This is a genomic window from Delftia sp. WSY_12 (genome assembly GCF_043104645.1).
Lineage (GTDB): Bacteria > Pseudomonadota > Gammaproteobacteria > Burkholderiales > Burkholderiaceae_C > Comamonas > Comamonas tsuruhatensis.
The window spans coordinates 165813-281155 of sequence record NZ_JBICKW010000054.1; the positions used below are offsets into that span (position 1 = coordinate 165813).

Sequence of the window (115343 nt, forward strand, 5' to 3'; positions counted from 1 at the left end):
AGGAGCTACCAGATCCAGCCGGGTCCGCTGGGCCCGGCGCTGATGGCCTTTGCCGCGCAGGCAGGCGTGAACCTGGGCATGGACCTGCAGCAGCTCGTCGGCATGGAGACACGCGGCCTGTCTGGCACGTTCTCCGTGGAAGACGGCTTTGCGCAGCTGCTGAACACTTCAGGCTGGACAGCGCGCCGCGTGGGTGCGGGCAACTACGCGCTGGAGAAGCTGCCTGCGGCGGCCCGCCAGGCGCCGTCCGCTGCAGCGGCCGTGCCCGCAGCGCCGGCCGCAGCCCTGGTCGCAGCACAGGCCACGGAGCTTGCCGCCATCACGGTGACCGCACGCACGCAGAACAACCTGGTCGCACCCTCGCGGCAGGTGACGATCCTGGAAGGCCAGGAGGTGGAACAGCTGCGCCAGGGCTCGGACAGCCTGGCCACCATGCTCAGCAAGGTGGTCCCCGGCATGGCGGACTCCAGCCACACCATCACCGACTACGGCCAGACGCTGCGCGGCCGCAACATGCTGGTGCTGGTGGACGGCGTTCCGCTGAACACCAACCGCGACTCGTCCAGGAACCTGGCCAACATCAACCCGGCCGACATCGAGCAGATCGAGGTGCTGCGCGGCAGCAGCGCCATCTACGGCAGCGGTGCGGCGGGCGGCATTGTCTCCATCCGCACCAAGCGGCCCTCGGGCGAGACGCGGGCCGAGACCATCGTCACCGGCTCGGCCCCGCTGTCCCGCCTGCGCGGCGCAGGACTGGGCGGCGAGGTGCAGCACTACCTGTCCGGCGGTGGCGAGGTGGTCGACTATTCGGTGAGCCTGGGCGCCAGGCACATGGGCGGCGCCTTCGACGCCAAGGGCAACCGCATTGCGCCCGAGCCCAGCCAGGGCGACCTGTTCGACTCCAACATCTACAACGCCTCGGCCAAGATCGGCTTCAAGCTCGATGCCGACCAGCGCCTGCAATTGACCGCCAGCCACTACAACGCGGCCCAGGACACGGACTACGCCTCCGACCCGTCGGTGGCGCGGCTGTCGGCAGGAACGGCGGCGGCCCGCCCCATCAAGGGCCTGGTGCTGGCCGACCAGAACCAGATCAAGAACACCATGCTGGGCCTGGACTACGAGAACCGGGACATCGCAGGCAGCACGCTGGCCGCCCAGCTCTACTACCGGGACTTCTTCACGCGGTTTGCGCCCTTCGACGCACGCGCGGTGCCGGTGCGGGGCGCCAATGTCGACCAGTCCATGCAGAACTCCGAGGTCTTTGGCGGGCGCCTGACCCTGAAGACGCCGCTGGGCGCCGGCAAGAAGAGCCTGCTGATCTGGGGTGCGGACTTCAACCAGGAGCGCACCGACATGCCCATCGACATCTTCGATCCACGGGCCTATGACGCCAGCGGCGGCCTGGTCTTCCACAAGACGGGCCAGCTGATCTACATGCCGCCCGTCACCACGCGCAGCATCGGCGCCTTCGCCCAGCTGCAGCACCGGTTCAATTCGCAATGGTCGGCGGAAGGCGGCCTGCGCTACGACCGCGCCCAGGCCAGCTTCAATGACTTCACGCCGCTGTCGCAGTCACGCGCCCCCAGCCCCCAGTCCGTGAACGGCGGCACCGTCAGGTACAACGCCTGGACCTACAACCTGGGCACGGTCTTCACGCCGGTCCCCGGCCAGGAGCTCTATGCCTCGTACAGCCAGGGCTTCGAGCTGCCGGACATCGGCGTGGTGGTGCGCAATGCCACGCCGGCCTTCAACCTGGGCAACTCCAACCTGCAGGCGGTCAAGACCAACACCTATGAAATGGGCTGGCGCGGCAAGTTCTCCAACGTGATGGCCAACCTCAGCGTCTTCCAGTCGCGCTCCAACCTGGGCGCCGTGCAGAGCTTCAATAATGGCCTGACCCTGCTGCGCACCCGCGAGAAGATCCATGGCATCGAAGGCGGCCTGGACTACTTCAGCGACGACGACCACTGGAGCGTGGGCGGCAGCTTCACCTGGATGAAGGGCCGCGAGCTGCCCCAGGCCGCCAGCGGCTACCAGGACATGACGGGCTTTCGCATCCCTCCGCTCAAGCTCACGGCCTATGTGGAGTACCGGCCCGACACGCGCTGGAGCCACCGCCTCCAGGCCACCGCCTATGCCTCCAAGGACTACCGCCTGGACGGCAAGACCGGCTTCGGCCGCTATGACACACGGGGCTACACCACGGTGGACCTGATCAGCCAGTGGAAGATCGACCCCAAGAACCGTGTGTCCCTGGGCGTGGAAAACCTGTTCAACCGCCATTACTTCCCGCTCTACAGCCAGCTGCTGCGCAGCAACAACAACACCAGCCGCCTGCCAGCGGCCGGCACGGTGCTGAAGATCAGCTACGCGCACACCTGGTGACCCCATAGGCAGGCACCGGTCGCCGCAGCCCGCCAACAACCGGCCGGGCACGGAAAGGGCCTCCACCCGACGCAGCCGATCAACGACCATCGACCATCGGCCATCGGCTGCGCCCGGACCTCAAGGCCCCTTGCGCAGCGAGATCGGCGTGCCCCAGATCGGATCGGCGGCGCCCTGGCGGCCCAGCGTGGTGACCTGCATGGGCGCCAGCCGCGCCATGAGTTTTTCCTGGTCAGGGGTCAGGTTGGCGCGGGAGGCCAGATAGGTGCGCGTGAATTCCATGGGCACCGGCAGCGTGTGGACGGTGAAGTCCTCCAGCGGGCATTCGACCTTCTCGGCCGCCACCTTGCGGCAGCCCGCCTGGCGGAACTGGTAGCTGGGCGTCTTCAGATACGAGCGCTGGCTCAGCACCAGCTGCCCGCCTTCCAGCGTGAAACTGGCCAGGGCCTGCCGGGGCGGCACGCGCACCTGGACCTTGAGCGCAGGGATGTCGCGCGAGTCCGTGTCCTGGTAGTAGCCCGCACCCATGCCCGGCGTACTGTCCGTGACCTGCCGCTCGCCCCAGGCCACGCAATGGCCCGAGGCACGGTGCACCGTGGTGCAGTACTTCTCGGTGCGGGTCTGCGTGTGCGTGGTGGCCTCCTTCCAGTTCATCTCGGTATAGAACTCGCGATAGGTCTCGGGCGCCAGGGACACCGTGCCGCTGGCGCCGCGGCCTGCGCCCGCAGTGCCCGCCTTGGCCCCCAGCTGGTCGAGCCGGGCATTGAGCCAGTAGTCATCGCCGCCCGTCAGCAGGTACTTGCCGGGGGGCAGGACATGGACCTCGAAGGCCTTGAAGAGGTAGGTGGTCTTGGGATCGCGCTGCAGCGCGTTGTTCTGGAACTTGCGGCCGAACACGATCTCCGGCCTGTCCTGGTGGGTCCACAGCACGTTCGAGGTCCATTTGGACATGCCGTCGGCGTCGGCCAGCGACTTGTGCGGCGTCAGGTCAGCCACCAGCACCACGGCCATGTTGGCCTTCAAGGCCTCGCTGATCACCCACAGCGTCTTCGCCTGCTCCGCCTCCTCCTTCTCGAGCTGCCCACTGGAAGGCGGCGCGGCACACCCCGACAATCCCAGGGCGAGCACCAGGGTCGGCAAAACGAAGCAGGGGCGCTGCAGTGTCATCGTTGAAATCCTTGGAGGTTGATGCTGGAAAGGCGTCATTGTGCGGGGAGATCTCCGGCGGCCCCGGCCAGGGCAGGCCCTCGACACGGAAAAGCCGCCCGAAGGCGGCCGGTTCCAGGGAGCGCTGCACCAGCGCTGGCTGCGATCAATCAGCGTTGCTGTGGCTGGCGCAAAGGCTGCCCTTGTTGGCGGACGTTCGCCTTGCACTGCATCTGGCTGTAGTTCCTGTCCGTGATGGGTTGCCCCATCTGCATGGGAACATAGGCCGGATGCTGCGGGCCTCTCGTGGGAAGAAGCTGTTTCATGGTTCCATCCTCACGTCAAACGGAACGCCGCCCAGCCTGTCAGCGGGGCTGATTGGGCTGCTGCTGGCCTGGCTGGTTCTGGCCAGGCTGCTTGTGCTGGGGGTTGTCCTGCTGCTGCTGTCCCGGGTTTTGCTGGTTCGGGTTCTGCTGCTGCGGGTTGTTTTGCTGCTGTTGCTGGTCGTTTTGCTGAGCCATGGGTATCTCCTTCACATGGTGGTCAAAGAGGCGCGTCAAACGAAGCGCCCGACTGCAGCGCAGATATGCACTGCGCTGGTAACCAGTGTGGGCCCGGACATGCGGCTCAGCCGTAGGACCGGCCAGAGCGTGCGCAGCCCCATGTTGCGACACCGCAGGTAGGCCAGCCGCCGGGTGTCCGACGGACATTTCGCACAGGGGGCAACGAAGGACCAGGGCAGGCCACGGCCTGCGCCCTACCCCGGCCCCCGCCTCACTCCACCGTCACGCTCTTGGCCAGGTTGCGCGGCTTGTCCACATCGGTGCCGCGTGCGCAGGCCGTGTGGTAGGCCAGCAGCTGCAGCGGGACCACGTGCAGGATGGGGCTGAGCGCGCCGTAGTTCTCGGGCATGCGGATGACATGCATGCCTTCGCTGCTTTCGATGTTGGTCTTGGCATCGGCCAGCACATAGAGCACGCCGCCACGCGCACGCACTTCCTGCATGTTGCTCTTGAGCTTTTCCAGCAGCTCGTCGTTGGGCGCCACCGTTACCACGGGCATGGCGCTGTCCACCAGGGCCAGCGGGCCGTGCTTGAGCTCGCCGGCCGGATAGGCCTCGGCGTGGATGTAGCTGATTTCCTTGAGCTTGAGCGCGCCTTCCAGCGCAATCGGGTAGTGGATGCCACGGCCCAGGAAGAGCGCGTTCTCGCGCTTGGCGAAGTCCTCGGACCAGCTGATGACCTGGGGCTCCAGCGCCAGCACGGATTGCAGGGCCACGGGCAGGTGGCGCATGGCGGCCAGGTATTGCTGCTCCTTTTCCTCGCTCAGCCGCCCTTGCGACTGGGCCAGGGCCAGGGTCAGCAGGAACAGGCCTGCCAGCTGGGTGGTGAAGGCCTTGGTGGAGGCCACGCCGATCTCCACGCCGGCGCGCGTGATGTAGGCCAGCTCGCATTCGCGCACCATGGCGCTGGTGGCCACGTTGCAGACGGTCAGCGTGTGCTTCATGCCCAGGTTCTGGGCATGGCGCAGCGCGGCCAGGGTGTCGGCGGTCTCGCCCGACTGGCTGATGGTGACGACCAGGGTCTTGGGATGGGGAACGCTGGTGCGGTAGCGGTATTCGCTGGCCACTTCCACGCTGCAGGGCAGGCCGGCCAGCGACTCGATCCAGTACTTGGCCGTGCAGCCGCTGTAGTAGCTGGTGCCGCAGGCCAGGATGAGCACGCGGTCGATCTCCTTGAACACGCGCCAGGCCGAAGTGCCGGCCTTGCCGTCCGAGGCCACGCCGTCGAACAGCTCGGGCACGATGGCCTGCACGCCTTCCAGCGTGTCGGCAATGGCGCGCGGCTGCTCGAAGATTTCCTTTTGCATGTAGTGGCGGTAGGGACCCAGCTCGGCCGCGCCGCTGTGGGCGTGCACGGTGCGCACGGGGCGCTGCTCGGGCGCCAGCCGCTCGCCGCCCTTGCCCACCAGCCAGTAGCGGCCGGGCTGCAGGTCCACGATGTCGCCCTCTTCCAGGTAGACGATCTGGTCGGTCACGCCGGCCAGGGCCATGGCGTCGCTGGCCAGGAAGTGTTCGGCACCGTCCTGGCCCACGCCCAGGATCAGCGGCGAGCCGGCGCGCGAGCCCACCACGCGCTGCGGTTCGTCCTTGTGCATGACGGCGATGGCAAAGGCGCCATGCAGGCGCTGCGTGGCGGCCTGCACGGCCTCGAACAGGTCGCCGCCGTAGAGGCTGTCCACCAGGTGGGCGATGACCTCGGTGTCCGTCTGGCTGGCGAAGACATAGCCCTTGGACTGCAGCTCGGCGCGCAGGGCTTCGTAGTTTTCGATGATGCCGTTGTGCACCAGGGCCACGCGGGCCGGCTGGTCGGTGTCGGCCACGGGCGAGACGCCAGGGCCGTGGCTGAAATGCGGATGGGCGTTGCGCACCGCCGGCTCGCCATGCGTGGCCCAGCGCGTGTGGGCAATGCCGGTGTGGCCGATGACCTTGTCCTGTTGCACCTGGTCCATGAGTTCGGCCACGCGCGCCGTGGAGCGGGCGCGCCGCAGGCCCAGGCTGTGCACGCCCTGTGCGTCCAGCGCCTGCACGGCCACGCCGCAGGAGTCATAGCCGCGATATTCCAGGCGCTGCAGGCCCTGGACGAGAACGGGGACGATATCGCGGAAGGAAACCGCTGCGACGATGCCACACATGGACAAGCTCCTTGTTTCGAGATGACGACGGATGCTACGCAGGTTGAAAAGAAATTTCTCTCCAGATTTCCTTATCTATTGAACTAATATTTCACCATCAGGCATTCAAGAAATATTATTTCAATATAAATAATAAAATGAACCAAAATTCCATTCAACTGGACGCTACCGACCTGCAGCTGCTGCAGCTGCTGCAAGAAGACTGCAGCCGCAGCAACCAGGCACTGGCCGCGCTGCTGCAGCTGTCGCCGCCCACCTGCCTGCGCCGCGTGCGGCGGCTGCAGGAGTCCGGGCTGATCGAGCGGCAGGTGGCCATCCTGCAGCCCGAACGCCTGGCCGCCGCCCTGGGCCATGGGCTGCAGGCCATTGTGGAGGTCTCGCTGGACCGCCAGGACAGTGACGCGCTGGACGGATTCGAGCGCCGCGCCGTGGCGCTGGACGCCGTGCAGCAGTGCTGGCGCGTATCGGCGGGGCCTGATTTCATCCTCGTGGTGGCCGCGCCCGACATGCCGGCCTACCTGGAGTTGAGCCGGGCGCTATTCACGGGCGACGCCAACGTGCGCAATGTCAAGAGTTTTTTCAGCGTCAGGCGCGCCAAGTTCTCCACCGCCATGCCGCTGCCGTCGGCAAATCCCGGAACAGGCGCCCAATGAGGCCAGGACGCTTGATTTTGCGAGTAATTGTGCGCATCAGGAAACTGCGCGGCGGCGGGACTGCGTAGGACAGCAAGCCTGCAATGTGTCCCGAACGCCAACTTTGGGCAACGTTGGACTTTAAGGCGTTGCGCACGCACGGGGACAATGATACAAATTGATGCAACAACACTTTCTGACGCGCTAGGCAATCGGCGCGCACTCGGCTCGCACCGCCATGTCCTTGCGCCAGCGCATCCATCGCCGCACCTATCCCTTGCGCGTCTCCAGCATGGCATTGGGTGGCCTCGTCGTGGGCACGACCATGACCGAGCTGGGCGCCAGCACGGCTGTCTGGGGCTTTGTGCTGGTGAGCGCCCTGGTCTGGCCGCACATCGCCTTTCTCCACGCCCGCCACAGCCGTGACAGCCACCGCGCCGAACACGCCAATCTGAAGATAGATGCGCTGATCATCGGCAGCTGGATTCCCGTCATGCATTTCTGTGCATTGCCCAGCATTGCGCTGCTGGCCATCAGCATTGCAGACCGCAACCACACGGCCACGCGCGACGGCTGGCTGCAATCGCTGTTCGCCACCTTCCTGGCCGCCGCCGCGGGGGCCCTGCTGCTGCGGCCCGCGCCCGAGTGGGAGGCCAGCCTGGCAGTGCAGCTGAGCATGCTGCCCCTGCTCCTGCTGCACAGCGTGTTCTCCAGCTGGTCCACGCGCCAGCTGGTGCGCAAGCTGGCACGACAGAACGTGAAGCTGCAGGTGCTCAGCCGCATCGACCCCCTGACCACGCTGTACAGCCGCGACTACTGGTGGCAGAAGGCGCGCGCCGCGCTGCGCGACTACCGGCAGACGCAGACCTCGGCCTGCCTGCTGATCGTGGACATAGACCACTTCAAGCGCATCAACGACAGCTTTGGGCACACCGTGGGTGACGAGGTGCTGCAGGCCATCGGCCTGACCATCCGGCACTGCCTGCGATCGCATGACGCGGCCGGCCGCTACGGAGGCGATGAATTCGCCGTGCTGTGCATGCACACCCATCTGGACGATGCCTATGCGGTGGCCCTGCGCATACGCAACCAGCTGAGCCAGCTGCGCGTGCGCGAGCACCCGCATCTGCGCGTCAGCGCCAGCATTGGCGTGGCGGCGGCGGACCCCAGCTTTCTGTCGGTCAAGGACTGGATCAATGCGGCCGACAGCGCGCTCTACAGCGCCAAGGACGCCGGGCGCGACCAGGTGATACCTGCTGCGCCGCTGATGGCCGGCAGCGCGCCCACCAGATCGGGCACGGACGCGGGCAGCGAGGCCTCGCGCCAGGCACACCAGCCCGAGCCGGACGACACGCTGATCTGAGGGCTGGCGCCAGCGGCAGGCAGACTCAGAGCCCGCGATCCGTGCGCCGCACTTCGCCGCCGGGCCAGTTCAGGCATACGCTGCAGCCGCCCGCGGGCGTGGCGCGGATGGTGGCCTCGCCGCCGTGGCGGCGCATGACGCCGCGCACCAGGGCCAGGCCCGTGCCCAGGCCCGGAAACTCCGACTCACGGTGCATGCGCTGGAAGATGCCGAACAGCGCGCCCGCACGCGAGGGGTCGAACCCCACGCCGTTGTCCGTCACGCTGAGCGTGATGCCGCCGTCGGCATGGCGCTCCACATCGATGGCAATGCGCGGCTGGGCCACGGGCTGGGTGAACTTGACGGCGTTGTCCAGCAGCGCCTCCAGCACCTGGCGCAGCAGGGCCGCGTCGGCACGCACGGCGGGACTTTGCTGCGGAAGGCTCCATTGCAGCCGCGCCGCCGCGCCGCAGGCCGCCCAGCGCGGCTGCGCCAGCACCGCCGTGCGCGCCTGCTCCAGCAGTTCCTGCAAGGCAATGGGCTGCCACTGCATGGGCGTGCGGGCGGCGCGCGCCAGGGCCAGCAGGCCGTCGAGCATGCCGCCCATGCGTCGGGCGGACTGGTCCATGGTCTGCAGGAAGCCGCGTGCCTCCTGCAGTTCCTGCGGCGAAGGCGCGGCCTGCGACAGCAGCTCGTCCACCAGGGGGCCGAAGGACAGCACATGGCGCAGCGGCGCGCGCAGGTCGTGCGACACCGCGTGCAGCCATTCCTGCTGCGCGGCGCGCAGGGCCTGCAGCTCCTGCTCGCGCTGGGCCAGGCGCTCCAGCGCGTCCTGCAGCGTACGGGGCGGGCCTTGCAGGTCGGCAGCAGGGTCGGGCGGAGGGTGGGCGAAAGGTTCCGTCATGGCATGGACAGGGTCAGGAGATTCGGAAAATCGGCTTGCCCCGTACGGGACCCGCCGGCGATGCGGGCCCTCGAGCCCACGTGTCTCGGAAGTCTCAGGACTTGGGCAGTTTGACCGGGCGCTTCCAGCTGGTGATGCTCACCTGCCTGCCCCGCGATACCGTGAGCACGCCAGGCTCGGTGTTCTTGGTGACCGTGGAGCCGCCGCCCACCGTGCCGCCCGCGCCAATGGTCACGGGCGCCACCAGCACGCAGTTGCTGCCGATGTGCACGTCGGCCTCGATCACCGTGCGGTGCTTGTTCACGCCGTCGTAGTTGGCCGTGATGGAGCCGGCGCCGTAGTTGACGCGCTCGCCCACCGTGGCATCGCCCAGGTAGGCCAGGTGGTTGGCCTTGGCGCCATCGGCCAGCACGGAGTTCTTGACCTCGACGAAGTTGCCGATGTGCACTTCGCGGCCCAGCTGCGCCCCGGGGCGCAGGCGCGCAAACGGGCCCACCAGGGCGCCCTCGCCCACGCTGACGCCGGCCTTCTCGCCATCGACATGCGTGTACGGATGGATGACGGCGCCCGCCGCAATCGTGGCGTTGGCAATGCTGCAATAGGCGCCGATGCGCGCGCCTTCGCCAATCTCCACATGGCCGCTGAAGATGCAGCCCACGTCGATCTCCACATCCTGCCCGCAGACCAGGCGGGCCGCACGGCCGGTGCGCGGGTCGTCGCGCAGGTCAAAGCGCGCGGGGTCGGCCAGGCGCACGCCCTGCTCCATCAGCGTGCGGGCCTGGGCGCCCTGGTGGGCGCGCTCCAGCTCGGCCAGCTGCAGCGGGCTGTTGACGCCGGCCACCTGCACGGGGTCGGCAATGCAGTGCGCGACCACGGGCACGCCGTCGGCCACGGCCATGGCGACCACGTCGGTCAGGTAGTACTCGCCCTGGGCGTTGTCATTGGTCAGGCGGGCCAGCCAGCCGGCCAGGTGGCGGGCCGGCACGGCCATGATGCCGCTGTAGATTTCCTGGATGGCGCGCTGGGCGTCATTGGCATCCTTTTGCTCGACAATGCGCTGCACCGTGCCGTCTTCGCCGCGCACGATGCGGCCATAGCCCGTGGGATTGGGCAGGCGCACGGTCAGCAGCGCCAGCCGCTGGCCATCGGCCGCATCGACCAGGGCGCGCAGCGTGTCGGCCTGCGTCAGCGGCACATCGCCCGAGAGCACGATGACCATGCCGTCGCCCGCCAGCACAGGCACGGCCTGCTGCACCGCATGGCCCGTGCCCAGCTGCGGCTCCTGGCGCACGAACTTCAGCGCCATGGAGCCGCCCTGGCAGGCCGCCGCCATGGCGGGCTCCACCTGGTCCGCGCCGTGGCCCGTGACCACCACGGCCGAACGCGCATCCAGCTGCGCTGCGGTCGCCAGCACATGGCCCAGCAGCGGGCGCCCCGCCAGGCGCTGCAGGACTTTGGGAAGGCGGCTTTTCATGCGCGTGCCCTTGCCCGCGGCCATGATGACGAGATCCAGAGGTGCTGTCATAGGTGATTCATCCAAAACGCCAGAACCTGTGCCGGCAACGCCGCCGATTATCTGCCCGCCAAGGGCTGCGGCCGGTCACACGATTGACGTATGCTGGCGGCGCCATGCCCCATGCCACCACTGCACCCGTTCCCCTGCTGCGCACACGCGCCATCGGAGCCGGCCATCTGCGTGCCTTCCTGGCCGTGGCCCGGCACCTGAATTTCCGCGCGGCCGCCGACGAGCTGTCGCTGACGCAGTCGGCCGTGAGCCGCCAGATCCAGTCGCTGGAGGATGAAGTCGGCGTGCCGCTGTTCCTGCGTCACACGCGCGCCGTGGAACTGACCGGGGCCGGCGCCCAGCTGCTGCGCTCGGTGGCGCCCGCGCTGGAGCAGATCGACGCCTCGGTGCGCCAGATCCGCCAGACCGTGGGCCGCAAGAGCGTGGCCATCACCACCTGGGCCAGCTTTGCCGCCATGTGGCTGATCCCGCGCCTGGAGTCCTTCCAGCGCGCCTGGCCCGATATCGACATCCGCATCGACACCAGCGACACCGTGATGGACCTGGACACCACCGACGTGGACCTGGCCCTGCGCTACGGCCGCGCGGGCGACGGCTGGCCCCAGGCGCAGCGCCTGTTCGGCGAGCAGCTGGCCGTGGTGGCCAGCCCGCGCCTGCTGGCCGGCGGCCCGCCGCTCAGGACGCCGGCCGACGCGGCCCGCTACACGCTGATCGAGACCGGCGACGCCCACCGCATGCCCCAGCTGGAGTGGCTGGGCTGGCAGCGCTGGTTCGGCGTGCAGGGCTGCGACCAGCTGCAGCCGCCGCGCTGGCTGTACTTCAACTACGCCCACCAGATCGTGCAAGCCGCACTGGCCGGACAGGGCCTGGCCATTGCACGGCTGCCGCTGGTGGCCGATGCGCTGGCGGCTGGCGACCTGGTCGAGGTGCTGCCCGCGCACCGGCTGGAATCGCCGCTGGCCTACTGGCTGATCGTGGGCCCGCGCAGCGCCGCGCGTCCCGAGGTGGCCGCCTTCTGCCGGTGGCTGCAGGAGCAGGCCGAGGTCACGCGCGAAACCGTCGAATCGCCCCCGGCTTGAAAAATGCCCCCCACGCTCCCCGAGGGGGCCGTTTTCATCTTGGGGCGGCCCGGCGATGAAAAAAGGACGCGGGCATGCCGGCGTCCTTCATTGCTGTGCAGCCGGGCGCATGGCCCCGCGCGGGCATCAGCCCAGCGTCACGCGCGCAAACTTGCGCTTGCCCACTTGCACCACATAGGTGCCGGCTTCGAGCTTGAGGCCCCGGTCGCTGATGGCCGAGCCATCCACGCGCACGCCGCCGCCGTCGATCAGGCGGTTGGCCTCGCTGGTCGAGGGCGCCAGGTTGGCCTGCTTGAGCAGGGCACCGATGCCCAGCGGCGCGCCCGACAGGCTGACCTCGTCGATCTGGTCGGGAATGCCGCCCTTGCTGCGGTTGTTGAAATCCTGCTCGGCCGCATCGGCCAGCGCCGCGCTGTGAAAGCGCGCCGTGATCTCCTTGGCCAGCAGGACCTTGGCGTCCTTGGGGTTGCGCCCGCCTTCCACCTCGGCCTTGAGCGCGGCGATCTCGGCCAGGCTCTTGAACGACAGCAGGGTGTACCAGTTCCACATCAGCGTGTCCGAGATGCTCAGCACCTTGGCGAACATGGTGTTGGCGTCCTCGGTGATGCCGATGTAGTTGTTCTTGGACTTGGACATCTTGTGCTCGCCGTCCAGGCCCACCAGCAGCGGCATGGTGAGCACGCACTGCGTGTCCTGCCCGTATTCCTGCTGCAGGTGGCGGCCCATGAGCAGGTTGAACTTCTGGTCCGTGCCGCCCATTTCCAGGTCGGCGCGCAGCGCCACCGAGTCATAGCCCTGCAGCAGCGGGTAGAGGAATTCATGCAGGCTGATGGAGCTGCCCTCGGTGAAGCGCTGGTGGAAGTCGTTGCGCTCCATCATGCGGGCCACCGTGTACTTGGCCGACAGCTCGATCATGCCGCGCGCGCCCAGCTTGTCGCACCACTCGCTGTTGTAGCGCACCTCGGTGCGCGCCGGGTCCAGCACCTTGGCGGCCTGGGTGTAGTAGGTCTCGGCGTTGACCTTGATCTGCTCGGCCGTCAGCGGCGGGCGCGTGCTGTTGCGGCCCGAAGGGTCGCCGATCAGGGTGGTGAAATCGCCGATCAGGAAGATCACCTGGTGGCCCAGGTCCTGCAGCTGGCGCATCTTGTTGAGCACCACGGTGTGGCCCAGGTGGATGTCGGGCGCCGTCGGATCCAGGCCCAGCTTGATGCGCAGCGGCACGCCCGTGGCCTCGGAGCGGGCCAGTTTCTGCACCCAGTCGGCCTGGGGCAGCAGTTCATCCACGCCGCGCAGGGTGATTTCAAGCGCTTGGCCTACACCTTCAGTGACTGGGTATGTTGTAACAGCAGATTGATTCATAAGGGTTTTTCGCCAGGCCGCGTAGGACCGCGTCGGTATACTCCGGGGATTTTCCCGCTGCGGCGAATTCTAGACGCCCGCCTTTCCGCACCACAGAGCGCGGACTTGTTGCCCGTCTGGAGAGCGTATCCCGCCGCTGCGATGCTGTCCGGCCCCCAGGCCGGATGCGCGCAACCCAAGGATCTGATGTTGTGAAATATGGCTTGAACCATGCCAGCGGTGCTCTTGTTGCGCGGCTGACCTCCGTGATCCAGCAACACCCCAAGCGTGTCACCGCAGCACTGGCAGCCATCTTGCTCACGGGCGGCGGCGGCGCCTTCGCCGTGGCCAACCTGGGACCCGATCCGGCCGACCTGCCGGTGCGCATGCTCTCCACGCCCGTGGAATCGCTGGCAGAAGGCCAGACCCTGGCCGAGCTGACCGACAGTGTGCAGGGCATGTCCCTGTACCGTTCCGAATACACGCGTGGCAGCGACACGGCCGAAACCCTGCTGCAGCGCCTGGGCGTGGCCGATCCGGCCGCCGCCGCCTTCATGCGCGGCAACGACCAGGTGCGCCAGCATGTGCTGGGCCGCGCCGGCCGCCTGGTGACGGCCGAGACCACGCCCGACCACCAGTTGTCCCTGCTGACCGTGCGCTGGGCACCCGACGAGGACGGCAGCTTCCGCCGCCTCGTGGTCGAGCGCAAGAACAATGAACTGAGCACACGCATCGAGACGGGCAAGCTGACCGCCTCGCCGCGCCTGGCCGGCGGCATCATCCGCAGCTCGCTGTTCGCCGCCACCGATGCGGCCTCCATTCCCGATGCCGTGGCCATGCAGATGGCCGACATCTTCCAGGGCGACGTGGACTTCCGCCGCGGCCTGCGCAAGGGCGACCGCTTCTCGGTGGTCTACGAATCGCTGGAAGCCGATGGCGAGCCGCTGCGCGCGGGCCGCGTGCTCAGCGCCGAGTTCCACAACAACGGCAAGGTCGTGCAGGCCCTGTGGTTCCAGGACGAAGGCAAGGCCAAGGGCGACTACTACACCATGGACGGCAAGAGCCGCCGCCAGGCCTATCTGACCTCGCCCGTGGAGTTCTCGCGCATCAGCAGCGGCTTTGCCATGCGCATGCACCCCATCCACAAGACCTGGCGAGCCCACCTGGGAACGGACTTCGCGGCGCCCACGGGCACCAAGGTACGCACCGTGGGCGACGGCACCGTCTCCTTCGCGGGAGTGCAGAACGGCTACGGCAACGTGATCTTCGTGGACCACGCCAACAACCACACCACGGTCTATGCCCACCTGAGCCACATCGGCGTCACGCGCGGCCAGCGCGTGGAACAGGGCGACATCATCGGCAACGTGGGCTCCACGGGCTGGGCCACGGGCCCGCACCTGCACTTCGAGTTCCGCGTCAATGGCGAGCACCGCGACCCCATGACCATCGTCCAGGCCACCGATGCCGCCCGCCCCGTCTCCAAGGCCGGCCGCGCCGCCTTCGACAAGATGGCCGCGCAGATGCGCATCGAGCTGCAGGCATCGAACGAGGCGCTGGCCTTGGCCACCGAGCGCTGAGCACTGCGCCCCCCTTCAAAGGCTGCCCTGGCAGCCTTTGTTGTTTCAGACGCATCCTTTTGTGATTGCCGGCCCGGGGTCCCGCAGGGCTACCATTGCCGGCATGAACCAGCCAGCCCCCTCCCCCATCGCCCACCGCTACTGCATAGGCCTGATGTCCGGCACCTCGCTCGACGGGGTGGACGGCGTTCTCGTGGACTTTGCCGAAGGCACGCAGGTGCTGTGGCATGCCAGCCGGGGGTTCGACGCCGCGCTGCGCGCCGAGCTGCTGGCCCTGAACACCCCCGAGGGCCGCGACGAGCTGCACCGCGCGGCGCTGGCGGCCAATGCGCTGGCGCGCAGCTATGCCGAGGTGGTGCGGGAGCTGCTGCAGGCCACGGGCCTGGCGCCCGGCCAGATCGCAGCCATCGGCGCCCACGGCCAGACCGTGCGCCACCGGCCGCAGATGTTCGACGGCACGGGCTACACGCTGCAGCTCAACAGCCCGGCCCTGCTGGCCGAGCTCAGCGGCGTTGCCGTGGTGGCCGACCTGCGCAGCCGCGACGTGGCCGCTGGCGGCCAGGGTGCGCCACTGGTGCCCGCCTTCCACCAGGGCGTGTTCGGCCGGCCCGGCGAGACGGTACTGGTGCTCAACATCGGCGGCATTGCCAATCTCAGCGTGCTGGCGGGCGATGGCACGGTGCTGGGCTTCGACTGCGGCCCCGGCAATGCGCTGATGGACGGCTGGTGCCAGACGCACACGGGCCAGCCCTATGACGACGGCGGCCAGTGGGCGGCCACGGGCCAGGTGCTGCCCGCCCTGCTCGACCGCCTGCTGGCCGAGCCTTTCCTGCAGCAGCCGCCACCCAAGAGCACGGGGCGCGACCTGTTCCACGCGGACTGGCTGGCCGGCCATCTGTCCGCCAGTGCAACCAGCGCCGCCGATGCCCGCCCCGCCGACGTGCAGGCCACGCTCACCGAATTCACGGCCCGGGCCTGCGCCAGTGCCGTGCAGCGCTTCGGGCGTGGCGGCGGCGAGCTGCTGGTCTGCGGCGGAGGCGCCTTCAACACGCAGCTGATGCAGCGCATCGCCGCCCTGCTGCCCGGCGTGGCCGTGGACACCACGGCCGCGCGCGGCCTGCCGCCGCAGCAGGTGGAGGCCGCCGCCTTCGCCTGGCTGGCGCGCCAGGCCCTGCTGGGCCTGCCCGGCAACCTGCCGGCCGTCACAGGCGCACGCGGCCCGCGCATCCTGGGCGCCATCCACCCCGCATAAAAAAACCGTGCAAGGCATCCGCCAAGCATGGGCCCACCAAACATCTTGCCTGAGCCCAAAGCCTATGAAACTGGCGCGGCCCAAAAGCAGGGACGCCGAGCAAGAGCCGCCTCGCGGCGAGGGCGTCGTCCCCCTCCCGCGAAGCGAGAGAGGGCGCCGTGCATACGGGGGAAGGCGCGTAAGCGCCTCAGGGGGTGCTATCCGCCTATATAGACGAACTTGAAGAGGAAGACGCCGCCGATCAGCCACACCATCCAGTGCACTTCCTTGGAACGGCCCGTAAACAGCTTGAGCACGGCATAGGTGATGAAACCGAAGGCCAGGCCATTGGCCACCGAGTAGGTGAAGGGCATGAGCAGGGCCGTGACGGCGGCGGGGATGGCCTCGGTGGTCTCGCCCCATTCGATCTCGGTCAGCTCCTTGAGCATCAGGCAGGCCACGAAGAACAGCGCGGGCGCCGTGGCGTAGCCGGGCACCACGCCGGCCAGGGGCGACAGGAACAGGCAGCACAGGAAGAGCGCGGCCACGGTCAGCGCCGTCAGGCCCGTGCGGCCACCCGCTTGCACACCGGCCGCGCTTTCCACGTAGGCCGTGGTGCTGGAGGTGCCCAGCAGCGAGCCCGCGAAGATGGCACCGCTGTCGGCCAGCAGCGAACGGTTGAATCGTCCCATGCGGCTGGGCACCAGCAGGCCCGCGCGCTTGGCCACGCCCATCAGCGTGCCCGTGGCATCGAACAGCTCGACCAGGAAGAACACCAGCACCACGTTGAGGATGCCGCCGGTCAGCGCGGACTTGATGTCCAGCTGCAGGAAGGTGGGCGCGATGGAGGGCGGCGCCGAGAACACGCCGTGGAACTCGTTGCCCGCGAAGAAGAACGAGGCCACGGTGACCACGACGATGCCGATCAGGATGGCGCCCGGCACCTTCAGGCGGTCCAGCACCACGATGATCAGAAAGCCCAGCGAGGCCAGGATGACTTCGGGCTTGTGCAGGTCGCCCAGGGTCACGAAGGTGGCCGGCGATGCCGCGACGATGCCCGCGCTCTTGAGCGCGATCAGCGCCAGGAACAGGCCGATGCCCACGGTGATCGCTATGCGTATGGACTGCGGTATGCCCTTGATGATCAGCTCCCGCAGGCCGAACAGCGTCACCAGCAGGAACAGGCAGCCCGAGACGAAGACCGCGCCCAGCGCGGCCTGCCAGGTGAAGCCCATGTGCAGCACCACCACGTAGGCGAAATAGGCGTTCAGGCCCATGCCCGGCGCCAGCGCGATGGGATAGTTGGCGTACAGCGCCATAATGGTCGTGCCCAGCGCCGCGATCAGGCAGGTGGCCACGAAGACGGCCCCCTTGGGCATCCCCGCATCCCCCAGGATCGAGGGATTGACGAAGATGATGTAGGCCATCGTCAGAAAGGTCGTCAGGCCCGCGACCAGCTCGGTTCTTACATTGGTGCCGTGCTCACTGAGCTTGAACACCCGTTCCATCCAGTTCATCGCATTGTCTCCGTGTTGTTTTCGCATGCGGGGCGCAACGGTTGTGAAAGCGCCCAGGGTTGAGCACCGGCTGTCCAGGCCGGCACAAGGCATGGCACCCTGCCGGGCGGCCATGGACCTGGTTGCGCGCATCGCTGCGCGCCGATTCAAGGAATGAGGGGGCGGCGCCGGTCCGCTCAGCTCCCGGCGGCCTGCACGGCCTCGATGGCGCGCAGGATGGATTCCGGCGTGGCCGGCGATTGCAGCGGCGGGTTGCTGCGGTGCCCGCCCGCGGCCGAGATGGCATCGCGGATGGCGAAGAACACCGAGAACGGCAGCAGCAGCGGCGGCTCGCCCACGGCCTTGCTGCGGTGGATGGAGTCCTCGAAGTTGTCGCCCTCGAACAGCCGCACGTTGAACACGGGCGGGCAGTCGTTGGCCGTCGGGATCTTGTAGGTGCTGGGCGCGTGCGTGGTGAGCTTGCCGCTTTGCGGGTGCCAGACCAGCTCTTCCGTGGTCAGCCAGCCCATGCCCTGGATGAAGGCGCCCTCGACCTGGCCCACGTCCACGGCCGGGTTCAGCGAGCGGCCCACGTCGTGCAGCACGTCGGCGCGCAGCAGCTTGAACTCGCCGGTCAGCGTGTCCACCACCACCTCGCTCACGGCGGCGCCGTAGGCGTAGTAGAAGAAGGGCCGGCCCTGCATGGTGTCCTTGTTCCACGACAGGCCGGGCGTGGCATAGAAGCCGTCGGACCACAGCTGCACGCGCTCGATGTAGGCCTCGCCCACCACGGCCTTGAAGTCCAGCACCTTGCCGTTGACGTGGACCTGGTCGTTGGCGAAGCGCACGTCCTCCGCGCGGCCGCCATGGCGCTCTGCGGCGCAGGCGGCCAGGCGCTCGCGGATCTGGCGCGCCGCGTCCTGCGCGGCCTTGCCGTTGAGGTCGGCCCCCGTCGATGCCGCCGTGGCCGAGGTGTTGGCCACCTTGGTGGTGTCGGTGGCCGTGACGCGCACGCGACCGAAGCCCACGCCCAGCTCATGCGCCACGACCTGGGCCACCTTGGTGTTCAGGCCCTGGCCCATCTCGGTGCCGCCGTGGTTCACGAGGATGGAGCCGTCGTTGTAGACATGGACCAGGGCGCCGGCCTGGTTGAAGTGCTTGACGTTGAAGGAGATGCCGAACTTGAGCGGCGTCAGCGACAGGCCGCGCTTGAGCACGGGGCTGGCCGCGTTGAACTCGGCGATGGCATCGCGGCGCGCGCGGTAGTCGCTGCAGGTCTCCAGCTCGGCCACCAGCTCGTGGATCACGTTGTCGGTCACGACCTGGCTATAGGGCGTGACATTGCGCTCGGTCTTGCCGTAGAAGTTGACGCGGCGCACATCGAGCGCGTCGCGCCCCAGCTCGCGCGCCACCGTCTCCATGATGTTCTCGATGGCGATCGCGCCCTGCGGGCCGCCGAAGCCGCGGAACGCCGTATTGCTCTGCGTATTGGTCTTGCCGGAGTAGCCGTGCATGGACACATCGGGCAGCCAGTACGTGTTGTCGAAGTGGCACAGCGCGCGCGTCATCACGGGGCCGGACAGGTCGGCCGAGTGGCCGGCGCGCGAGACCATGGAGATCTCGGCGCCGAGGATGCGGCCCTCGTCGTCGTAGCCCACCTCGTACTCGTACCAGAAGCAGTGGCGGCGGCCCGTGATCATGAAGTCGTCATCGCGGTCCAGGCGCAGCTTGACGGGGCGGCGCAGCCGCGTCGCGGCCACCGAGGCCACGCAGGCGAACAGGGCAGACTGCGACTCCTTGCCGCCGAAGCCGCCGCCCATGCGGCGGCACTCCACATGCACGGCGTGCGAGGCCACGCCCAGCGCATGCGCCACCAGGTGCTGCATCTCGCTGGGGTGCTGGGTGGAGCAGTACAGGTGGACGGCGCCGTCCTCCTTGGGGATGGCGTAGCTGATCTGGCCTTCCAGGTAGAACTGCTCCTGGCCGCCCACGTAGAACGAGGACTTCAGGCGGTGCGGCGCCTCGTCCATGGCGCGGCGCGCGCCGCCTTCATTCGTGCTGCGCGCCAGGTGCATGGGCGGCAGCACGTACTGGCCCAGCTCATGCGCCTGCTGGGGCGTGAGCACGGGCGGCTCGGCCGTGATGTCGGCCGCCGCCTTGGCCTGGGCCGCAGCCAGGCGCGCCGCCTCGCGGCTTTCGGCGATCACGGCGAACAGCGGCTGGCCCAGGTAGCGGATCTCGCCGCTGCACAGGATGGGGTCGTCGTGGATGATGGAGCCGCAGTCGTTGACGCCGGGAATGTCCTCGCCGGTGAGCACGGCCACCACGCCGGGCATGGCGCGGATGGCGTCGAGCTTGAGCGCATTGAGCCGGCCATTGGCCACGGGCGACAGGCCCAGCGCACAGTGCAGCGTGCCGTCCAGCTCGGGCAGGTCGTCGATGTAGGCGGCCTCGCCGGCTACATGCAGATGGGCCGACTCATGCGGGCGGCTGATGCCCACGCGCTGGCCCTGGGTGTGGGCGCCGGCCTCGGCACGCTCGTCCACGCGGAAGGCGGTGTTCTTCAGGTAATGCGCAAAGGCCTCGGACGAGTGCAGCAGGGAAGGGTCGATGGGGCGGTTCATTTCAGGCTCCTTGGTGCACTGCGTGGGGCATCACGCTCCAGACGCTGGTGGCCTGCAGCGGCAGCGGCTGCTGCGGACGTGTCTCCAGCCACAGGCGCTGCAGCAGGTTCTGCGCCACCTTGAGCCGGTAGTCGGCGCTGGCGCGCATGTCGGACATGGGCTTGAAGTCCTGGGCCAGCGCGGCCTGGGCGGCCTTCACTGCGGCCTGGTCCCAGGGCTGGCCCACGATGGCCGCCTCCGCCAGGGCCGCACGCTTGACCACGGCGGCCATGCCGCCAAAGGCCAGGCGCGCGGACTTCACCACCTCGCCATCGAGCTCGATGGCCAGCCCTGCGCACAGCGCCGAGATGTCGCAGTCAAAGCGCTTGCTGATCTTGTAGGCACGGGTCTGGCGCCGTGCAGCGTCCAGCGGCACGGCCAGTGCCTGCACGAACTCGCCCGGTTCCAGCTGGTTCTTCATGTAGTCCAGATAGAAGTCATGCAGCGGCATGCGGCGCACGCGCGCGCCCTTGCGCAGCTCGATCTGCGCGTCCAGCGCCATCAGCACGGGCGGGGAGTCGCCAATGGGCGAGCCATTGGCCACGTTGCCGCCCATGGTGCCCGCATGGCGGATGGGCACGGAGGCAAAGCGCAGCCACACATCGGTCAGCCCCTCGAAGCGCTGCGACAGCGCCGACCAGGCCGATTCCAGCGAGGCACCGGCGCCGATGTACAGCTCGCCGCCGTCCAGGCTGCCCGCGCCGCGGCGCTCCTCGACGCGCTTCATCTCGGCCACGTCGCCCACATAGACGATGTCGCCCAGGTCGCGGAACTGCTTGGTCACCCACAGCCCCACATCGGTGGAACCTGCCAGCAGGCGCGCGCGGGGCTTGGTCTCGCACACGGCGGCCAGCTCGTCCAGCGTGCGCGGAGCGTGGAAGCTGTCCACACGGCCGCCCTGGGCGGCGTTGGGAGCGGCGTAGTCCAGGCCGGCATCCTGCGCGCGCAGGCCCTGCAGCGCCTGCACCACGGGTTCGGTGGCCATGCGCGTGGCGGGCAGGTCGAACATGCGCTGGCCTGCGTCCAGGATGGGACGGTAGCCCGTGCAGCGGCACAGATTGCCCGACAGCTCGTCGGCCAGCTGCTGGCGCGAGGGACGCGTGCCGGCCTGCTGGTGGTGCTCGTAGGCCGACCACAGCGACATCACGAAGCCCGGCGTGCAAAAGCCGCATTGGGAGCCGTGACAGTCCACCAGCGCCTGCTGCACGGGGTGCAGCTCGGCACCACCTGCGGGCTTGCCCGTGGCACAGCCCTGCTTGCCGGCGCACTGGCCCTTGACGTCCTCCACCGTGAACAGCGCCTTGCCGTGCAGCGTGGGCAGGAACTGGATGCAGGCATTGACCGTCTGCAGCTGCAGGCCGCCCACGGCGTCGGGCGCGCCGTCTTCGGCCAGCTCGGCGATGACCACGGTGCAGGCGCCGCAGTCACCTTCGTTGCAGCCCTCCTTGGTGCCGGTGCAGCGCGCGTCGCCGCGCAGCCAGTCGAGCACCGAGCGCGTGGGATGCGGCCCCTGTACCTCGACGATCTGGCCGCGGTGATAGAAGCGGATGGGTTGGGAACTGGGGCTCTGGCTCATGCTCGTGGGGGCAACTGCTGGTGCGTGGACTGTTCGGATCACGACTTACGCAAATTCCGAGGAAGAAAGCCGCTGGCCCTGTGGCGATGGCGTGTTTGCGTTCTTGCTTGCGTAAGTCCTGCGGATGTACGCGAGATTAAGTCCAGCCCCGCCCAAACGCATAAGACGGCCTCGATATTTCCTATGCGGGCTGCCATATATCCTTGCCAAAAACAAGGGTAAACCCGCAACAAAAGTGTGGATTGCAGCGGTTCAGGGTGCAAAAGGCATGCACAGCCCTCACTCGTGCTCGGCCGGCACCAAAGGCTTGGGCCGCACATCCTCATCGTCGCCCAGCTGCGAGAAGATCATGGTCGAGGCCAGCGTCACCGCGCCCATGCAGACGAAGGTGGCGCGGAAGGCATTGAGGGTGTGCTGCGGCGTATCGCCGCCGAACCATTCGCTGAAACCGGCCAGCACCGCACCTGCGGCGGCCACGCCCATGCCCATGGCCAGCATCTGCACCATGGACAGCAGGCTGTTGCCGCTGCTGGCGTTGCCGGCATCGAGGTCCTTGAGCGTGACGGTGTTCATGGCCGTGAACTGCATGGAGTTGGTGGCGCCGAAGATCAGCAGCTGGACGATGACCACCCACAGCGGCAGCGCCGTGGAGACCGTGCCGAAGCTGGCAATCATCAGCGACAGCACCAGGGTGTTGCCCATGAGCACGCGGCGGTAGCCGATGCGCTGGATCAGCGTGGTGGTCTGGCGCTTCATGGCCATGCTGGCCAGCACCGTGGGCAGCATCATCATGCCGGCCTGCAGCGGCGAAAAGCCCAGGCAGACCTGCAGCACCAGCGGGATCAGGAAGGGCATGCAGGAGCTGCCCAGGCGCGAGAACAGATTGCCCAGCAGGCCCACGCGCAGGCTGCGCACGGCGAACAGCTCGGGGGCGAACAGCGGGTCTGGCCGGCGCAGCGCGTGCAGCCAGTAGGCGGCCAGGCTCGCCAGGCCGAAGATCAGCAGCACGAAGACCATGGCGCCGTGGATGCCCTTGCCCGACATGCTGTCCAGCGCCAGCGACACGGCCACCATGCCGAAGGCCAGCAGCGCATAGCCCACGCCGTCGAAGCGCTTGACGGCGAAGCGGTCGCCCACGGGCATGAAGCGCAGGGTAGCGGCCAGGCCGATCAGGCCCACGGGCACGTTGACCAGGAAGATCCAGTGCCAGCTCACGTACTCCACCATCCAGCCGCCCAGCGTGGGGCCGATCAGCGGCCCGACCAGGCCGGGAATGGCCACGAAGCTCATGGCCTTGAGGAACTGCTCGCGCGGGAAGGCGCGCAGCACGGCCAGCCGGCCCACGGGCATGAGCAGCGCACCGCCCATGCCCTGCAGCACGCGTGCAGCCACCATCAGCTGCAGGTTGGGAGCAATCGCGCACAGCACCGATCCCAGCACGAACAGCGCAATCGCCCACAGGTAGACGCGCCGCGTGCCGAAGCGGTCGGCCATCCAGCCCGATGCCGGGATCAGCATGGCCATGGTCAGCGAATAGGCGACGATGACGGACTGCATGCGCAGCGGGCTCTCGCCCAGGGCCTCGGCCATGGTGGGCAGCGCGGTATTGACGATGGTGCCGTCCAGCGTCTGCATGAAAAAGCCGATGGCCACGAGCCATAGGAGCACCGAACGCGAGGAGGATGTGGTGGAGGCGGAAGCGCTTTTGTCTTCAGGAATCATGGCAAGGCAGGGAGGGCGCAGGCGTTAAAAAACCGCCTGCGCATTGCTGCGCGGCGGTTGGTGGCGTGTTGTGCGGCGGGCTGCTGTGGGCTTCACTGCAGCGCGGCCGACAAGGCTTACACCGAGAAGCTCGATCCGCAGCCGCAGGTGGTGGAGGCGTTGGGGTTCTTGATCACGAACTGCGCGCCCTGCAGGTCTTCCTTGTAGTCGATCTCGGCACCCACCAAGTACTGGTAGCTCATGGCGTCGATCAGCAGCGACACGCCATTCTTGGTCATGGTCGTGTCGTCTTCGTTGGTGATCTCGTCGAAGGTGAAGCCGTACTGGAAGCCCGAGCAGCCGCCACCTTGCACGAACACGCGCAGCTTCAGGTCAGGGTTGCCTTCCTCGGCGATCAGATCGGCCACCTTGGCAGCTGCGCTGTCGGTGAAGACGATCGGGGTGGGCATTTCGGCGGTGGTGGTTTCGGTGATTTCTGCGACGGCGCTCATGGGGATACTCCGAAGTTCTCAATTGGCCCGAATGGTACAGCAAAGGGCTCGGGAATTCCGGGGGCTGCCGGCTTGACGACAGTGCAAGTGGGGGCATTGCCCACTGAATGAGAAAGGTTTGCATCGCCCAGAAAAAAACCGCCGGCAAAGGCGGTTTTTTTCTGGGGAAAGCCCCGGGGGACTTTCCTGCAGTGCCAGCGGATTAACGCTTGGAGAACTGCTTGGCGCGGCGTGCGGAGCGCAGGCCGACCTTCTTACGTTCGACTTCACGAGCGTCACGCGTCACGAAGCCGGCTTGGCTCAGGACGGGCTTGAGCGCTGCGTCATAGTCGATCAGGGCGCGGGTGATGCCGTGGCGGGTAGCGCCGGCCTGGCCGGATTCACCACCACCGTGGACGTTCACTTGAATGTCGAAAGCTTCCAGGTTGCTCGTCAGAGCCAGGGGCTGCTTTGCGATCATGATCGAGGTTTCGCGGCCGAAGTATTCCTGAATGTCCTTGCCATTCACGGTAATCTTGCCGGAGCCCTTCTTCAGGAACACGCGTGCGACGCTGGATTTGCGACGGCCGGTGCCATTGTTCCAATCACCAATCATCTAGGTCTCCTTAGATTTCCAGAGCCTTGGGCTGCTGGGCGGTGTGGGGATGCTCAGCACCGCCGTACACCTTGAGCTTCTTGATCATTGCGTAGCCCAGGGGACCCTTGGGCAGCATGCCCTTGACGGCCTTTTCCAGAGCGCGGCCGGGGAACTTGGCCTGCATGTCGCGGAAGTTGGTGGCAGTGATGCCGCCGGGGAAACCAGAGTGGCGGTAGTACACCTTGTCCAGGTTCTTGGTGCCGGTGACCTTGAGCTTGGAGGCGTTGATGATGACGATGAAGTCGCCGGTGTCAACGTGAGGTGTGTAAATGGCCTTGTGCTTGCCGCGCAGACGGAGTGCCACTTCGCTGGCGACACGTCCGAGCACCTTATCGGTGGCGTCAATCACAAACCACTCGTGTTGCACCTCAGCGGGCTTTGCGCTGAATGTAGACATGAGTTTTCTCTTTCAAGAAAGGTTTGGCGGGCCCTTTTCCGCGGTCGGTGCTTCTTCAAAAAGGAAGCCTCTTAGGCGGGGATGTAAACTTCGCCGCGGGACCCATAAAATCGCTGCGAAGCCCGCCATTATACAAAACTGGCGCAACCGCACCATCCCCCGATCCGCAAGTCCCCGGCAGCCCTCGCCGCGAGGCGCCAGCGCCGGGCAACCTTGCAGCCGCCATGGGTGTCCACCCGCCAGCGCGGCTGGTTACCATCACGCCTATGTTCAGTTACCGCCACGCCTTCCATGCAGGCAACCATGCCGATGTGCTCAAGCACACCGTGCTGATCGCCACCCTGCAATACCTCCTCCAGAAGGAGGCCGCCCTTACGGTGCTGGACACGCACGCCGGCGCCGGCCTGTACCGTCTGGATGGCGACTATGCCAACAAGAGCGGCGAGGCCGCAGACGGCATCCTGCGCCTGGCCCAGGCCAAGGAGTCCGAGCTGGCCCCGGTGCTGCAGGCCTACATCGCATCGGTGCGTTCCTTCAACCAGGGAGCGCAGCTGCGCAACTATCCGGGCTCGCCGTTCATCATCCAGTCCCTGCTGCGCGTGCAGGAGCGCGACAAGCTCAAGGTCTTCGAGCTGCATCCCACCGACATGCGCTCGCTGGCCGGCAACATTGCCCAGCTCGAAGCGGGCCGCCAGGTGGCCGTGCTGCACGAGGACGGCTTCGAGGGCATCAAGAAATTCCTGCCGCCGCCGTCGCGCCGAGCCCTGGTGCTGTGCGACCCCAGCTACGAGCTCAAGAGCGACTACGCCAAGGTGCTGGACATGGCGGCCGACAGCCTCAAGCGCTTTGCCACAGGCACGTATGCGTTCTGGTATCCGATCATCCCGCGCCCCGAGGCGCACGATCTGCCGCGCCGCCTGAAGACCATGACCACCAAGGCCGGCAGGAGTTGGCTGCATGTGGAGCTCACGGTCAAGAGCAACAAGACCTCGGAGCGCGGCGGCCTGCCGGCCAGCGGCATGTTCCTGATCAATCCGCCGTTCAATCTCAAGGAACAGCTCAAGCCGGCCATGCCGCAGCTGGTCAAGCTGCTCGGTCAGGACGAGAACGCGGCCTTCACGCTCGAATCCGGCGGCTGAGCCCGTTCAGCGCGCGTTCGAGGCCGCAGAGGCCACTGCGGTGGACGAGGCAGCGGCGGGCGCCGCAGCCTTCGCCACCGGCTTGGCGGCAGGGACGGCACGGCTGGCCACGGCCGTGCGTGCATTGGGCCTGGGGGCAGGCGCCTTGGCCTGGACACGCGAACGCACTGGCGCCTTGGCCTGAACCCGGGTCCGTGCCTGTGTTGTCTGTGCCTGTGCCTTGGCCTGCTGCGTCTTCTCGATGGACTTGGCCTTCCTGGCCGTGACCAGGGTTTCGGGGCATTCCTGCTCACCATCGTCGAGCTGCCACAGCTCCACGGGCTTGATGCCCAGGCCGACCATGCCCAGCTCCTGGGCTGCGGCCTGGCTCAGATCGATCACGCGGCCAGGCGCAAACGGCCCGCGGTCGTTGATGCGCACCACCACTGTCTTGCCCGTGGCGGCGCTGCGCACGCAGACGCGGCTGCCGAAGGCAAAGCTGCGGTGCGCGGCCGTCAATTCTTCCTTGTCGAAACGCTCGCCGCTGGCGGTCAGCCGGCCATGCAGGCCCGGGCCATACCAGGAGGCCAGGCCTTGCTGGTCGCTGTCGCGCGAGGGCACGAGGGCGAAATCGGGATTGGAGGGAGCCTCGGCACTGTCTTCGGGCGAGGCCGACTCGGAGGGCTTGGCATCCGGGGATTTGCTGGCCGGCTGCGCGGCCCGCGATGTGCGGCCACCGCGCTTGCCGGCCGAGGGCACGGCCGCTGGCGTCTGGCCTTCATCCATTGCCGCCGCACCTGCGGTCAGGGCGCCGGACTCGGCATCGCTTTGTGCCACGGGAGCCGGCGCGCAGCCGGCCAGGGTGGCGGTGATGGCGCACATGGCCAGCCAGCGCCAGTGCAGGCGTCGAAAACCACGATCCATGGGCAAAAACCTCCAGGGAACGCCTGACCGTTCCCAAGTTCTAGAGGGTCGCCCGGGGCCGGCGCAGTGGCTGCGCGCTCAAAGGCCCAATCGATCGCAGATTTCCAGCGTGGCGACGCTCTGGTTCATCGTATAGAAGTGCAGCCCGGGAGCGCCCTGGCTGCGCAACTGCTCGCATAGACGGGACACGACATCGAGGCCGAAGGCGCGAATGGACGCCGTGTCATCTCCGTAAGCCTGCAGACGCAGGCGGATCCAGCGCGGGATCTCGGCGCCGCAGGCGTCCGAGAAGCGCATCAGCTGCGTAGAGCTGGTGATGGGCATGATGCCGGGAACAACCGGTGCATCAAGCCCCATGCCGCGCGCCGCATCAACGAAACGGCAGTAGGCGTCGGCATTGTAGAAATATTGGGTGATCGCGGAATCCGCGCCAGCGCGCACTTTAGCCGCAAACGCATCCAGATCGGACTGTGGGGATTTCGCCTGCGGATGGACCTCCGGGTAGGCCGCCACCTCGATGTGGAACCAGTCGCCGAACTCGCGGCGGATGAATTCCACGAGATCGCTGGCGTACTGGAATTCGCCACCCAGGCCATAGCCGCTGGGCAGGTCGCCGCGCAGCGCGACGATGCGGCGCACGCCCATGGCCTTCAGCTCCTGCAGTTCGGCGCGCACCTTGTCGTGCGTGGCGCCCACGCAGGAGAAATGCGATGCCGCGCTGACGCCTTCGTTCTGGATGTCACGCACCATGGCGAAGGTGCCCGTCTGCGTGGAGCCGCCCGCGCCATAGGTGACGGAGCAGAACTGGGGCTTGCGCGCATAGAGGTTCTTGCGCACCTGCACATGCTTGGTCGCGCCCTCGGGCGTCTTGGTCGGGAAGAACTCGAAGCTGATCGGAAAGCTCATGTAAGACTCGCTGCTCAGTGTTTCATTCGTTGCGTTTGCGCAGCTTGGCGCGGCCCGGACCGGGCACGCCGAACTCGGTACTGGTGTCGATCACACGCTCGTTGCGCTGCTCGCGCAGCACGGTGCGGGACACGCGCTTAGGCGCGGCCGGCTTAGGCGCGGCCGGCTTAGGAGCGGCCTTCACGGCCGAGCGGGGCTCGTCGTCGTCCTGCGTTTCAGGCTGCTCTGGCTCCTTCACCACGGCCGCCTGCTGGGCATGCACGAAGAATTCGCGGTTGCCGTCGCCGCCTTCGATGGCCGACTCCATCCAGCCCTTGACCTCCAGGCCCAGCTCGCCCAGGCAGGTGCGGATGCGCTGCTCCACCTCGGTGAACAGGGCCGCATCGCGCACGATGCCGCCCTTGCCGACCTGGCCCGGCTGCAGCTCGAACTGCGGCTTGACCAGCATCAGCAGCTGGCCATGCGGCTTGAGCAGGCGCGTGACGGCCGGCAGCACCAGGGTCAGAGAGATGAAGGACAGATCGCCCGTGACGAAGTCGAACTGCGGCGTGATGTCCACGTCGGCAAACTCGGCGCGGCGGCGGCGCTGCGTGGCCACCGTGCCCTCATCGCGCGCCTTGCCCTTGGCCGCGCGCTCGGCCTTGAAGGCCTCGATCTCGTTTTCCTTGGCGTCGTCGCTGTCGTCGTAGTCCTCGTCGACCACGCCGCCGTTGCGCATCCAGGCATAGGGCGCCACGGGCTGGGTGTCGTTGTCGTCGGGATCTTCTTCCCAGCGTTCGGACAGCACTTCCTCGCAGGCCTCCTGCAGGCCCTCGGCCGTCACCGCGCGGGCATTGACGCCTTCGACGCAGATCACGCGCGCATCCGAGCGCAGCCGGTCATGCAGCTGGCCATGGCCCACGTCCACGCCGATGACCTGGGCGGCGCCTGCCTGCAGCAGGCAGTCGGTGAAACCGCCCGTGCTCTGGCCCACGTCCAGGCAGCGCAGGCCGTCCACCGACAGCTTGGTGGCCGCCAGCGCGCCTTCCAGCTTCAGCCCGCCGCGCGAGATGAACCGGGCCTCGGCCCCGTCCAGCAACTGCAGCTCGGCACCTGCGGGAATCTCGTCACCGTTCTTGGCGACCTTCTTCCACGGCGTCAACGGCGTCATGCGCCACTGCACGCCACCCGCAATCAGCCGCTGCGCCTGCGAGCGCGTGGCCGCATGGCCGGCTTCCACCAAAAATACATCTGCGCGCATAGCGTCGCTCCAGGAAATCTCAGTTGACTAATGCCCGAAACCGGCGCGACCCAACTCAGGGACGCCAAGCAAGGGCCGCCCCGCAGCGAGGGCGTCGCCCCCCCTCCCCCGCGAAGCGGATAGAGAGGGGGAAGGCGCGTCAGCGCCTCAGGGGGTGCTTAGTAGCGATAAGTTTCGGGCTTGTAGGGACCCTGCTTGCTCACGCCGATATAGGCAGCCTGGCCGTCCGTCAGCTCGGTCAGCATGGCGCCGACCTTCTTCAGGTGCAGGCGAGCAACCTTCTCGTCCAGGATCTTGGGCAGCACGTAGACCTTGCCGACCTCGTAGGCATCGGGCTTGGTGAACAGCTCGATCTGGGCGATGGTCTGGTTGGCGAACGAGGCGCTCATCACGAAGCTGGGGTGGCCGGTGGCACAGCCCAGGTTCACCAGGCGGCCCTTGGCCAGCAGGATGATCTTCTTGCCGTCAGGGAAGGTGATGTGGTCCACCTGGGGCTTGATCTCTTCCCACTGGTACTGCTCGATGGAGGCGACGTCGATCTCGTTGTCGAAGTGGCCGATGTTGCAGACGATGGCTTCGTTCTTCATGGCCACCATGTGCTCGTGGCGGATGATGTCGCGGTTGCCGGTGGTGGTCACGAAGATGTCGGCCTTGTCTGCCGCCCACTCCATGGTCACGACCTTGTAGCCTTCCATGGCGGCCTGCAGGGCGTTGATGGGATCGATCTCGGTGACCCAGACCTGGGCCGACAGCGCGCGCAGCGCCTGGGCGCAGCCCTTGCCCACGTCGCCGTAGCCGGCCACCACGGCGACCTTGCCGGCGATCATCACGTCGGTGGCGCGCTTGATGCCGTCCACCAGCGATTCGCGGCAGCCGTAGAGGTTGTCGAACTTGCTCTTGGTGACGGAGTCGTTGACGTTGATGGCGCGGAACTTCAGCGTGCCCTTGGCCGACATCTCGTTGAGGCGGTGCACGCCGGTGGTGGTCTCTTCGGTCACGCCGATGATGTGGGCGCTCTTGCGCGTGTACCAGGTGGGGTCCTGGGCCAGCTTGGCGCGGATGGCGGCGAAGGCGATCTTCTCTTCCTCGGAGGCGGGGTTGTCCAGCACGGACAGGTCCTTTTCGGCGCGCATGCCCAGGTGCAGCAGCATGGTGGCATCGCCGCCGTCGTCCAGGATCATGTTGGGGCCTTCGCCTTCGGTACCGGCGGCGCCGAATTCAAAGATGCGGTGGGTGTAGTCCCAGTAGTCGGCCAGCGATTCACCCTTGATGGCGAACACGGGCGTGCCCGTGGCGGCGATGGCGGCGGCGGCATGGTCCTGCGTCGAGAAAATGTTGCACGAGGCCCAGCGCACGTCGGCGCCCAGGGCCTTGAGCGTCTCGATCAGCACGGCCGTCTGGATGGTCATGTGCAGCGAGCCGGCGATGCGCGCGCCCTTGAGCGGCTGTGCCGCGGCGAATTCCTCGCGCGTGGCCATCAGGCCGGGCATTTCGGTTTCGGCGATCAGGATTTCCTTGCGGCCCCAGGCGGCGAGGGAAATGTCAGCGATGGCCGTGTCGGCGGAAACGGGACGAACAGCAGCGTTCATGGTTTTCTCCAAAAGATGAATGAAAAACCACGTTCTGCGGGAGACGAAAAAAAGCTCACCGCACAGAAAGCGTGGGCGAGCGTCGTTGCAGGTATGACTCCGAGCCTCGCAGACCGCATCTGGTGAATGGGCCTGCTGCAACGCTCCTCGGAGAGGCGCTGATTATACCGATCCCGGGGATGCCTCACCGCCCAGCCCCACAAGCCGGTAGCCCACCTGCAGCTCGGTCACCAGGTGGCGCGGCTGGGCCGGCTCGTCCTCGATCTTCTGGCGCAGATTGGCCATGTGCACGCGCAGGTAATGGGCACGGCCCAGGTATTCGGGTCCCCAGACCTGCAGCAGCAGCTGGCGGTGGGTCATCACACGGCCCTGGGCGGCGATCAGCGCCGCCAGCAGGCGGAATTCGATGGGCGTGAGGTGCACCGGCTGGCCCGCACGCCGCACCTCGTGCGTGGCCAGGTCCACCTGCACCTGGCCGAAGTGCACCTGGCTGGATGCAACTGCGCCGCCTGCGGCCCCCAGTTGCTGGCGGCGGCGCAGCATCACACGCAGCCGGGCCAGCAGCTCGGGCACACCGAAAGGCTTGACCAGGTAATCGTCTGCGCCGGCGTCCAGGGCGGCCACCTTCTCGTCCTCGCGCTCGCGCGCGGAGAGCACGAGCACGGGAACGGAGGACCATCCGCGCAGCTCGGTGAGAACCTGCTTGCCGTCGGCATCCGGCAGGCCCAGGTCGAGGATGACCAGATCGGGCTGGCGGCTCGCCGCCTCGATCAGGCCCCGGCGCGCGCTGTCGGCCTCGAAGACCTGCCAGCCCTCGTCCTCCAGCACCAGGCGCACGAAGCGGCGGATGCCGGGGTCGTCCTCGATCATCAGGATGCGGTTGGTGGGCGTGCTCATGGCGCAAGACTCTAATCGAGCAATGGCTGCTCCGGCACCGGAAAGCGCAGCGTGAACACGGTGCCGGGGCCTGGGCGCGCGGCAGCGGCCTCGATGCGCCCGCCATGGGCCTCGACAATGCTGCGCACCAGCGCCAGCCCCAGGCCTATGCCCGAGACGGTGGACTCGGCCGTGCCGCGCGTGAAGGGCTCGAACAGCGTCTCCACGGGCAGGTGTGGCGGCAGGCCGGGCCCGCCATCCTGCACGGCCACAAGCACCTCGCCGTCCTGTTCGCGTGCGTGGATGGTCAGCGGCGTGCCGGCCGGCGTGTACTTGGCGGCGTTGTCCAGCAGGTTGACCAGCACGCGCTCCATGAGCACGGGATCGAGCTGCAGCAGCGGCAGGCTGGCGGGCACGTCGGTGCTCACGGGATGCTCGTGCAGGCGCGCGCGCATCTGGCGCAGCGCGCTGCCGACCACTTCATCCAGCGGCAGCCATTCGCGCTGCAGGTGCACGCCGCCTTGCTGCAGGCGCGCCATGTCCAGCAGGTTCTCCACCAGTCGCTGCATGGCCTGGGCCTGGATGCGGACCTGCTCCAGCATGTCGGCTGCGCCGCCCGGCGGCACATGGCGCTGCGCGGCCTCGGCCGCGCCCAGGATGGTGGTCAGCGGCGTGCGCAGGTCGTGCGAGACGGCCGACAGCAAGGTGTTGCGCATGCGCTCGCCCTCCATGGCGATCTGGGTCTGCTGGGCCACGGCCACGAAGTGCTGACGCTCCAGCGCCAGCGCCACCTGGCTGGCACACGCCTCCAGCAGGCGCTGCTCCTCGGGCACCTCCAGGCGCTGGGGCGCACGCAGCTGCAGCACCAGTACGCCCCGCATGCGCACGGGCGCCGCCAGCGGCACGTAGCGGGCCGGCGCGGCCGGCAGCGTGTCCGTGCCCTGGCCGGCCTGCTGACCGTGGTCCATGGCCCAGCGCGCAATGCTGTCGTCCATGGGGCAGGAGCCGCCGCCGGCGGGGCGCAGGCGCTCGTCGGCATCGGGCAACAGCAGCCCGGCCTGGGCGTCGAACACGCCCGAGACCGTGCTCAGCGCAATCTCCACCACCTGCTCCTGCGTGAGCGCGCCCGAAAGGTCGCGCGCCAGCCGCGCCAGGGCGCCCGCGCGCCGCTCGCGCTCGGCCGCCACGCGCGCCTCGTGGCGCAGCCGCGCCATGAGCTGGCCGCAGACCAGGGCCACGCCCAGCATCAGCACGAAGGTGAACAGGTACTGCGTGTCGTTGACATGGAAGGATCCGCGCGGGGGCACAAAGAAAAAGTCGAAGCACAGTACCGACAGCAGCGCCGCCCAGGCGCCCGGGCCACGCCCCCAGCGCAACGAAGACAGCACGACGATGAGCAGGAACAGCATCACCACGTTGGCCGGGTCGAAGATGCGCAGCAGCTGCTCGGCCAGCACCGTGGCGGTCAAGCAGGCCAGGGTCACACCGGCATAGCCCTTCCAGGGCAGCGGCCTGCGCCGCAGCGGTGCGGCAGGCGCGGCCTCGGTCCGGGCCGCGCTGGAGCCCCCGGAGAGCACCAGCACGTCGATGTCGGGATGCAGCTGGACGATGCGGTCGGGCAGGCTGCGGCCCCACCAGCGCCAGGGCGACCATGCCGGGCGCGGCGGCTGGGCCAGCACCAGGCGGCTGGCGTTGCGCTCGCGCGCGAAGGCAACCAGGGCCTCGGCCACATCGGCGCCCGGCAGCGTGGCCGTCTCGGCCCCCAGGCGTGCGGCCAGGGCCAGGGTCTTGAGCACGGCGGCCTGCACGCTGCGTGGGCGGTGCTGGCGCTGGGGCGCGTCCACGTACACCACCATCCAGCCAGCATCCAGCCGGCGTGCCATGCGCGCCACCTGGCGCACCAGGGCGTCGTCGCCCGCATGACCTGCCACGGCCACCAGCAGGCGCTCACGCGCAGGCCAGACCGTGCCTATGGAGCGCTCGCGCCGGTAGTCGCGCATGTCCTCGTCCACGCGGTCGGCCGTGCGGCGCAGTGCCAGCTCGCGCAGCGCCAGCAGGTTGCCGCGCCTGAAGAAGTTGCGCGAGGCCCGCTCGGCCTGCTCCATCATGTAGACCTTGCCGTCCTTCAAGCGGCGCAGCAGCTCGTCGGGCGAGATGTCGACGACGATGACCTCGTCGGCATCGTCGAAGATCTGGTCGGGCACGGTCTCGCGCACCGTGATGCCGACGATGCCGCCCACCACGTCGTTCAGGCTTTCCAGGTGCTGCACGTTGATCGTGGTCCAGACATCGATGCCTGCGTCCAGCAGCTCCTGCACGTCCTGCCAGCGCTTGGGATGGCGTGAGCCTGGCGCATTGCTGTGCGCCAGTTCATCGAGCAGCAGCACGCGCGGACGCCGCGCGAGCGCCGCATCCAGGTCGAACTCGCGCAGCGTCCGTCCCTGGTGCGGCAGCTCGCGCAGCGGCAGTTGCTCCAGGCCATGCAGCTGCTGCGCCGTTTCCTTGCGGCCATGGGTTTCCACGAGTCCCACCAGAACCTCGCGGCCCCCCTGGCGTTCGCGCTGGGCGGCGGCCAGCATGGCGTAGGTCTTGCCCACGCCTGCATTCGATCCGAAGTAGATGCGCAGCTTGCCCCGCCCCTCCTGCGCCCGCTCATGGCGCAGGCGCGCGACCAGGGCGTCGGGATCGGGACGCGGCAGACCGGGCGGCGCCGGCTCGGCAGAGGACGAAATGGGCATGGTTCTCAGCCTAGCACCAGAGCGTGCCCCCACACTAGAACGCCGCCGACAGCGACAGCACCCAGCCGCTGCGGCCCAGGCTTTGCATCTGGCCTGCCGCATTGGCCGCGCGGTAGTAGCGCGTGTCGGCCGAGGTGCCGGCCCAGGCCAGCGTGGCCGTCCATGGCCCCCAGCTGCGGGCCAGCGAGACGCGCCAGTCGGCGTACGACAGTTCGCTGTAGTTGCGCACCTGCGTGTGGCCGGCATGCAGGCCCAGCACCGCCCAGTCACCCAGCGGATGCTGGTAGTTCAGGTCCAGATAGCTGCTGCCGCGTGAGCTGCCGCTGCCGGGAAGAGCCTCGGCAAAGGCCGTGGCCGCCGTGCTGTCGCGCAGGCCGAAGTAAGGCGTCAGCGCCAGCGACCATTTGGCGCTGAAGCCGCCGTGGGTGACGCCCAGATAGGCCTCGGTGGTGTCGTAGCGCACGCCGCCGCTGCCATCCCCGCGGGGCACGCGCGCGCCGGGGTAGTTGTAGTGCAGCAGGCCGATGTCGCCTGTCCAGCCCGGCAGCAGCTCGGTGCGCCAGCCGCCGTACAGGTCAAGCTCCAGCGCGCGGCCGTCCAGATAGCTGTGGCGCGACACGCTGGAGCCGGACACGCCCAGGTAGGCGCCGCGCGGCAGCGACAGCTCCAGCCCGCCCTGCAGCGCCGGCCCCATCCAGCTTTGCGAGATGCCACGGAAACGGTAGTCGCTGAGCAGCGCCACGCTGCCGGTGAGCGCGTAGGCGGGTGCGGGCGATTGCTGGGCATCGGCACTGGCAGCGTTGACGGGAGAGGTCTCGGCATGGGCATGGCAGGACGCAGCCGCCAGCGACAGCAGTGCAGCCAGCGAGGCACGGGTGAAGAAGCGGGGGACGGCACAAGCGGCCGTCATGGAAGAAGCGGATTTCATCTTGGTTTTTGTACAGAGAAAGCAAGGCGGTGCCTGCCCGGGCGGGCAGGCTTGCCGCCAAAGATCAGGCCAGGCCGAAAGCCACCAGCAGCATGTCGATCAGCTTGATGCCGATGAAGGGGACGACCAGGCCCCCCAGTCCGTAGACCAGCAGGTTGCGCCGCAGCAGGGCCGAGGCGCCGATGGCGTGGTAGGGCACGCCACGCAAGGCCAGCGGTATCAGGACGATGATGATCAGCGCGTTGAAGATCACGGCGCTCAGGATGGCCGAGCCCGGGCTGGCCAGTCCCATGACATTGAGCGCCGACAGCTGCGGATACGTGCCCACGAAGGCGGCCGGGATGATGGCGAAGTACTTGGCCACGTCGTTGGCCACGCTGAAGGTGGTCAGCGCGCCGCGCGTCATCAGCATCTGCTTGCCGGTCTCCACGACCTCGATGAGCTTGGTCGGGTTGCTGTCCAGGTCCACCATGTTGCCGGCTTCCTTGGCCGCCTGGGTGCCGCTGTTCATGGCCACGGCCACGTCGGCCTGGGCCAGGGCGGGTGCGTCATTGGTGCCGTCGCCGGTCATGGCCACCAGCCGGCCTGCGGCCTGGTGTTCGCGGATCAGGCGCAGCTTGTCCTCGGGCGTGGCTTCGGCAAGGTAGTCATCCACGCCGGCCTCGGCCGCAATGGCGGCGGCCGTGAGCGGATTGTCGCCCGTGATCATCACGGTCTTGATGCCCATGCGGCGCAGCTCGGCAAAGCGTTCGCGTATGCCGTGCTTGACCACGTCCTTGAGCTCGATCACGCCCAGCACGCGGGCGCCATCGGCCACCACCAGCGGCGTGCTGCCGCGCCGCGACACATCCTCCACCACCTTGAGCATGGCGGGCGGGAACTTGCCGCCCATGGCTTCGACGTGGCGGCGCACGGCGTCGGCCGCGCCCTTGCGCAGGCTGCGCGTGCCGCCGTCGGGCTGCGGCATGTCCACGCCGCTCATGCGCGTCTGGGCCGTGAAGGGCACGAAGACGGCATGCAGGGTTGCCAGGTCACGCTCGCGCAGGCCATGCATTTCCTTGGCCAGCACGACCACGCTGCGGCCCTCGGGTGTCTCGTCGGCCAGTGATGCCAGCTGCGCCGCATCGACCAGCTGCGCGGCCGTCACGCCGGGAGCGGGCAGGAATTCGCTGGCCTGGCGGTTGCCCAGCGTGATGGTGCCGGTCTTGTCCAGCAGCAGCACGTCCACGTCGCCGGCCGCCTCCACGGCGCGGCCCGAAGTGGCGATCACGTTGGCCTGCATCATGCGGCTCATGCCTGCCACGCCAATGGCCGACAGCAGGCCGCCGATGGTGGTCGGGATCAGGCACACCAGCAGGGCGACCAGCACCGTCAGTCCCACGACCTGCCCGCTGCCCGTCAGCTCCACCGCAAAGGCCGAATAGGGCCGCAGCGTGACGATGACCAGCAGGAACAGCAGCGTCAGTCCGACCAGCAAGATGGTCAGCGCCAGTTCGTTGGGCGTCTTGTGGCGGCGGGCCGACTCCACCATGGAGATCATGCGGTCCAGGAAGGACTCGCCGGGGTTCACGGTGATCTGCACCACCAGCCAGTCCGACAGCACGCGCGTGCCGCCGGTGACCGAAGAGAAGTCGCCGCCGGCCTCGCGGATCACGGGGGCCGATTCGCCGGTGATGGCGCTCTCGTCCACCGAGGCCACGCCCTCGATCACCGTGCCGTCCAGCGGTATGGTGTCGCCGGCCTCGACCAGCACCCACATGCCCGAGCGCAGTTCTTCCGCACCCACGGGATGCCAGCGGCTTTGGTAGCTGGCCTGCTCCAGCTTCTTGGCGACCGTGCTGCGCTTCATGCTGCGCAGGCTCGCGGCCTGGGCGCGGCTGCGCCCCTCGGCCAGCGCCTCCGCAAAATTGGCGAACAGCACGGTGAACCACAGCCACAGCGCAATGGCCAGGATGAAGCCCGCAGGCGCCTCGCCCTCGCCCGCCAGGGCCTGGGCCCAGAGCAGGCTGGTGAAGATGGCGCCCAGATAGACCACGAACATCACCGGGTTGCGCCATTGCGCGCTCGGTGCCAGCTTGCGGATGGAGTCACCCAGCGCCTGGCGCACCAGCGAAGGATCGAACAGGGACAAAGCAGTTTTGCGCGACATGGCTTACTCCTTGGCGGCATTGGCTGCCGCAGGCTGCAGCGTCGCGGCCGAGAGATCGTCCAGCGCCAGATTCAACTGCAGCACGTTCACGCGCGGCTCACCCAGCAGGCCCAGAACGCGCGGCTGCATCTGCTGGCGCAGCAGTTCCTGGACCTTGGCCACAGGCAACTGGCGCTCGCGTGCCACGCGCGGCAGCTGCAGCTCGGCATTGGCCACAGAGATGTGCGGATCCAGGCCGGAGGCCGAGGCCGTCACGGCATCCACAGGCACAGCGGCATCTGCCGCCAGACCATTGAGTTCGCGGTAGGCCGCCACGCGCGCCGCCACGGACTCCTTGAGCGCCGCGTGGGTCGACCCCTGGTTGGTGGCAGCCGACAGCGCGGCGTTGTAGGGCGCGGCCACCGTGGCATCGGCCTTGTCGGGATCCGGCGCCGTGGTGGCGCTGGGCCGACCCTGGAAATAACGGGGCGAAGCGAACTCCTGCCCGATCAGGGACGAGCCCACGACCGAGCCCTGGCGCGTGATCAGGCTGCCATTGGCGGCCTTGGGAAACGCGGCCTGGGCCACGAGCGTGGTGACCAGCGGATACGCCAGGCCCGTGACCACGGCGACGAACAGCGCCGACCGCAGGCTGGGGCCGAACAGCGAGCGCAGCCCGCCGGCATCGGTCTGGGATGGAACCTGCGCATCGGTGCGCAGCACCGGCAACGGGCCGGAAGTGTGTGTTTGAACTTGCATTTCGGAAACCTCCGCCGCGCTGCTGTGTCAGGCACAGCAGGCGGCCAGGAAAAAAACGGGCTCAGGGGTGCTCAGGGATAGACCTGTCCTGACAGCATCTGCAGTTGCTCGACCACAGGACCCAGGGCCAGCGAAGGCAGGAAGGTCAGTCCACCGACCACTACCACCACGAAGACCAGCAAGCCCATGAACAGCGGCGTGGCCGTCGGGAAGGTGCCCGGCCCCGCAGGCACGGTGGGGTTGGCCGCCAGGCTGCCGGCCAGGGCCAGCATGGGCAGCAGTGTCAGATAGCGGCCAGCCAGCATGGCCAGGCCGATGGTGGTGTTGAAGAACGGCGTGTTCGCATTCAGGCCCGCAAAGGCCGAACCGTTGTTGGCCGTGCCCGAGGCATAGGCATAGAGCACCTCCGAGAAGCCGTGCGGCCCCCGGTTGGTCAGACTGGCCATGGTGTCGGGCCAGACCGCAGCCAACGCCGTGAAGCCCAGGATGGAGATCGGGTGCGCCATCACGGCCAGCATCACCAGCTTGATCTCTCGCGCCTCGATCTTCTTGCCCAGGAACTCGGGCGTGCGGCCGATCATCATGCCGGCCAGGAAAACCGTGAGGATGGCGTACTGCAGCAGGTTGATCAGGCCCACGCCGTCGCCGCCGAACACACAGTTGAGCATCATCTGCGCCAGCGGCACCAGCCCGCCCAGGGGCGTCAGCGAGTCATGCATGGCATTGACCGAGCCCGTGGTCGCGGCCGTGGTCGTGGTCACGAACAGCGCCGTATCGGCGATGCCGAAGCGCAGCTCCTTGCCCTCCATGTTGCCGCCCGGCTGGGTGGCGCTGATCTGCTGGTCGGCACCTGCGGCCGTGAGCAGCGGATTGCCGGCCTGCTCGGCCGTGAACACCAGCGCCAGAAAGCCAACGAACATCACCAGGCAGGCGCCGAACAGCACCCAGCCCTGGCGACGGCGCAGCAGCATGGAGCCAAGCGCATAGGTCAGCGCCGACGGGATCAGCAGCATGCCCAGGATGTGGAATGCGTTGGTCAGCGGCGTGGGGTTCTCGAACGGATGGGCCGCATTCATGCCGAAGAAGCCGCCACCGTTGGTGCCGATGTGCTTGATGCTCTCCAGGCTGGCCACGGGGCCGAGAAGAATCTGCTGGCGAGCGCCCTCCAGCGTCGTCGCCCAGACCTGGCCATCCAGCGTCTGAGGCACACCCTGCCACACATAGACCAGGGCCACCACAAAGCTCAGCGGCAGCATCACGCGCCAGAGCATGCGCACATAGTCCACCCAGTAGTTGCCCAGGTCCGAGGCACTGGAGCGCGCCAGGCCGCGGATGACACCCGCCGCGGCGACCACGCCCGTGGTCGCGCCAGCGAACATCATGAAGGTGATGGCCACCATCTGCGTGGCGTTGGACAGGCTGCTCTCGCCCGAATACGCCTGCCAGTTGGTATTGGTCACAAAGGACACGGCCGTGTTGAAGGCCAGGTCCGGTGTCTGCGCCGCATTGCTCAGCGCATTGAGCGGCATCCAGCCCTGCAGGCGCAGCAGCGCATAGCCCAGCAGCAGCATGGCGCCGTTGGACAGCAGCAGCGCCAGCCCGTAGCGCTGCCAGCCCATGCGCTCGGCCGGGTTCACGCCCAGGGCGCGAAAGCTCAGCCGCTCGATCCAGGCATGGTGCTCACTCGTGAAGCAGCGTGCCAGCCACTGCCCCATGGGCACGGCCAGCGCCGTCATCAGCAGCAGCACCAGTGCATATTCCATCCAGGTCAACCACATGGCGGTCTCCTTTCAGGCAGTCAAATCCGGCCCAGCGCCGCCACGAAGGCCAGCAGGCCCCCGAAGCAGCCCAGGCTCAGGGCGATAAAGATCAGGTCTTGCATCTGCGCCACCTCAGAACTGTTCGGGCCGCAGCAATGCGTATCCGAGGTAGACAAACACAGCCAGGGCGCCCAGGGCGCCCAGCCATCCGGTGATTTCGGTCAGGGTCATAGGGATTTCTCCCGCATCGGCGCCGCATGGCGGCACCTGTTGTTGCGATGGGGAAAACTCTAGGGCCGGGGCTGTCAAAAGCGGATTGAGATTGCGACGTGCCGTATCAAGACGGCATCAAGATGTCCACCGATGCCTCTTGTCGAATGGTTCAGAACCCCGCCCTTCACGCTCTGCCATCCCACCCTTATGACTCCTGCACTCCAAGTGAAAAACACTTCTACGACAGCCCAGGCAACCGATGGCAGGACTTTCCTGGGTTTCTGGGGCTTGCTCAGCCTCCTGTACCTGGGATGGCTGCTGATCTTCTGGCCCGGCTTGCTGGGCGAGGACAGCGCGGCCGTCCTCATGGAAGTGGACAACCCGGACAAATTCCGTTCCGGCAAGGGTGTGCTGTGGTACTACTTCGTACGTATTACCTACGGTGCCACCCACTTGGTGGAAGTACCCATCATCGCGCTGATATTGCTGTGCGCCATGTTCTTCGCCCGCATGCTGGCCTGGTACTGGACCTCGCGGCACCGCGCGCTGTGCGTTTTTCTGCTGCTCTTCATCTGCGCGGCGCCGCACATGGTCTATTTCACAGGCACGCTGTACCCGGACGCCATCTTCGCCGTGGCTTCTTGCGCGCTGCTCTTCGAAATATGGCTGCTGTGCAGCCGGCGCCAGCACAGCTGGGCGTCCCTTGCGATGATTGCCCTTGCCTTGCCCTTGGCCGTGTTCGTGCGCGCCAACGGGATCGTTTTCCTGGCACCTGCCATGCTCGCCCTGTTTCTCGCCGACCTTCGCAGCCGCTGGTATCTCGGGACCATCATCGCGTTCTGGTGCGCCACGGTCTATGCAGGAACCCAATTGCACAAATCGACCGCGCAAAGCGCCACGGATTCACTGGTCCTTTTCGAGACCGTCAAGCTACTCCAGCCCAGGGCCATGAACGATCTATGGCAAAAGCAGCCCCTCATGAACGACCCGTGGGTGCTGCAGGAGCCCAAGCTTTCCGCGCGCACCCTGGAAATCCTCGACAGCTATCGCCCGCGGGACCTGATGCTCGCATATTCGGATCCAGCCTATTGGGACATGCTCGTCTTCCATCCATCAGGACCCCAGCTCCTGGGCCTACCCGATGAGCAGCGCAAGGAGTTGGTACGCGAATTTTTCCGCTACAACCTGTGGCACAACCTGCCGGACGTGGCGGCCAGCCGTGTGAACGTTTTTTTGGCTGCAGCCCTTGCGCAGGGTGGTTTTCCTGCGCTCGACTATGCGCAATACGTCCTGAAACGCACCCAGGCACAGTCACAGATGCGCCGGTTCGGGCTGGACCGGGCAGAACAGGCACTGCGCACCGTGCACAGATATAGCTACGCGTGGCGGTGGCTGCTGTGGACACCTTGGCTGGGCATGGGCCTGCTGGCAATGCTGCTGTGGCGCAGTTGTCGCCGCAAGGAACTGCCAGCCCTGCTTGTGACAATTCCCCTGGCGTTGCAACTGGCCGGTATCGCTGCATTCGCCTCGGCGGGCGAGTATCGTTACTTATTGCTTTTCTTTGCCATGCCGCTGGCACTCATTCCCATATTGGTTTCGTCGGCACACGAAAGCAGGTCGTAACAGTCCCCAGGCAGCAGGTCAATGCACAGGCCAATCCGGGACACCATGCAAAAGCCATCTCTTGCCCACGCTCTGTAAAATGCTCCGATTCGCCACGGGTGCCAGACGCCCGTGCGCTCTCGACAGCCCATCTCCTGGATTCCCCCTTGACTTACGCCCTGGAAACCCGGCGCCGCCGGACTTTTGCCATCATTTCCCACCCCGACGCGGGCAAGACCACGCTGACCGAGAAGCTGCTGCTGTTCTCGGGCGCGATCCAGATCGCGGGCGCCGTCAAGGGCCGCAAGGCCAGCCGCCACGCCACCTCCGACTGGATGGAAATCGAAAAGCAGCGCGGCATCTCGGTGGCCAGCTCGGTCATGCAGATGAGCTACCGCGACCATGTGGTCAATCTGCTCGACACCCCGGGCCACAAGGACTTTTCGGAAGACACCTACCGCGTGCTCACGGCCGTGGACTCGGCGCTGATGGTGATCGACGCCGCCAACGGCGTGGAATCGCAGACCCGCCGCCTGATCGAGGTCTGCCGCCAGCGCGACACGCCCATCATCACCTTCGTCAACAAGATGGACCGCGAAGTGCGCGATCCGCTGGACATTCTTGACGAAGTGGAGCGCGAGCTGGGCATGCCCTGCTCCCCCGTCACCTGGCCCGTGGGCCAGGGCAAGCAGTTTGGCGGCATCATCAACCTGCTCACCCAGACCATGACGGTGTTCCAGCCTGGCAGCGAACGCCGCCCCCAGGACTTCGAGGCCATCCCCCTGGCCGAGGCCGACAAGCTGCGCGCGCGCTTCGGGCAGGCCTTTGACGACGCGCTCGACAGCATGGAACTGGCCCAGGGCGCCTCGGCCCCCTGGGACCATGAGGCCTTCCTGGCCGGCAAGCTCACGCCGGTCTTCTTCGGCTCCGGCGTGAACAACTTCGGTGTCATGGAAGTGCTGGATGCCGTGGTCGACATGTCGCCCCCGCCCGGCCCCCGCAAAAGCTCGCTGCTGGTCAACAAGCAGCCTGTGGAAAAGATCATCCACCCCGAGGACGAAGGCTTCTCCGGCGTGGTCTTCAAGGTCCAGGCCAACATGGATGCCAACCACCGTGACCGCATCGCCTTCGTGCGCGTGGCCTCGGGCAAGTACACGCCCGGCATGAAGATGAAGGTGCAGCGCACCGCCAAGGAACTGCGCCCCACCTCGGTCGTGACCTTCATGAGCCAGCGCCGCGAAGCCGTGGAAGAAGCCTATGCGGGCGACATCATCGGCTTCACCACGCACGGCGGCGTTCAGTTGGGCGACACCATCACCGACGGCACCAACCTCCAATTCACGGGCCTGCCCTTCTTCGCCCCGGAAATGTTCATGACCGTGGTGCTCAAGAACCCGCTGCGCACCAAGCAGCTGCAGCAGGGCCTGATGCAGCTGGGCGAGGAAGGCGCCATCCAGGTCTTCAAACCCGAAGCCGGCGGCAACATGCTGCTGGGCGCCGTGGGCCAGCTGCAGTTCGAAGTGGTGCAGCACCGCCTGAACACCGAATACGACTGCGACATCCGTCTGGAAGGCTGCCAGTACACGGCCGCCCGCTGGATCACGGCCGACACCCCGGCCGAGCTGCGTGAATTCGAGAACGCCTACCCGCTGCGCATGGCGCGCGATGCGGCCGACACGCTGGCCTATCTGTGCACCTCGCCCTATGACGTGCGGCTGGCGCAGGAGCGGTTTCCGAAAATCCATTTCCATCCGCTGCGCGAGCATGCAGGACTGGCGTTGCAATCCGGAAACTGAGCACAGGCAAGCCAGACGACAGGCATGACATCAAGCACTCCCGACCTCCTGCGGCCCGCTTCCCATACCAACAACTTCGATGCCATCCGAATCGTGGCGGCCCTGGCGGTTCTCGTCAGCCACCACCACGCCCTCATCGGGCAATTCGAGCCATTGGTCCTGGGCATACATTCGCTGGGTGGCTTCGCGGTGCTGGTTTTCTTCGTGGTCAGCGGCTACCTCGTCGCGTCCAGTTGGAACAACGACCCGCACCTCATACGCTTTGCCCTGAGGCGCGCCCTGCGCATCTGGCCTGCACTGACCGTTGTCGTCGTCGTGACGGCCTATGGCCTGGGCGTATGGCTTACCAGCCTGCCGACAAGGGACTATCTGCAAGACAGCGCGACCTCCGGGTATCTGTCCAACATTTGGCTGCATGGAAAGGCCGGACTTCCAGGCCTTTTCGAGAACAACCCTCTGAAGGGTGCGGCCAATGGGTCCATATGGACGATTCCCTACGAGGTGCAGTGCTATGTCATCCTGGCCTGCGCGGGGTTGCTGGGTGCGCTGCGTATTCGCACGGTTTGGGTTCTGGCCGTCCTGGTCACCACCATCTGGTACCAGGTTAAATATGGACCCGATTTTCACGCCGACTGGAAGCTGAAGCGTGAAATGATGGTGTATTTCATCCAGGGTTCTGCCATTGCCGTGCTTCAACCCTACTGGAGCAAAAAGCCGCTGCTGTGGATGATGGTGTTGACGAGTACCGGTATCTGCACCTGGTTTGCAGGATTCCGCTATCTCGCCTTGATGATAGCCCTGCCCTATCTGCTGATTTATCTCGGAATGCAGTCAACCCCCATTCTGCGCAAGTTCGGTCGATGGGGAGACCCTTCCTACGGACTTTATCTGATTGCCTTCCCTGTACAGCAAACCGTGGTTCATTTTTTCTGGCCCTCCATCGGCTCGACGGCTGTTCTGGCACTCTCCATCGCCATCACCACGGCTCTGGCCTATGCCTCGTGGCATGGCATAGAAAAAAGAGCACTGAAAATCAAGCCCCGCAAACCGTAGCCTGCACCATGCTCAGAAGCCCGCAACGAAGATTCCTCCTGTTACTGACTTTCCTGGGTATTGCCTACGCGCTCTGGCTGCTGGCTTTCTGGCCCGGTGTTCTGGGGCAGGACAGCTTGGCGATCATGCTGGAGGTGGAAACCGACAGAGTGGCCCAGGCGGGCAAGCCTGCATTCTGGTATCTCTACAACCTCTGGCTCTACGGGCCATGGCGACTCGTGGAAGCCCCCATTATCGTGCAGATGTGCGTCAGCACCATCGTGAGCGCGCGCATCCTGAGCTGGATGCTGGGCCAGCGCCTGTACAAAAGCTTCTGGTACTGCCTTTTCTTTGTCACGCTCGCCCCGAGCGTGCTCTATTACTCCATAGCACTGTATTCCGATGGAATCTATGCCATGGCCATGATGGGCATGCTTTTCGAAATATGGCTTTGCTACCGTGCGCGGCGCATTGATGCGGTGGCGTGCGGCATGCTGGCCCTGACAATTCCCTTTGCATTGTTCGCCCGCCCCAATGGGTTCATCAATACCATCGGCTTGGTCGCACTGTTCTTTGTCCTGCCACGCCTTCATCGATGGAAGCTGCTGGCCGTGACACTGCCATGGTGCGCCATCGCATTGTTCGCCAACACCCAATACAAATACCACACACCCATTGGCAGCGTCTTCCCGCTTGCACTGTATGAAACCGTCGGTTTCATGGAGCACAGACCCATGGGCTTGTGGGAGTACGACAAGCCCCGCATATCCGATAAATCGGTGGAAGCGCTGACTTCCACGGGAAAATCCCTGGCCCACATACTGAAGTTCCACGACCACTACTATTGGGACCCGCTCATCTTCAGCGACGAGGGCCCCGCGCTTTTGCACCTTCCCAAGCAGGCAAAGAAGACAATTGTCAAAGAATTCTTCAAATACAATCTTTGGCATAACTTCCCCGCCTTCATGGCAAGCAGGGTCAATATATTCACATACGCCGCCCTCGCCAATGGCGGACTTCCGCCTCCCGAAGCCGCGCAATATATTCTTTCGCAAACAAAATCGGAATCATCCGTTCTATTCCGGGAGTTGCTGTCGCACCAGATTTTGATGCCATGGTACAACTTCGCGTTGGAATATCGCGCAATATTCTGGGCGCCTTGGCTGGGACTTTTCCTCATTCTGGCCACCACCGCGAAGGCATGGCGCCTGCGGGATCGAAGCGGTCTCGTCGTGTGCAGTGTCTTCGTTCTGCAACTGACTGCCGTCTTCTTCTTCTCTATTGCCGGAGAATATCGATACCTTCTTTCCTTCTTCACGGCGCCGCTCGTGCTGCTTCCGGTATTTACGAGCCTGTCGTCAAGTCCATCCAGCACGGCAGCCACCCCGTCCGGAAATGTAAAAAAAATTTCCGACAAATTACCACAAAGCGGCGCTTCCGGCCCATCGATTAGAATCAAGAATTCTCTTTCCCACAGACTGATTCGTTCCAACGAAAAATCGCAGCTCTGGCCTAGAATATTGGCCTCAAATTTCATGCGGCGCAAATTAGGATTCTATTTTTCAGTGCTATGGCTGGCTTTCGTGCTGATTGCGGCGACCAAGCGCCTGATCCGGTTCTTCCCCCCGCCAGATGCCGAAATCAACGGTGATGCGTACTGGACCTACCTGCCCAATGCCCGCAAGCTGCTGGACCAGCCCTGGACTTTTCTGACCACGGATCCCTCCAGCTACCACGTCGCTCCTCTGGGCTACATGTGGGCCGCCCTGTGGGATGTGGACCCGGCACGCATTCAGCTGGCCAACTGCGTGCTGTTCCTTACATGCATCCTGCTGATGTGGCGTTGCGCCATCCTGCTGGGAGGCCTGTGGGCCGGTGTTGTGGCAACCGCTCTGCTGGTCTTCTTCCCGGTGCTGGCATCTTTCGTCCCTCAGGTGCTGACGGAATCGCCGTATCTGTTCGGTCTGATGCTGTGCACCACGGCCGCCACCGAGTACGCGCTGGGCAACCGCCGCCCCCGCATGATGCTGGGCCTCTTCGCCGCCGGGCTGACGATCACCCTGCTGTCGCGGCCCGTGCTGCAGCTTTTTGCACTGGGTGGCCTGATCGCCGCGCTGGCGTTCACCATACTCTGCGCGCGCCGTGCCCATCCAACCAGGGGCGTCATGGCCCGGCTGGCGAAGTACATCAATCATCGGCTGTGCGTGGCCTTGCTGGCCGCCCTGCTGCTGCCTGCCGCCGTGGTCGTGAAGAACGGCCTGTGCTTTGGGGTCTGGGGCCTTGGCACCGGCGCCGGATCCGGGCTTTACTACGGTCTCAGTCCGTTCAAGATGGGATTGGAGCCTGTGTACTCCGGCTTCAAATACGACGCAGGCATCACTCCTCTCACCGCCGCCCCCCACACCCGGGGCAATCCGCTGCACAGCGACGCCGACCGCGTCAATGCACGGGTGGCGATGGACATCGCAAAAAACACCTCGCTGCAGGATAACGCGTCGTTCTTTGCGGGAAAGCTCAAGGCATGGCTGTTCTACAGCACGCCCGAGCTGCGCATAGCATCCAAGCTGCGCAGCCTCAGAACCTTCGAATGGTTGGCCATCGTCCTCGCAGCCCTGGCCCTGGCCCTACGAACCCTGGGAGCCAGACGCGCGCCCGCGCAAGCCCGACAGCCACTGCCCGGACCCCAGGGGACGGACGGTGAAAAGCTGGTGGTGCTATCGCTGCTGCTGCTGCTGGTCCTGGGCATGGCCCTGCAACTGACCCCCGTGCTCTACAACACCCGCTACAACCTCTTTTTCCTGGAGCCCTGGCTGATGCTGCTGTGCGGTGTCAGCATCGCCGTTCTGCTGCAATGGCCCGCCGGCCCGATGCGCGGCGGGACGGCAGGTGCCCGCACGTGGTGGCGGAAATGGCTGCCTGGGAAGATCCTCGTCGCCGTGCTCCTGGCAGCACTGCCTCCGGCACTGACCCGCCATGCGGTTCGCCACGAAACCTGGAACATGAACCCCTACCGTCCCGGCCCCGTGCAGACCTTGCTGGACCGGGATGCCATGGGTCCCGTGCGCGCCGTCAATGCCACGGCATTGCAGGACGACCAATGGCGCCTGGAGGCCAGCCCGGCCACCTTGCTCATCCCGCTGCGCGTGATGGACGCCGCCGCTCTGGCGCCCCACAGCATCCTGGATGCCATATGGCGACTGCGGTTCGCAGTCTCCGCACCGGAAGCGCCGCGCGCATGCCGCAAAGCGGCATTGCAGCTGTCCAACGGGCACCAGCCCCAGGGCTGGTACACGCCGGAAGCCGCACTGCCCATTCAATTGGACGGGGAGCCCCACACATATGCATTCCATGGCAATGACAATCTGCGTCCGGCAGGCGACGGCGATCTGCTGGTGAGCTTCAACTGCCCGCCAGGCACCGTCGTGACCTGGCATGGCGCGGAACTGCTAAGGTCCACGCTTCCCGAAGCCGCTCGCGCGTTGATACAGCAAGGCGTGCCCATCGACCCCTACTACCGCCACGAACCTCGCTGACGCCCTCGTCCAATCCACTACATGACTCCGTTCCTCACCAGCATCACCATCCTGTGCGTCCTGGGCATATCGCTAGGACAGATGCTTTTCAAGAAAGCCGCGCAATCCATACCGGATGCCGCCACCTGGCAGCATTGGGTGTTCAACGGCTGGCTCATCACCGCACTCGCCCTCTACGGCATCACGACCCTGGTCTGGATCTGGGTGCTGCGCCATGCGCCGCTGCATCTGGCCTATCCCTTCATGGGACTGGCATTCGTGATCGTGCCGTGCCTGGGCTGGCTGTTCCTGGGTGAGCCCATCCGCATTCCCACGCTGATCGGCGGCGCCCTGATCCTCGCCGGCATTACCATCACCGCCCACGCATCCTGAGCTCCATGTCCACGACCATGCGCATTGCCGTCGCCATCCCCTGCTACAAGGTCACCCAGCACGTGCTCGGTGTCATCAATGCCATCGGTCCCGAGGTAGAGGCCATCTATGCCGTGGACGATGCCTGCCCCGCCGGCAGTGGACGCTTCATCGAGGAGAACAACACGGACACACGCGTGCGCGTGCTCTACAACCCCGAGAACCGGGGCGTGGGCGGCGCCATCGTCACGGCCTACAAGGCGGCGATTGCCGACGGCATGGACATCGTGGTCAAGATCGATGGCGATGGCCAGATGGACCCGTCGCTGCTGCCGCTGTTCGTGCGCCCCCTGCTGCGCCACCAGGCCGACTACACCAAGGGCAACCGCTTCTACCGGCCTGAATCGGTACAGGACATGCCACCGGTGCGTCTGTTCGGCAATGCAGTGCTGTCCTTCATGACCAAGCTCAGCTGCGGCTACTGGAACGTGATGGACCCCACCAATGGCTACACCGCCGTGCGCACCTGCGTGCTGGCCGAGCTTCCGCTGGACAAGCTGGAAAGCCGGTATTTCTTCGAGACCGACATGCTGTTCCGCCTGAACACCGTGCGCGCCGTCGTCAAGGACGTGCCCATGGATTCGGTCTATGCCGATGAGGAATCCAACCTCAAGATCGGCAAGGTGCTGCCCGAATTCCTGCGCAAGCACGCCTCGCGACTGTGGCGGCGCTATGTCTACAACTATCTGGTGCGCGACTTCAACGTGGGAACGCTGTACAGCCTGAGCGGCACGCTGCTCGTGCTGCTAGGCACCTTCTTTGGTCTCTGGCGCTGGGTCGTCAGCAGCAGTACCAGCCACCCGGCCACCAGCGGAACCGTCATGCTCGCGGCACTGCCCATCATCATCGGCATCCAGTGCCTGATCGCCTTTCTGCACTACGACGTGAGCAGCGTGCCCACCGAGCCGGTCAGCCTGTCCCTCGAAGACGAAGCCGTCGCCTGACCGCGCCGTCTTCGCGGCCTGCCACATCCAGTCCTGTCCACCAGCCCATCCATGCCCCACCTGCCTCGCACCTTCCACCTTCCATACGCATCCACGCTGATCGCCGCAGGCCTTGCCCTGGCATCCATGGCAGCCCATGCACAGACAGGTTCTGGTGCCACGCGCAGCCAGCCCCTGGTCATCGCGCCCACGGTGGAAGGCATGCTCCTGTGCGATGAAGCCGTTGCAGAGACCAGGATCAAGTCCATGGATGAGGCCTATTCCTTCTGCCAGCAGCGCAAGCTGGACGGCTCCGCTGCCGTCAACCGCCTGCTGGACACGCTGGAGCCAGGCGGCCCCAAGGGCAACGTGCAGATCGGCTACACCGCCACGCTGCAATTGCTGGGGCTGTACCAGCGCACGGCCAAGGGCTGGGAAATCGACGAAGCCAAGGTGGACAGCTTCCTGAACGTTATCCGCAAGGTGCAGCGTCCGGTCGTGCTGTATTTCTCGGCAGACCATTTCGACTCCGTCGGCCCCATTGCTGCCGAGCTGGCCAAGGACCCCGTCAACCTGATGCAGCTGCGCGACGGCAAGCCTCTGGAACTGGGCTATTTCGGCTACCGCATCCTGCCCTACACACTCTCCACAGAACCCTCGGTGCCCGTCAATCACTACCGCTTCAAGGCCCTCGAATACATGGCCAGGAAGATCCGGGAGCTGCCCCAGCCCGTACAGGACCGCATCATTGCCTACACCCTGCCCGGTGAACTGCACCACATGTTCCCGGACTTCGAGAACGGCATGGGCGCCTACAAGGACATCCGCGTCACCGACTACAGCCCAGGCTCGGTGGCAGGCTTTCGCCAATGGCTGCAGAGCAAATACAAAGGCATCGCGCAGTTCAAGGCGCAGACCGGGCTGGACTACGCGTCGTTCGACGTCATTCCTGCCCCATCCAAGGACATACGCAAGGAAAAGCTCAACGGCTTCGGTGAACACTATGACGCATTCGCCGACGGCACACTTCCCGTGGGCGGCTGGCTGTGGGACCCAAAGCAGGCAATCGAGCGCCTGGATCTTTATCTGGACGGCAAGCTGGTGGGGCCCATGGCCCGCGGCCTCAACCGGCTGGACGTCTACCGCGCCGTGGACAACATCACCAGTCCCAACACCGGGTTCCGCTACAACCTCGACTTCAGCAACCTGTCCGCCGGACAGCACATCGTGCAAGTGGTGGCCGAGTCCAAGGGACGCAAATACCAGTTGGCCAATGCCAACTTCGTTGTCGTTCCACGCAATCAGGGCAAGATGGTCAATCTGTACCCCAGACGGCTCGGGTGGATGCCCCCCACGTCCATGCTGGAGAAGCAGGGCGTGCGCTTCTGGCTAGACATGCCTGCCCAGTTGCAGGACGTCTACTACAACCCCCTGGCAAAGGATTGGAACCAGTACCGCGAATCCCAGGTGTATGCGCAGCTTGCGGTATTCCATGAACGAGCCATTGCAGTCGGCCTGCCTGCCGCCAAGCTCTTTTCCCACCAGATCATTCCCGATGTGAACCCCTCCTGGAATCCACAGCTGTTCGCCTCGACCCAGACGCTTGACGGCAAGGCACCCTGGCGGCAGGGCCTGAACATGTATGGCGGAGCCACCGACAGCGACTGGCTGCGCGGCTTCATGAAGCAGCACCAGATCGGCAGCGGCTATGGCGCACCTGAATTCAACCCCCAGCAATGGAAGCTGGAAGGAACACACCTGGCCGCGCTGAAGGCCCACTATGACGCAGGCGCCACCTTCATCAGCCCCTACTACTTCTCGGTGATCAACCAGCGCTTCAAGGGCGCAGCCGAACACGGCGTCAACCGCATGGAGCTGTCCCCAGACAACCCCAAGGACGGCTCCGACAAGTTCTACAAGGCCATCGTCGAGTTCGCCAGGCAGTAGGATGGAGCCCTTGCGCGCACGGTCCGTGCGCGCAAGGGCTGCCCTTCTACAAGCCGCCCCGGGCGGCTTTCTGCATTTTGACGACCGTGCCCACAACCCTCCAGCCGCTGTCCCTCTGGACACCTCCCGCATCGCCGCTCGGCATCCTCACCGACATCGACGACACCCTGACCACGGAAGGCGTGGTGCCGGCCCATGTCGTTGATGCCATTGCCCAGCTCAAGCAGTCCGGGCTGCGCGTGGTACCGATCACCGGCCGCCCCGTGGGCTGGAGCGAGCCGTTTGCCCAGGCCTGGCCTGTGGATGCCATCGTGGCCGAGAACGGCGCCGTGGCCCTGCGGCGCAATGCGCAGGGCGGGCTGGACACGCTCTACCAGCAGGACGAGGCCACACGCACTGCCAACTACGCGCGCATGCAGCAGGTGCTGGCCGAGATCGAGGCCACCGTGCCCGGCGCGCTGCGCGCCACCGACTCGGCGGGCCGCGAATGCGACATTGCTGTGGACCACAGCGAATTCACGCAGATGCCCCAGCAGGACATTGACCGGTGCGTGGCCATCATGAAGGCGGCGGGCATGAACGCTACCGTCAGCTCCATCCACATCAACGGCTGGTTTGGCGCGCACAACAAGCTCGAAGGCGCGCGATGGATCCTGCGCACCCTGTTCGACATCGACCTAGACGCCACGCTGGACCGCTGGATCTACATCGGCGACTCCACCAACGACCAGCTGATGTTCGAGCACATGCCCCACAGCCTGGGCGTGGCCAACATCGCGCGCTTCGTGCCCCAGCTCAAGCACCTGCCTCGCCATGTCACGCAGGCCGAGCGCGGCGACGGCTTTGCCGAAATGGCGCAGTATTTGCTGTCCCAGCGCCCCTGATCCACAGGGCCGAGGGCCAGTGCTGCCCTTGCAGGCCTTCGCCCTCGACCACCCCTCCTGATCTGCGGGACCCGCGCCCCCTCCGCAGACACCATCACCCTCAGCACAGGCAACCGCCCGGCGCAGGCGGGCTGCGCACCCTCTTTCCCCCATTCGACAGAGCAAATCTAGGACTATTCCTAGATTCAGGCTCAAATAATCAGAATGCGCCCTATTTCATATAACGGCGGCGCACACCTAGAATCCATCACATACCCAAAGAACAGGTTTTTTCGCCTTTTTCTTTGACATATTCTCTCCTGAACCCCGTCCGCGCCATTGGGCACTGGTGTCTTTGAGCAATTCAATTTCAAACATGCCAGAGAAACAAACCTCGCCCATCCCTCGCCAACGCTCCCTCATCCGAACAATTTCTCCATGTCAGCGCCACCACCTATTCCAGCATGATCGCAACCCCTGCAAATCATTGACCATGCTGACAGTTACCAACCATTGGATTGATGAGGTGAACATGGAACACTGATGATTTATTAACCGCTCAACCATTCACACAATCTCTTATTCCATCAGCGCATTCATCGCTGCTGGAATTTCATTTATCTCTTCAACTCGAGGGAATACCCATGAAAAAGATCGCATTGCTGACATCGGTCGCCAGCCTGGTCATGATGGCCATGAACACCGCTCAAGCAGCAGACGGCACCATCAACTTCACGGGCGAGGTGGTCACCACCACCTGCAAGGTGGACACCACGGTCGCCGGCGCAGCCAAGGACGGCGTGAAGCTGCCCAACGTGGCGAACAACCAGCTGGCCACCGTGGGCGCCACGGTCGGCCGCCAGGCGTTCTCGCTGGAACTCAGTGGCTGCGAGCTGGCCTCCAGCGCCACCGCCACGACGCCTGTCTCCAAAGTCGCCGTGTTCTTCGAGGCCGGCCCCAACGTGGATCTGGTCACCGGCATGCTCAAGCCTGCAGCTGCCAGCGGTACTGGTGCGCCCACCGTGGCCTCCGGTGTCCAGATCGCCATCGTGGATCCCAGCAACAACGAGCGTCTGAAGATCGGTTCCGCCCAATCACGCTTTGTGGACATCGACAACAAGGTCGGTGGCACGGGCCGGGCCGTCATGCGTTTCGCCTCCGAATACGTGGCCACCGGCCCCGTGACGGCCGGCCGCACCGACACCTCGGTGACCTACTCGCTGGTCTATCAGTAATCACTGACTTTCAGGCATATCGGCCGCCTTGCGGTGGTCGATATGCCGTGTCTTCTGCTTTCGTGACATGGGCCCGGCCCCATTCTTTCGCTCAAAACCCAGAGAGTTCTCCGATGCTGACGATCAAACGTTCATATGGGCTTGCTGCCATCCTGTTGTCCCTTCTTCTTGGAACGGCGGCACAGGCCAGCGTGACATTGACGGGCACGCGCATCATATTCCCCAGTGGCGAGAAGGAAGCCACCATCCAGCTCACCAACGAAGGCAGCAAACCTGCCCTGGTGCAGACCTGGCTGGACAAGGGCAACAACCAGGAATCGCCTGAGAACATCGACGTTCCCTTCGTCATCACGCCCACCATCATGCGCATCGAGGCGGGCAAGAGCCAGACGTTGCGCATCATCTATTCGGGCGAAGCACTGCCTGCCGACAAGGAATCCCTGTTCTGGCTCAACGTGCTGGACGTCCCGCCCAAGGCGGAAATGGAAGGCGACTCCAACAACCTCCAGTTCGCCTTTCGCACCCGTGTCAAGCTCATGTACCGACCCAGCAACCTGCCCGGCAATGCCCAGGAAGCTCCTACCCAGCTTCAATGGTCGGTAGACGTTGACGCCAAAAACCAGCCTGTATTGAAAGCACGCAATCCCAGCGCCTTTGTGGTCAATGTGGCTGGCGTTGAAGTGCAACTCGGCGGCAAATCCTTCGAGGCAGGCGTCGGGCCCGTTCTTCCCGGCCAGGTGGCCACCTTTCCAATCAAGGAACCTGCGGGTGTCAATATGGCTGGCGCGGCAGGTGCCACGGTGATGTTCAGCAGCATCAATGATTGGGGCGCCAGTCTCAACCACGAAGCCAGAATCGGAAATTCCGCCCAATAAACAGGGCAATGCGAGCACAGCCACGCGAATCCCCCGTCCTTTCCGGCCTGATTATCTAATGCCACTGCATTTTCAGCCCGGCCAGCACACCGATACCCAGCGTTAATACCCGGCGAAACGGCATCGGTCTCTTTACCGGGACTGGCACATCGGCCTTGGCCGTTCGCTTTGCATCGGGCGCACAGCATTAGGAGATAAGCAAATGATCAGGCCAGTCTTTCCAGATTCAGAAAAGGGAATCAAAAGCCGGCATACAAGGCAAGGAAAAGGAACAATGCCGGGGCCAGGCCAAGGCCCTGCCGGATATTTCCAACTGAAGCCCGGCCATGCGCTGCTGCTCTCCGTGCTGGTGTGCTGGCAGTCCGAGGCCCAGCAGGGGCAGCAGGTCAAGGAAGTCACGACCTCCACGTCCACCGGCCAGTGGCAGCCCACGCCGGCTGCCGTCGACTTCGACCCCAGCTTTCTGAACACCGGCAAGCAGACCATTGACGTCTCGCGCTACTCGCGCGCCAACGTGGTCACGCCCGGCAACTACAGCCCCGACATCTACATCAACGGCAACTGGGTTGGCCGCCGCGAAGTGCAGTTCAAGGCCCAGTCCGGCTCACAGGACGCGCTGCCCTGCCTGGACAAGGCCCTGCTGGAGAAGGTGGGCATCGACCTCTCACGCCTGCCGCCCGAGGCCGCCTTGAAGCTGGCGGCCGACGGTGGCTGCAACCGTCTGGACCAGATCGTTGCGGGCGCCTTGACCAGTTTCGACTTCGGCAAGCAGCGACTGGACCTGAGCGTGCCCCAGGCCTCGCTACGCCGTTCGGTGCGCGGCTATGTCAGTCCCGACCAATGGAGCGTCGGCGTGCCTGTAGGCCTGCTCGGCTACCAGTTCAACACCTACCACGGGCGCTCCAGCAACGCAGAAAACACCACGCAGAGCTACCTGGGCCTGAACGGCGGCGTCAACATCGACCGCTGGCATTTCCGGCACAACGGCTCCTTCAGCTGGGCGGACACTGGACGGGGCAACTACCAGAACATCTCCACCTACGCACAGCGCGACATTGCCGACTGGTCTTCCCAGCTCATACTGGGCGACACCTACACGGGTGGCGACCTGATGGACTCCACCTCGTTTCGCGGCATACGCTTGAACAGTGATGACCGCATGCTGCCCGACTCCCAGCGCGGCTACGCGCCCGTGGTGCGCGGCGTGGCCAACACCAATGCCCGAGTCACCATCACGCAGAACGGCATCAAGCTCTACGAAACCACGGTGGCGCCCGGCGCCTTCGTCATCAACGACCTCTATCCCACGGGCTACGGTGGCGACCTGCAAGTCAGCATCACCGAGGCCAATGGCGCCGTGCGCAGCTTCTCCGTTCCCTACGCGGCCGTGCCGCTGTCGCTGCGTGAAGGGCAGAACCGATACAGCCTCACTGCGGGCGTGGTACGCCACCTGCCCAACACCTCGCCCATGTTCTCCCAGGCCACGTGGCAGCACGGCTTCACCAATATGCTGACAGGCTACGGCGGCGTGTCCCTGGCCAAGGGCCATATCTCGCCCATGATTGGCGCAGCGCTCACCACGCCCTGGGGCGCCTTCGGTGCAGACATCACGCACGCCTCCACCAGCATCCCCCACGACGGTTCCTTTTCCGGGCAGAGCCTGCGGGCCAGCTACGCAAAGTCCTTTGCGCAGACCGGCACCCACGTGGCCATTGCCGCCTATCGCTACTCCACCAACGGATTCTTCGGCCTCAACGACGCCATGCGCGCACGGGATCAGGCCAATCTGCTACGGCCCTCCACGGACCTGTACCGGCCTCGCAACCGCGCCTCCCTGGTCATGGGACAGCAGTTCGGGCCTGGGGGAGGCAACCTCAGCCTCACGGCGTCCACTGCCAAGTACTGGAACCGACAGGGCTCCAACGTCGACTACGCCATTGGCTACAGCAACTCGTTCCGCAACATCTCCTACAACCTCTCTGCGGCGCGCCAGCGTGATGCCTGGGGACAGTCCAACACGTTCCTGCACGTGGGCCTGTCGATTCCGCTCAGCATGGAGCGCGGCATGATGCTCTCCACCAATACCAACCGCGACTCGCGCGGCCGCGTGCAGGCCCAGGCCAACCTGTCCGGTCTGCTGGGCGACGACAACGCCATCTCCTACGGCCTCAGCGCCAACCACAACACCGGTGGCATGAATGGCAGCAGCACCAGTGCCAGCGCCAACGCCACCTACCGCGCATCGCAGACCGAACTCAGCGGCAGCGTCAGCGCCAGCAGCGGCTACCAGCAGTTCTCGGTAGGCGCGCGTGGCGCCATCGTGGCCCACCCGGGCGGGGTGACGCTGTCGCAATCGGTGTCTGACACCTTTGCCATCGTGGAGGCCAAGAACGCGGAAGGCGCGCGCATCAACAACGCGCCCGGAGTGAAGGTGGACAGCCGGGGCTATGCCGTCGTGCCCTACCTCACACCGTTCTCGATGAACGAGGTCTCCATCGATCCCAAGGGCCTGTCGACGGACGTGGAACTCAAGGAAACCAGCCAGCACGTCGCGCCGCTGGCCGGTGCCGTGCCGCTGCTGGTCTTCAAGACGGCCTACGGCCGCTCGGCCGTGATCCGCGCGCGGCAGGCCGGCAACATGCCTGTGCCCTTTGGCGCCAGCGTGCTGGACATGGACGGCAAGGAGTTGGGCGTGATCGGCCAGGCCGGCAAGCTGCTGGCGCGCGGGCTATCAGACCAGGGCGAGCTGCAGGTGCAGTGGAAGACCGACACCGGCATGGTGGGCTGCAACCTCTCCTATACCCTGCCTGAAAGAAAGCGCAGCACCACCCACCAGCCGCCGCAAAGCCTGGAACTGCCCTGCGTGGCCAGCAACAAGCTGCTGCCTGCGGCCACCGACGTAGCATCGGCCAAGCCGGGCAAGACCGCGGCAACCTCAACCGCAACCACCAATGCCAAGACAGCCGTGGCAGGCGCCCCGGCCTCCAACGCTGCGTCGGCTGTGGCTCTGGCCGGCATCACCCAGGAACGCATGGCAGCAACGGCACCGGCCACGGCAGTCGCCAGCGCGCCGGCAGTCACTGCGGCTGCAGTGCTGCCCGCTCGTGCCACACAGCCGAGCGACAGCCAGCAGGCACTGAAGCTGGAGCGCAACCTGGACGGCCTGCGCATGAGCGTCAAGATCAGCGCCTTGCCCACCACGGTGCCAGTCACCAGCAACGCGGGCAGAACTCCCGTGGCGGCAGGGCACGACGCAGGCACCGGCAAGCACAAGCCGCCGCAGCAAACCCTGCGGGCTGACCGTCCGCTGGCCATCCTGCAGCCCAGCTTGAAGATCAGGGTCCTGGCATCGGCCGATCAGACATAAGCACCGGAAAGCAGCCCAAATGGGCCGCTGCAAATGCAGGGCCACGTTGATTGCCTGCACCAGCAGGCTTCCATTTCCGACTCCCGCGCCGACTGCAGATACGTTGGTACGGGTAGCCATCGGCATGCAGCTATTTGCCGTCACTGCCCAAACGCTGTTCATCAAGACCCGCAAGATTGACTGCGGGCCTTGTGCCGCAGGGCGGCACAGCCGAGACCTTGCTCTTCTCGCAAAGACCATCGTCCGCTTGTCTGCCGGCATAAGCTGCATCGCAGATCCCCCCAATCCATAGGCGACAGCCTTCCCACAAGGCTTTGCCCCGCCATTTCTGGACCCGCGCACGCACAGTTCGGATCACCAATTCGTAAGCAATTGAAGACAAGATAGGACTATTCCTAGGGAATCCCGATAACTCCGCTCAAAAAATCAGGAAATTCCTAGAGAGAAAATCGCGAAATTCAGAATTATCCAATTTCATTTCAGCGAGCATGTGTTGACAATAAGCCAATCAGACAAATTGCCAAGAATCAGAATCTGATTCTTCGAAATTTTGTCATCAACGAGAACAATCCACCGTCAATTCATATTCCAAAAAATCCTCTTCAGCCACACCCAATTGACGCATAAAAAAATATATTACCTGCAACTTTCAGCAGCAGCAGCAACTCTATAGCCATCGATATCTGGAATCATTCAAAAATATCCAATATCAAATCAAAAATGGAGGTGCGTCAAAGAAAAAATTTCAAACAAGATCATTACTTCAATCCACCATATTCATCAAACTCAATTTCATCAGGCATAAATATGAAATTTTCTGCATTGAAATTTTCGGTTGCGGGCTTGTCCTTGCTTGCACTGAGTTCTGTCCATGCGCAATCCACTCAGAGTGGAATCGTCAGATTCACAGGAAATATTTCTCCTGTCACTTGCATCGTCAATCTGGGAAGTCGAGACCAGAAGATCGATTTCGGTATCGTACCTCCCAATGACCGCGGTTTCACGTCTGGCGGTGGCGCCGTGGGCAACGTTGCTCTTCCCGCCCATCAGAGAACGATCACCATCAGGCTGGATGGCTGCTCAACCCCAGGAGCGAACAATCAGCCCACCACTGCCACGGTCCGTTTTGATGGCCCCATCAGGAACGGCCGCATCAATACGAGCAATGCCACGGCCGACATCCAGTTACTGGAGAACAACTCGACAACGGCCATCTGGGATCTGAGCGGCCCGTCCGCGCCTGTCAACCTGCAATCAGGAACCAATACGCTCAACTACATCGCCAGGTACTACGTGGCTGCCGTGCCCCTTGCCTCAGGAGAGGCGAATGCTGAAGCGACTTTCACCATGAACTATCAATAGGCAGTCCACCGCCTCAGAGAAGCGCCGGCCACCTTCTGGTGGCTGGCGCATTCACCTCCAATGCCTGTGGCATTTCTCTCATATACAGAAATTCAGGATCTCCTATGCCGGTGAAAAATCGCCGATCCAGTCTGCTGTCACATTGTTTCGCCATGGCTGCATTGCTTATTTGCGTCCTCCCGGCCAATGCCAGCATAGTCCTCTATGGAACACGGGTCATATTTTCAGGCGACGAGACGGAAGCCACCCTCAAGATTTCCAATGAAGGAAAATTGCCATCGCTGGTGCAGTCATGGCTGGACACGGGCGATGGAGATATGGCGCCCGAGGGCATAGATGTGCCCTTTGTGATCGCGCCGTCGCTCACCCGCCTGGAAGCCTCGGACCAGCAGATGCTGCGCATCATCCATTCCGGCCAGCCCCTACTCCAGGACAGAGAGTCATTGTTCTGGATCAACGTGCTGGACGTGCCGCCCAAGACCGAGAACGCGAAAGGCTCCCAGGGCAGCCTCGCACTGGCCTTTCGCACGCGCATCAAGCTGATCTATCGCCCCAAGGGCCTGCCGGGCGAGCCCAGGGATGCGCCTGAACAGTTGCAGTGGTCCGCAAGCACCACCCAAGACGGACAGGCCGTACTTCATGCCCGCAATCCGACCGCGTATGTCGCCAATCTGGGTCATATCGCCATAGAGGCAGCTGGCCAGAGTTTCAAGATGAATGTAGGACATGTGCTGCCAGGAGAAACGGCAAAGTTTGCATTCCAGAAGCCCGCCGAAAACGAACAACTACCCAAGGAGCTTCCCGCGGACGCAGTCGTGGTCTACACCAGCCTCAACGACTGGGGTGGTGCCGAGGGCCACAGGGTCGAACTTGGGCGCTGACGGTAGCCGAAGCCCTGACGCAGCACCGAAAGCCTCCATGCCTGTCACGCGTGACTGGCCGAGGTAGGCAGCACGGCGCAGCAGGTGCACAAAAAGGCATGTCCATCGAGAGGGATTGCTATGAAGAAAAAAGCCGACAGGGTACGGAAGCCAGGCTGTTTCCCGTTCAAGGCCAAACCACTACATGCCTTGCTGCTGGCAGTACTGGCCTGTTGGCAAATGGATATGCGCGCCTCGCAAACAGAGCACACCGCCGGCAGGATGCCGCCCGCACGCGCACAGCACATCGAATTCAACAGCAGCTTTCTGCGAGGAGGCGACGGGATTGATGTCTTGCGTTTTGCAGAGGGTAATTCTGTGGAACCGGGTCTCTACAACCCGGACCTTCTGGTCAACGGCAACTGGATGACCCGCACCGAGATGCGGTTCACTCAACGCAGTCGGGGTACCAGTGCCCAGCCCTGCTTCAACATGTCCCTGCTGGAGCAAATGGACATTGACATGGCGAGCCTGCCGGCGAACGAGGATGTTGTGGATGGAGACCCGGCGTGCCTGCGCATTGAAAAGGTCGTCCCCGGCGCTTCCGCAAGCTTCAACGTAGGTTTGCAACGACTGGATGTGAGCATTCCCCAGATCCTGATGCGGCGCGTGCCAAGCGGCTACGTGAGTCCGGAGCAGTGGAACGCGGGCGTGACGACCGGCATGCTCGGCTATGACTTCAACACCTACCATGCGCGCGGCGGGCCAGCGGGCAGCAGCACCCAGGGCTACCTGGGCCTGAACAGCGGCTTCAACTATGCGCGCTGGCATTTCCGGCACAGTGGCTCGTTCAGTTGGAGCGATCAGGGACCGAGCCGGTATCAGAGCATCTCGGCCTATGCGCAGCGCGACATCGCCGACTGGTCATCGCAACTGATCCTGGGCGACACCTACACCGACGGGGAGATCATGGACTCGGTCTCCTTCCGCGGCCTGCGGCTGCGCACGGACGACCGCATGCTGCCCGAGTCGCAGCGCGGCTTCGCGCCCGTGGTGCGCGGCGTGGCCAATTCCAACGCTCGGGTGGTCATCCGCCAGAACGGCATCAAGCTGCAAGAGACCACGGTGGCACCGGGCGCCTTCGTGATCAATGACCTGTACCCCACCGGCTATGGCGGCGACCTGCAGGTGGATATCGAGGAGGCCGACGGCTCCGTGCGTTCCTTCTCGGTGCCCTATGCGGCCGTTCCTCGTTCGCTGCGCGAGGGCCAGCACCGCTACAGCCTCACAGCAGGCGCGGTGCGCGGCCTGCGTGAGAGCGCTCCGCTCTTCTCGCAGGCAGGCTGGCAGTACGGCCTCTCGAACATGCTCACGGCCTATGGCGGCGCCACGGTCGCCAAGGGCTATTTCTCGCCCACGCTGGGCGCCGTGTTCAATACACCATGGGGTGCCTTTGGCCTGGACCTCACACACGCCAACACCCGCATCCCCCATGACCGCAGCTACTCAGGACAAAGCCTGAGAGTCACCTACGCCAAGACCTTCCCGGAGTCCGGCACGGGCATCACCCTGGCTGCCTACCGCTATTCCACCAACGGGTTCTTCGGCATCAACGAGGCCATGCGGGCGCGCGACCTGACCCGGCCCGCTGCCAGCGGCGCACCGCCCCTGCTGTCGCGCCCGCGCACGCGCGCCGCAATGACACTGAGCCAGCGCCTGGGCGAGCAAGGCGGCAACCTGAGCATTTCCGCCTCCATGGACAACTACTGGAACCGCGCGGGCCGCCGCGTGGACTACACGCTCAACTACAGCAGCTCGTGGCTGGGCGTTCCCTACAACTTGTCGGCCTCGCGCCAGCGCGATGCCTGGGGCCGCCCCAGCACGCAGCTGTACGCAGGGGTGACAATTCCGCTGGGGGCGGGAAAGCCCAGAGTCATGAGCCGTTTCACACATGACTCGCGCGGCGGCAACCAGTTGCAGGCCAGCACCTACGGGCAGGCCGGCAGCGATCTCTCCTATGGCCTGAATGCCGAATACGGCAGCAGCGGCAACCAGGGATCGCGCCTCAATGCAGGCGCCAATGCCCTCTACCGCCGCCCGTACACGCTGTTCAGCGGCAGCGTGAGCGCGGGCCGGGCCGGCCAGCAACTGTCACTGGGCGCGCGCGGCGCCTTGGTCGCCCACCCCGGAGGGGTCACGCTGTCGCAGCCCCTGGGCGAGACCTTCGCCATCGTGCAGGCCCCGCATGCCGAGGGCGCGCGCCTCACCAATGCGCCCGGTGTACGCATCGATGCACGGGGCTATGCCGTGGTGCCCTACATGACACCCTATGCCATGAACGAGGTGTCGCTGGACCCCAAGGGCATGTCCATGGATGTGGAACTGCAGGAAACCAACCGGCGCGTCGCACCGGTGGCCGGTGCCGCCGCCATGGTGGTGTTCAGGACGGCCTACAGTCGCTCGGCCGTGCTGCGCCTGACACAGGCGGACACGTCGCCCGTGCCTTTCGGCGCCGTCGTCTCGGACGAGAGCGGCAAGGACCTGGGCATGGTCGGCCAAGCCGGCAAGCTCATGCTGCGCGGCCTGTCGGACCAGGGGCAGCTGCACGCCCAGTGGAAGGCCGGAGATGGCACGGCCCATTGCAGCATGGCCTATTCGCTGCCGGCGCGGGAGCGCTCCCCCGGCTCCCGTGTGCCAGCCAGCATGGACCTGCACTGCGTGCCGTCCCATCTTGCCGCAGCGCCGTCCCATCAGGCCGCGCTGACACACAGAGCCGAGACCTCGCGCCCCATCGCCGCCCGCCAGTCCAGCCTGCCCTTCCAGGCCGAGAAGCATCTTGGCGATTTGCGGCTGAGCCTGCGCATCAGTGTCTTGCGCACCACGGCCGATGCGAAGCAGTACACGGGCCAGGCGCAGCCGCCCTTGGCGCCGGACGGCCAGGCAGACAACAGCCCTGGCCTGCGGATCGATCGCAGCCTGGTGGGTGAATTGCGGGACTCGCCGACGCAAGCCCAGGCCTCGGTCGGCGTCTGAACCGACGCGGTACATGGCTGTGCCCACCCCCTTTCCGGCACGCGGTCCGCCGGTCACCTGCCCTGCGATATTGAAATCCAAGAACCGCCTTTTCATTCAGCAACGGAGCATTTTCATGACCATTACCCGTGCCATCGCATTGTCCTCAGTACTCTTCATTTTTTCCATAGGTCAGGCACACGCGCAAGCTTTTTGCTCTAACGATGGAGTCGGCAATTCCATCAACGATGGCAAAAATCACTATGTCCTCCTGCCCAGTAGAACGCTGGAGGTCCCACTGCCGTTTGATATTGAATCTCGTGCAATCGGCAGTGTAGTGGGCCGCGTCGCCTTTCTCCCTTATATCATCAACAAGAAATATACTGGAATGAAAGGGGGTGCAATGTTCTGTGCAAAATACCAAACCTCTGGCTGGTATGGCGTGGGCACCTTTCACCAGAAGCACCGGGCTTATGAGAGCTCCATTCCCGGCATAGGACTGCGCATAGATTTCAGAAAAATGCCTGTTCCGACCGACCCAAGCAATGCAATACAGAGCTACTTTCCCATCCAGGAACTGTCCGATGCTCCCATCTTTATCTATCTGGTGAAGATTGGCCCGATCAAACAGGCAGGGCCCCTCAAAGGGGTTTTCCTTCAATACAAGGTCGACGACGTGGTCATCGCCCAATACCAGTTTGACCGTGAGGCCGCCGCTCCGACCGGTCCGTTCTGCACCGCGAGCCTCAGCGCAGAGAACCCGGCCACGGCCGCCGTCGCCCATTCTTCCGGTCGCCCCGCTGCTGAGGGCAGGCTGCCGAAAATGATCGCCAAAGCTCCATCCTGCCTTGCTGATGAACTGCCAGGCATCAAGCCGGTCATGGGAAGTTCCAGTGTCGCCCAGCTTTCGTTCAACCGCCACTGATCCCAAACCTGCCTTTGCGAGGGCCCTGGAGCAGGCGCTGCACTCCTCAGAGATGCCATGCGCCTGCACATGCCAGGGCTAACGGCACACGGCACAAGACGCCACGTTGTTCTTTCGAAGTGGCGCCTTGATTCCAGATGGAGAACCAGAATGAATATATACAAGCTTTTCGCATTTTCCATGGGAATCATTTTTTCCACCATTTCCGCATCCCATGCAGCAATCTGCATGCCGGCTGACTCCAATCCGACCACTGATGGAAAGAACCATTACATTGCATCTTACCCCGTGAATCAGGTCCTGAGTTTACCCATCAACATAAACTCCGAACCAAACGGCAAAGTGTTTGCAACAATTCCGATTAAACCAGTAGTCAACAACAAGACTCATTCATCAATAATTGCGCAAGTGGTTTGCTCCGGCGCTAGCAGACCTTCATTTTCAGGAATCGGAGCACCTGATGTCAGAATCTACCCCAGCAATGTCTCCGGAATAGGATTGCGAATATCGATGAAGGGGATTGGAACAATTCCCAACGAACTGCCCATACTAACAAATTCGTATCCCATTCCCGAGGGAGAAAATTTCATCATTACAATAGAATTCATAAAAACAGGACCCATCAGTACTATTTTTGGAGATATCCAACTGGCAGGACCATACATGGAAATGAAAATTGCCGGAGCACTCGCCGCGCAATACGTTTTCTCCGGTGTCACCCTGGTCCCCATCAATCCCACCTGCACGCTGGTGTCGGACAGCATCAGCGTACCGCTGGGCACGCATCCCGACACACGCTTCACGGGTTTGGGTGCGACCACGGACAAGGTGCCCTTCTCCATCCAGCTGAGCTGCTCCGGCGGCGACCCGAACACCCAGATCAAGCCGTTCGTGACGCTGTCGGGCACGACGGACACGCAAGTCCCCTCAGTGCTGGCGCTGACCGGCTCGCAGGTCAGCGGCGTTGGCGTGGAGGTGCTGAGAAATGGCGCGATCCAGGGCTTTGGCGCAGCCAACGGCTGGCAGGCGGGCACGATTTCGCAGGGCACGGCAAATTTCCAGATCGACCTGGAGGCGCGCTACCGGCAAATCAGGAATACCGTGAGCGGCGGTGGCAGTGCAAATGCCTTGGCGACCTTCACCATCGACTACCAGTAGGCCGGTCGCAGCACGGCCGTAACACGGCGGTATCGGCTTGGGCCACGAGACAAAAGGGTTAACCCCAGTCCAAAAACGTCGCAACCTCTGCGACATTTCAACCAAGCAAGGTTGCACCATGTTTTCTTCATGGTGCATGTCCATTCGCATTTCCCACCTTTTCCATTCCTCACTGGCACACCATGTCCACCACCGTAGGCATCAAGGTTGATGACGCTCTGCGCGAGCGCATCCGCATCGCCGCCCAGCAGATAGGGCGCACACCGCACTGGCTGATCAAGCAGGCGGTTGTACAGTACGTCGATGCCCTGGAGCGCGGCGCGACCACCATCCGGCTCTCCAGCGCGGGCGACAGCCAGGGCGATGTGGCGTTGGAAGAAGCGCAACCCAGCAGCCCGCAAGAGGTGCAACCTTTTCTGGAATTCGCCCAATCCATCCTGCCGCAGACGCCGTTGCGCGCTGCCATCACGGCCGCCTGGCACCGGCCCGAGCCCGAGTGCCTGCCGGTGCTGCTGCCGCTGGCACGCGCCCAGGATGCCCAACAGGCCGACAAGGTGCGCGAGCTGGCGACCCGGCTGGTGCAGGGCCTGCGCGATGCGCCGGCCGGCAGCGGCGTGGCGGCGCTGGTGCAGGAGTTCTCGCTGTCCAGCCAGGAAGGCGTGGCGCTGATGTGCCTGGCCGAGGCGCTGCTGCGCATTCCCGACCGTGCCACGCGCGATGCGCTGATACGCGACAAGATCAGCAAGGGCGACTGGCGCGCCCATGTAGGCCGCTCGCCCTCGCTGTTCGTCAACGCGGCGGCCTGGGGCCTGGTGCTGACGGGCAAGCTCACGTCCACGAGCAGCGAGAAGAACCTGTCGTCGGCGCTGACGCGCGTGATCGGCAAGGGCGGCGAGCCGCTGATCCGCCAGGGCGTGCACCGCGCCATGAAGCTGATGGGCGAGCAGTTCGTGACGGGCCAGGACATTGCCGAGGCGCTGGCCAACAGCCGCGCCTATGAAAAACAGGGCTTTCGCTACAGCTACGACATGCTGGGCGAGGCGGCCGCCACCGATTCCGACGCACAGCGCTACCTGCAGGCCTACGAGCAGGCCATCCACGCGATTGGCGCGGCCTCCAACGGACGCGGCATCTTCGAGGGGCCGGGCATCTCCATCAAGCTGTCGGCCCTGCACCCGCGCTACAGCCGCGCGCAGTACGAGCGCGTGATGGCCGAGCTGCTGCCGCGCGTGCTGCAGCTGGCCGAGCTGGCCAAGCAGTACGACATCGGCATGAACATCGACGCCGAAGAGGCCGACCGGCTGGAGCTGTCGCTGGACCTGCTGGAAGCCTTGTGTGCCGCGCCCTCGCTCAAGGGCTGGAACGGCATAGGCTTTGTGGTCCAGGCCTACCAGAAGCGCTGCCCGCAGGTGCTGGACTACCTGGTGGACCTGGCCCGCCGCAGCCGCCGCCGCCTGATGGTGCGCCTGGTCAAGGGCGCCTACTGGGACAGCGAGATCAAGCGCGCCCAGGAAGGCGGCCAGGCCGGCTACCCGGTCTATACGCGCAAGGTCTATACCGATGTGAGCTACCTGGCCTGCGCGCGCAAGCTGCTGGATGCGCCCGATGCCATCTACCCCCAGTTCGCCACGCACAACGCACAGACCCTGGCCAGCATCTACCACCTGGCCCAGGCCGTGGGCGGCAGCTACTACAGCGGCCAGTACGAGTTCCAGTGCCTGCACGGCATGGGCGAGCCGCTGTACGCACAGGTGACGGGCCCGGCCTCCGAAGGCAAGCTGGCCCGCCCCTGCCGCATCTATGCGCCCGTGGGCAGCCATGAGACGCTGCTGGCCTATCTGGTGCGCCGCCTGCTGGAGAACGGTGCCAATACCTCGTTCGTGAACCGCATCGGCGATGCCTCCGTGCCGGTCTCCGACCTGGTGGCCGACCCGGTGGACGAGGTGATGAAGATCGCACGCAACGAAGGCCGGCTGGGCGCCCCCCACCCGCGCATTGCGCTGCCGGCCGATCTGTTCGCGCAGCAGGGAGACAAGGCAGGGCAGGCCCGCGCCAATTCCCAGGGCCTGAACCTGGCGCACGAGCAGCAACTGGCATCGCTGGCCGCCGCGCTGCTGCACAGCACGCGCCAGACCTATCTGGCCGCCCCCGCAGATGCCGACCTGCCGGCCGACCCGGCGCGTACCGAAGGCTGGCAGCCCATGCGCAACCCGGCCGAGCTGTCCGACATCGTGGGCTGGGTGCGCGAGGCCACGGCGGCCGAGGCCGAAGCCGCCGCCGCGCGCGCCGCGCAGGCCGCGCCCATCTGGGCCGGCACACCGCCCGCCGCCCGTGCCGACGCGCTGGCCCGCGCCGCCGACCTGCTGGAGCAACGCAGCCAGCCGCTGATGGGCCTGATCATGCGGGAGGCGGGCAAGACCCTTTCCAACGCCGTGGCCGAGGTCCGCGAGGCCGTGGACTTCCTGCGCTACTACGGCGCCCAGGCGGCCGCGCATTTCGACAACGCCGCGCAGCGCCCGCTGGGCGTGGTGCTGGCCATCAGTCCCTGGAATTTCCCGCTGGCCATCTTCTGCGGACAGGTGGCTGCGGCCCTGGCCGCCGGCAACACGGTGCTGGCCAAGCCTGCCGAGCAGACACCGCTGACGGCCGCCGCCATGGTGGCCCTGCTGCACGAGGCTGGCGTGCCGCGCGACGCGCTGCAGCTGGTGCCGGGCACGGGCGAGACCGTGGGCGCAGCCCTGGTGGCCCATGCCCAGGTGGCGGGCGTGATGTTCACGGGTTCCACCGAGGTGGCGCGCCTGATTGCACGCCAGCTGTCCCGCCGCCTGTCGCCTGCGGGCCGCACCATTCCGCTGATTGCCGAGACCGGCGGCCAGAACGCCATGGTGGTGGACTCCTCGGCCCTGGCCGAGCAGGTGGTGGCCGATGTTCTGGCCTCGGCCTTCGATTCGGCCGGCCAGCGCTGCTCTGCCCTGCGCCTGCTGTGCCTGCAGGACGAGGTGGCCGACCGCACGCTGACCATGCTGCGCGATGCGCTGCAGGAGTGGAACCTGGGCAACCCCGACCGCCTGAGCACCGATGTGGGCCCCGTGATCGACGACGCGGCGCGCCGCCAGATCGAGCAGCACATAGAGCAGATGGCCGCGGCGGGCCAGAAGGTCACCCGCGTGGAACGCAAGGACGGCGTGCTCAATGGCCACTACGTGGCCCCGGCCCTCATCGAGATCGACAGCACTACGCGCCTGCAGCGCGAGGTCTTCGGCCCCGTGCTGCATGTGATCCGCTTCAAGCGCGAGCAGCTGGACGCGCTGGTCGATGGCATCAACGCCACCGGCTACGGCCTGACCTTCGGCGTGCACAGCCGCATCGACGAGACCATTGCCCACCTCACCCAGCGCGTGCATGCGGGCAACATCTATGTGAACCGCAATGTGATCGGCGCCATGGTGGGCGTGCAGCCCTTTGGCGGCATGGGCCTGTCGGGCACGGGCCCCAAGGCCGGCGGCCCGCTGTACCTGCACCGGCTGGCGCAGGGGCCAGCGAGCGCGGCGCTGTCCGTCTTTGCGCGGGCCGAATCGTCCGCCCAGGCACCGCTGCAATTGCTGGGCCTGCTGCGCGAGACGCTGTCCAAGGCACCGCCCCAGGACATGTCCGCCGATGAGCAGGTGCAGGCCCTGGCCGCCTGCGACGAGGCCCTGGCCGCCTCGCGCCTGGACGCCGCCATGCTGCTGCCCGGCCCCACGGGCGAATCCAACCGCTACCGCCTGCTGCCGCGCGGCCCCGTCTGGGCATTGCCGCGCACGCCGCTGGGCCTGGTGGCCCAGGTGGCAGCAGCCCTGGCCAGCGGCAACGCCTGCCATGCCGTGCTGCCCGACAACGGAACAGGCGCCGACAGCGGCTGCGCCGCCACCTGGCAGGCGCTGCGCGCCGCTGCGGGCGATGCCGGTGTGCCATGGCTGCACAGCGCCAGCGCCGACTCCCTGGCCGATTCGGCATCGCCCATGGCGGCCTTGCTGTTCGAGGGCGACGGCGACGCCCTGCTGCAGGTCTGCGCCCAGGTCGCCGCGCGCGACGGTGCCCTGGTGCGCGTGGAAAGCCGCAACAGCGACGAGCTGCATGCGGGCCGCGGCTATGACCTGGCTGCGCTGTTCCACGAGCAATCCATAAGCACCAATACCGCCGCCGCAGGCGGAAACGCCCAACTCATGACCATGGCTTGAACCGCCGGGGCCGGCACAACCGGCCCCTGGCAAGCGCCCCGCACCACCCGAAAAAACACGACCAACGCAGGACACTTCAATGCAATTCAACTGGAACGACCCGACGGCGATCATGTTCGCCATCTACCTGGTCGCCATGCTCGGCATCGGCGCCATCGGCTACTTCAGCACCAAGAATCTTTCCGACTACATCCTGGGCGGCCGCAGCCTGGGCAGCTTCGTGACGGCGCTGTCGGCCGGCGCCTCGGACATGAGCGGCTGGCTGCTGATGGGCCTGCCCGGCGCCATCTACCTGTCCGGCCTGTCGGAAGCCTGGATCGCCATCGGCCTGATCCTGGGCGCCTACCTGAACTGGCGCCTGGTGGCGGCGCGGCTGCGCCTGTACACCGAGCGCGCCGGCAATGCGCTGACGCTGCCCGACTACCTGGCCAACCGCTTCGAGGACCACTCCAACGTGCTGCGCATCGTGACGGCCGTGGTGATTCTGGTGTTCTTCACGCTGTACTGCGCCTCGGGCGTGGTGGCGGGCGCGCGCCTGTTCGAGAACATGTTCGGCATGCCCTACAGCACGGCCCTGTGGGTGGGCGCGCTGTGCACCATCGCCTATGTGTTCATCGGCGGCTTCCTGGCCGTGAGCTGGACGGACACCATCCAGGCCTCGATGATGATCACGGCGCTGATCCTGGCGCCCGTGATCGCCTGGCTGGCCGTGCAGGGCCATCTGCAGCCGGGCCAGGACCTGCACGCCATCGTGGCGGCAGAGAAATTCGACCTGTTCCGTGGCGCCAGCTTCGTGGGCGTGGTCTCGCTGCTGGCCTGGGGCCTGGGCTACTTCGGCCAGCCGCACATCCTGGTGCGCTTCATGGCGGCCTCGTCGGTGCAGACCATTCCCTCGGCCCGCCGCATCAGCATGACCTGGATGATCCTGTGCCTGGCCGGCGCCGTGGCCGTGGGCTTCATCGGCATCCCCTACTTCGCGGCCAACCCCGGTGGCGCCGCTGCCGTGAACGCCAATGCCGAGACGGTGTTCATGGAGATCACCAAGCAGCTGTTCAACCCCTGGATCTCGGGCGCGCTGCTGGCGGCCATCCTGGCGGCCGTGATGAGCACGCTGTCGTGCCAGCTGCTGGTGTGCTCCAGCGCGCTGACCGAAGACATCTACCGCACCTTCCTGCGCAAGAATGCCAGCCAGATCGAACTGGTCTGGATCGGCCGCGCCATGGTGCTGCTGGTGGCCTTGATCGCCATCGCCATCGCCAGCAACCCCGACTCCAAGGTGCTGGGCATGGTCAGCTACGCCTGGGCCGGCTTCGGCGCCGCCTTCGGCCCGGTGATCATCCTGTCGCTGTTCTGGAGCCGCATGACGCGCGGCGGCGCGCTGGCAGGCATCATCACCGGCGCCGTGACGGTGCTGGTGTGGAAGCAGTTCGGCTGGCTGGGCCTGTACGAGATCATCCCCGGCTTCATCCTGGCCTGGCTGGCCACGGTAGTCGTCAGCCGCATGGGCCCTGCGCCTTCGCAAAGCATCCTGAAGGCGCATGCGGCGGTGGAGAGCGAGTTCGAGCGGATCGGGGCACGCTGAGCCGTGCGCACGAAGACGGCACCCCTGCCATGACGCAAAACGCCCGATGCCTGCGCCTCGGGCGTTTTTGCTTTGATGCACGCACTCGAAAGGCCATACAGCCGCTTTACGCCTTCGGCATGCCTGTATAAAATTTTATACAAGGATCTTCCATGGAGCAGGACAAAGACATCCGCTGGGTCGGATCCTCATACGACGATCTGCGGGACTTTCCCGCAGGCCCCAGGCGAGATGCGGGCTTTCAGTTGAGCAAGGTTCAGGCAGGCCAGGAACCGGAGGACTGGAAACCCTTCGACGACGTGGGCGCCGGGACACGGGAGATCCGCGTGAGGGACGCCAGCGGAGCGTTCCGGGTGATGTATGTGGCCAAGTTCGAGGAAGCGGTCTATGTATTGCACTGCTTCCAGAAGAAATCACAGGTGACAAGCCGGCACGACAAGGACATCGCATCGGCGCGCTACCGTGCCGTGGTCCACATGAGAAAGGCCAACAAATGAAGATCGATACAGAAATCCGCCATGTGACCAAGGCGAAGGCAAACCTCTTTCTGGAGCTGGGCTTTCCTGAAGACGAGGCATTGAAGCTGCAAGCTGCATCGCGCCAGCAGATCAACGACACCCATCTTCTCAAGGAGCAGTTGATGGCGGAGCTGGCGCAATGGATTGCACAGCATCACCTGAAGCAGTCAGACGCGGCGGAGATCCTGATGGTGTCCCGCCCGCGCATCTCGGATGTAGTGAACAGAAAGACTGCAAAGTTCACCATTGATGCCCTGGTTGAAATGTTGAGCCGCGTGGGAAAGCCGGTGCGTCTGTCCATTGGTTGATATGCCGGTCGCTGCCCACGACATCGCCAAATCAGATGTACCTCAACGCACATGACGAGCGCTTTGTACGTGGTCGCCACAAGGGGAGTGGTCACTACAATCCATGGGCTCTTTTTTTCATCGCCGGGCCGCCCCAGGATGAAAAAAGGCTCCCTGCGGGGTAGCCACTGACCTTGCCTGCAAGGGGAGCGTGGGGGCCATTTTTCAACACACAACAAGTGAGACTGCCGCTATGCAAATGATCCGCCGCACCCTTCTTTCGACCTGCGTGGCCGCCATGGCGGCTGCCTCGGCTGGCGCCGTCCTGGCCCAGACCAAAGAGGTCAAGGTGGGCTACGCCCTGGCCGTGAATTCGCACTACGGCGCGGCCGCCCAGGCCTGGTCCGATGCGGTGGAAAAGGGCACGAACGGCGCCTACAAGTTCAAGCAGTTCCCCGCCTCCGCCCTGGGCGGCGAGCGCGAGCTGATTGAGGGCCTGCAGCTGGGCACGGTGGAGGCGGCCATCGTCTCCACGGGCGCCATCAGCAACTTCGTGCCCGATGTGGGCGTGGTGGACATTCCCTTCCTGTTCCGCGACACGCAGCATGCGCGCGCCGTGCTGGACGGCGCCTTCGGCCAGGAGCTGCTGGCCAAGTTCAGCAAGCGCGGCCTGGTCGCGCTGGCCTGGGGTGAGCAGGGCTTTCGCCACCTGTCCAACAACAAGCACGCCGTCAACGGCGTGGCCGATCTCAAGGGCCTGAAGATCCGCGTGACCGAGAACCCCGTGCACATCACGGCCTTCCGCACGCTGGGCGCATCGCCCACGCCCATGTCCTGGCCCGAAGTGATCGGTGCGCTGCAGCAGGGCACGATCGACGGCCAGGAGAACCCGATCTCGGTGCTGGCCTCGGCCAAGCTGTGGCAGGTGCAAAAGCACCTGACGCTGACGGCCCACGTGTACGCGCCCATGGCCCTGCTGGTGTCGCCCTCGTTCTGGGGCACGCTGAACGACAGCCAGAAGGCGGCCTTCACGCAGGGCGCCAAGTCGGGCGCCATCGCTTCGCGCGTGTTCGTGGACACGGTGGAGAAGAAGGGCGTGGAAGAGGCCAAGAGCCACGGCATGCAGGTGGTGGAGAAGGTGGACCAGGCCGCCTTCCGCACGGCGCTGGAGCCGGCCTACAAGGAATACGCAAAGAAGTTCGGCCAGAAGACGCTGGACACCATCGCCAACGCCAAGTAACCCCCTGACGCATTGCGGGCTGCGGCCCGCAATGCAGGGCGACCCGCTGCGGGCAACACCTGTGGCCCCGCACGGCGCCCGCGCCGATGATCTGACCTCCGGCGGCAGCCCGGCCCTTGCGCCACTCCCCTCCTGCCCTCGCCCACTCCTATGCTCAACCGAATCGAACGCGCCCTTGTGGCCTGCAACCGCTGGCTGCTGATCGTGCTGCTGCTGGCCATGGCCTGCATCGTGTTTGCCAATGTGGTGCTGCGCTACACCACGGGCGACTCCATTGTCTGGGCCGAGGAAGTGGCCCGGCACATGATGATCTGGGTCACCTTCCTGGGCGCGGGCCTGGTGCTGCGCTTCGGCGGCCATGTGGCCATCGACAACCTGCACCGCTCGGTGGGCACGCGCAAGGCGCAGTGGCTTCGCCGCCTCGTGGTGCTGGGCGTGGGCCTGTTCTGCGCGGTGATGGCGGTGGCCTCGTCGCAGTACGTCTGGGCCACGCGCTTCCAGACCACGGCGGCCACGGACATTCCCATCTCCTTCGTCTACGCGGCCATGCCCGTGGGCTTCGTGCTGATGCTGGTGCATCTGCTGTTCATTGCGCGCGGGTATATCGCAGACGGCTCGTTCGCGGAGTCGGATGAGATGGATGCCGACGCAGCCGCATCGATCTGATCCACCAGGCAGACACATCATGGGTATCACGCTTTTCATCGCCATCATCGTCCTGCTCACGCTGGGCTTTCCGGTGGCCTTCGCGCTGGCGATCTCCGCCGCACTGGCCGTCTTCGTGGGCGGCCGCTATCCGCAGCTCATCGTGTTCAAGGAGATGTTCACGGGCATAGACAGCTTTCCGCTGATGGCCGTGCCCTTCTTCATCCTGGCGGCCGAGCTGATGTCGGGCGGCGCGCTCACGCATGTGCTGCTGCGCTTTGCCGCACAGTTCGTGGGCCATCTGCGCGGCGGCCTGGGCTATGCCAATGTGCTGTCGCTGACGCTGTTCTCGGGCATTTCGGGCTCGGCTCTGGCCGATGCGGCCGGTCCCGGCTCGATGATGGTCAAGATGATGGACAAGGCCGGCTATGCACGCTCCTACGCGGCGGCGCTGACGGCCAGCACGGCCATCGTGGGGCCCATCATTCCGCCGTCGGTGAGCATGATCATCTACGCGCTGCAGGATGAGAACGTGTCGGTGGGCGGGCTGTTCATGGCCGGCTTCATCCCCGGCATCCTGATCGCGCTGGCCATGGCCGCCGTGAACTGGTGGGTCTGCAAGAAGCGCGACTACCGCTCCACCGAGCCGCGCCCCGACGGCCGCACGATGTGGATCAACAGCTTCAAGGCGATTCCCGCGCTGATGCTGATCGTGCTCATCGTGGTGGGCATCCGCTTCGGCATCTTCACGCCCACCGAGGCGTCGGTGGTGGCCGTGTTCTACGCCCTGGTCTGCGGCAAGTGGGTGTACCGCACGCTGCAGTGGTCGGCGCTGCCGGGCATTGCGGCGCGCTCGGCCATGCTGACGGCCTCGGTGCTGCTGGTGATGGCGACTTCGGCCGCCTTTGCCTGGGTGCTGACGGTGGAGGGCATTCCGCAGTACCTGTCCGAGCTGATCGTGAGCTGGCAGCTGTCGCCCACCCTGTTCCTGATCGCGGTGAACATCCTGCTGCTGGTGTTCGGCATCTTCATGGAGCCGCTGCCCGGCGTGATGATCCTGGTGCCCATCCTGGCGCCCATTGCGTTCAGCCTGGGCATCGATCCCACGCACTTCGCCATGGTGGTGATCGTGAACCTGACGCTGGGCATGATCACGCCGCCCGTGGGCGGGCTGCTGTTCGTGACCTCGGTGGCCACGCGCGTGTCCATCACCGATCTCACGCGCGAGATGCCGCTGTTCCTGCTGGCCCACTTCGTGGTGCTGTGCCTGCTGACCTTCATCCCCGCGCTGTCCACCTGGTTGCCGCATACGCTGGGCTTCCAGTGACGACAAGGGCCTCCGAGTGAGGCCTTTTTTTTGCCGCCTGGCCGCCCCAAGGCATAAAGCGCCCCCCTGGTGGGCAGCGGACCTTGCGCAGCAAGGGTAGCGTGGGGGCCTTATTTTGCCGCCGGGCCGCCCCAAGGCAAAAAGCGGCCCCCTTGGGGGGCAGCGGACCTTGCGCAGCAAGGGTAGCGTGGGGGCCTTTTTTCCGGGGCGCCCAGCGCCTCAGAAGAGCAGGCCGGCCATGCGCTGGGCCGTTTCCTTCAGGTGCGGCAGGCCCTCCAGCGCCTGCGCCAGCGGCATGCGCGCCTCGGGCGCATGCACGGCCAGCGTGGCGCGGCACTGGCCCTTGGCATCGCGCACGGGCACGGCCACGGCGATCATGCCGCGCATGAATTCCTCGCGATCGCAGGAGTGGCCTTCGCGCACGATGCGCGCGCACTCCTGTGCCAGCGCCTCGCGCGTGGTCAGCGTGTTGGCCGTGCAGGCGGTGAGTTCCACGCTGTCCAGAATGGCCGCGCGCCGGGCCGCAGGCATATGGGCCAGGAACAGCTTGCCGCTGGCCGTGGCGTGGATGGGCACCATCGATCCGGCCTCCAGCTGGATACGCAGCGGCCAGTGGGTCTCGACACGGTCCAGGTAGCGCACGCGCGTGCCGTCCAGCACGGTGAGGTTGCAGGTCTCGCCCAGACGGGCCACCAGTTGGGACAGCAACTCATGGCGCAGGGCCTGGCGCGGGTCGGCTTGCAGGGCGCGCACGGCCAGGCTCAGCAGCTTGGGGCCCGGGGAGAAGCTGCGGTCACCCTCATGGCGCAACAGCCATTGCCGCGCCTCCAGGTGGGAGCACAGGCGCGAGGCCGTGGCCTTGGGCAGGTTGAGCGCGGCGGCGATGTCCATGAGGCCTGGCGGGGCCTCGGCCTGGGTCACGAAATCGAGCACGGCCAGGGAGCGATCGGAGACCGAGTTCGCTTCGTCCTGCCGTGCAGGGGTGGGGTCCGGGGCAGCGCTGGCAAGGGATGGCGGCATGGGGCGGTGTCGTGTCGTGTGGAAGGCCGGAAACGCTTTCGATCATGCCTGATCGCCAGGAGGCGGCAAGGGTTTGCGCGGGGTTGCAGTCCACGGCGGCAAAGAATAAGTTTCACTCAAAGGAACAAATAGTTCCTTCAAAAGAAACTCAAAAGGAGCCACTGCATGCCGGACCCCATCGACAGCTATGACTACGTGATCGTGGGAGCAGGCTCTGCCGGCTGCGTGCTGGCCGCGCGCCTGTCCGAGGACCCGGCCACGCGGGTGCTGCTGCTGGAGGCCGGCCCGCCGGACCGCTCGCCCTGGATTCACCTGCCCATCGGTTACGGCAAGACCATGTGGAGCCCCGTCTACAACTGGAAGTTCGAGACCGACCCGGACCCCAACATGAACGGCAGGCGCATCTACTGGCCGCGCGGCCGCACGCTGGGCGGCAGCAGTTCGATCAACGGCCTGATCTACGTGCGCGGCCAGCGCGAGGACTACGACCACTGGGCGGCGCTGGGCAATGCGGGCTGGTCGTATGAGGAGGTGCTGCCCTACTTTGTGAAGTCCGAAGGCAATGCGCGCGGCGCCTTCCCGGGCCATGGCGCGGACGGGCCGCTCAAGGTCTCGGACATCGGCGCACAGCATCCGCTGATCGAGGCCTTCATTGCCGGTGCAGGCCAGGTCGGCGTGCCCCGCACCGAGGACTTCAACGGCCGCGACCAGGAGGGCGCAGGCTACTACCAGCTCACCACCCACAAGGGCCTGCGCTGCAGCACGGCCAAGGCCTATCTGGGCGAGGCCCGGCGCCGCCCCAATCTGCGCATAGAGACCGACGCCATGGCCACGCAGCTGGTGCTGCGCGGCCGGCGCGCCACCGGCATCCGCTACCGGCAAGGCGGGCAGGAGCGCCAGGCCCAGGCGCGGGCCGAGGTGATTCTGTCGGCAGGCGCCATCCAGTCGCCGCAGCTGCTGCAACTGTCGGGCATAGGCCCGGCCGCGCTGTTGCAGTCCCTGGGGATTCCCGTGGTGCACGACCTGCCGGGCGTGGGCGAGAACCTGCAGGACCATCTTCAGATCCGCCTGGGCTACGAATGCAGCCAGCCCATCACCACCAATGACCAGCTCAATTCCTGGGTGGGCAGGACAAAGCTGGGGCTGGAATGGCTGCTGTTCCGCTCGGGCGCGCTGGCCGTGGGCATCAACCAGGGCGGCTGCTTCATGCGTGCGCTCAGGGACGAGCAGGGCCGGCCCGTGGCGGCCACGCCCGACATCCAGTTCCACGTCTCCACGCTGTCGGCCGACATGGCAGGCGGGCAGGTCCATCCGTACTCGGGCTTCACCATGTCGGTCTGCCAGCTGCGGCCCGAGTCACGCGGGCAGTTGCGCATCCGTTCGCGCGATGCCTTCGAGCCGCCTTCCATCCAGCCCAACTACCTGGCCACCGAACTGGACCGCCGCACCAATGTGGCGGCCGTGCGTGCCGCACGCGCCATTGCCGACACGCCGGCCATGCGCCCCTTCGTGAAGCGCGAGGTCAAGCCCGGCCCCGATGCGCACAGCGATGCTCAACTGCTGGAGTTCTGCCGCAACCACGGCGCCACCATCTTCCACCCCAGCGGCACCTGCCGCATGGGCAGCGACGCCCTGGCCGTGGTCGATGCGCGCCTGCGCGTGCACGGCATGGCCGGCCTGCGCGTGGTCGATTGCTCGGTCATGCCCACCCTGGTCTCGGGCAACACCAATGCGCCCGTGGTGATGATGGCCGAGAAGGCCGCCGACATGGTTCGCGAAGACAGGCACGGAGAGACAGGGCAGCTCAAGGTCGCATGACTGCCCGTTCCTGCATCCCGGCAATGCGACAGACAACCAGGAGACAGCATGACGACGGCAACCGATCCCAGGGTCATCCGCAAGGTGGTGACCTCCGCGCTCATCGGCGCAACCATCGAGTGGTATGACTTCTTCCTGTACGGCGTGGTCGCCGGCATCGTGTTCAGCAAGCTGTACTTTCCCAGCGACGATCCGCTGATCTCCACGCTGCTGGCCTACACCACCTTTGCCGTGGGCTTTGTCACGCGGCCGCTGGGCGGGGTGATCTTCGGGCACTTCGGCGACCGCGTGGGGCGCAAGAGCATCCTGGTGGTCACGCTGATGATCATGGGCGTGTCCACCTTCCTGATCGGCCTGCTGCCCACGCATGCCCAGATCGGCGTGGCCGCGCCCGTGCTGCTGCTGCTGTTGCGCGTGGCCCAGGGCATAGGCCTGGGCGGCGAATGGGGCGGCGCCGTGCTCATGGCTTACGAATACGCGCCCAAGGAAAAGCGGGGCTTCTACGCCTCCCTGCCGCAGGTGGGCCTGGCCATCGGCCTGTTCATGGCCTCGGGCGTGGTGGCCCTGCTGTCCTGGCTGTGCACCGAAGAGCAGTTCATGGCCTGGGGCTGGCGCGTCGCGTTCCTGATCTCGGGACTCATGGTGGCCGTGGGCATGTACATCCGCCTGCATGTGAAGGAGACGCCCGAATTCGCGGCCGTCAAGGCACGCAATGCCGAGACCGCGATTCCCTTCATGGACATGATGCGGCGCTACCCCGGCAATGTGCTCAAGGGCATGGGCGCACGCTATATCGACGGCGTGTTCTTCAACGTCTTCGGCGTGTTCTCTATCAGCTACCTGACCTCCACGCTGCAGATCAGCCGCACGGATGCATTGATCGGCGTGATGGTCGCCGCCGTGGTGATGTGCTTCACGATTCCGCTGTTCGGCCGCCTGTCCGACCGCCTGGGCCGCAGCCGCGTGTATCTGTGGGGATCGCTGATCACCGCCATCTCGGCCTTCCCCGCCTTCTGGCTCATGGCCCACAGCGGCGGCAATGTGCTGCTGATATGGATAGCCATCGTCGTGCCCTTCGGCATTCTCTACGCGGCGGTCTACGGTCCCGAGGCCGCCCTGTTCTGCGACCTGTTCGACGCCAAGGTGCGCTACACCGGCATTTCCTTCGTCTACCAGTTCTCGGGCATTTTCGCGTCCGGCATCACGCCCATCATTGCGACGGCGCTGGTCAAGACGGCCGGTGGCAGCCCGTGGCTGGTGTGCCTGTATGTAGTGTTTGCGGGCGCGGTATCGGCCTGGTGTGCCTGGGCGATTGGTCGGGATGGACAGGGAGCCCGCGCCTTTCGGCCCGTGGGCAATGCCAGGGCAGGCCTGTGAATGGATGGAATCCGGGCGCTTTCAAGAAAGTTTGAATACGCACGCCGGAAAACACATTGCCGGCGTACGAACCCATTTCAGGGACTCCAGCAAGAACCACTCAAAATCATCGCACTGTTTCTCTTTGTAAAGACGATGGCTAGAATGCCCATGCATTTTCTTAATCAGACAGAGAGGGACCATGTTCAAGAAAACATTGGCAGCAGCCATCTTGCTGGGCTGCGGCCTGGCGCACGCATTCATGCCCAGCAATGGCACCTGGGTCGTGACTTCGGAGCTTGATGGCAAACCCGGGCGCGGGCTGGCCATCGACGCACAGAACGGCACGCTGGTCATGCAAATGTATGCTTATGAGAGCAATGGCCAGCCCAGCTTCTACATGACCTCGGGTTCACTGAGCAACAACCGTTTTTCTGCGCCGCTGATGCGCTACAAGGGCGGTCGCCACCTGGGCAGCGGCCCGCTTTCGGGCTCCGAGGACCGCAACATGGGCCAGGTCAGCATCCGTTTCACCAGTGGTGTCTCCGGCTTCATCACACTGCCCGGAGAGCGTGAGGTGGCGATCTCGCGGTTCAACTTCGGCTATCCGGCCACGGCCTCCAGCCTGCGTGGCGTCTGGAACATGACCTCCTGGGGCTCGGAGGGCCTTCAAACCGTGGCTGCGGAATTGACTCGTCAAGGCGGTGCCACTGCCAACGGCAATGGCATCATGGCAACCGAGGATGGTCAGTTCCTCTGCGAGCATCAGGTCCGCGGCACGCTTGCGGGCCAGACACTGTGTGTCTGGGTCAACAGCTCGGGCCAGATTCTGCGCGGCTATCGCTACGTCTACAGCATCAACGACGGCGACGGAATTTCCAACACCAATGGCGACCGTGCCGACCAGCGCCTGTTCGTCAAGCGCTGGACCACACCGCAGAACGTGAGCACCGGCATCGTCTACGCCAATTCGGCCCCTGCAGAGCCCGCATACTCGGCGCTGCTGGAGTACATCGAGAGCCAGAGCCTCAACGCCACCCCCCTGCCAGGCGAGCAGGAGTAATACAGGACCTACCAGCCCGCCTCAGCGCAGCGCCGGCAGCTGCTCCGCATGCCGCAGGTCCACATGCGCCTGCAGAAAGTCGAGCACGACACGCGTGCGCGGGGGCAGGCGGTCGGGCTTGCCCAGGTAGACGGCATGGATGGGCTCCAGGTCGCCCGTGTTGAATTCCTCCAGCACGGGCACCAGCCGGCCGGCGAGCACGTCGGCCCAGGCGTGGTACAGCGACAGGCGGGCCAGGCCCGTGCCGTGCAGCGCCAGCTCGCGCATCACATCGCCGTCGTTGACGCGCACCACCTCCCCGATATCGACGGCCACGCGCTGGCCGTCCACCAGAAATGGCCAGTGCGGTATGGCGCGCTGGTAGCTCCAGCCCAGGCGCACATGGTGGCCCAGCTCGTCCGGATGCAGGGGTCTGCCCATGCGGGCCAAGTACTGCGGTGAGGCCAGGATGACCTGCCGCGTGTGGCCCAGCAGCCGCGCGACCATGTCCGAGGGCGGAAGCTGACCCCAGCGCACGGCGATGTCGGTGCCGGCCTCTACCAGGTCCACGATCTGGTCCGTGAAGCTCAGTTCCAGGCTCAGCCCGGGATGGCGCTGCAGCAATTGCGGCACCAGGGGCACGAGCAGCATTTTTCCGGTCGATGAGCTGGTGTTGATGCGCACCAGGCCGCGTGGTTCGCTGCGCACGGCCACGCAGGCCTCCAGTTCCTCCAGGTCGGCCAGCACGCGCTTGCCGCGCTCGAACAGCTGGCAGCCTTCGGGCGTGAGATGCAGGCGCCGCGTGCTGCGCTGCAGCAGTTGCACGCCCAGGCGCGCCTCCAGCCGCGACATGCTCTTGCTGACGGCCGAGGGCGAGATGCCCAGGTGGCGCGCAGCGGCCGAGAGGCTGCCGCGCTCGGCCACCAGGATCAGCATTTCCAGCTCGGCAAAGCGGTTGGCATCGGCGTTGCCTGTGTCGGTGGCCGTGGGTGGGGCAAGTGCGGGCATGGCGTCTCCTGAAAAGAGGTCATCTATTCCACACAGGAACAGATCCGTTTCCATTATTCCATCTACACAAAGGTATGTTGCAGTGCGACATTAATGGACATCACACCAAGGATCACAAGGAATCCGTCCATGCCTCTTTCCCTACTCGCCCTGGCGGCCGGTGCCTTTGGCATCGGCACCACGGAATTCATCATCATGGGCCTGCTGACACAGGTCAGCCAGGATCTTCACATCAGCATTCCCACGGCGGGCTCGCTGATTTCGGGCTACGCCATCGGCGTGGCCGTGGGCGCGCCCGTGCTCACGCTGCTGACGCGCCAATGGCCGCGCAAGCGCCTGCTGCTGGCGCTGATGCTGATCTTCATCGCCGGCAATCTGGCCGCCGCGTTCGCGCCCAGCTATGAATGGCTGATGTCGGCGCGCGTGCTGACCTCGCTGACCCACGGCACCTTCTTCGGCGTGGGCGCCGTGGTGGCCACGGGCCTGGTGCCCGCGGACAAGAAGGCGTCGGCGATTGCGCTGATGTTCTCGGGCCTGACCCTGGCCACCCTGCTCGGCGTGCCTGCCGGCGCCTGGATCGGCCAGATGTTCGGCTGGCGCAGCGCCTTCCTGGCCGTGGCCGCGATCGGCGTGCTGGCCTTTGCCATCCTGGCCGCCTTCGTGCCGCGCGACCAGGGCCGCCCCGAGGTCACGCCGCTGGCGCAGGAGCTGGCCGTGCTGGCCAACGGCCAGGTCTGGCTGGGCCTGGGCATCACGGCCTTCGGCTTTGCGGGCGTGTTTGCGCTCTACACCTATGTGGAGCCGCTGCTGACCCAGGTGACCCGCATGGGCGACAGCCTGGTGGCGCTGACCCTGCTGCTGTTCGGCGCGGGCCTGGCCGCAGGCAATCTGCTGGGCGGCAAGCTGGCCGACCGGGGCGTGATGCGCGCCCTGGTGTGGAGCATTGCGGCGCTGATGGTGGTGCTGGCGGCAGGCCGCTGGGCCTTCGGGAACCAGGCCGTGGCCATGGCCTATGTGATCGTGCTGGGCGTCGTGGCCTTCGCCACGGTGGCTCCCATGCAGATGCGCGTGCTGGACCAGGCCGGCCCCCAGGGCGCCAACCTGGTCTCCAGCCTGAACATTGCGGCCTTCAACCTGGGCAATGCCCTGGGTGCCTGGGTCGGCGGCCTGGCCCTGGCCGGTGGCCTGGGCCTGGTCAACCTGGGCTGGGCCGCCGCCGCGCTGACGGCCGTGGGCCTGGTGCTGGTCTTCTGGAGCAGCCGCCTGCCCGCAGACTCCGCACGCAGCGCAGGCGTGGCCTGCGCCTGAGGCTCAACGGGCCAGCACGGGCTTGAGCGCCTTGCCCGTGTGCGTGCCCGCCGCCACCAGATCCTCGGGCGTGCCGGCCGCAATGATGCGGCCGCCGTCCTTGCCACCTTCGGGGCCGAGGTCGATGATCCAGTCGGCCTCGGCGATCACGTCCAGGTCATGCTCGATGACGACCACGCTGTGGCCCGCATCCACCAGGCGGTGCAGCACGCGGATGAGCTTGTCCACGTCGGCCATGTGCAGGCCCACCGTGGGTTCGTCCAGCACATAGAGCGTGTGCGGCGCCTTGTTGCCGCGCCGGGTCACGTCGTCGCGCACCTTGGTCAGCTCGGTGACGAGCTTGATGCGCTGGGCCTCGCCGCCCGACAGCGTGGGCGAAGGCTGGCCCAGCGTGAGATAGCCCAGGCCCACGTCCTTGAGCAGTTGCAGCGGGTGGGCGATGCTGGGCATGCTGGCGAAGAACTCGACGGCCTCGTCCACCTCCATCTGCAGCACGTCGCCAATGCTCTTGCCGCGCCAGGAGACGGCCAGGGTCTCGGGGTTGAAGCGCGCGCCGTGGCAGACCTCGCACGGCACCTTCACGTCGGGCAGGAAGCTCATCTCGATGGTGCGCATGCCCTGGCCCTCGCAGGCCGGGCAGCGGCCTTCGCCGGTGTTGAACGAGAAGCGGCCGGCCGCGTAGCCGCGCGCCTTGGCCTCCAGCGTTTCGGCGTAGAGCTTGCGGATGGTGTCCCAGAAGCCGATGTAGGTGGCCGGGCAGCTGCGCGGGGTCTTGCCGATGGGGGTCTGGTCCACTTCCAGCACGCGGTCTATGCCCTCGAAGCCCTGCAGGCCCTTGCAGCCGGACAGCGGCGGCGCCTTGCCCGCATCCATGGCATCGCGCCCGGCCTTGGTGGCGCGCTGGCCCACCCAGGCGGCCACATTGGCCAGCATCACGTCGCGCGCCAGCGTGGACTTGCCCGAGCCGCTGACGCCCGTGACGGCCACCAGGCGCTTGAGCGGCACGCGCGCATCCACGTTCTGCAGGTTGTGCAAATGGGCGCCGCGCACGGTCAGCCAGCCCAGTGCGTCGGACGCGGGTTCGGCTTCGACAACGACAGGCGCGGCCTTCTTTTTGGATTTGGATACCTTGACAGGCGCGGGTTCCGGCACCGGTTCGGCCACGGCGGCAAGCTCGGCGGCCGCCTGCGGCGGCTGGCCTTCGCCCACCCAGCGGCGCGGCTGGAACGGGTGGCGCATGGCGTGCAGCAAGTAGCGGCCCGTGATGGAGTCCTCGGCCGCCATGATGTCGGCCGCCGTGCCCTGGGCCACCAGGCGGCCGCCGCGTATGCCGGCGCTGGGGCCGATGTCGATGATGTGGTCGGCGCGGCGGATGGTGTCTTCGTCATGCTCGACCACGACCAGGGTGTTGCCCTTGTCGCCCAGCTTGTGCAGGGCGTTGAGCAGGATCTGGTTGTCGCGCGCATGCAGGCCGATGGTGGGTTCGTCCAGCACATAGCACACGCCCTGCAGGTTGCTGCCCAGTTGCGCGGCCAGGCGGATGCGCTGGGCCTCGCCGCCCGACAGCGTGGGCGCGCCACGGTCCAGCGTCAGGTAGCCCAGGCCCACTTCCTCGAGGAATTCGAGGCGGCTCTGGATCTCGGGGATGAGGTCGCGCGCAATATCGGCCTCGCGGCCCGACATCGCCAGCGCCTGCACCCATTTGCGCACGTCGTTGACCGACAGCTGGGCGATCTCGGCAATGCCCACGCCATGGAAGCGCACGGCGCGCGCCGTGGCGTTCAGGCGTGTGCCCTGGCAGGTGGGGCAGGTCACTTCGGCCAGGTCTTCGATTTCCTGGCCTTCGAACTTGACCTCGCGGCCCCGGTTGTCCTCGACCAGCAGGGTGTCGTCATAGACCTTGCGCTGGTCCTTGGTGAGCTTGACGCCCGTGCCCACGCAGTCGGGGCACCAGCCGTGCTTGCTGTTGTAGGAAAACAGGCGCGGGTCCAGCTCGGCATAGCTGGTGGCACAGACCGGGCAGGCGCGCTGGGTGGAGAACACCTGCAGGCTGCCGATGCCGGCCGTGCTCCGGCCGCCGGCCATGGCATCGGCCAGGTTGTCCAGGCCGGACAGCACATGCAGCACGCCCTTGCCTGTTTCCAGCGCCTGCGCCAGGTGGCCGCGCAGCTCGCGCTCGCTGGCCGCCGTGACGGTGATGCTGGCCACGGGCAGCTCGATGGTGTGTTCCTTGAAGCGGTCGATGCGCGGGAATCCCGTGGTGGGCAGGAATTCGCCGTCCACGCGCAGATGGGTGTAGCCGCGTGGCCGAGCCCAGTCGGCCAGCTCGGTGTAGACGCCCTTGCGGTTGACCACCAGCGGCGCCAGCAGGCCGATGGTCTGGCCCCGGAACTGCGTGAGCAGCTGGGCCGCGATGCTTTCCTCCGTCTGCGGCTGCACGGCGGCGCCGTCGTGGATGCAGTGCTGCGTGCCCAGCTTGACGTAGAGCAGGCGCAGGAAGTGCCAGACCTCGGTGGTCGTGCCCACGGTGGACTTGCGCCCGCCGCGCGACAGGCGCTGCTCGATGGCCACGGTGGGCGGAATGCCGTAGACCGCATCCACCTCGGGCCGGCCCGCAGGCTGGACGATGGAGCGCGCATAGGCGTTGAGCGATTCCAGGTAGCGTCGCTGCCCTTCGTTGAACAGGATGTCGAAGGCCAGCGTGGACTTGCCCGAGCCCGAGACACCCGTCACCACGTTGAACTTGCCGCGAGGAATCTCCACCGACAGCTGCTTGAGGTTGTGCTCCTTGGCGTTGACGATCTCGATGGCATTCCTGGCGGCCGCCCCCGACATGGCATGCGCCTTGCGCTGGCTCTTGTAGAGCATGGGGGCGACCTCGCGCACGGCCTCGCCGCCCACGCCCATGGCCAGGTCGTACTCGCGCAGCGCCTGGGCCGTGTGCGAGCCAGGCACCTGGCGCACCTCCTCGGGCGTGCCCTGGGCCACGATGGCGCCGCCGCCGTCGCCGCCTTCGGGACCGAGGTCGATCAGCCAGTCGCTGGCACGGATCACGTCCAGGTTGTGCTCGATGACGATCAGCGAATGGCCGGCCTCCAGCAGCTTGCGCAGCGCGCGCATGAGCTTGGCGATGTCGTCGAAGTGCAGGCCCGTGGTGGGCTCGTCGAACAGGAACAATGTGCCCTTCTTGGCCAGCGCCTGCTTCGACTTGGCCTGGGACTTGGCCGCCTCGGCCAGGAAGCCCGCGAGCTTGAGGCGCTGGGCCTCGCCGCCCGACAGCGTGGGCACGGGCTGGCCCAGCTTCACGTATTCAAGGCCCACATCGACGATGGGCTGCAGGGCGCGGATGACCTCGCGGTCCTGGGCGAACAGCAGGGCCGCCTCGGCCACGGTGAGCTCCAGCACATCGGCCACGTTGAGCTTGCGCGGCTGCAGCTCGCCGGCCGCGTGGCGCTCGATCGTGACTTCCAGGATCTCGGGGCGGTAGCGCGTGCCGTTGCAGTCGGGGCAGCGCAGGTAGACATCGGAGAGGAACTGCATCTCCACATGCTCGAAGCCCGAGCCGCCGCAGGTGGGGCAGCGGCCGTCGCCGCTGTTGAAGCTGAACTTGGCGGCCGTGTAGCCGCGCTGGCGCGACAGCGGCGCAATGGCGAACAGCTCGCGGATGGAGTCCCAGGCGCCCACGTAGCTGGCCGGGTTGGAGCGCGCCGTCTTGCCGATGGGCGACTGGTCCACGAACATCACGTCGCTCAGGTGGTCGGCGCCCAGCAGGCGCTCGAAGGCGCCGGCCGCATCCGTGGGCTTGCCGAAGTGGCGCATCAGCGCGGGCACCAGCACGTCCTGGATCAGCGTGGACTTGCCCGAGCCGCTGACGCCGGTGATGGTGACCAGGCGCTGCAGCGGAAAGTCCACGTCGATGCTGCGCAGGTTGTGCTCGCGCGCGCCTTCGAGGATGAGGCGCGGCGTGGACTCGGTCACCATGCGCTTGAGGCCGAAGCCCACCTGCTTGCGGCCGCCCAGGTAGGCGCCGGTCAGCGTGTCGGCATGTCGCAGGTCCTCGGGCGTGCCGTCGAAGACGATCTGGCCGCCGCGCGCGCCGGGGCCGGGGCCCATGTCGATCATGCGGTCGGCCGCGAACATCACGGCCGGGTCATGCTCGACCACGACCAGGGTGTTGCCTGCATCGCGCAGGCGCTGCATGGCCTCGGTGATGCGTTCCATGTCGCGCGGGTGCAGGCCGATGCTGGGCTCGTCGAGCACGAACAGGGTGTTGACCAGCGAGGTGCCCAGGGCCGTGGTCAGGTTGATGCGCTGCACCTCGCCGCCCGACAGCGTACGGCTCTGGCGGTCCAGCGTGAGGTAGCCGATGCCCACGTCGCACAGGTACTGCACGCGCGCCATGATTTCGGCGTGCAGCATCTTGAGGGCCTGGGCCTCGCCGTCATGCAGCGGGGCGTCGGCAGCCGGCGCCAGCTGCTGGAAGAAATCACGCAGCCGCACCAGGGGCAGCTGCATCAGGTCGTGCAGGCACAGGCCCGGCAGCGCGTCCAGCTGCTCGCGGCTCCAGGCCACGCCCTTCGGCATGAAGCGGCGGTAGCGGCCTTCGTCGCCGGGCGGCAGCACGGCATCGGCGGCCTGCTTGCCGCCCAGGCGCCACAGCAGGCTTTCGGTCTTCAGGCGCGCGCCGCCGCAGGTGGGGCATTCGGTATAGCTGCGGTACTTGGACAGCAGCACCCGGATGTGCATCTTGTAGGCCTTGCTCTCCAGGTATTCGAAGAAGCGCTTGATGCCGTACCAGGTCTGGGTCCACTTGCCATTCCAGTTGGGCGAGCCGTCCAGCACCCAGCTTTTCTGCGCATCGGTGAGCTTGGCCCAGGCCGTGTCGCGCGGGATGCCTTCGGCCTCGGCGTGGCGCATCAGGTCGTCCTGGATCTCCTTCCAGGCCGGCGTCTGCACGGGCTTGATGGCACCCGTGCGCAGGGTGAGCTTGTCGTTGGGGATGACAAGCCCCCAGTCCACGCCGATCACGCGGCCAAAGCCCCGGCAGGCCTCGCAGGCACCCACGGCGGAGTTGAAGGAGAACAGCGAGGGAATCGGCTCCTGGTAGCTCAGGCCGCTTTCGGGGCAGTGCAGGCCCAGCGAGAACTTCCACAGCTGGGGCTCGGTGGGCTGGCCACCTGCAGCTTCCACGGCGGATTCAGGCAGCACATAGACCGTCATGTGGCCGCTGCCGCGCTTGAGCGCGACCTCGATGGCCTCGTAGACACGGGCACGCTCCACATTGCCCAGGCGGAAGCGGTCGGCCACCACGTCCAGCATCTTGACCTTAAGCGGCGCCGCCGCCTTGGCCTTCTTGCCCTTGGCGTCTGCAGCGGGCTCCACGGCGCCCGCCTTCTCCGCCTCGCGCTCGGCCTGGACCTTGGTGAAGCCGCTGGCCGACAGCCATTGCTCCACCTCGGCGGCCGTGGTGTTGGCGGGCAGCTCGACGGGGAAGGTGATGGCGATGCGCGGATCACCGGCCTGCCGGCAACGCTCGGCCAGCTCCTCCAGCACGCTGTCGGGCGTGTCGTGGCGCACGGGCACGGCGGTGTCGCGGTCGAACAGCTGGGCCGCACGCGCGAACAGCAGCTTCAGGTGATCGTTGAGCTCGGTCATCGTGCCCACGGTGGAGCGCGAGTTGCGGACGGGATTGGTCTGGTCGATGGCGATGGCCGGCGGCACACCTTCCACACGGTCCACGGCCGGCTTGTCCATGCGGTCCAGGAACTGCCGCGCATAGGCCGAGAAGGTCTCGACATAGCGGCGCTGGCCTTCGGCATACAGGGTATCGAACACCAGACTGGACTTGCCCGAGCCGCTGGGCCCCGTGACCACGGTCAGCTCGCCGGTACGGATGTCGAGATCCAGGTTCTGGAGATTGTGCTGGCGTGCGCCGCGAATTCGAATCAGACCGTGCGTCATGGATGTTGTGTGGTCAGTGGGAGCCAAACATTCTAGGCAGTCCATGCGTCAGGCATCGGACGCTTCTCAATACCTGTATTTTCATACAGGTTAAACACAAAACGCCTCCTCAACGCATCCGCGCGACCATAAAAAAACCCCGGAACCAGTCCGGGGCTCGTGCCTCTTTCAAGGTCTTACTTGGCCATCTGCACGGAGGCAGGCATGGCCTGCCCGTCCGGCACGCCCTTCACCTGGGTGATGGCCAGCAGCGACACGACAACAAAGGCCAGGCAACCGGCCGCGATGATCCTCATGGGTATTTCCTTGATCAGGCTGTGAAAAGACGGGCCCAGACAAAAAGGCCCCGCACCTTTCGGTACGAGGCCTGATGGCAGGCAGGTGCTGATTGGAACAGACCTGCTTTGCTCGCGGCTTACGCCGCGCGGCGATCAGAATGCGTGACGCACGCCGACGGCGAAGGACGAGAAGTCCGCGCCCTTCACGCCGGTCATGTAGTTGGCGCCGGCCTTGTTGTCCACCTTGGTGTAGTAGCCGTAGACCTTGGTGCGCTTGCTCAGGTTGTAGTTGTAGCCCAGGGTCCACTGGTTGGCGCCGGAGTCGGCAATGTTGCTCCACTTGTTGGCGTGGCCCAGGTTCACGTGGAACTCGGAAGCGCCCAGGGTGTACATGCCCGACAGACGGAAGTTGTTGCGCGTGCCGCGGATTTCTTCGTCGTTGCGCTGGTAGTAGCCGCCCAGCACGAACTGGCCGAGAGTGTAGGCAGCGCGGAAGGCCAGCTGCTTGTCTTCGTCGAACTGGCTGTAGCCGGCGCCCAGGGCCAGGGGGCCCACGTTGTAGTTGGCGGCCAGGTCGTAGCCGTTCTTCTTCTTGGCCAGGGCGGTGGCCTTCTCGTGCATGGAGACCGAGCCTTCCACCGTCAGGCCGCCGAAGTTGGGCGTGGTGTAGGAGATCTTGTTGGCGGTGCCCAGGCCGCTGGCGAACCAGACGGGATCGAAGTACAGCGCGTCGGAGGACGAACCCGTGTCATGGTTGTGCATGCTCACGTAGTCGGCCGTGGCGAAGTACGAGCCGGGGAAGAAGTTGCCCAGGCGCAGCATACCGAAGTTGCCCGACAGGTTCACTTCGCTCTGGCGGCCGAAGGTCAGCGCGCCGGTGGAGGAGGAGCCCATGCCGGTGTCGGAAGCGAAGCCGCTTTCCAGCACGAAGCCGGCCTTCAGGCCGCCGCCCAGATCTTCGACACCGCGCATGCCCCAACGCGAGGAGTTGTTCTCCATCTTGCTGACGCTTTCGTCACCGATCTTCTGGCGCTCGATCGTGGTGTTGATACGGCCATAGATCGTGACGCTGCTTTGCGCCATCACGGTGGTGGAACCCAGCACGGCCAGCACGGCCAGGGCAACGCGGTTCATCTTGATCATCTCGGCATCTCCTTGGGATTGTTGAGTGGGTATTCTTGAAATCTCAGGGCCGACTCCGGCTCTAGATCAGTGCCATTTGCGGCTGCTGCGAATTCTAGGTGCGGGCATGTCAAAAAATGTACGGCCGCCTCTGAAAATGCGCGATCTGATGCTTTGCTGCCACAGGCATGACATGGAAAACCAGTAGAAGCGCCATACGAAAAAAGCCCATGGCAAACCGCCATGGGCTTTCGTCAATGCAGCGCCACAAAACACAGTCGGATACTGCGCACACCGCATGCAACCGGCGCGGCCCCAACTCAGAGACGCCGAGCAAGAGCCGCCTCGCGGCGATGGCGTCGTCCCCCTCCCGCGAAGCGAGAGAAGGCGCCGTGCATACGGGGGAAGGCGCGTCAGCGCCTCAGGGGGAGCCCTCAATCATTCGCGTAGATATCCACATCCTTGGTCTCGCGCAGGAACAGCGTGCCGATGATGGCCGTGGCGCCCGCGATGACGATGGGATACCAGAGGCCGCTGTACATGTTGCCGGTCTGGGCCACGATGGCGAACGACATGGTGGGCAGGAGGCCGCCGAACCAGCCATTGCCGATGTGGTACGGCAGGCTCATGGAGGTATAGCGGATGCGGGTGGGGAACAGCTCCACCAGCATGGCGGCGATGGGGCCGTAGACCATGGTCACGAGGATGACCAGGTAGGTCAGGATGGCGACCATCATCACCTTGTTCATCTTCGCGGGGTCGGCCTTGGTGGGATAGCCGTCCTCGGCCAGCACCTTGGCCACGGTCTTCTTGAACTCGGCGTCCTTGGCCTTGGCTTCCTCGGGGCTCAGGCCCTTGACGGAGAACGAGGGGATCTCGGTGCTGCCGATGCGGATGAAGGCCGTCTTGCCGGGCGCTGCGTCCTCGGAGTCATAGCTGACCGAGCCGGCGGCCAGCAGCTGCTTGGCCACGTCGCAGGAACTGGTGAACTTGGAAGTGCCCGTGGGATTGAACTGGAACGAGCATTCCTTGGGATCGGCAACGATCACCACCTTGCTCTTGGCCTGGGCCGCGGCCAGGTCGGGGTTGGCCGCTTCGGTCAGCGCCTTGAACACGGGGAAGTAGGTCACCACGGCCAGCACGCAGCCCAGCATGATGATGGGCTTGCGGCCTATCTTGTCGGACAGCGAACCGAAGATCACGAAGAACGGCGTGCCGATGATCAGTGCCGCCGCGATCAGCAGGTTGGCCGTCACCGCATCGACCTTGAGCTGCTGGGTCAGGAAGAACAGCGCATAGAACTGGCCCGTGTACCAGACGACAGCCTGGCCGGCGGTCAGGCCGATCAGCGCCAGGATCACGATCTTGAGGTTGCGCCACTGGCCGAAGGACTCGGACAGCGGAGCCTTGGAGACCTTGCCCTCGGCCTTCATCTTCTGGAAGGCTGGCGACTCGGACAGCGTCATGCGGATCCACACCGAGATGCCCAGCAGCACGATGGACAGCAGGAAGGGAATGCGCCAGCCCCAGTCCGCGAAGGCCTGCTCGCCGATGGAGGTGCGCACGCCCAGGATCACCAGCAGCGACAGGAACAGGCCCAGCGTTGCCGTGGTCTGTATCCACGAGGTGTAGGCGCCGCGCTTGCCGTGCGGCGCGTGCTCGGCCACATAGGTGGCCGCACCGCCGTACTCGCCGCCCAGGGCCAGGCCCTGCAGCATGCGCAGGCCGATGAGGATCACCGGCGCCGCCACGCCGATGCTGGCGTAGGTGGGCAGGATGCCGACGATGAAGGTCGACAGGCCCATGATCAGGATGGTCACGAGGAAGGTGTACTTGCGGCCGATCATGTCGCCCAGCCGCCCGAACACCAGTGCGCCGAAGGGCCGCACGATGAAGCCGGCCGCGAAGGCCAGCAGCGCGAAGATGAAGGCCGATCCCGCATCGAGCCCGCTGAAGAATTGCTTGGCGATGATGGCCGCCAGCGATCCGTAGAGATAGAAGTCGTACCACTCGAAAACCGTGCCTAGCGACGAGGCAAAGATTACCTTGCGTTCTTCCGGAGTCATGGGCCGCGGGGTCGCCTTGACCCCCGCGCCTTGCGATGCGTTGATAGCCATGTCTGTCTCCTTGATTTATTGAATATTTAGCGGGCTTGCCATAGGCCCGCCGATTCACTATCCGCCTGCCTGCTGACGCGAATCTGACTCACCTCTTACAGAAATTGACGGCGAACTGAACGATTTCTTACTAACTCAGCAGCAACCCTGATGCCGTCTTTTTCCATGTGAAAAGCACCGTAAAAACCCTGGCAAACCATGCTGCACTGCGTAAGCACTCGGTCAGAAGCAGTTTCCAGAATGCGCCGCAAGGCTGCAGATCCATGGGGCTGCCGCCGCGATTCCAACTTCAGGAGACAAACCATGACCGATCCGGTGGTAGACAAGATACAGCGCCATCCCAAATACCAGGAGCTGCGGTCCAGACGCAATCGCCTGGGCCTTTTTCTGACGCTGCTGATGCTGGTCGTTTATTACGGCTATATCGCGCTGATTGCCTTCGACAAATCCTTTCTGGCCCAGCCCATTGGCGCGGGCGTGACCTCGCTGGGCATTCCTATTGCCATGGGCGTGATCGTGTTCTCGGTGATCGTCACCGGCCTCTACGTGCGCCGTGCCAATGGCGAGTACGACAAGCTCACCCAGGACATCCTGAAGGACGCCACGAAATGAAGAATTCCGCACAACGCATGCTGCTGGCGCCCGCCGTGGCGCTGGCCCTGACGGGGCCCGTGCTGGCCGCCGGCGGCGATGTCGGCGTGGCCGCCAAGCAGGCCACCAACTGGACCGCCATCATTCTCTTCACGGCCTTCGTCGTGGCCACGCTGTGGATCACCAAGTGGGCCGCGGGCCGCACCAAGTCGGCGGCCGATTTCTACACGGCCGGCGGCGGTATCACGGGCTTCCAGAACGGCCTGGCGATTGCGGGCGACTACATGTCGGCCGCCTCCTTCCTGGGCATCTCGGCCTCGGTCATGGCCAGCGGCTATGACGGCCTCATCTACTCCATCGGCTTCCTGGTGGGCTGGCCCATCCTGACCTTCCTGCTGGCCGAGCGCCTGCGCAACCTGGGCAAGTTCACCTTCGCCGACGTGGCCGGCTACCGCTTCTCCCAGACACCGTTCCGCGCCTTCGCGGCCAGCGGCACGCTGGTGGTGGTGGCCTTCTACCTGATCGCGCAGATGGTGGGCGCGGGCCAGTTGATCAAGCTGCTGTTCGGCCTGGACTACTGGATCGCCGTGGTGCTGGTGGGCGGCCTGATGATGATCTACGTGCTGTTCGGCGGCATGACGGCCACGACCTGGGTGCAGATCATCAAGGCCTGCATGCTGCTGGCCGGCGTGACCTTCATGGGCTTCATGGTGCTGGCCAAGTACGGCTTCAGCCCCGAGGCGCTGTTCGCCGAAGGCGTGCGCGTGCGCTCCGAGATCGCTGCCAACAACGGCGCCGACCCCTCGGCCGCCGCCAAGGCGGGCCTGGCCATCATGGGCCCGGGCGGCTTCATCAAGGACCCGATCTCGGCCATCAGCTTCGGCATGGCGCTGATGTTCGGCACGCTGGGCCTGCCCCACATCCTGATGCGCTTCTTCACCGTGCCCGACGCCAAGGAAGCGCGCAAGAGCGTGTTCTGGGCCACGACCTGGATCGGCTACTTCTACGTGCTGATCTTCATCATCGGCTTCGGTGCCATCACCCTGGTGCTGACCAACCCCGAGATGGCCGACACGGTCAAGGGCGTGATCCACGGCGGCGCGGGCACGGCCAACATGGCGGCCGTGCTGGTGGCCAAGAGCGTGGGCGGCGACGTGTTCTACGGCTTCATCTCGGCCGTGGCCTTCGCCACCATCCTGGCCGTGGTCGCGGGCCTGACGCTGTCGGGCGCCTCGGCCGTGTCGCATGACCTGTACGCCACCGTGATCAAGAAGGGCAAGGCCGACAGCGCCGCCGAGCTGCGCGTCTCGCGCATCACCACGCTGACGCTGGGCGCCATCGCCGTGCTGCTGGGCATCGTGTTCGAGAAGCAGAACATTGCCTTCATGGTGTCGCTGGCCTTCGCGGTCGCGGCCTCGGCCAACTTCCCCCCGCTGCTGCTGTCGGTGCTGTGGAAGGACTGCACGACCAAGGGCGCCGTGATCGGCGGCTTCATGGGCCTGGCGTCCTCGGTGGGCCTGACCATCGTCTCGCCCCCGGTCTGGGAAGCCACGCTGGGCAACCCTGCAGGCTCGGCCTGGTTCCCCTATGCATCGCCCGCGCTGTTCTCCATGACCATCGGCTTCGTGGGCGTGTGGCTGTTCTCGGTGCTCGACAAGAGTGCCCAGGCCGCCAGGGAACGCGCCGTGTTCCCCGCGCAGCAGGTGCGTTCGGAAACGGGTCTGGGAGCTTCGGGCGCCTCCGGCCACTGAGCTGCCGAAGCGGCAACCACGCACAAGCCGGGCCATGCGCCCGGCTTTTTTTCATCCCTCGCCACACCAGAGACACTCAGTTTGATCGGCTGGAGAAGCCTTTTGAGCGGATGGGCGATGTCCTGCGTTTTCCCCGCCCCTAGACTCGGGGGTCTGCCGAGCGCTTCGTGCAGCATGACTTCTCTCTTCAACGCACAGGATCCATCCGACATGCAACTCACCAGCCAAAGCTTCCAGGACGGCCAGGCCATCCCCGGCGAATTCGCGTTCGCCGTGCCCGATGCGGCATCCCACGTGGCGCTGTCGTCCAACCGCAATCCGCACCTTGCCTGGAGCGGCGCACCTGCGGGCACGCAGTCCTTCGTCGTGGTCTGCCACGATCCCGACGTGCCCAGCCGCGGCGACGATGTGAACCAGGAAGGCCGCGAAGTGCCGGCCAGCCTGCCGCGCGTGGACTTCTTCCACTGGCTGCTGCTGGACATTCCGGCCGCCACCACCGAGATCGCGGCAGGTGCCCAGTCCGACGGCGTCACGCCGCGCGGCAAGAGCGGCCCGGCCGCCCCCGGCGGCCTGCGCCACGGCATCAACGACTACACGGGCTGGTTCGCGGGCGACGAGCAGATGAAGGGCGACTACTACGGCTACGACGGCCCCTGCCCCCCGTGGAACGACAGCATCGTCCACCACTACGTCTTCACCGTCTATGCGCTGGCCACGCCCACGCTGGCGGTCTCCGGCGAACTGACCGGCGCCAATGTGCGCGCGGCGCTGCAAGCCGGCCAGGTGCTGGGCAAGGCCAGCATCACCGGCCTGTACAGCCTGAACCCTGCGGTCTGCGCCGCTTGAACCTGAACGGCGACCCGGTGCCCGGCAGCCACTGGCTGCTGCCTTCTGCCGCCCCCGTGGTGCGGGCCGGCCTGTGCAGCCTGGCGCAGCCCAGCCTGCGCCAGGCCCGGCATACGCCGCGCTTCCTGTTCCATGAAGCCTGCCTGCTGCTGGTGGCGGCAGGCAGGCTGGACCTGCACGACGGCAGCCACCAGACCACGGTGGACACGCCCTCTTGCCTGCTGCTGGTGCAGGCGCATACCAGCGCCGATCTGATGAAGACACCGGGCAGCGGCGGACAGCCCTTTCGCTCCGTGCTGCTGGCACTGTCGCCCGAGCTGCTGGAGGCGTTCCACCGCACACGCGCCCAGCCCGCAGCGCTGCCGCTGGACGAGCAGGCCTTTCGGCAACTGCCGCTGGACGACGACCTGCAAGACGCTCTGCGGCAGGTGCTGGCCAGCGTGCCGTCGCCGACTCTCAGCGACGAACGGCTGCGCTACCGGCTGATGGACCTGCTCGCCGCGCTCGCGGAGCGCGGCCACATCCTGCGCCGCGCGGGCCCGCCCGGCACGGCCTCGCGCCTGCGCACCCTCATTGCCCAGGCGCCCCAGCAGCACTGGACAGCGCACAGCGCCGGCAGCGCGCTGGCCATGAGCGAGGCCACGCTGCGCCGGCGCCTGGCCGGCGAGGGCGTCCGCTTCGAGGAACTGCTGGTGGACACGCGCATGCACCACGCCATGCTGCTGGTGCAGACCACCGGCTGGAGCCTGCAACACATCGCCCAGGCCTGTGGCTACCAGTCGCGTGCGCGCTTTTCGGAGCGCTTCCGTGCGCGCTTCGGCTATTCGCCGTCCGCCTTGCGCTGATGCAGCGGGGCCGGCGTCCCGCCGGCCAGCCTGCGCAGCTTGATGAAGGCCAGCGCTGCCATCACGGCGTCGTTGAGCGCGTCGTGGGCCTCTCGCCGGGGCAGGCCCAGGTCGGCCATCAGCGTGGCAAAGCGCAGGTCGATCTCGGGCGCCTGCTGCTGCCAGGGCAGCAGCTGCCGGAAGCGGTGGTCGTAGTACAGGGCCGAGACTTCGATGCGCTCGTTGGGCAGGCCCGTGCCCAGCCAGGGGCGCAGCACGCGCTCGATCATGGCCACGTCGAATTCCAGGTAGTAGCCGACCAGCGGCCGGCTGCCGATGAAGCGCAGCAGCTGCGCGAGCGCGTCCTCGATGGCCAGGCCCCGGGCCAGGTCGCGCTCGCGCAGGCGGTGGATGCGCACGCTGTCCGCTGGCACGCTGCGCGAGGGGCGCACCAGCAGCTCCAGGCGCTCGCTGGACAGGATGCGCTCTCCCACGATGCGCACGGCGCCGATGGAGACGATCTCGTCGCTGCGCACGTCCAGGCCCGTGGTCTCGCAGTCCAGCGCCACCCATTCGCCGGGCGGCGGCGCACCGAAAAGGAAGTCATAGGCGGGGTCCGCCAGCCTGCGCCGCTGCCAGTTGCGCCGCAGGCCCGCCACCCATTTCGACAGGGGTGCCGCGCTCATACCGCGTCCAGCCGCAGGCGCTGGCGCAGCAGTTCCCGAAAGCGCCGCACCACGGCCAGCGTGTCCTTGAGCAGATCACGCTCCAGGCTGCTCAGGCGCGCCGGGTCCACATGGCCGGTGACGGGCCGACCCAGGTCGATCTCGGCCAGGCCCGCCTGCAGGCGCAGGCCCATGAGAAAGTGCAGTCCTTCAAGCAGTTCGCGGCCCTGGACTTCATCGAGCACGCCTTCGGCCACCAGGGCCGCCAGGCGCTCGGCCGTTCCCGTGGCGGCGATGTGGTGGGCCAGCGCCAGGCTGCGCACGCCGTGGACGATGGGAAAGATGCCGGCCTTCTTGAGGTGCACGGGCGCCCCCTCGTCACCACGGCCCAGCAGCCGCTCCCACCAGCTGCCCGGCTCGTGCGCGAAGGCGTCGACGGCCGAGGCAAAGCGCGCCACCTGGGCGTCGCTGTCCAGGGCCAGCGCCATCAGGTCCCGCCGAACCTGCGCGAGCAAGGCTGCATCGCCTGCCACGGCGTGGGCGTCCAGAAAGATGGCCAGGTGCATCAGCCCTTGCGGGCTGGGCAGGATCAGCCATTCGCGCACACGACGGCCAAAGTCGGCCACCGTGCCGCGCCACAGCGGATTGCTGAGCATGATGCCGCCCGGGCATTCGGGGTAGCCGAAGCGCTGCAGCTGCGCGGAAAAGCGCGCGCAGATGGCGTCGAGGTCCTGGGGCGGCGCATAGCCGTCGCGCAGCAGCAGGCCGTTGTCCTGGTCGGTCTTGAGCAATTGCTCGCCGCGCCCCTCGCTGCCCATGACGAAGAGGCAGCTGTGGGCCACCAGGTCCGGCGACGCCAGCATCTGCCAGGCACGCTCGAACAAACGGGCGTTGAGCTGCTGCACCAGGCGCGCCATGAGGGCAATGCGCGTGCCGCCCCGGTGCAGGGCGGCCACCAGGCGCGTGATCTGGGCAGCCGCCTGCTCCAGCGCCTGCAGGTCGGCGGCCTGCTCGATCTGCACCGTGATGAGGTGGGAGTGGTTGGCCAGGAAGCTGAACAGGTCCAGCGCCTCCAGGATGCCCAGCACCTGGCCCTGTGCATCGAGCACGGCCAGCCTGTGCACGCGCGCACGCAGCAGCACGACCAGGGCATCGCCCAGCTGGTCGTCGGCGCGCACGGTGAACACGGGCTGGCTGGCGAACTCGCCCACGGCCAGCCGCTCCAGCGGGCGGCCGTCGAGGATGGCGCGCTGCAGCGTGGTGCCCGTGAAGATGCCCAGGCCGCCCTGCGGCAGTCCCGAGACCAGCACGCTGGTCGTGCGCTCTGCATGGAACAGGCGCACCACAGAGACGATGTCGGTGGCCGCATCCACCACATGGGCGGCACGCAGATAGGCCTGGTCCACGCGCGCCAGCGTCAGCGACTGCAATTCGTGCCGGTCGGCGCGCTGGGCCAATGTGCCCAGCTTGTGGCCCAGGTCGGAGAACAGCAGGGCGCCAAAGGCCGTGTTGCGCGCGATCAGCTCGCCCACGGTTTCGCGCGCAAGCTGGTAGGCGATGAGCTCCTCGGCCACGGTGAAGCGGCTGCCTGTGCGGCCGGCCACCAGGGCGCGGCCGTCGAAGCTGTCGTCGGGGCCGTAGCTGGCCAGGACCTCGTCGCCCTCGGTCTGCACCACATGGCCCTTGATGATGACGAAGAGGTGGGTGGGCGCCGAGCCGGCGTCCAGCACCACGGCGCCCTCGGGGAAGTAGGCGATGTCCACGCCATCGCGCACCAGCGCCTGTTCGTCGGGCGTGAGGCAGTCGAAGGGCGAGGCGGCGAAGTTGAAGGCGTTGGGCATGGGGCGGGGCCGTTGTTCCAGCCCCGCCATTCAAACCTTCAGGCCTTGCTCCACGCTTGCAGCCGCATCCCAGCCGCTGTCGAACCAGCTGTCGCCTTCCAGGTAGGCGCGCAGCATGGGCAGGCTGTCCAGGCCCCAGAAGAGGCGGCCGTCGACTTCCCAGGCCGGCACGCCGAACAGGCCTTGCGCGGCCGCGGCGTCGGTGTTCTCGCGCAGCAGGCGCTTGGCGTTGTCCGCCGCATCCGTGCGCAGCTGTGGCGCCAGCGTGGCGCGCAGGGCGTCGAGCCGCGCCGGGTCCAGCGCGTCGGCGCCGCCCAGCCAGACATGGCGCAGCACCGTGCCCGCGACAAAGCGGTTGACCGTGCCGTCGTCGCTGCATTCCAGCGCCAGGCGCAGCAGCGGCAGCGGGTTGAACGGATGGCGGGCCGGCATGTCCAGCCCCACGCCCATGGCATGGCCCAGCCAGCTCACATGGCGGTAGGTCCACTCGCGCTTGCCCGCGATGCCGGCCGGCCCCGGGTTGGCATGGCGCTGCAGCAGCGCGCCCAGCAGCACGAGGCGGTACTGCATGTGGTGGCTGATGCCCTGCAGGGCCTGAGGCAGTTGCTCGAAGGCCAGCCAGGCATAGGGCGAGACGAAGTCGAGATGGAAGGTGATCTGCTTCATGGCGGCAGGCTCCTGCAGTGCAGTCCAGGGGGTCTAGGGGACGGCGACCGTGATGCCCGCACGCTCGAGCAGCGCGTTCCAGATGACCAGGCGCTGCGACGCATCGGACTTGGACCAGGCACGGATCTCGTCGATGGTGCGAAAGCACCCTTCGCAATGGCTGCGGTCCGGCGTCATGCGGCAGACCGAGATGCAGGGCGATGGCACGGGCTCGTCGTCAGCGCGCGCAGCGAAGGCTGCGCCGGCCTTGTGGGCCAGCATTTCCTTGGGGCCCATCATGCCGCCACCTCCTGCACCACGTCGGCCCAGGGCGCACCGGCCAGGGCCTGCAGCGCGGCCGGCGTGGCCGCGAACACCGCATGCGGATGGCCGGCGGCCGCCCAGACCGTGTCGAAGCGCTGCAGTTCCCGGTCCACCAGGGTCACGGGCGTGTTGGCATGGGCCACGGGGCTGACGCCGCCGATGGAAAAACCCGTCTGCGCCTTGACGAAATCGGCATCGGCACGGCCCACGGGGCCGACCAGGGCAGCGACCTTCTTCTCGTCCACGCGGCGGTCGCCCGAGGCCACGACCAGCACGGCCACGCCGTCGCTGCGGCGGCGGAAGATGATGCTCTTGGCCACCTGGCCCACGAGGATGCCCAGCTGGTCGGCCGCTTCCTGGGCCGTGCGCGCCGCGCCGTCCAGCATGCGCGGCCCCTCGCCATGGCCGGCCTGCTGCAGGAAGGCCGCCACGCGCTGCACGCCTTCGGGAAGATGGTGGAGTTCAGATCCGCACATGCTCACACCGCCTCGCATGCAGACGCGCTGGCGCGCTTGGTGAGCAGTGCCTTGGCCACGCGCGATTGCGTGGGGCGGCCCAGGTGGTCGCTGATGAACTGGCCAGCGTCAATCAGCTTGTCCAGGTCGATGCCGGTCTCTATGCCCATGCCCTGCAGCATGTAGACCACGTCCTCGGTGGCCACATTGCCCGTGGCGCCCTTGGCGTAGGGGCAGCCGCCCAGGCCCGCCACCGAGGTGTCGAACTGCCACACTCCCAGCGACAGCGCGGCCAGCGTGTTGGACACGGCCTGGCCGTAGGTGTCGTGGAAGTGGCCCGAGACATCGTCGATGGCGAAGTGCTGCAGCGTGGCCTCGATGGCCTTGCGCACCTTGACGGGTGTGCCCACGCCGATGGTGTCGGCCACGCCCACATGCTGCACGCCGATGCCCTTCATGAGGCCGGCCAGGTAGGCCACGCGCTCGGGGGCGATCTCGCCTTCGTAGGGGCAGCCCACGGTGCAGCTCATGGCGCCGCGCACGTAGATGCCCTGGGCGCGTGCGGCCTCGGCCACGGGGGCGAAGCGGTCGATGCTTTCGGCAATGGAGCAGTTGATGTTCTTCTGGCTGAAGGCCTCGCTGGCTGCGCCGAAGACCACGATCTCGTCGGGCCACAGTTCGCGCGGCGCCGACAGCGCGGCCTCCAGGCCCTTCATGTTGGGCGTGAGCACGCTGTAGCGCACGCCGGGGCGGCGGACGATGCCGGCCATGACTTCGGCGTTGTCGGCCATCTGCGGCACCCATTTGGGGCTGACGTAGCTGGTGACCTCGATTTCCTTGAGGCCGGCTTCCTGCAGGCGGTGCACCAGCTCGATCTTGACGGCGGCGGGCACGGGCTGTTTTTCATTCTGCAGGCCGTCGCGGGGGCCTACATCGACGAGTTTGACGCGGGAAGGAATGCTCATGGGGTGTTCTCACCGGGATGACGGGTACGGCCCCTATTGTCCAGTCTTGCAGGTCCGGGCACCACCCCATATCCTGCCGGGCCATGCACAACGGCTGCCAGCGCCCCGTTCAGCCCGGCAGGGCCGCCATTTCCTCGCGCAGCATCTCCACCATGCGCGCGGCAGCCGGCGACAGGCGGCGGCCGCTCAGGCGCACCAGGCCGATGGGGCGGCGCAGCACCGGCCGTGCCAGCGGGCGCGCCACCACCTCCGGCCGCTGCACCACCTGCGCGGCCAGCAGCGGCAGCGCGCTCACGCCCAGATCGGCAGCCACCATGGCCGCGATGGTGGCCAGGTGCTCCACGGCGTACTGGGGCGCAAAGCGTATGCCGTGGGTCAGCAGGGCCTCGTCGGCGTACTGCCGCACGCTGGTGCCGGCCGGCATGGAGATGTGGGGCAGATGGGCCACGTCGGCCCAGCCCAGATCGCCGCGCCCGCGCGCCAGCGCATGGCCGCGGCCCAGCAGCAGCACGAAGCGGTCGGAGGCCAGCGGCAGGTAGTCCAGGTCGGCATAGGCGGGGTTGGCCGCCGTGAGCGCAAAGTCCACGCGGCCTGCGCGCACCATGTCGAAGGCCGGCCCGGCCAGGCTGTCGAACAGCTCCAGGTGCACGCCAGGATGCTCGGCCGCAAAGCGCGCCAGCACGCGGGGCAGCAGGCCCGCAGCCAGCGACGGCAGGGCCGCCAGCGCCAGCCGGCCCACCTGCACCTGGGCCACCTCCTGCACGCGGCGCACGGTCTCGTCCATCTGGTGGCGCAGGATGCGCGCCTGCTCGGCGAAGACCTCGCCGGCCTGGGTCAGTTCCACGGCGCGTGTGGTGCGCTCGAACAGGCGCGCGCCCAGCATCTCTTCCAGCCGCGCCAGCGTGCCCGAGACGGCCGACTGCGACAGGTGCATCTGCAGCGCCGTGCGCCGAAAGCTCAGCGAATCGGCCAGCGCCAGAAAGACATCGACCTCGCGGGCCGACCAATTGATCTTCATGACCGATCAGTTTATCGAAAAATGCGTCTTTACCGTTCAATGGCGGCTACCTAGACTGCGCCTCAAATCCATGAAATCAGCGGGAGACAGCATGCACAGCAGTTCGCCGCGCAACGCGCGCACGGTGGTCGTCGGGGGAGGCACCATGGGTGCCGATGTGGCCGTGGTCCTGGCCCGGGGCGGCGCCCTGGTGACCGTGGTCGACCCCGGCGCGGCACGGCGCGAGCTGCTGCTGCTGCAGCACATTGCCATCGAGCTGGCCACGGCCGGCTTCGCCCGGTGCGCGTCCCAGGTCTCGGTCTGCGCGGCGCTGGAGGATGTGGCCTGGGATGGCGTGGCCCTGGTGGTGGAATGCATCACCGAGCGGCTGGACGCCAAGCAGGCGCTGTTCGCCGAGCTGCAGGCGCATGCTCCGGCCGACGCCGTGCTGGCCAGCAACAGCTCGGGCTTTCCCATCAGCGCCATCGCCAGCGGCCTGCCCACGGCGCAGCGCATGCTGGGCCTGCACTTCTTCATGCCCGCCCACCTGGTGCCGCTGGTGGAGGTGGTGCTGGGAGAGCGCAGCGACCCGGCCCTGGGCCAGTGGCTGCACGCCTTCATGCGCGGCTGCGGCAGCGTGCCGGTGCTGGTGAAGAAGGACAAGCCCGGCTTTCTGGCCAACCGCATGCAGCATGCGCTGTCGCGCGAGGCCTTCGCCCTCATCGACGAGGGCATTGCCTCGCCCGAGGATGTGGATGCCGCCGTGCGCTTCGGTTTCGGCTTCCGCTTCCTGGCGGCCGGCCCCGTGCTGCAGCGCGACCATGCGGGCATCGAGGTGCATTGCGCAGCGGCCGCCACCATGTACCCCACGCTGTCCAACACCGATGTGCCGGCCCAGGCCCTGCGCGATCGCGTGGCACGGGGCGATCTGGGCATGAAGACCGGAAAGGGCTTCTTCGACTGGCCCGAGGAGCGCCGCCTGGCCGAGCGGGCCCGCTACGACGCGCTGCTGCGCCAGGGCCTGGCCCTGCTGGCCAGCGAGCTGCCGGTGCCGGAGCAGGCACAGGACACGCCATGAGCACGCCGGTCCCACGTCAAACACGTCGCAGTGGAACGACCCACTGATCATCACCGTGGCCCCCATCGGCGCCTACAAGCAGCCGGCCGACCACCAAGCCCTGCCGGTCACACCGCAGGCGCTGGCCGCCAGCGGCCCCATGGCCGTGAATTCCTCGCTGTACAAGAGCATGCCCTTCAACCCGCTCAAGGACCTGGAGCCCGTGGTGCAGCTGTCGGCCTTCCCGCTGGTGCTGGAAGTGCATCCCTCGCTGGGCGTCAAGACCGTGGCCGAGCTGCTGGCCCTGGCCAAAACGGGCAAGACACTGAGCTTTGCCTCGGCCGGCAACGGCACGCCCCAGCACCTGGCGGGCGAGCTGTTCAACTCCATGGAGCAAGTCAAGCTGGGCCATGTGCCCTACCGGGGTGCGGGACCGGCGCTCAACGACCTGATCGGCGGCCAGGTGGGCGTGATGTTCGACATCGTGGGCAGCTCGCTGCAGCACATCCAGGGCGGGCGCCTGATCCCGCTGGCCGTCACCTCGGCCGAGCGCACCAAGGTGCTGCCCGACGTGCCCACCATGGCCCAGGCCGGCGTGCCCGGCTACCAGATCACGGGCTGGCATGGCATTGCCGTGCGCGCGGGCACGCCGCCCGCTGCCATCGACAAACTCAATGCCACGGTCAACGCCGTCTTCAAGGACCCGGCCTTCCGCACGCGCTGGGAGGCCATAGGCACGCCGGCCGTGGGCGACACGGCGGCCGAATTCGGTGCCTTGATCAGGAGCGACTCCCAGCGCCTGGATGCGCTGGTGCGCAGCACCGGCGTGACGCTGGACTGAGCGCGCCCGTCAGTAGCCGCGCTGCAGGTCCACGCGGCCGCTCACGGCCTCGCCCCGGCTCAGCGCGGCGACCTTGCCCACGATCTGCTCCACGCTGTCGCGCGCCAGGGTGCGGGCCGAGGTGTGGGGCGTGAGCGTGATGCGCGGATGCCGCCAGAAGGCATGGCCGTCGGGCAGCGGCTCGGTGCGGAACACGTCGAGCAACGCGCCGGACACATGGCCCCCGTCGATGGCGGCGATGAGGTCCTCGTCCGCCACATGGCCGCCGCGTCCCACGTTGATCACATAGGCGCCCGGCTGCAGCAGGGCCAGGCTGCGCGCGTCGATGATGCTGTCGGTCTCGGGTGTCAGCGGCAGCAGGTTGACGAGGATGCGGGTGGCGCGCAGAAAGGCGTCGAAGTCCTGCGGGCCGCAGAAGCCCCGCACGCCGTCGATGGCATGCGGCGTACGGCTCCAGCCGTTGACGGGGAAATCGAACACCGTCAGCGCGCGCGCCACGCGCTCGCCCATGCAGCCCAGCCCCATGACGCCCACGGGGAAGTCCACGCGCCGAGGATTGGGCCGGTGCTGCCACAGGCCGGCGGCCATGTCTGCCTCGTAGCCGTCCAGGCCCCGGAAGAAGCGGATCACGGCCTGGCTGACGTATTCGGCCATCTGCACGGCCATGCCGGCGTCCTCCAGTCGGTAGACGGGCAGCCCGGCCGGCAGGCGCAGCGGCAGCAGCGCATCGACGCCGGCGCCGATGTTGAACAGGGCCTTGAGGCCCGGCTGCTCGTCGATGAAGCGCTGGGGTGGCGCCCAGACCAGAGCGTAGTCGGCCTGCGGCGCGCCCGGCGACCAGATGTCCACCTCGGCGCCCGGCAGGGCCGCGCGCAGTCCTTGCAGCCAGGCGTCGGGCCTGGTGTCTTCGCAGCAGAAAGTCACTCGCATAGGTGGCCAAGCCTAACGGCCTGGCGACGCCCACGCGCGACTTTTGCGCAAAACTGTCTTGTCTGCGGGCTCAGCTTTCCAGGCGCAGCAGCTCGGAGCCTTCGGTCACCTGGTCGCCGGGCGCATACAGCAGCTCGGCCACCACGCCGTCGCCGGGCGCGGCGATGGTGTGCTCCATCTTCATGGCCTCCATCACGGCCAGCGGCTGGCCCTTGCTGACCTTGTCGCCGGCCTTGACGGCAAAGGAGACCACCTTGCCCGGCATGGGCGCCGTCAGGCGGCCGCCTTCCGAATGCACATCGCCCGCATGGGCCAGCGGATCGGCCAGGCCCAGCACGGCCGCGCCCTGGGGAGCGAACACATGGCATTGCTCGCCCAGCACATGGACCTGGGCGCGCAGGCGCTGGCCCGCGAATTGCACGTCGAAGGCGCCGTCCCCGGCCTGTTGCCAGGACAGCAGGCCCTCGGCGAGGGACTCGCCCTCGCCCACGGCCAGTTGCAGCGCGCCGTCATGCAGGTAGCGCAGGCGCGCGGGCACGGCGGCCTCGCCCTGGCGGAAGTCCCAGCGCCGCTCGGCCACGCCGTGCGAGCGCCAGCCGTCGCGGCGGCTGAAGGGGTCGGCGGTTTCCTGCGCGCGCTCGGCCTGCAGTATCTGGGCCACGGCGGCGGCCACGGCCTGGGCCTGCGGCAGGCGCTGCTGGTGGAACAGATGCTGCTTCTCGCGCTCGATCAGCGCCGTGTCCAGCTTGGCGGTTGCAAAGGCATCGCTGGCGATGACCTGGCGCAGGAACTGCACATTGGTGGCCAGGCCCACGATGCGTGTCTCGGCCAGGGCGGCATCGAGCCGCGCCAGCGCCTGTTCGCGCGTGTCGCCATGCACGATGAGCTTGGCGATCATGGAGTCGTAGAAGGGGCTGATGGCATCGCCCTCGCGCACGCCGTCGTCCACCCGCACGTCGCCGACATGGAAGCTGGCGCAGTCGGGCTTGCGGTAGACATGCAGGGTGCCGGTGGCGGGCAGAAAGCCGTTGTCGGGGTTTTCTGCGCAGATGCGCGCCTCGATGGCATGGCCGGTGATGCGCAGCTCGTCCTGGCGCTTGGGCAGGGGCAGGCCGCTGGCCACGCGCAGCTGCCAGTCCACCAGGTCCTCGCCCGTGATGGCCTCGGTCACCGGGTGCTCGACCTGCAGGCGGGTGTTCATTTCCATGAAGTAGAACTTCATGGCCTCGGGCTGGTCGTAGCCGCCGGGCTGCTCGACGATGAATTCCACCGTGCCCGCGCCCACGTAGTTCACGGCCTGGGCGGCGGCCACGGCGGCCTCGCCCATCTTCTGGCGCAGCGCAGGCGTCATGCCGGGCGCGGGGGACTCCTCCAGCACCTTCTGGTGGCGGCGCTGGACCGAGCAGTCGCGCTCGAACAGGTAGACGCAGTTGCCCTGGGTGTCGCCAAAGACCTGGATTTCGATGTGGCGCGGGCGCAGCACGTATTTCTCGACCAGCACGGCGTCGTCGCCGAAGCTGTTGATGGCCTCGCGCTGGCAGCTGGCCAGGGCGGCGGCAAAGTCCTCGCTGCGCTCGACCAGGCGCATGCCCTTGCCGCCGCCGCCGGCGCTGGCCTTGATCAGCACGGGGTAGCCGATGCGGTCGGCCTCGCGCTGCAGCAGCTGCGGGTCCTGGTCGGCCCCGTGGTAGCCGGGCACCAGGGGCACGCCGGCCTTTTCCATGAGCTGCTTGGAGGCCGCCTTCAGGCCCATGGCGCGGATGGCCGAGGGCGGCGGGCCGATGAAGACCAGGCCGGCATCGGCGCAGGCCTGGGCGAATTCCTCGTTCTCGCTGAGAAAACCGTAGCCGGGGTGGATGGCCTGGGCGCCCGTGGCCTTGGCGGCCTCCAGGATGCGTTCCCAGCGCAGATAGCTGTCCTTGGGGGCGCTGCCGCCGATGTGCACGGCCTCGTCGCAGGCCTGCACATGCTTGGCGCGGGCATCGGCGTCCGAGTACACGGCCACGGTGCGCACGCCCATGCGGCGGGCGGAAGCCGCGACGCGGCAGGCGATTTCACCGCGGTTGGCGATCAGGATCTTCTTGAACATGCGTTATCTCCAGTGTTTTCTCTGCAGCCCCGGTCATTCGGCGACCGGCGGCTATGGTTTTTGATTCATCGCGGGAGACCCGCCGAACAGCGCGCGCAGGCGCTGCACCACGGCCTTGAGAAAGCGCCACAGCGCCCAGGTCAGCAGCCACAGCGCGATGACCACGACCAGCAGCACGGCGGCGAAGGCCAGCGGGTGCGTGAGCGCCAGCCAGATCGCGCCCACCGAGGCGCCGTCCTCCACCAGGCTGGCGCCCACGTTGGAAAACGGCTCGGGCGAGGTGTTGATGGCCGCGCGCGTCGTGCTTTTGGCCACCTGGCTGGACAGGGCCAGCGAGCCGCCCATCAGGGCCGCCATGGTGGCCATGGTCGCGCTGTCGGCGCCGAAGACGCCGGCCGCCAGCGCCGCGCCCGCCGGGATGCGGATCACGCTTTGCAGCAGGTCCCAGACCGAGTCCACCCCGGGGATTTTGTCGGCGAAGAACTCCACGAACAGCAGCGCTCCGCTGGCGAACAGCAGGGCCGGATGCTCCAGCACATGCAGCCCGCCCGGCAGCACCACCCAGCCCAGCGCCCCCAGCAGCCCGGTCACGAACACCACGGCGTAGAGCCGGAAACCGCTGGCCCAGCCCAGTGCGGCGGCCAGCGCCAGCAGGCCGGCCATGTCCATGCCGCTGGTGGCCTGGCCCACGCGCTCGGCCACTTCGCCAGCCGCCTCGCTGACCGTGTGGTGCACGGCCGGGCCCGGGTACAGGCCCACGGACTGCAGCCACTGGACGAGGGAGTCGGTCAGGGTGCTCATGGTGTTGGCTCGGCGTTGGCTCGGCGTTGCTCGGTGGTGGCGCGATGAATGGGCAGCCTGCGCGTGTCAGGCCAGCCAGGCCGGCTTGCGCTTTTGCAGGAAGGCCTGCACGCCCTCCTTGCCCTCGGCGCTGGCCCGGATGTCGGCGATGCCTTCGACGGTGGCGGCGATCAGCTGCTCGTTGATCTCGCGCTCGGCCACGTCGATCACCAGGCGCTTGCAGGCGCGGGCGGCGGCGGGACCGGCGCTGACCAGGTGCTTGAGCAGGCCGTCCACGGCGTTGTCCAGCTCTTCGGCGGGCACGACGCGGTGCACGAAGCCGATGCGCAGCGCCTCGGCCGCGTCGAAGCGCTCACCGGTCAGGAAGTAGCGGTGGGCGGCGCGCGCGCCCATGGCGCGGATCACGTAGGGGCTGATGGTGGCGGGGATGAGGCCGATCTTCACTTCGGACAGGCAAAAGCCCGCGCCCTCGGCGGCCACGGCCATGTCGCAGGCCGCGACCAGGCCCATGCCGCCCGCATAGACATCGCCCTGCACGCGCGCGATGGTGGGCTGCGGGCATTCGTAGATCACGCGCAGCATCTCGGCCAGCAGGCCGGCGTCCTCGCGGTTCTCGTCGCGCGAGTAGTCGGCCATGCGGCGCATCCAGTTGAGGTTGGCGCCTGCGCAAAAGGCCGGGCCCTCGGCGGCCAGCACCACGGCGCGCACGTCACTGCGCTTGCCCACGGCGTGGAAGGCGTGGGTAATGTCGGCAATGACCTCGTCGCTGAAGGCATTGCGCACTTCGGGCTGGGTCAGCGTGATGGTGGCCAGGGGGCCCTGGAATTCGAGGGTCAGTGCGGTGGTTTTCATGAAGTACCTCGCTGCAAGGAAAGGGAAGCCGCCGTCACATGCGGAACACGCCGAAGCGCGTGTCCGCTATGGGCGCGTTGCGCGTGGCCGCCAGGCCCAGCGCCAGCACGCGGCGCGTGTCGGCGGGGTCGATGACGCCATCGTCCCACAGGCGCGCCGTCGCGTAATAGGGGTGGCCCTGATCCTCGTACTGCTGGCGGATGGGGGCCTTGAAGGCCTCTTCCTCCTCGGCCGTCCACTGGCCGCCCTTGGCCTCGATGCCGTCGCGCTTGACGGTGGCCAGCACGCTGGCCGCCTGCTCGCCGCCCATGACCGAGATGCGCGCGTTGGGCCACATCCACAGGAAGCGTGGCGAGTAGGCGCGGCCGCACATGCCGTAGTTGCCCGCGCCGAAGGAGCCGCCGATGATGATGGTGAACTTCGGCACGGCCGCCGTGGCCACGGCCGTGACCAGCTTGGCGCCGTGGCGGGCAATGCCTTCGTTCTCGTACTTGCGGCCCACCATGAAACCCGTGATGTTCTGCAGGAAGACCAGCGGGATCTTGCGCTGGCAGCACAGCTCGATGAAGTGCGCGCCCTTGACGGCCGATTCGCTGAACAGGATGCCGTTGTTGGCGATGATGCCCACCTGCATGCCCTCGATGCGCGCAAAGCCGCAGACCAGGGTGGCGCCGAAGCGGGCCTTGAACTCGTCGAAGCGGCTGCCGTCCACCACGCGGGCGATGATCTCGCGCACGTCGAAGGGCTTGCGCGTGTCCACGGGGATCACGCCGTACAGCTCGCCGCCGTCGAACAGCGGCGCCTCGGGCGGCAGGTCGCCGGCCGCCGGCTGCTTGGCATGGTTGAGGTTGGCCACGGCCTGGCGCGCCAGCGCCAGCGCGTGGGTGTCGTTGTGGGCCAGGTGGTCGGCCACGCCCGACAGGCGCGTGTGCACGTCGCCGCCGCCCAGGTCCTCGGCGCTGACCACCTCGCCCGTGGCGGCCTTCACCAGCGGCGGGCCGCCCAGGAAGATGGTGCCCTGGTTCTTGACGATGATGGACTCGTCGCTCATGGCCGGCACATAGGCGCCGCCGGCCGTGCACGAGCCCATGACCACGGCGATCTGGGCAATGCCCTCGGCGCTCATGTTGGCCTGGTTGAAGAAGATGCGGCCGAAGTGCTCGCGGTCGGGGAACACATCGTCCTGGTTGGGCAGGTTGGCGCCGCCCGAGTCCACCAGGTAGATGCAGGGCAGGCGGTTCTGCGCGGCGATCTCCTGGGCGCGCAGGTGCTTCTTCACCGTCATCGGGTAGTAGGTGCCGCCCTTCACCGTGGCGTCGTTGCACACGATCATGCAGTCCACGCCGCTGACGCGCCCGATGCCGGCGATCAGGCCCGCGCCGGGTGCATCGTTGCGGTACATGTTGAGCGCAGCCAGCGGGGCGATCTCCAGGAAGGGCGTGCCCGGGTCCAGCAGCATGGCCACGCGGTCGCGCGGCAGCAGCTTGCCGCGCGCCACGTGCTTGGCGCGCGCGGCCTCGCCGCCGCCCTCGGCGACCTTGGCCACCTGGGCCTGCAGGTCCTCGACCACGGCGCGCATGGCCGCGGCATTGGCCAGGAAGTCCGCCGAACGCGGATTGAGTTGGGTGCCCAGAATGCTCATGTGTGGCCTCTTCTTGTGTTTGCCCGATGCGGGCGCTTGGTTTTTCCGAATGTCCTGCAAAGAACGGCGGTCCGGCCTGGGGAAAATGCCGTATGCACACCGTTGAAATCGTCTTGCTCGTCCTGCTGCTGGGAGCGCTGACGGGCATTGCCGCGCGCTACGTACGCGCCATCCCGCTGCCGCTGATCCAGATCACCCTGGGAGCGCTGATGGCCTGGCCGCAAAAGGGCCTGCACATCGCCTTCGATCCCGAGCTGTTCCTGCTGCTGTTCATCCCGCCGCTGCTGTTCGCCGACGGCTGGCGCATCCCCAAGCGCGAGTTCTTTGCGCTGTACCGCCCCATCCTGCGCCTGGCGCTGGGCCTGGTGCTGTTCACGGTGGTGGGGCTGGGCTGGCTGATCCACTGGCTGGTGCCCGGCATGCCGCTGACCGTGGCCTTTGCGCTGGCCGCCGTGGTCTCGCCCACCGATGCCGTGGCCGTCTCGGCCATCACGCGCAACCTGGGCATGCCCGAGAAGACCATGCACATCCTCGAGGGCGAGTCCCTGCTCAACGATGCCTCGGGCCTGGTGGCGCTGAAATTCGCCATCGCGGCCACGCTGACCGGCCTGTTCTCGTGGACCGAGGTGGCCAAGGATTTCATGTGGATGGCCCTGGGCGGCCTGGGCGTGGGCACGCTGATCGGCTGGGGCTTTTCCTATGCGCGCAGCACCATCACGCGCCGCCTGGGCGACGTGGCGGCCACGCAAATGGTGCTGCTGCTGATCCTGCTGCCCTTCGCCGCCTACATCGTGGGCGAAAAGATCGGCGTGTCGGGCATCCTGTCGGCCGTGGCCGCGGGCATTGCCACCAACTTCGCCGACCTGGAGCGCAGCAGCTACATCAGCGAGCGGCTGCAGACCGAGGGCACCTGGAGCATGGTGGAAGCCTCGTTCAACGGCGCCATCTTCCTGCTGCTGGGCCTGCAGCTGCCCTCCATCATCGGCGTGACGCTGCACGATGCGGGCAGCGAATGGTGGGTGCTGGTGGGCTATGTGGTGATCATCTCCAGCGCGCTGCTGCTGATGCGCTGGATCTGGCTGACCCTGGGCGTGCAGCGCAGCCTGGCTCGCGCCCACTTCCAGGGAAAGATGGCCGAGCGCCCCTCGCACCTGCTGAACCTGGCCACCACCATGGCCGGCATACGCGGCGCCGTGACGCTGGCCGGCGCGCTGTCCGTGCCCATGCTGCTGAACAACGGCCAGCCCTTCCCCGGCCGCGAGATGCTGGTCTTCCTGGCCACGGGCACCATCTTGTTCACCCTGGTGCTGGGCAGCATCGCCCTGCCGCTGATCCTGCGCCGCATGCCCCAGCCCGGCGAATCGCCCACGGTGCGCGAGGAGCGCCTGGCGCGCGTGGCCGCCTGCCAGTCCGCCATTGGCGGGCTGACGCTGAGCGAGGAAGAGATCCAGGGCCACACGCCCGAATGGGTGGCCATGCACCAGGAGGTCATGGGCCACCTGACGCAGGAGTACCGCAACCGCGTCCAGCTGCTGGACGACGGCAGCGGCACGGCCTCCAGCATCGAGATCCAGCGCGAGGCGCCCGAAGTCGTGCGCCAGCGCAAGCTGCGCTACCTGCTGGAGATCGAGCTGCGCCTGCGCTGCATCCACCAGGAGCGCGACGCGCTCTACGCCGAGCGCCAGGCCCACCGCATCAACGACGAGTCGCTGCGCCGCCTGGTCAGCGAGCTGGACATGCAGGAGATCTCGCTGCGCAAGCGCCTGGTCGTGGCGCGCCGCGCTGCAGCCTCGGCCATGGCCGCGCCCGAGGGCGGCACGCCCTAGGCGGCACGCGGTGGACAGCTGGCGGCAGCGCATGAAAGCAGCCCTCAGGCGGTCCTGGCCGGGCGCAGATCCAGCATGGCGATCATCTCGTCGCGGATCTTGAATTTCTGGATCTTGCCGGTCACCGTCATCGGGAAGGCCTCGACGAAGCGGATGTAGCGCGGCACCTTGTAGTGGGCGATCTGGCCCTTGCAGAAGTCGCGCACGCCGTCTTCGGTCAGCGTCTGGCCGGGCTTGACGATGATCCAGGCGCACAGCTCCTCGCCATAGCGCACGTCGGGCACGCCGACGACCTGCACGTCCTGCACCTGCGGATGGCGGTAGAGGAATTCCTCGATCTCGCGCGGGTAGATGTTCTCGCCGCCGCGGATCACCATGTCCTTGATGCGGCCGACGATGTTCACGTAGCCCTGCTCGTCCATGGTGGCCAGGTCGCCGGTGTGCATCCAGGCCTCGTCGTCGATGGCCTCGCGCGTGCGGGCCTCGTCCCCCCAGTAGCCGTGCATGACCGAGTAGCCGCGCGTGCACAGCTCGCCCGAGACGCCGGGCGCCACGACCTCGCCCGTGGCCGGATCGACGATCTTCACCTCCAGGTGCGGCTGCACCTTGCCCACGGTGGACACGCGGCGCTGAAGCGGCGTGTCGGCATCGCTCTGGCAGCTGACGGGGCTGGTCTCGGTCATGCCGTAGGCGATGGTGATCTCGGACAGATGCATGTCGCTGACCACGCGCTTCATCACCTCGATGGGGCAGGGCGAGCCGGCCATGATGCCGGTGCGCAGCGTGCTCAGGTCGAACTCCTTGAAGCGCGGGTGGTCCAGCTCGGCGATGAACATCGTGGGCACGCCGTGCAGGCCCGTGCAGCGCTCGGCCTGCACGGTCTCCAGCACCAGCAGCGGATCGAATCCGTCATTCGGGTAGACGATGGCCGAGCCATGCGTGAAGCAGGCCAGGTTGCCCAGCACCATGCCGAAGCAGTGGTACAGCGGCACGGGAATGCACAGCCGGTCCTCGGGCGTCAGCCGCATGCACTCGCCGATGAAAAAGCCGTTGTTCAGGATGTTGCGGTGGGTCAGCGTGGCGCCCTTGGGAAAGCCCGTGGTGCCGCTGGTGAACTGGATGTTGATGGGGTCGGTGTTCTTGAGCGTGGCGGCCACGGCGTCGATGCGCGCATCCTGCGCATCACCGCGCGCCAGCAGGCTGGAAAAGCGCAGCATGCCGGGCTGCTCTTTGCCCTGCCCTGCCACGTCGATCCAGACCACGCTGCGCAGCTGGGGCAGGCGCGCGCAATGCAGGCGGCCGGGCTCGGCCGTGGCCAGCTCGGGGGCCAGTTCGCGCAGCATGCCCAGGTAGTCGCTGGTCTTGAACTGCGCCATGGTCACCAGGGCCTTGCAGCCGACCTTGTTGAGCGCGTACTCCACCTCGGAGGTGCGGTAGGCCGGGTTGATGTTGACCAGCACCAGGCCGACCTGGGCCGTGGCCAGCTGCATCAGCACCCATTCGGCGTTGTTGTGCGACCAGATGCCGACGCGGTCGCCCTTTTCCAGCCCCAGGCCCAGCAGCGCGCTGGCCAGGCGGCGCGCCTCGGTGTGCAGGCCGGCATAGCTGTAGCGCAGGCCCTGGTGGCGGCTGACCAGGGCCTCGCGATCGGGCTGGCGGGCCGCCATGTCGGCAAAGAAATCGCCGATGGTCTGCTCGATCAGCGGCACATCGGTGCGGCCTTGGGCATGGCTGGAAGCGAGCGGGGCGTTCTGGGCGGGCATGCGTTGTCTCCTGTGTCGTCGGCGGCGCCTGGGACGGGCAAATGCAGTGGCCTGCCCCGTCACGGCAGCTATTGCGTGGCAGCATAAGGGCCAACCCCGAGCAGAACAGGCCACGAAGGTTGCAATAATTGCCAGCATGTTCACCCCCTCGCTGGTCAAGACCCCCCTGCCCCAGGCGGCCGCCACCATGGCCTCCGCACACCCTGCAGTCACGCCCATGGCCTTTGTGCAGGCCATTATGCTGGCCTACGAACGCCGGGGCATCAGCGCCCTGTCCGCCCTGGAGAAGGCACAAATCGCGCCAGACTCCGTCAAAGAGCGCAACGAGTGCATCACGGCGCTGCAGATGGAGGCACTGTCCGATGCCGCCATGCGCGAACTCGACGACGAGGCCCTGGGCTGGTTCTCCCGGCGCCTGCCCTGGGGCAGCTACGGCATGCTGGCACGCGCCAGCATGGGCAGCGAGCAGCTGGGCCTGGCACTGGCGCGCTGGTGCCGCCACCATGGCCTGCTGGCCGACGACATCCGCCTCACGCTGACGCAGGAAGACGGCTTGGCCACGCTGGCCATCGAGGAGCTGTCCACGCTGGGCGCCATGCGCGAGTTCTGCCTGCTGTCGGTGCTGCGCAATATCCACGGCCTGGCCAGCTGGTTCATCGATGAGCCGCTGCCGCTGCGGCGTGCCTGCTTTCCCTTCGATCCCCCGCCGCATGCGGGCGTGTATGCGCTGCTTTTCCCGCCGGGCGAGGTGGAGTTTGGCGCGGCCCGGGCCTGCCTCCAGTTCGACGCGCGTTTTCTGGATATGCCGCTGACGCGCGACGAGCCCGCGCTGCAGCGCATGCTGCAGCGCGCCCTGCCGCTGCAGGTGCGCCCCTACCGGCGCGAGCGCCAGCTGGTGCAGCGCGTGCGCCAGCTGCTGGCGGCCGACGCCGAATGCCTGCAGACGGCCGACACGCTGGCGCGCCAGCTGCACCTGTCCCAGCGCAGCCTGCATCGCCAGCTCAAGGAAGAAGGCGCCTCGCTGCAGGCGCTCAAGGACGAGGTGCGGCGCGAGCGGGCCGTGGCCCTGCTGCTGCGCACCAGCCGGCCCATCAAGCGCATCGCCCAGTCCTGCGGGTTTCTCAACGACAAGAGCTTCATCCGCGCCTTCCGGCTGTGGACGGGGCTGTCACCCTCCGAATTCCGCAAGAGCGCACGAGCCCGGCCCGAGTGAGGGCCGCGCGCATCCTGGCGCGATTTGCATCCTGCGCGACTGCCGCCGTCAGCGCATCTGGCCTAGGCTTTGCGCATGCACCATCTCCACCATTGCGTCAGCGCGCGCTCCTTCCGCGCGCTGTGGATGCTCGAAGAACTGCAGCTTCCCTACACGCTGCACATGCTGCCGTTTCCGCCGCGCGTGCTGCAGCGCAGCTACCTGGAACTCAACCCGCTGGGCACGGTGCCGCTGCTGCGCCACGGCGAGGCCAGGCTGACCGAGTCAGCCGCCATCTGCGAATACCTGGCCGCCCTGCACCCCGGGGCGGGCCTGTCCGTGCAGCCGCAGGAGGCAGACTTCGCCGCCTACCTCAACTGGCTGCACATGAGCGATGCCACGCTGACCTTCCCGCAGACCCTGGTGCTGCGCTACACCCACTTCGAGCCAGCCGAACGGCGCCAGCCCCAGGTGGCCCAGGACTACCAGCGCTGGTTCCTTGCGCGGCTGCGCGCGGTGGAGCAGGCCGTGGAACAGCGCCACTGGCTCGCGGCAGACCGCTTCACCGCTGCCGACGTGGCCGTGGGCTATGCGCTGATGCTGTCGGCGCACCTGGAGATGGAGCCGCAATGGGGGCCTGCCACCCAGGCCTACTGGCAGCGCCTGCAGCAGCGGC

85 protein-coding genes, 1 pseudogene and 1 riboswitch (2 of these 87 cut by a window edge) are annotated in these 115343 nt (G+C 66.4%); of the genes and pseudogenes, 43 read left to right on the top strand and 43 right to left on the bottom strand.

Annotation, left to right across the window (positions count from 1 at the left end; all coding sequences use genetic code 11):
- On the top strand, positions 1-2388 hold the 3' portion of the coding sequence (locus tag ACF8LI_RS24060) for a TonB-dependent siderophore receptor (protein WP_392414416.1). Its footprint begins 138 nt before the window's first position; 2388 of the gene's 2526 nt are visible here — the last part of the coding sequence; the start codon falls outside the window, past its left edge; the stop codon is at positions 2386-2388.
- 120 nt (positions 2389-2508) lie between these two features.
- Here the strand turns inward: ACF8LI_RS24060 and ACF8LI_RS24065 are convergent, their stop codons facing one another.
- From ACF8LI_RS24065 to glmS, 4 genes are all read right to left on the bottom strand, one after another.
- Positions 2509-3555 carry a hypothetical protein gene (locus ACF8LI_RS24065; RefSeq protein WP_392414417.1) on the bottom strand — a complete coding sequence of 349 codons (1047 nt, stop codon included), beginning with the start codon at positions 3553-3555 and terminating at the stop codon, positions 2509-2511.
- A 149-nt stretch (positions 3556-3704) separates the two neighbouring features.
- Entirely contained in the window at positions 3705-3860 is a 156-nt protein-coding gene (locus ACF8LI_RS24070) for a hypothetical protein (protein WP_016448436.1), read from the bottom strand.
- A 39-nt stretch (positions 3861-3899) separates the two neighbouring features.
- Entirely contained in the window at positions 3900-4055 is a 156-nt protein-coding gene (locus tag ACF8LI_RS24075) for a hypothetical protein (protein ID WP_164474684.1), read from the bottom strand.
- A gap of 253 nt (positions 4056-4308) precedes the next feature.
- Positions 4309-6228, bottom strand: a complete 1920-nt coding sequence (glmS, locus tag ACF8LI_RS24080; protein WP_016448444.1) for a glutamine--fructose-6-phosphate transaminase (isomerizing) — start codon at positions 6226-6228, stop codon at positions 4309-4311.
- A 137-nt stretch (positions 6229-6365) separates the two neighbouring features.
- Between glmS and ACF8LI_RS24085 the strand changes: the two genes are divergently transcribed.
- Positions 6366-6881 (top strand): Lrp/AsnC family transcriptional regulator, encoded by a 516-nt coding sequence (locus ACF8LI_RS24085; protein ID WP_392414418.1) that lies wholly within the window; start codon positions 6366-6368, stop codon positions 6879-6881.
- A 217-nt stretch (positions 6882-7098) separates the two neighbouring features.
- A complete protein-coding gene (locus ACF8LI_RS24090; RefSeq protein WP_016448446.1) occupies positions 7099-8223 on the top strand; it encodes a diguanylate cyclase in 1125 nt (374 codons plus the stop codon).
- A 25-nt stretch (positions 8224-8248) separates the two neighbouring features.
- Here the strand turns inward: ACF8LI_RS24090 and ACF8LI_RS24095 are convergent, their stop codons facing one another.
- Both ACF8LI_RS24095 and glmU read right to left on the bottom strand, forming a co-directional pair.
- Positions 8249-9106, bottom strand: a complete 858-nt coding sequence (locus tag ACF8LI_RS24095; protein ID WP_016448447.1) for an ATP-binding protein — start codon at positions 9104-9106, stop codon at positions 8249-8251.
- Positions 9107-9200: 94 nt separating this feature from the next.
- Positions 9201-10631: a bifunctional UDP-N-acetylglucosamine diphosphorylase/glucosamine-1-phosphate N-acetyltransferase GlmU gene (glmU, locus tag ACF8LI_RS24100; protein WP_392414419.1), complete on the bottom strand. Its 1431-nt coding sequence runs from the start codon at positions 10629-10631 to the stop codon at positions 9201-9203.
- Between the two features lie 104 nt (positions 10632-10735).
- Between glmU and ACF8LI_RS24105 the strand changes: the two genes are divergently transcribed.
- Positions 10736-11710: a LysR substrate-binding domain-containing protein gene (locus ACF8LI_RS24105; RefSeq protein ID WP_012207701.1), complete on the top strand. Its 975-nt coding sequence runs from the start codon at positions 10736-10738 to the stop codon at positions 11708-11710.
- 126 nt (positions 11711-11836) lie between these two features.
- Here the strand turns inward: ACF8LI_RS24105 and tyrS are convergent, their stop codons facing one another.
- Positions 11837-13069: a tyrosine--tRNA ligase gene (tyrS, locus tag ACF8LI_RS24110; RefSeq protein ID WP_026062926.1), complete on the bottom strand. Its 1233-nt coding sequence runs from the start codon at positions 13067-13069 to the stop codon at positions 11837-11839.
- A 164-nt stretch (positions 13070-13233) separates the two neighbouring features.
- On the opposite strand from tyrS, the gene ACF8LI_RS24115 reads away from it, so the two are divergent.
- Both ACF8LI_RS24115 and ACF8LI_RS24120 read left to right on the top strand, forming a co-directional pair.
- Entirely contained in the window at positions 13234-14628 is a 1395-nt protein-coding gene (locus ACF8LI_RS24115; RefSeq protein WP_046241655.1) for a peptidoglycan DD-metalloendopeptidase family protein, read from the top strand.
- Positions 14629-14731: 103 nt separating this feature from the next.
- Positions 14732-15880 carry an anhydro-N-acetylmuramic acid kinase gene (locus ACF8LI_RS24120; RefSeq protein WP_074922467.1) on the top strand — a complete coding sequence of 383 codons (1149 nt, stop codon included), beginning with the start codon at positions 14732-14734 and terminating at the stop codon, positions 15878-15880.
- Positions 15881-16077: 197 nt separating this feature from the next.
- On the opposite strand, the gene ACF8LI_RS24125 is transcribed toward ACF8LI_RS24120, so the two are convergent.
- The 7 genes from ACF8LI_RS24125 to rplM form a co-directional block, all read right to left on the bottom strand.
- Positions 16078-17376, bottom strand: a complete 1299-nt coding sequence (locus tag ACF8LI_RS24125) for an NCS2 family permease (protein WP_016448452.1) — start codon at positions 17374-17376, stop codon at positions 16078-16080.
- Positions 17377-17552: 176 nt separating this feature from the next.
- Positions 17553-19979 (bottom strand): xanthine dehydrogenase molybdopterin binding subunit, encoded by a 2427-nt coding sequence (xdhB, locus tag ACF8LI_RS24130; protein WP_133073181.1) that lies wholly within the window; start codon positions 19977-19979, stop codon positions 17553-17555.
- Position 19980: 1 nt separating this feature from the next.
- Positions 19981-21594, bottom strand: coding sequence for a xanthine dehydrogenase small subunit (xdhA, locus tag ACF8LI_RS24135; RefSeq protein WP_016448454.1), 1614 nt, complete (start codon positions 21592-21594; stop codon positions 19981-19983).
- 279 nt (positions 21595-21873) lie between these two features.
- Entirely contained in the window at positions 21874-23316 is a 1443-nt protein-coding gene (gene mdtD / locus ACF8LI_RS24140; RefSeq protein ID WP_043790458.1) for a multidrug transporter subunit MdtD, read from the bottom strand.
- A 116-nt stretch (positions 23317-23432) separates the two neighbouring features.
- A complete protein-coding gene (gene erpA / locus ACF8LI_RS24145) occupies positions 23433-23807 on the bottom strand; it encodes an iron-sulfur cluster insertion protein ErpA (RefSeq protein ID WP_016448458.1) in 375 nt (124 codons plus the stop codon).
- Positions 23808-24009: 202 nt separating this feature from the next.
- Complete coding sequence (gene rpsI, locus ACF8LI_RS24150; protein WP_012207710.1) at positions 24010-24402, bottom strand: 30S ribosomal protein S9; 393 nt, start codon at positions 24400-24402, stop codon at positions 24010-24012.
- Between the two features lie 10 nt (positions 24403-24412).
- A complete protein-coding gene (rplM, locus tag ACF8LI_RS24155) occupies positions 24413-24841 on the bottom strand; it encodes a 50S ribosomal protein L13 (protein ID WP_012207711.1) in 429 nt (142 codons plus the stop codon).
- Between the two features lie 266 nt (positions 24842-25107).
- Here rplM and ACF8LI_RS24160 point away from each other — a divergent pair, with 266 nt between their 5' ends.
- Positions 25108-25980 (top strand): 23S rRNA (adenine(2030)-N(6))-methyltransferase RlmJ, encoded by an 873-nt coding sequence (locus ACF8LI_RS24160; RefSeq protein ID WP_017406717.1) that lies wholly within the window; start codon positions 25108-25110, stop codon positions 25978-25980.
- Positions 25981-25986: 6 nt separating this feature from the next.
- Here ACF8LI_RS24160 and ACF8LI_RS24165 read toward each other — a convergent pair whose 3' ends face one another.
- The 11 genes from ACF8LI_RS24165 to ACF8LI_RS24215 form a co-directional block, all read right to left on the bottom strand.
- On the bottom strand, positions 25987-26883 hold the full coding sequence (locus ACF8LI_RS24165) for a septal ring lytic transglycosylase RlpA family protein (RefSeq protein ID WP_392414420.1): 897 nt from the start codon (positions 26881-26883) through the stop codon (positions 25987-25989).
- 78 nt (positions 26884-26961) lie between these two features.
- Positions 26962-27789 (bottom strand): methylenetetrahydrofolate reductase [NAD(P)H], encoded by an 828-nt coding sequence (gene metF / locus ACF8LI_RS24170; protein ID WP_016448461.1) that lies wholly within the window; start codon positions 27787-27789, stop codon positions 26962-26964.
- Between the two features lie 22 nt (positions 27790-27811).
- Positions 27812-29029, bottom strand: a complete 1218-nt coding sequence (locus tag ACF8LI_RS24175) for a TlyA family RNA methyltransferase (RefSeq protein ID WP_047473874.1) — start codon at positions 29027-29029, stop codon at positions 27812-27814.
- Positions 29030-29187: 158 nt separating this feature from the next.
- On the bottom strand, positions 29188-30618 hold the full coding sequence (ahcY, locus tag ACF8LI_RS24180) for an adenosylhomocysteinase (RefSeq protein WP_016448463.1): 1431 nt from the start codon (positions 30616-30618) through the stop codon (positions 29188-29190).
- Positions 30619-30688: 70 nt separating this feature from the next.
- Positions 30689-30773, bottom strand: a riboswitch (S-adenosyl-L-homocysteine riboswitch).
- Between the two features lie 7 nt (positions 30774-30780).
- Positions 30781-31515, bottom strand: coding sequence for a response regulator (locus ACF8LI_RS24185; protein WP_016448464.1), 735 nt, complete (start codon positions 31513-31515; stop codon positions 30781-30783).
- Positions 31516-31526: 11 nt separating this feature from the next.
- On the bottom strand, positions 31527-34232 hold the full coding sequence (locus ACF8LI_RS24190; RefSeq protein WP_047218457.1) for a sensor histidine kinase KdpD: 2706 nt from the start codon (positions 34230-34232) through the stop codon (positions 31527-31529).
- A 34-nt stretch (positions 34233-34266) separates the two neighbouring features.
- On the bottom strand, positions 34267-35142 hold the full coding sequence (locus tag ACF8LI_RS24195) for a TorF family putative porin (RefSeq protein WP_338500824.1): 876 nt from the start codon (positions 35140-35142) through the stop codon (positions 34267-34269).
- An 82-nt stretch (positions 35143-35224) separates the two neighbouring features.
- A complete protein-coding gene (gene kdpB, locus ACF8LI_RS24200) occupies positions 35225-37309 on the bottom strand; it encodes a potassium-transporting ATPase subunit KdpB (RefSeq protein WP_016452759.1) in 2085 nt (694 codons plus the stop codon).
- Positions 37310-37312: 3 nt separating this feature from the next.
- On the bottom strand, positions 37313-38047 hold the full coding sequence (gene kdpC, locus ACF8LI_RS24205) for a potassium-transporting ATPase subunit KdpC (protein WP_392414421.1): 735 nt from the start codon (positions 38045-38047) through the stop codon (positions 37313-37315).
- 71 nt (positions 38048-38118) lie between these two features.
- Entirely contained in the window at positions 38119-39825 is a 1707-nt protein-coding gene (kdpA, locus tag ACF8LI_RS24210; protein ID WP_392414422.1) for a potassium-transporting ATPase subunit KdpA, read from the bottom strand.
- Between the two features lie 114 nt (positions 39826-39939).
- Positions 39940-40038: a potassium-transporting ATPase subunit F gene (locus tag ACF8LI_RS24215; protein ID WP_013800438.1), complete on the bottom strand. Its 99-nt coding sequence runs from the start codon at positions 40036-40038 to the stop codon at positions 39940-39942.
- A gap of 189 nt (positions 40039-40227) precedes the next feature.
- Between ACF8LI_RS24215 and ACF8LI_RS24220 the strand changes: the two genes are divergently transcribed.
- The 23 genes from ACF8LI_RS24220 (at position 40228) to ACF8LI_RS24330 (ending at position 74740) form a co-directional block, all read left to right on the top strand.
- Positions 40228-41643, top strand: coding sequence for a hypothetical protein (locus ACF8LI_RS24220; protein WP_392414423.1), 1416 nt, complete (start codon positions 40228-40230; stop codon positions 41641-41643).
- A gap of 146 nt (positions 41644-41789) precedes the next feature.
- Positions 41790-43418 (top strand): peptide chain release factor 3, encoded by a 1629-nt coding sequence (locus ACF8LI_RS24225; RefSeq protein ID WP_252652932.1) that lies wholly within the window; start codon positions 41790-41792, stop codon positions 43416-43418.
- Between the two features lie 24 nt (positions 43419-43442).
- Positions 43443-44471 carry an acyltransferase gene (locus ACF8LI_RS24230; protein WP_252652931.1) on the top strand — a complete coding sequence of 343 codons (1029 nt, stop codon included), beginning with the start codon at positions 43443-43445 and terminating at the stop codon, positions 44469-44471.
- A gap of 8 nt (positions 44472-44479) precedes the next feature.
- Positions 44480-47983: a hypothetical protein gene (locus ACF8LI_RS24235; protein ID WP_252652930.1), complete on the top strand. Its 3504-nt coding sequence runs from the start codon at positions 44480-44482 to the stop codon at positions 47981-47983.
- A gap of 21 nt (positions 47984-48004) precedes the next feature.
- A complete protein-coding gene (locus ACF8LI_RS24240; protein ID WP_017407606.1) occupies positions 48005-48355 on the top strand; it encodes an EamA family transporter in 351 nt (116 codons plus the stop codon).
- Positions 48356-48360: 5 nt separating this feature from the next.
- Positions 48361-49338, top strand: a complete 978-nt coding sequence (locus ACF8LI_RS24245) for a glycosyltransferase (protein ID WP_343740513.1) — start codon at positions 48361-48363, stop codon at positions 49336-49338.
- Positions 49339-49389: 51 nt separating this feature from the next.
- Positions 49390-51264 carry a hypothetical protein gene (locus tag ACF8LI_RS24250; protein ID WP_392414424.1) on the top strand — a complete coding sequence of 625 codons (1875 nt, stop codon included), beginning with the start codon at positions 49390-49392 and terminating at the stop codon, positions 51262-51264.
- Positions 51265-51350: 86 nt separating this feature from the next.
- The gene (locus ACF8LI_RS24255) at positions 51351-52148 is read left to right on the top strand and encodes an HAD-IIB family hydrolase (protein ID WP_392414425.1); all 798 of its coding nucleotides are present in this window, start codon (positions 51351-51353) and stop codon (positions 52146-52148) included.
- A gap of 623 nt (positions 52149-52771) precedes the next feature.
- Positions 52772-53362, top strand: coding sequence for a fimbrial protein (locus ACF8LI_RS24260; RefSeq protein ID WP_016452762.1), 591 nt, complete (start codon positions 52772-52774; stop codon positions 53360-53362).
- 113 nt (positions 53363-53475) lie between these two features.
- On the top strand, positions 53476-54237 hold the full coding sequence (locus ACF8LI_RS24265) for a molecular chaperone (protein ID WP_046238983.1): 762 nt from the start codon (positions 53476-53478) through the stop codon (positions 54235-54237).
- A gap of 274 nt (positions 54238-54511) precedes the next feature.
- The gene (locus tag ACF8LI_RS24270) at positions 54512-57604 is read left to right on the top strand and encodes a fimbria/pilus outer membrane usher protein (RefSeq protein WP_392414426.1); all 3093 of its coding nucleotides are present in this window, start codon (positions 54512-54514) and stop codon (positions 57602-57604) included.
- A gap of 720 nt (positions 57605-58324) precedes the next feature.
- Positions 58325-58966, top strand: a complete 642-nt coding sequence (locus ACF8LI_RS24275) for a fimbrial protein (RefSeq protein WP_392414427.1) — start codon at positions 58325-58327, stop codon at positions 58964-58966.
- A 152-nt stretch (positions 58967-59118) separates the two neighbouring features.
- Positions 59119-59847, top strand: coding sequence for a molecular chaperone (locus ACF8LI_RS24280; protein WP_047472412.1), 729 nt, complete (start codon positions 59119-59121; stop codon positions 59845-59847).
- Positions 59848-60108: 261 nt separating this feature from the next.
- On the top strand, positions 60109-62859 hold the full coding sequence (locus ACF8LI_RS24285) for a fimbria/pilus outer membrane usher protein (protein ID WP_392414442.1): 2751 nt from the start codon (positions 60109-60111) through the stop codon (positions 62857-62859).
- Positions 62860-62974: 115 nt separating this feature from the next.
- The gene (locus tag ACF8LI_RS24290) at positions 62975-63763 is read left to right on the top strand and encodes a hypothetical protein (RefSeq protein ID WP_392414428.1); all 789 of its coding nucleotides are present in this window, start codon (positions 62975-62977) and stop codon (positions 63761-63763) included.
- 150 nt (positions 63764-63913) lie between these two features.
- Complete coding sequence (locus ACF8LI_RS24295) at positions 63914-64921, top strand: fimbrial protein (RefSeq protein WP_198820703.1); 1008 nt, start codon at positions 63914-63916, stop codon at positions 64919-64921.
- 182 nt (positions 64922-65103) lie between these two features.
- Positions 65104-69141 (top strand): trifunctional transcriptional regulator/proline dehydrogenase/L-glutamate gamma-semialdehyde dehydrogenase, encoded by a 4038-nt coding sequence (gene putA / locus ACF8LI_RS24300; protein WP_392414429.1) that lies wholly within the window; start codon positions 65104-65106, stop codon positions 69139-69141.
- A 79-nt stretch (positions 69142-69220) separates the two neighbouring features.
- Complete coding sequence (putP, locus tag ACF8LI_RS24305) at positions 69221-70723, top strand: sodium/proline symporter PutP (RefSeq protein ID WP_012207739.1); 1503 nt, start codon at positions 69221-69223, stop codon at positions 70721-70723.
- Positions 70724-70875: 152 nt separating this feature from the next.
- The gene (locus tag ACF8LI_RS24310; protein ID WP_013800422.1) at positions 70876-71220 is read left to right on the top strand and encodes a type II toxin-antitoxin system RelE/ParE family toxin; all 345 of its coding nucleotides are present in this window, start codon (positions 70876-70878) and stop codon (positions 71218-71220) included.
- Positions 71217-71549, top strand: a complete 333-nt coding sequence (locus tag ACF8LI_RS24315) for a helix-turn-helix domain-containing protein (protein WP_013800421.1) — start codon at positions 71217-71219, stop codon at positions 71547-71549. Before ACF8LI_RS24310 ends, ACF8LI_RS24315 begins: the two co-directional genes overlap by 4 nt.
- Positions 71550-71781: 232 nt before the next feature.
- Complete coding sequence (locus ACF8LI_RS24320) at positions 71782-72768, top strand: TRAP transporter substrate-binding protein (protein WP_046237939.1); 987 nt, start codon at positions 71782-71784, stop codon at positions 72766-72768.
- Positions 72769-72918: 150 nt separating this feature from the next.
- Entirely contained in the window at positions 72919-73434 is a 516-nt protein-coding gene (locus ACF8LI_RS24325; RefSeq protein ID WP_013800419.1) for a TRAP transporter small permease, read from the top strand.
- Between the two features lie 19 nt (positions 73435-73453).
- Positions 73454-74740, top strand: a complete 1287-nt coding sequence (locus ACF8LI_RS24330; protein WP_016452769.1) for a TRAP transporter large permease — start codon at positions 73454-73456, stop codon at positions 74738-74740.
- Between the two features lie 219 nt (positions 74741-74959).
- On the opposite strand, the gene ACF8LI_RS24335 is transcribed toward ACF8LI_RS24330, so the two are convergent.
- Complete coding sequence (locus ACF8LI_RS24335) at positions 74960-75760, bottom strand: IclR family transcriptional regulator (protein ID WP_016450056.1); 801 nt, start codon at positions 75758-75760, stop codon at positions 74960-74962.
- A gap of 165 nt (positions 75761-75925) precedes the next feature.
- On the opposite strand from ACF8LI_RS24335, the gene ACF8LI_RS24340 reads away from it, so the two are divergent.
- The 3 genes from ACF8LI_RS24340 to ACF8LI_RS24350 all read left to right on the top strand — a co-directional run bounded on the left by ACF8LI_RS24340 (position 75926) and on the right by ACF8LI_RS24350 (position 79997).
- Positions 75926-77578, top strand: a complete 1653-nt coding sequence (locus ACF8LI_RS24340; protein WP_374006631.1) for a GMC family oxidoreductase — start codon at positions 75926-75928, stop codon at positions 77576-77578.
- A 48-nt stretch (positions 77579-77626) separates the two neighbouring features.
- Positions 77627-78955 (top strand): MFS transporter, encoded by a 1329-nt coding sequence (locus ACF8LI_RS24345; protein WP_392414430.1) that lies wholly within the window; start codon positions 77627-77629, stop codon positions 78953-78955.
- Between the two features lie 181 nt (positions 78956-79136).
- Positions 79137-79997, top strand: a complete 861-nt coding sequence (locus ACF8LI_RS24350; protein ID WP_392414431.1) for a hypothetical protein — start codon at positions 79137-79139, stop codon at positions 79995-79997.
- A 21-nt stretch (positions 79998-80018) separates the two neighbouring features.
- Here the strand turns inward: ACF8LI_RS24350 and ACF8LI_RS24355 are convergent, their stop codons facing one another.
- Positions 80019-80984, bottom strand: a complete 966-nt coding sequence (locus tag ACF8LI_RS24355) for a LysR family transcriptional regulator (protein ID WP_392414432.1) — start codon at positions 80982-80984, stop codon at positions 80019-80021.
- 129 nt (positions 80985-81113) lie between these two features.
- Between ACF8LI_RS24355 and ACF8LI_RS24360 the strand changes: the two genes are divergently transcribed.
- Positions 81114-82292, top strand: coding sequence for an MFS transporter (locus ACF8LI_RS24360; RefSeq protein WP_392414433.1), 1179 nt, complete (start codon positions 81114-81116; stop codon positions 82290-82292).
- A 3-nt stretch (positions 82293-82295) separates the two neighbouring features.
- Here the strand turns inward: ACF8LI_RS24360 and uvrA are convergent, their stop codons facing one another.
- The 3 genes from uvrA to ACF8LI_RS24375 all read right to left on the bottom strand — a co-directional run bounded on the left by uvrA (position 82296) and on the right by ACF8LI_RS24375 (position 91770).
- A complete protein-coding gene (uvrA, locus tag ACF8LI_RS24365; RefSeq protein WP_392414434.1) occupies positions 82296-88253 on the bottom strand; it encodes an excinuclease ABC subunit UvrA in 5958 nt (1985 codons plus the stop codon).
- Between the two features lie 431 nt (positions 88254-88684).
- On the bottom strand, positions 88685-89674 hold the full coding sequence (locus ACF8LI_RS24370; RefSeq protein WP_016450048.1) for a porin: 990 nt from the start codon (positions 89672-89674) through the stop codon (positions 88685-88687).
- A gap of 413 nt (positions 89675-90087) precedes the next feature.
- A complete protein-coding gene (locus tag ACF8LI_RS24375) occupies positions 90088-91770 on the bottom strand; it encodes an MFS transporter (protein WP_016450047.1) in 1683 nt (560 codons plus the stop codon).
- A 303-nt stretch (positions 91771-92073) separates the two neighbouring features.
- Between ACF8LI_RS24375 and ACF8LI_RS24380 the strand changes: the two genes are divergently transcribed.
- The 4 genes from ACF8LI_RS24380 (at position 92074) to ACF8LI_RS24395 (ending at position 95803) form a co-directional block, all read left to right on the top strand.
- On the top strand, positions 92074-92382 hold the full coding sequence (locus ACF8LI_RS24380; protein WP_012207753.1) for a DUF485 domain-containing protein: 309 nt from the start codon (positions 92074-92076) through the stop codon (positions 92380-92382).
- The gene (locus ACF8LI_RS24385) at positions 92379-94112 is read left to right on the top strand and encodes a cation acetate symporter (RefSeq protein ID WP_016450046.1); all 1734 of its coding nucleotides are present in this window, start codon (positions 92379-92381) and stop codon (positions 94110-94112) included. Before ACF8LI_RS24380 ends, ACF8LI_RS24385 begins: the two co-directional genes overlap by 4 nt.
- Before the next feature lie 210 nt (positions 94113-94322).
- On the top strand, positions 94323-94958 hold the full coding sequence (locus ACF8LI_RS24390; RefSeq protein ID WP_016450045.1) for a YbhB/YbcL family Raf kinase inhibitor-like protein: 636 nt from the start codon (positions 94323-94325) through the stop codon (positions 94956-94958).
- Positions 94955-95803 carry an AraC family transcriptional regulator gene (locus ACF8LI_RS24395; protein ID WP_017407741.1) on the top strand — a complete coding sequence of 283 codons (849 nt, stop codon included), beginning with the start codon at positions 94955-94957 and terminating at the stop codon, positions 95801-95803. Before ACF8LI_RS24390 ends, ACF8LI_RS24395 begins: the two co-directional genes overlap by 4 nt.
- On the opposite strand, the gene ACF8LI_RS24400 is transcribed toward ACF8LI_RS24395, so the two are convergent.
- From ACF8LI_RS24400 to ACF8LI_RS24430, 7 genes are all read right to left on the bottom strand, one after another.
- Complete coding sequence (locus ACF8LI_RS24400; RefSeq protein ID WP_312840078.1) at positions 95779-96468, bottom strand: 3'-5' exonuclease; 690 nt, start codon at positions 96466-96468, stop codon at positions 95779-95781. The genes ACF8LI_RS24395 and ACF8LI_RS24400 overlap by 25 nt on opposite strands.
- Positions 96465-98318 (bottom strand): putative nucleotidyltransferase substrate binding domain-containing protein, encoded by a 1854-nt coding sequence (locus ACF8LI_RS24405; RefSeq protein WP_392414435.1) that lies wholly within the window; start codon positions 98316-98318, stop codon positions 96465-96467. The genes ACF8LI_RS24400 and ACF8LI_RS24405 overlap by 4 nt, the downstream gene beginning before the upstream one ends.
- Positions 98319-98954 carry a DsbA family protein gene (locus ACF8LI_RS24410; protein ID WP_392414436.1) on the bottom strand — a complete coding sequence of 212 codons (636 nt, stop codon included), beginning with the start codon at positions 98952-98954 and terminating at the stop codon, positions 98319-98321.
- Positions 98955-98987: 33 nt separating this feature from the next.
- Positions 98988-99233: a DUF1289 domain-containing protein gene (locus ACF8LI_RS24415; protein WP_016450040.1), complete on the bottom strand. Its 246-nt coding sequence runs from the start codon at positions 99231-99233 to the stop codon at positions 98988-98990.
- Positions 99230-99733, bottom strand: a complete 504-nt coding sequence (locus ACF8LI_RS24420) for a YbaK/EbsC family protein (RefSeq protein WP_016452780.1) — start codon at positions 99731-99733, stop codon at positions 99230-99232. Before ACF8LI_RS24420 ends, ACF8LI_RS24415 begins: the two co-directional genes overlap by 4 nt.
- Before the next feature lie 2 nt (positions 99734-99735).
- Positions 99736-100677, bottom strand: a complete 942-nt coding sequence (locus ACF8LI_RS24425) for a hydroxymethylglutaryl-CoA lyase (RefSeq protein ID WP_017404202.1) — start codon at positions 100675-100677, stop codon at positions 99736-99738.
- A gap of 109 nt (positions 100678-100786) precedes the next feature.
- Complete coding sequence (locus ACF8LI_RS24430; protein WP_012207762.1) at positions 100787-101695, bottom strand: LysR family transcriptional regulator; 909 nt, start codon at positions 101693-101695, stop codon at positions 100787-100789.
- A 91-nt stretch (positions 101696-101786) separates the two neighbouring features.
- Here ACF8LI_RS24430 and ACF8LI_RS24435 point away from each other — a divergent pair, with 91 nt between their 5' ends.
- Complete coding sequence (locus ACF8LI_RS24435; protein WP_392414437.1) at positions 101787-102752, top strand: 3-hydroxyacyl-CoA dehydrogenase family protein; 966 nt, start codon at positions 101787-101789, stop codon at positions 102750-102752.
- Positions 102753-102822: 70 nt separating this feature from the next.
- Positions 102823-103572: pseudogene (locus ACF8LI_RS24440) on the top strand (tripartite tricarboxylate transporter substrate-binding protein); the annotation flags it as partial.
- Positions 103573-103581: 9 nt separating this feature from the next.
- Here ACF8LI_RS24440 and ACF8LI_RS24445 read toward each other — a convergent pair.
- The 5 genes from ACF8LI_RS24445 to ACF8LI_RS24465 form a co-directional block, all read right to left on the bottom strand.
- Positions 103582-104502 carry a 2-hydroxyacid dehydrogenase gene (locus ACF8LI_RS24445; protein WP_392414438.1) on the bottom strand — a complete coding sequence of 307 codons (921 nt, stop codon included), beginning with the start codon at positions 104500-104502 and terminating at the stop codon, positions 103582-103584.
- 70 nt (positions 104503-104572) lie between these two features.
- Positions 104573-106591, bottom strand: coding sequence for an acetyl/propionyl/methylcrotonyl-CoA carboxylase subunit alpha (locus tag ACF8LI_RS24450; RefSeq protein WP_209671731.1), 2019 nt, complete (start codon positions 106589-106591; stop codon positions 104573-104575).
- Between the two features lie 51 nt (positions 106592-106642).
- A complete protein-coding gene (locus ACF8LI_RS24455) occupies positions 106643-107392 on the bottom strand; it encodes a DUF4126 domain-containing protein (protein ID WP_034363214.1) in 750 nt (249 codons plus the stop codon).
- Between the two features lie 66 nt (positions 107393-107458).
- Positions 107459-108244, bottom strand: coding sequence for an enoyl-CoA hydratase/isomerase family protein (locus ACF8LI_RS24460; RefSeq protein ID WP_034363212.1), 786 nt, complete (start codon positions 108242-108244; stop codon positions 107459-107461).
- 34 nt (positions 108245-108278) lie between these two features.
- Positions 108279-109886 carry a carboxyl transferase domain-containing protein gene (locus tag ACF8LI_RS24465; protein WP_212644664.1) on the bottom strand — a complete coding sequence of 536 codons (1608 nt, stop codon included), beginning with the start codon at positions 109884-109886 and terminating at the stop codon, positions 108279-108281.
- A 92-nt stretch (positions 109887-109978) separates the two neighbouring features.
- Here ACF8LI_RS24465 and ACF8LI_RS24470 point away from each other — a divergent pair, with 92 nt between their 5' ends.
- Positions 109979-111712 carry a Na+/H+ antiporter gene (locus ACF8LI_RS24470; RefSeq protein ID WP_016450031.1) on the top strand — a complete coding sequence of 578 codons (1734 nt, stop codon included), beginning with the start codon at positions 109979-109981 and terminating at the stop codon, positions 111710-111712.
- A gap of 44 nt (positions 111713-111756) precedes the next feature.
- On the opposite strand, the gene ACF8LI_RS24475 is transcribed toward ACF8LI_RS24470, so the two are convergent.
- Positions 111757-113475 (bottom strand): AMP-binding protein, encoded by a 1719-nt coding sequence (locus ACF8LI_RS24475; protein WP_392414439.1) that lies wholly within the window; start codon positions 113473-113475, stop codon positions 111757-111759.
- A 136-nt stretch (positions 113476-113611) separates the two neighbouring features.
- Between ACF8LI_RS24475 and ACF8LI_RS24480 the strand changes: the two genes are divergently transcribed.
- Both ACF8LI_RS24480 and ACF8LI_RS24485 read left to right on the top strand, forming a co-directional pair.
- Positions 113612-114688: an AraC family transcriptional regulator gene (locus tag ACF8LI_RS24480; RefSeq protein WP_016450029.1), complete on the top strand. Its 1077-nt coding sequence runs from the start codon at positions 113612-113614 to the stop codon at positions 114686-114688.
- Between the two features lie 75 nt (positions 114689-114763).
- Positions 114764-115343, top strand: partial view of a glutathione S-transferase family protein gene (locus tag ACF8LI_RS24485; protein WP_016452790.1) — the 5' portion only. Its footprint extends 86 nt past the window's final position; the window shows 580 of its 666 coding nt (coding positions 1-580); its start codon is at positions 114764-114766; the stop codon falls past the right edge of the window.

Excerpts from the sequence above, each read along its gene's own strand:
- ACF8LI_RS24065 (WP_392414417.1), bottom strand. The coding sequence starts at position 3,555 with ATGACACTGCAGCGCCCCTGCTTCGTTTTGCCGACCCTGGTGCTCGCC.
- ACF8LI_RS24070 (WP_016448436.1), bottom strand. The coding sequence starts at position 3,860 with ATGAAACAGCTTCTTCCCACGAGAGGCCCGCAGCATCCGGCCTATGTT.
- ACF8LI_RS24075 (WP_164474684.1), bottom strand. The coding sequence starts at position 4,055 with ATGGCTCAGCAAAACGACCAGCAACAGCAGCAAAACAACCCGCAGCAG.
- glmS (WP_016448444.1), bottom strand. The coding sequence starts at position 6,228 with ATGTGTGGCATCGTCGCAGCGGTTTCCTTCCGCGATATCGTCCCCGTT.
- ACF8LI_RS24085 (WP_392414418.1), top strand. The coding sequence starts at position 6,366 with ATGAACCAAAATTCCATTCAACTGGACGCTACCGACCTGCAGCTGCTG.
- ACF8LI_RS24090 (WP_016448446.1), top strand. The coding sequence starts at position 7,099 with ATGTCCTTGCGCCAGCGCATCCATCGCCGCACCTATCCCTTGCGCGTC.
- ACF8LI_RS24095 (WP_016448447.1), bottom strand. The coding sequence starts at position 9,106 with ATGACGGAACCTTTCGCCCACCCTCCGCCCGACCCTGCTGCCGACCTG.
- glmU (WP_392414419.1), bottom strand. The coding sequence starts at position 10,631 with ATGACAGCACCTCTGGATCTCGTCATCATGGCCGCGGGCAAGGGCACG.
- ACF8LI_RS24105 (WP_012207701.1), top strand. The coding sequence starts at position 10,736 with ATGCCCCATGCCACCACTGCACCCGTTCCCCTGCTGCGCACACGCGCC.
- tyrS (WP_026062926.1), bottom strand. The coding sequence starts at position 13,069 with ATGAATCAATCTGCTGTTACAACATACCCAGTCACTGAAGGTGTAGGC.
- ACF8LI_RS24115 (WP_046241655.1), top strand. The coding sequence starts at position 13,234 with ATGCGCGCAACCCAAGGATCTGATGTTGTGAAATATGGCTTGAACCAT.
- ACF8LI_RS24120 (WP_074922467.1), top strand. The coding sequence starts at position 14,732 with ATGAACCAGCCAGCCCCCTCCCCCATCGCCCACCGCTACTGCATAGGC.
- ACF8LI_RS24125 (WP_016448452.1), bottom strand. The coding sequence starts at position 17,376 with ATGAACTGGATGGAACGGGTGTTCAAGCTCAGTGAGCACGGCACCAAT.
- xdhB (WP_133073181.1), bottom strand. The coding sequence starts at position 19,979 with ATGAACCGCCCCATCGACCCTTCCCTGCTGCACTCGTCCGAGGCCTTT.
- xdhA (WP_016448454.1), bottom strand. The coding sequence starts at position 21,594 with ATGAGCCAGAGCCCCAGTTCCCAACCCATCCGCTTCTATCACCGCGGC.
- mdtD (WP_043790458.1), bottom strand. The coding sequence starts at position 23,316 with ATGATTCCTGAAGACAAAAGCGCTTCCGCCTCCACCACATCCTCCTCG.
- erpA (WP_016448458.1), bottom strand. The coding sequence starts at position 23,807 with ATGAGCGCCGTCGCAGAAATCACCGAAACCACCACCGCCGAAATGCCC.
- rpsI (WP_012207710.1), bottom strand. The coding sequence starts at position 24,402 with ATGATTGGTGATTGGAACAATGGCACCGGCCGTCGCAAATCCAGCGTC.
- rplM (WP_012207711.1), bottom strand. The coding sequence starts at position 24,841 with ATGTCTACATTCAGCGCAAAGCCCGCTGAGGTGCAACACGAGTGGTTT.
- ACF8LI_RS24160 (WP_017406717.1), top strand. The coding sequence starts at position 25,108 with ATGTTCAGTTACCGCCACGCCTTCCATGCAGGCAACCATGCCGATGTG.
- ACF8LI_RS24165 (WP_392414420.1), bottom strand. The coding sequence starts at position 26,883 with ATGGATCGTGGTTTTCGACGCCTGCACTGGCGCTGGCTGGCCATGTGC.
- metF (WP_016448461.1), bottom strand. The coding sequence starts at position 27,789 with ATGAGCTTTCCGATCAGCTTCGAGTTCTTCCCGACCAAGACGCCCGAG.
- ACF8LI_RS24175 (WP_047473874.1), bottom strand. The coding sequence starts at position 29,029 with ATGCGCGCAGATGTATTTTTGGTGGAAGCCGGCCATGCGGCCACGCGC.
- ahcY (WP_016448463.1), bottom strand. The coding sequence starts at position 30,618 with ATGAACGCTGCTGTTCGTCCCGTTTCCGCCGACACGGCCATCGCTGAC.
- ACF8LI_RS24185 (WP_016448464.1), bottom strand. The coding sequence starts at position 31,515 with ATGAGCACGCCCACCAACCGCATCCTGATGATCGAGGACGACCCCGGC.
- ACF8LI_RS24190 (WP_047218457.1), bottom strand. The coding sequence starts at position 34,232 with ATGCCCATTTCGTCCTCTGCCGAGCCGGCGCCGCCCGGTCTGCCGCGT.
- ACF8LI_RS24195 (WP_338500824.1), bottom strand. The coding sequence starts at position 35,142 with ATGACGGCCGCTTGTGCCGTCCCCCGCTTCTTCACCCGTGCCTCGCTG.
- kdpB (WP_016452759.1), bottom strand. The coding sequence starts at position 37,309 with ATGTCGCGCAAAACTGCTTTGTCCCTGTTCGATCCTTCGCTGGTGCGC.
- kdpC (WP_392414421.1), bottom strand. The coding sequence starts at position 38,047 with ATGCAAGTTCAAACACACACTTCCGGCCCGTTGCCGGTGCTGCGCACC.
- kdpA (WP_392414422.1), bottom strand. The coding sequence starts at position 39,825 with ATGTGGTTGACCTGGATGGAATATGCACTGGTGCTGCTGCTGATGACG.
- ACF8LI_RS24215 (WP_013800438.1), bottom strand. The coding sequence starts at position 40,038 with ATGACCCTGACCGAAATCACCGGATGGCTGGGCGCCCTGGGCGCCCTG.
- ACF8LI_RS24220 (WP_392414423.1), top strand. The coding sequence starts at position 40,228 with ATGACTCCTGCACTCCAAGTGAAAAACACTTCTACGACAGCCCAGGCA.
- ACF8LI_RS24230 (WP_252652931.1), top strand. The coding sequence starts at position 43,443 with ATGACATCAAGCACTCCCGACCTCCTGCGGCCCGCTTCCCATACCAAC.
- ACF8LI_RS24235 (WP_252652930.1), top strand. The coding sequence starts at position 44,480 with ATGCTCAGAAGCCCGCAACGAAGATTCCTCCTGTTACTGACTTTCCTG.
- ACF8LI_RS24240 (WP_017407606.1), top strand. The coding sequence starts at position 48,005 with ATGACTCCGTTCCTCACCAGCATCACCATCCTGTGCGTCCTGGGCATA.
- ACF8LI_RS24245 (WP_343740513.1), top strand. The coding sequence starts at position 48,361 with ATGTCCACGACCATGCGCATTGCCGTCGCCATCCCCTGCTACAAGGTC.
- ACF8LI_RS24250 (WP_392414424.1), top strand. The coding sequence starts at position 49,390 with ATGCCCCACCTGCCTCGCACCTTCCACCTTCCATACGCATCCACGCTG.
- ACF8LI_RS24260 (WP_016452762.1), top strand. The coding sequence starts at position 52,772 with ATGAAAAAGATCGCATTGCTGACATCGGTCGCCAGCCTGGTCATGATG.
- ACF8LI_RS24265 (WP_046238983.1), top strand. The coding sequence starts at position 53,476 with ATGCTGACGATCAAACGTTCATATGGGCTTGCTGCCATCCTGTTGTCC.
- ACF8LI_RS24270 (WP_392414426.1), top strand. The coding sequence starts at position 54,512 with ATGCCGGGGCCAGGCCAAGGCCCTGCCGGATATTTCCAACTGAAGCCC.
- ACF8LI_RS24275 (WP_392414427.1), top strand. The coding sequence starts at position 58,325 with ATGGAGGTGCGTCAAAGAAAAAATTTCAAACAAGATCATTACTTCAAT.
- ACF8LI_RS24280 (WP_047472412.1), top strand. The coding sequence starts at position 59,119 with ATGGCTGCATTGCTTATTTGCGTCCTCCCGGCCAATGCCAGCATAGTC.
- ACF8LI_RS24285 (WP_392414442.1), top strand. The coding sequence starts at position 60,109 with ATGCCGCCCGCACGCGCACAGCACATCGAATTCAACAGCAGCTTTCTG.
- ACF8LI_RS24290 (WP_392414428.1), top strand. The coding sequence starts at position 62,975 with ATGACCATTACCCGTGCCATCGCATTGTCCTCAGTACTCTTCATTTTT.
- ACF8LI_RS24295 (WP_198820703.1), top strand. The coding sequence starts at position 63,914 with ATGAATATATACAAGCTTTTCGCATTTTCCATGGGAATCATTTTTTCC.
- putA (WP_392414429.1), top strand. The coding sequence starts at position 65,104 with ATGTCCACCACCGTAGGCATCAAGGTTGATGACGCTCTGCGCGAGCGC.
- putP (WP_012207739.1), top strand. The coding sequence starts at position 69,221 with ATGCAATTCAACTGGAACGACCCGACGGCGATCATGTTCGCCATCTAC.
- ACF8LI_RS24310 (WP_013800422.1), top strand. The coding sequence starts at position 70,876 with ATGGAGCAGGACAAAGACATCCGCTGGGTCGGATCCTCATACGACGAT.
- ACF8LI_RS24315 (WP_013800421.1), top strand. The coding sequence starts at position 71,217 with ATGAAGATCGATACAGAAATCCGCCATGTGACCAAGGCGAAGGCAAAC.
- ACF8LI_RS24320 (WP_046237939.1), top strand. The coding sequence starts at position 71,782 with ATGCAAATGATCCGCCGCACCCTTCTTTCGACCTGCGTGGCCGCCATG.
- ACF8LI_RS24325 (WP_013800419.1), top strand. The coding sequence starts at position 72,919 with ATGCTCAACCGAATCGAACGCGCCCTTGTGGCCTGCAACCGCTGGCTG.
- ACF8LI_RS24330 (WP_016452769.1), top strand. The coding sequence starts at position 73,454 with ATGGGTATCACGCTTTTCATCGCCATCATCGTCCTGCTCACGCTGGGC.
- ACF8LI_RS24335 (WP_016450056.1), bottom strand. The coding sequence starts at position 75,760 with ATGCCGCCATCCCTTGCCAGCGCTGCCCCGGACCCCACCCCTGCACGG.
- ACF8LI_RS24340 (WP_374006631.1), top strand. The coding sequence starts at position 75,926 with ATGCCGGACCCCATCGACAGCTATGACTACGTGATCGTGGGAGCAGGC.
- ACF8LI_RS24345 (WP_392414430.1), top strand. The coding sequence starts at position 77,627 with ATGACGACGGCAACCGATCCCAGGGTCATCCGCAAGGTGGTGACCTCC.
- ACF8LI_RS24350 (WP_392414431.1), top strand. The coding sequence starts at position 79,137 with ATGTTCAAGAAAACATTGGCAGCAGCCATCTTGCTGGGCTGCGGCCTG.
- ACF8LI_RS24355 (WP_392414432.1), bottom strand. The coding sequence starts at position 80,984 with ATGCCCGCACTTGCCCCACCCACGGCCACCGACACAGGCAACGCCGAT.
- ACF8LI_RS24360 (WP_392414433.1), top strand. The coding sequence starts at position 81,114 with ATGCCTCTTTCCCTACTCGCCCTGGCGGCCGGTGCCTTTGGCATCGGC.
- uvrA (WP_392414434.1), bottom strand. The coding sequence starts at position 88,253 with ATGACGCACGGTCTGATTCGAATTCGCGGCGCACGCCAGCACAATCTC.
- ACF8LI_RS24370 (WP_016450048.1), bottom strand. The coding sequence starts at position 89,674 with ATGATCAAGATGAACCGCGTTGCCCTGGCCGTGCTGGCCGTGCTGGGT.
- ACF8LI_RS24375 (WP_016450047.1), bottom strand. The coding sequence starts at position 91,770 with ATGGCTATCAACGCATCGCAAGGCGCGGGGGTCAAGGCGACCCCGCGG.
- ACF8LI_RS24380 (WP_012207753.1), top strand. The coding sequence starts at position 92,074 with ATGACCGATCCGGTGGTAGACAAGATACAGCGCCATCCCAAATACCAG.
- ACF8LI_RS24385 (WP_016450046.1), top strand. The coding sequence starts at position 92,379 with ATGAAGAATTCCGCACAACGCATGCTGCTGGCGCCCGCCGTGGCGCTG.
- ACF8LI_RS24390 (WP_016450045.1), top strand. The coding sequence starts at position 94,323 with ATGCAACTCACCAGCCAAAGCTTCCAGGACGGCCAGGCCATCCCCGGC.
- ACF8LI_RS24400 (WP_312840078.1), bottom strand. The coding sequence starts at position 96,468 with ATGAGCGCGGCACCCCTGTCGAAATGGGTGGCGGGCCTGCGGCGCAAC.
- ACF8LI_RS24405 (WP_392414435.1), bottom strand. The coding sequence starts at position 98,318 with ATGGCGGGGCTGGAACAACGGCCCCGCCCCATGCCCAACGCCTTCAAC.
- ACF8LI_RS24410 (WP_392414436.1), bottom strand. The coding sequence starts at position 98,954 with ATGAAGCAGATCACCTTCCATCTCGACTTCGTCTCGCCCTATGCCTGG.
- ACF8LI_RS24415 (WP_016450040.1), bottom strand. The coding sequence starts at position 99,233 with ATGATGGGCCCCAAGGAAATGCTGGCCCACAAGGCCGGCGCAGCCTTC.
- ACF8LI_RS24420 (WP_016452780.1), bottom strand. The coding sequence starts at position 99,733 with ATGTGCGGATCTGAACTCCACCATCTTCCCGAAGGCGTGCAGCGCGTG.
- ACF8LI_RS24425 (WP_017404202.1), bottom strand. The coding sequence starts at position 100,677 with ATGAGCATTCCTTCCCGCGTCAAACTCGTCGATGTAGGCCCCCGCGAC.
- ACF8LI_RS24430 (WP_012207762.1), bottom strand. The coding sequence starts at position 101,695 with ATGAAGATCAATTGGTCGGCCCGCGAGGTCGATGTCTTTCTGGCGCTG.
- ACF8LI_RS24435 (WP_392414437.1), top strand. The coding sequence starts at position 101,787 with ATGCACAGCAGTTCGCCGCGCAACGCGCGCACGGTGGTCGTCGGGGGA.
- ACF8LI_RS24445 (WP_392414438.1), bottom strand. The coding sequence starts at position 104,502 with ATGCGAGTGACTTTCTGCTGCGAAGACACCAGGCCCGACGCCTGGCTG.
- ACF8LI_RS24450 (WP_209671731.1), bottom strand. The coding sequence starts at position 106,591 with ATGTTCAAGAAGATCCTGATCGCCAACCGCGGTGAAATCGCCTGCCGC.
- ACF8LI_RS24455 (WP_034363214.1), bottom strand. The coding sequence starts at position 107,392 with ATGAGCACCCTGACCGACTCCCTCGTCCAGTGGCTGCAGTCCGTGGGC.
- ACF8LI_RS24460 (WP_034363212.1), bottom strand. The coding sequence starts at position 108,244 with ATGAAAACCACCGCACTGACCCTCGAATTCCAGGGCCCCCTGGCCACC.
- ACF8LI_RS24465 (WP_212644664.1), bottom strand. The coding sequence starts at position 109,886 with ATGAGCATTCTGGGCACCCAACTCAATCCGCGTTCGGCGGACTTCCTG.
- ACF8LI_RS24470 (WP_016450031.1), top strand. The coding sequence starts at position 109,979 with ATGCACACCGTTGAAATCGTCTTGCTCGTCCTGCTGCTGGGAGCGCTG.
- ACF8LI_RS24475 (WP_392414439.1), bottom strand. The coding sequence starts at position 113,475 with ATGCCCGCCCAGAACGCCCCGCTCGCTTCCAGCCATGCCCAAGGCCGC.
- ACF8LI_RS24480 (WP_016450029.1), top strand. The coding sequence starts at position 113,612 with ATGTTCACCCCCTCGCTGGTCAAGACCCCCCTGCCCCAGGCGGCCGCC.